This is a genomic window from Mesorhizobium sp. B2-4-15, assembly GCF_006658505.1.
GTDB lineage: Bacteria > Pseudomonadota > Alphaproteobacteria > Rhizobiales > Rhizobiaceae > Mesorhizobium.
The window spans coordinates 1-111,000 of record NZ_VFUZ01000011.1 but is presented as its reverse complement, the minus strand read 5'-3'; the positions used below and the strand labels follow the sequence as shown (position 1 = coordinate 111,000).

Annotated in this window: 112 protein-coding genes (1 of these 112 only partly in view); 43 read left to right on the top strand and 69 right to left on the bottom strand. The window is 63.6% G+C overall.

Features of this window, described 5'->3' with window-relative positions:
• The 7 genes from FJ930_RS15320 to FJ930_RS15290 form a co-directional block, all read right to left on the bottom strand.
• On the bottom strand, positions 1-937 hold the 5' portion of the coding sequence (locus FJ930_RS15320) for a DUF2333 family protein (protein WP_141838733.1). Its footprint begins 182 nt before the window's first position; only the first 937 of its 1,119 coding nucleotides appear in the window; it begins with the start codon at positions 935-937; its stop codon lies beyond the left edge, outside the window.
• Positions 938-951: 14 nt separating this feature from the next.
• A complete protein-coding gene (locus tag FJ930_RS15315; RefSeq protein WP_141838731.1) occupies positions 952-2,253 on the bottom strand; it encodes a DUF6638 family protein in 1,302 nt (433 codons plus the stop codon).
• 273 nt (positions 2,254-2,526) lie between these two features.
• On the bottom strand, positions 2,527-4,437 hold the full coding sequence (locus tag FJ930_RS15310) for an ATP-binding protein (protein ID WP_141838729.1): 1,911 nt from the start codon (positions 4,435-4,437) through the stop codon (positions 2,527-2,529).
• Positions 4,438-4,461: 24 nt separating this feature from the next.
• Positions 4,462-5,607 carry a hypothetical protein gene (locus FJ930_RS15305; RefSeq protein ID WP_141838727.1) on the bottom strand — a complete coding sequence of 382 codons (1,146 nt, stop codon included), beginning with the start codon at positions 5,605-5,607 and terminating at the stop codon, positions 4,462-4,464.
• Between the two features lie 40 nt (positions 5,608-5,647).
• Complete coding sequence (locus FJ930_RS15300; RefSeq protein ID WP_141838725.1) at positions 5,648-6,736, bottom strand: hypothetical protein; 1,089 nt, start codon at positions 6,734-6,736, stop codon at positions 5,648-5,650.
• A 276-nt stretch (positions 6,737-7,012) separates the two neighbouring features.
• Positions 7,013-7,402, bottom strand: a complete 390-nt coding sequence (locus FJ930_RS15295; protein ID WP_141838723.1) for a cytochrome c family protein — start codon at positions 7,400-7,402, stop codon at positions 7,013-7,015.
• A 98-nt stretch (positions 7,403-7,500) separates the two neighbouring features.
• Positions 7,501-8,112, bottom strand: a complete 612-nt coding sequence (locus FJ930_RS15290) for a thymidine kinase (RefSeq protein ID WP_140745530.1) — start codon at positions 8,110-8,112, stop codon at positions 7,501-7,503.
• A 261-nt stretch (positions 8,113-8,373) separates the two neighbouring features.
• Between FJ930_RS15290 and FJ930_RS15285 the strand changes: the two genes are divergently transcribed.
• From FJ930_RS15285 to choV, 3 genes are all read left to right on the top strand, one after another.
• Positions 8,374-9,309 (top strand): choline ABC transporter substrate-binding protein, encoded by a 936-nt coding sequence (locus FJ930_RS15285; RefSeq protein WP_140745528.1) that lies wholly within the window; start codon positions 8,374-8,376, stop codon positions 9,307-9,309.
• Between the two features lie 135 nt (positions 9,310-9,444).
• On the top strand, positions 9,445-10,299 hold the full coding sequence (gene choW, locus FJ930_RS15280) for a choline ABC transporter permease subunit (RefSeq protein WP_140745526.1): 855 nt from the start codon (positions 9,445-9,447) through the stop codon (positions 10,297-10,299).
• Complete coding sequence (gene choV, locus FJ930_RS15275; RefSeq protein ID WP_141838721.1) at positions 10,296-11,477, top strand: choline ABC transporter ATP-binding protein; 1,182 nt, start codon at positions 10,296-10,298, stop codon at positions 11,475-11,477. Before choW ends, choV begins: the two co-directional genes overlap by 4 nt.
• Positions 11,478-11,543: 66 nt before the next feature.
• Here the strand turns inward: choV and FJ930_RS15270 are convergent, their stop codons facing one another.
• Together FJ930_RS15270 and FJ930_RS15265 are read right to left on the bottom strand one after the other, a co-directional pair.
• The gene (locus tag FJ930_RS15270) at positions 11,544-12,953 is read right to left on the bottom strand and encodes an ATP-binding protein (RefSeq protein WP_141838719.1); all 1,410 of its coding nucleotides are present in this window, start codon (positions 12,951-12,953) and stop codon (positions 11,544-11,546) included.
• On the bottom strand, positions 12,950-13,666 hold the full coding sequence (locus tag FJ930_RS15265) for a response regulator transcription factor (protein WP_140610750.1): 717 nt from the start codon (positions 13,664-13,666) through the stop codon (positions 12,950-12,952). The genes FJ930_RS15270 and FJ930_RS15265 overlap by 4 nt, the downstream gene beginning before the upstream one ends.
• A gap of 280 nt (positions 13,667-13,946) precedes the next feature.
• On the opposite strand from FJ930_RS15265, the gene FJ930_RS15260 reads away from it, so the two are divergent.
• The 4 genes from FJ930_RS15260 (at position 13,947) to clpS (ending at position 15,480) form a co-directional block, all read left to right on the top strand.
• Positions 13,947-14,246: a hypothetical protein gene (locus FJ930_RS15260; RefSeq protein WP_140610749.1), complete on the top strand. Its 300-nt coding sequence runs from the start codon at positions 13,947-13,949 to the stop codon at positions 14,244-14,246.
• Between the two features lie 38 nt (positions 14,247-14,284).
• Positions 14,285-14,557, top strand: coding sequence for a hypothetical protein (locus FJ930_RS15255; RefSeq protein ID WP_140610748.1), 273 nt, complete (start codon positions 14,285-14,287; stop codon positions 14,555-14,557).
• Positions 14,558-14,719: 162 nt separating this feature from the next.
• Positions 14,720-15,034: a hypothetical protein gene (locus FJ930_RS15250; protein ID WP_140745519.1), complete on the top strand. Its 315-nt coding sequence runs from the start codon at positions 14,720-14,722 to the stop codon at positions 15,032-15,034.
• 140 nt (positions 15,035-15,174) lie between these two features.
• The gene (gene clpS, locus FJ930_RS15245; RefSeq protein ID WP_010911143.1) at positions 15,175-15,480 is read left to right on the top strand and encodes an ATP-dependent Clp protease adapter ClpS; all 306 of its coding nucleotides are present in this window, start codon (positions 15,175-15,177) and stop codon (positions 15,478-15,480) included.
• A gap of 198 nt (positions 15,481-15,678) precedes the next feature.
• On the opposite strand, the gene FJ930_RS15240 is transcribed toward clpS, so the two are convergent.
• The 4 genes from FJ930_RS15240 to FJ930_RS15225 form a co-directional block, all read right to left on the bottom strand.
• Entirely contained in the window at positions 15,679-17,757 is a 2,079-nt protein-coding gene (locus FJ930_RS15240) for a hypothetical protein (RefSeq protein WP_141838717.1), read from the bottom strand.
• Between the two features lie 63 nt (positions 17,758-17,820).
• Positions 17,821-20,643 (bottom strand): DUF4159 domain-containing protein, encoded by a 2,823-nt coding sequence (locus FJ930_RS15235; RefSeq protein WP_141838715.1) that lies wholly within the window; start codon positions 20,641-20,643, stop codon positions 17,821-17,823.
• A complete protein-coding gene (locus FJ930_RS15230) occupies positions 20,640-21,659 on the bottom strand; it encodes a DUF58 domain-containing protein (protein ID WP_246676921.1) in 1,020 nt (339 codons plus the stop codon). Before FJ930_RS15230 ends, FJ930_RS15235 begins: the two co-directional genes overlap by 4 nt.
• The gene (locus tag FJ930_RS15225; RefSeq protein ID WP_141838713.1) at positions 21,659-22,663 is read right to left on the bottom strand and encodes a MoxR family ATPase; all 1,005 of its coding nucleotides are present in this window, start codon (positions 22,661-22,663) and stop codon (positions 21,659-21,661) included. Before FJ930_RS15225 ends, FJ930_RS15230 begins: the two co-directional genes overlap by 1 nt.
• A gap of 141 nt (positions 22,664-22,804) precedes the next feature.
• Here FJ930_RS15225 and FJ930_RS15220 point away from each other — a divergent pair, with 141 nt between their 5' ends.
• Genes FJ930_RS15220 through FJ930_RS15210 form a run of 3 tightly spaced genes read left to right on the top strand, consistent with a single transcriptional unit; the run spans position 22,805 to position 25,325 of the window.
• The gene (locus FJ930_RS15220; protein ID WP_140745542.1) at positions 22,805-23,434 is read left to right on the top strand and encodes a DUF1285 domain-containing protein; all 630 of its coding nucleotides are present in this window, start codon (positions 22,805-22,807) and stop codon (positions 23,432-23,434) included.
• Entirely contained in the window at positions 23,434-24,066 is a 633-nt protein-coding gene (locus FJ930_RS15215) for a CoA pyrophosphatase (RefSeq protein WP_141838711.1), read from the top strand. The genes FJ930_RS15220 and FJ930_RS15215 overlap by 1 nt, the downstream gene beginning before the upstream one ends.
• Positions 24,063-25,325 (top strand): CCA tRNA nucleotidyltransferase, encoded by a 1,263-nt coding sequence (locus FJ930_RS15210; RefSeq protein ID WP_141838709.1) that lies wholly within the window; start codon positions 24,063-24,065, stop codon positions 25,323-25,325. Before FJ930_RS15215 ends, FJ930_RS15210 begins: the two co-directional genes overlap by 4 nt.
• A gap of 103 nt (positions 25,326-25,428) precedes the next feature.
• Here the strand turns inward: FJ930_RS15210 and FJ930_RS15205 are convergent, their stop codons facing one another.
• The 4 genes from FJ930_RS15205 to hemF all read right to left on the bottom strand — a co-directional run bounded on the left by FJ930_RS15205 (position 25,429) and on the right by hemF (position 28,870).
• Complete coding sequence (locus FJ930_RS15205) at positions 25,429-26,409, bottom strand: S8 family serine peptidase (RefSeq protein WP_141838707.1); 981 nt, start codon at positions 26,407-26,409, stop codon at positions 25,429-25,431.
• Positions 26,410-26,495: 86 nt separating this feature from the next.
• Positions 26,496-27,074, bottom strand: a complete 579-nt coding sequence (locus FJ930_RS15200) for a hypothetical protein (protein ID WP_141838705.1) — start codon at positions 27,072-27,074, stop codon at positions 26,496-26,498.
• A gap of 292 nt (positions 27,075-27,366) precedes the next feature.
• Positions 27,367-27,552 carry a DUF1059 domain-containing protein gene (locus FJ930_RS15195; protein WP_140745500.1) on the bottom strand — a complete coding sequence of 62 codons (186 nt, stop codon included), beginning with the start codon at positions 27,550-27,552 and terminating at the stop codon, positions 27,367-27,369.
• A gap of 403 nt (positions 27,553-27,955) precedes the next feature.
• Positions 27,956-28,870 (bottom strand): oxygen-dependent coproporphyrinogen oxidase, encoded by a 915-nt coding sequence (hemF, locus tag FJ930_RS15190; RefSeq protein WP_141838703.1) that lies wholly within the window; start codon positions 28,868-28,870, stop codon positions 27,956-27,958.
• Positions 28,871-29,084: 214 nt separating this feature from the next.
• Here hemF and FJ930_RS15185 point away from each other — a divergent pair, with 214 nt between their 5' ends.
• Positions 29,085-29,342 (top strand): hypothetical protein, encoded by a 258-nt coding sequence (locus tag FJ930_RS15185; protein ID WP_023770299.1) that lies wholly within the window; start codon positions 29,085-29,087, stop codon positions 29,340-29,342.
• Here FJ930_RS15185 and soxR read toward each other — a convergent pair.
• Together soxR and FJ930_RS15175 are read right to left on the bottom strand one after the other, a co-directional pair.
• Positions 29,339-29,785: a redox-sensitive transcriptional activator SoxR gene (soxR, locus tag FJ930_RS15180; protein ID WP_141838701.1), complete on the bottom strand. Its 447-nt coding sequence runs from the start codon at positions 29,783-29,785 to the stop codon at positions 29,339-29,341. The genes FJ930_RS15185 and soxR overlap by 4 nt on opposite strands.
• 159 nt (positions 29,786-29,944) lie before the next feature.
• Complete coding sequence (locus FJ930_RS15175) at positions 29,945-30,403, bottom strand: tRNA (cytidine(34)-2'-O)-methyltransferase (RefSeq protein WP_141838699.1); 459 nt, start codon at positions 30,401-30,403, stop codon at positions 29,945-29,947.
• A 470-nt stretch (positions 30,404-30,873) separates the two neighbouring features.
• Between FJ930_RS15175 and FJ930_RS15170 the strand changes: the two genes are divergently transcribed.
• From FJ930_RS15170 to FJ930_RS15150, 5 genes are read left to right on the top strand one after another with little or no spacing between them, the layout of a single operon-like run.
• Positions 30,874-31,269 (top strand): hypothetical protein, encoded by a 396-nt coding sequence (locus FJ930_RS15170; RefSeq protein WP_141838697.1) that lies wholly within the window; start codon positions 30,874-30,876, stop codon positions 31,267-31,269.
• Positions 31,270-31,297: 28 nt separating this feature from the next.
• Positions 31,298-33,199, top strand: coding sequence for an ABC transporter ATP-binding protein (locus FJ930_RS15165; protein ID WP_141838695.1), 1,902 nt, complete (start codon positions 31,298-31,300; stop codon positions 33,197-33,199).
• A 10-nt stretch (positions 33,200-33,209) separates the two neighbouring features.
• Positions 33,210-35,093, top strand: a complete 1,884-nt coding sequence (locus FJ930_RS15160) for an ABC transporter ATP-binding protein (RefSeq protein ID WP_141838693.1) — start codon at positions 33,210-33,212, stop codon at positions 35,091-35,093.
• A gap of 4 nt (positions 35,094-35,097) precedes the next feature.
• Positions 35,098-35,565 carry a GNAT family N-acetyltransferase gene (locus FJ930_RS15155; RefSeq protein ID WP_141838691.1) on the top strand — a complete coding sequence of 156 codons (468 nt, stop codon included), beginning with the start codon at positions 35,098-35,100 and terminating at the stop codon, positions 35,563-35,565.
• Position 35,566: 1 nt separating this feature from the next.
• Complete coding sequence (locus FJ930_RS15150; RefSeq protein ID WP_141838689.1) at positions 35,567-35,878, top strand: DUF6665 family protein; 312 nt, start codon at positions 35,567-35,569, stop codon at positions 35,876-35,878.
• Here the strand turns inward: FJ930_RS15150 and FJ930_RS15145 are convergent.
• Positions 35,859-36,743 carry an alpha/beta hydrolase gene (locus FJ930_RS15145; RefSeq protein WP_141838687.1) on the bottom strand — a complete coding sequence of 295 codons (885 nt, stop codon included), beginning with the start codon at positions 36,741-36,743 and terminating at the stop codon, positions 35,859-35,861. The genes FJ930_RS15150 and FJ930_RS15145 overlap by 20 nt on opposite strands.
• Before the next feature lie 69 nt (positions 36,744-36,812).
• Positions 36,813-37,151, bottom strand: a complete 339-nt coding sequence (locus FJ930_RS15140; protein WP_141838685.1) for a cupin domain-containing protein — start codon at positions 37,149-37,151, stop codon at positions 36,813-36,815.
• A 314-nt stretch (positions 37,152-37,465) separates the two neighbouring features.
• Here FJ930_RS15140 and petA point away from each other — a divergent pair, with 314 nt between their 5' ends.
• The 6 genes from petA to FJ930_RS15110 all read left to right on the top strand — a co-directional run bounded on the left by petA (position 37,466) and on the right by FJ930_RS15110 (position 42,278).
• Entirely contained in the window at positions 37,466-38,026 is a 561-nt protein-coding gene (petA, locus tag FJ930_RS15135; RefSeq protein WP_140692140.1) for a ubiquinol-cytochrome c reductase iron-sulfur subunit, read from the top strand.
• A gap of 16 nt (positions 38,027-38,042) precedes the next feature.
• Positions 38,043-39,344, top strand: coding sequence for a cytochrome b N-terminal domain-containing protein (locus tag FJ930_RS15130; RefSeq protein ID WP_140745477.1), 1,302 nt, complete (start codon positions 38,043-38,045; stop codon positions 39,342-39,344).
• Positions 39,345-39,371: 27 nt separating this feature from the next.
• Positions 39,372-40,229, top strand: a complete 858-nt coding sequence (locus tag FJ930_RS15125; RefSeq protein ID WP_141838683.1) for a cytochrome c1 — start codon at positions 39,372-39,374, stop codon at positions 40,227-40,229.
• Between the two features lie 136 nt (positions 40,230-40,365).
• Positions 40,366-41,061, top strand: coding sequence for a phosphatase PAP2 family protein (locus tag FJ930_RS15120; protein ID WP_140745473.1), 696 nt, complete (start codon positions 40,366-40,368; stop codon positions 41,059-41,061).
• 138 nt (positions 41,062-41,199) lie between these two features.
• Complete coding sequence (locus tag FJ930_RS15115; RefSeq protein WP_141838681.1) at positions 41,200-41,655, top strand: hypothetical protein; 456 nt, start codon at positions 41,200-41,202, stop codon at positions 41,653-41,655.
• 77 nt (positions 41,656-41,732) lie between these two features.
• Complete coding sequence (locus tag FJ930_RS15110; protein WP_140610724.1) at positions 41,733-42,278, top strand: adenine phosphoribosyltransferase; 546 nt, start codon at positions 41,733-41,735, stop codon at positions 42,276-42,278.
• Between the two features lie 159 nt (positions 42,279-42,437).
• Here FJ930_RS15110 and FJ930_RS15105 read toward each other — a convergent pair whose 3' ends face one another.
• From FJ930_RS15105 to FJ930_RS15075, 7 genes are all read right to left on the bottom strand, one after another.
• Positions 42,438-42,902 (bottom strand): MaoC family dehydratase, encoded by a 465-nt coding sequence (locus FJ930_RS15105; RefSeq protein ID WP_141838679.1) that lies wholly within the window; start codon positions 42,900-42,902, stop codon positions 42,438-42,440.
• Positions 42,899-43,396, bottom strand: coding sequence for a MaoC family dehydratase (locus FJ930_RS15100; RefSeq protein ID WP_181763384.1), 498 nt, complete (start codon positions 43,394-43,396; stop codon positions 42,899-42,901). Before FJ930_RS15100 ends, FJ930_RS15105 begins: the two co-directional genes overlap by 4 nt.
• Before the next feature lie 225 nt (positions 43,397-43,621).
• Positions 43,622-44,596, bottom strand: a complete 975-nt coding sequence (corA, locus tag FJ930_RS15095; RefSeq protein ID WP_141838676.1) for a magnesium/cobalt transporter CorA — start codon at positions 44,594-44,596, stop codon at positions 43,622-43,624.
• Positions 44,597-44,904: 308 nt separating this feature from the next.
• A complete protein-coding gene (gene ychF / locus FJ930_RS15090; RefSeq protein ID WP_141838674.1) occupies positions 44,905-46,008 on the bottom strand; it encodes a redox-regulated ATPase YchF in 1,104 nt (367 codons plus the stop codon).
• A 160-nt stretch (positions 46,009-46,168) separates the two neighbouring features.
• Complete coding sequence (gene pth / locus FJ930_RS15085; RefSeq protein ID WP_141838672.1) at positions 46,169-46,888, bottom strand: aminoacyl-tRNA hydrolase; 720 nt, start codon at positions 46,886-46,888, stop codon at positions 46,169-46,171.
• 23 nt (positions 46,889-46,911) lie between these two features.
• Positions 46,912-47,553, bottom strand: coding sequence for a 50S ribosomal protein L25/general stress protein Ctc (locus FJ930_RS15080; protein WP_140745458.1), 642 nt, complete (start codon positions 47,551-47,553; stop codon positions 46,912-46,914).
• 238 nt (positions 47,554-47,791) lie between these two features.
• Complete coding sequence (locus tag FJ930_RS15075) at positions 47,792-48,220, bottom strand: MarR family transcriptional regulator (RefSeq protein WP_140745456.1); 429 nt, start codon at positions 48,218-48,220, stop codon at positions 47,792-47,794.
• A gap of 148 nt (positions 48,221-48,368) precedes the next feature.
• On the opposite strand from FJ930_RS15075, the gene FJ930_RS15070 reads away from it, so the two are divergent.
• Positions 48,369-49,226, top strand: a complete 858-nt coding sequence (locus tag FJ930_RS15070; RefSeq protein WP_141838670.1) for an alpha/beta hydrolase — start codon at positions 48,369-48,371, stop codon at positions 49,224-49,226.
• An 87-nt stretch (positions 49,227-49,313) separates the two neighbouring features.
• On the opposite strand, the gene FJ930_RS15065 is transcribed toward FJ930_RS15070, so the two are convergent.
• Genes FJ930_RS15065 through FJ930_RS15055 form a run of 3 tightly spaced genes read right to left on the bottom strand, consistent with a single transcriptional unit; the run spans position 49,314 to position 53,111 of the window.
• Positions 49,314-51,569 (bottom strand): xanthine dehydrogenase family protein molybdopterin-binding subunit, encoded by a 2,256-nt coding sequence (locus FJ930_RS15065; protein ID WP_141838668.1) that lies wholly within the window; start codon positions 51,567-51,569, stop codon positions 49,314-49,316.
• Positions 51,562-52,620, bottom strand: coding sequence for a xanthine dehydrogenase family protein subunit M (locus FJ930_RS15060; protein ID WP_141838666.1), 1,059 nt, complete (start codon positions 52,618-52,620; stop codon positions 51,562-51,564). Before FJ930_RS15060 ends, FJ930_RS15065 begins: the two co-directional genes overlap by 8 nt.
• Positions 52,617-53,111, bottom strand: coding sequence for a (2Fe-2S)-binding protein (locus tag FJ930_RS15055; RefSeq protein ID WP_141838664.1), 495 nt, complete (start codon positions 53,109-53,111; stop codon positions 52,617-52,619). Before FJ930_RS15055 ends, FJ930_RS15060 begins: the two co-directional genes overlap by 4 nt.
• A 181-nt stretch (positions 53,112-53,292) precedes the next feature.
• Between FJ930_RS15055 and FJ930_RS15050 the strand changes: the two genes are divergently transcribed.
• Entirely contained in the window at positions 53,293-53,883 is a 591-nt protein-coding gene (locus FJ930_RS15050; RefSeq protein ID WP_141838662.1) for a TetR/AcrR family transcriptional regulator, read from the top strand.
• Positions 53,884-54,044: 161 nt separating this feature from the next.
• Here the strand turns inward: FJ930_RS15050 and FJ930_RS15045 are convergent, their stop codons facing one another.
• Complete coding sequence (locus tag FJ930_RS15045; RefSeq protein WP_181763383.1) at positions 54,045-55,283, bottom strand: MFS transporter; 1,239 nt, start codon at positions 55,281-55,283, stop codon at positions 54,045-54,047.
• Positions 55,284-55,461: 178 nt separating this feature from the next.
• Between FJ930_RS15045 and FJ930_RS15040 the strand changes: the two genes are divergently transcribed.
• Positions 55,462-56,352, top strand: coding sequence for a helix-turn-helix transcriptional regulator (locus FJ930_RS15040; RefSeq protein ID WP_141838847.1), 891 nt, complete (start codon positions 55,462-55,464; stop codon positions 56,350-56,352).
• Here the strand turns inward: FJ930_RS15040 and FJ930_RS15035 are convergent.
• From FJ930_RS15035 to FJ930_RS15005, 7 genes are all read right to left on the bottom strand, one after another.
• On the bottom strand, positions 56,349-57,284 hold the full coding sequence (locus tag FJ930_RS15035; protein WP_140745451.1) for a ribose-phosphate pyrophosphokinase: 936 nt from the start codon (positions 57,282-57,284) through the stop codon (positions 56,349-56,351). The genes FJ930_RS15040 and FJ930_RS15035 overlap by 4 nt on opposite strands.
• A gap of 155 nt (positions 57,285-57,439) precedes the next feature.
• On the bottom strand, positions 57,440-58,072 hold the full coding sequence (locus tag FJ930_RS15030) for a hypothetical protein (protein ID WP_141838658.1): 633 nt from the start codon (positions 58,070-58,072) through the stop codon (positions 57,440-57,442).
• Positions 58,073-58,115: 43 nt separating this feature from the next.
• Positions 58,116-59,267: a Xaa-Pro peptidase family protein gene (locus tag FJ930_RS15025; RefSeq protein WP_141838656.1), complete on the bottom strand. Its 1,152-nt coding sequence runs from the start codon at positions 59,265-59,267 to the stop codon at positions 58,116-58,118.
• Positions 59,267-60,061 (bottom strand): peptidoglycan editing factor PgeF, encoded by a 795-nt coding sequence (pgeF, locus tag FJ930_RS15020; protein WP_141838654.1) that lies wholly within the window; start codon positions 60,059-60,061, stop codon positions 59,267-59,269. Before pgeF ends, FJ930_RS15025 begins: the two co-directional genes overlap by 1 nt.
• 103 nt (positions 60,062-60,164) lie before the next feature.
• The gene (locus tag FJ930_RS15015) at positions 60,165-61,253 is read right to left on the bottom strand and encodes a class I SAM-dependent methyltransferase (protein WP_141838652.1); all 1,089 of its coding nucleotides are present in this window, start codon (positions 61,251-61,253) and stop codon (positions 60,165-60,167) included.
• A complete protein-coding gene (gene lgt / locus FJ930_RS15010; protein ID WP_141838650.1) occupies positions 61,250-62,110 on the bottom strand; it encodes a prolipoprotein diacylglyceryl transferase in 861 nt (286 codons plus the stop codon). Before lgt ends, FJ930_RS15015 begins: the two co-directional genes overlap by 4 nt.
• Before the next feature lie 130 nt (positions 62,111-62,240).
• Entirely contained in the window at positions 62,241-62,480 is a 240-nt protein-coding gene (locus FJ930_RS15005; RefSeq protein WP_141838648.1) for a BrnA antitoxin family protein, read from the bottom strand.
• A gap of 214 nt (positions 62,481-62,694) precedes the next feature.
• On the opposite strand from FJ930_RS15005, the gene FJ930_RS15000 reads away from it, so the two are divergent.
• The 3 genes from FJ930_RS15000 to FJ930_RS14990 all read left to right on the top strand — a co-directional run bounded on the left by FJ930_RS15000 (position 62,695) and on the right by FJ930_RS14990 (position 64,200).
• Positions 62,695-62,997 carry an accessory factor UbiK family protein gene (locus tag FJ930_RS15000; RefSeq protein WP_141838647.1) on the top strand — a complete coding sequence of 101 codons (303 nt, stop codon included), beginning with the start codon at positions 62,695-62,697 and terminating at the stop codon, positions 62,995-62,997.
• A 323-nt stretch (positions 62,998-63,320) separates the two neighbouring features.
• The gene (locus FJ930_RS14995; RefSeq protein ID WP_013893499.1) at positions 63,321-63,821 is read left to right on the top strand and encodes a YbjN domain-containing protein; all 501 of its coding nucleotides are present in this window, start codon (positions 63,321-63,323) and stop codon (positions 63,819-63,821) included.
• A 19-nt stretch (positions 63,822-63,840) separates the two neighbouring features.
• Positions 63,841-64,200 carry a tRNA-binding protein gene (locus tag FJ930_RS14990; RefSeq protein WP_141838645.1) on the top strand — a complete coding sequence of 120 codons (360 nt, stop codon included), beginning with the start codon at positions 63,841-63,843 and terminating at the stop codon, positions 64,198-64,200.
• A gap of 158 nt (positions 64,201-64,358) precedes the next feature.
• Here the strand turns inward: FJ930_RS14990 and FJ930_RS14985 are convergent, their stop codons facing one another.
• The 5 genes from FJ930_RS14985 to FJ930_RS14970 all read right to left on the bottom strand — a co-directional run bounded on the left by FJ930_RS14985 (position 64,359) and on the right by FJ930_RS14970 (position 68,393).
• The gene (locus FJ930_RS14985; protein ID WP_141838643.1) at positions 64,359-65,381 is read right to left on the bottom strand and encodes a glycosyltransferase family 1 protein; all 1,023 of its coding nucleotides are present in this window, start codon (positions 65,379-65,381) and stop codon (positions 64,359-64,361) included.
• A complete protein-coding gene (locus tag FJ930_RS30110; protein WP_181176472.1) occupies positions 65,369-65,533 on the bottom strand; it encodes a hypothetical protein in 165 nt (54 codons plus the stop codon). Before FJ930_RS30110 ends, FJ930_RS14985 begins: the two co-directional genes overlap by 13 nt.
• Before the next feature lie 158 nt (positions 65,534-65,691).
• The gene (locus FJ930_RS14980; RefSeq protein WP_140745438.1) at positions 65,692-67,107 is read right to left on the bottom strand and encodes an ATP-binding protein; all 1,416 of its coding nucleotides are present in this window, start codon (positions 67,105-67,107) and stop codon (positions 65,692-65,694) included.
• Positions 67,108-67,153: 46 nt separating this feature from the next.
• On the bottom strand, positions 67,154-67,873 hold the full coding sequence (locus FJ930_RS14975; protein ID WP_140745437.1) for a response regulator transcription factor: 720 nt from the start codon (positions 67,871-67,873) through the stop codon (positions 67,154-67,156).
• Positions 67,860-68,393 (bottom strand): MarR family transcriptional regulator, encoded by a 534-nt coding sequence (locus FJ930_RS14970; protein WP_181173109.1) that lies wholly within the window; start codon positions 68,391-68,393, stop codon positions 67,860-67,862. The genes FJ930_RS14975 and FJ930_RS14970 overlap by 14 nt, the downstream gene beginning before the upstream one ends.
• Positions 68,394-68,654: 261 nt before the next feature.
• On the opposite strand from FJ930_RS14970, the gene FJ930_RS14965 reads away from it, so the two are divergent.
• The 3 genes from FJ930_RS14965 to FJ930_RS14955 all read left to right on the top strand — a co-directional run bounded on the left by FJ930_RS14965 (position 68,655) and on the right by FJ930_RS14955 (position 70,789).
• Positions 68,655-69,548, top strand: coding sequence for a branched-chain amino acid aminotransferase (locus FJ930_RS14965; RefSeq protein WP_141838641.1), 894 nt, complete (start codon positions 68,655-68,657; stop codon positions 69,546-69,548).
• 145 nt (positions 69,549-69,693) lie between these two features.
• Positions 69,694-70,011, top strand: coding sequence for a hypothetical protein (locus FJ930_RS14960; protein ID WP_140745436.1), 318 nt, complete (start codon positions 69,694-69,696; stop codon positions 70,009-70,011).
• Between the two features lie 139 nt (positions 70,012-70,150).
• The gene (locus FJ930_RS14955) at positions 70,151-70,789 is read left to right on the top strand and encodes an MBL fold metallo-hydrolase (protein ID WP_141838639.1); all 639 of its coding nucleotides are present in this window, start codon (positions 70,151-70,153) and stop codon (positions 70,787-70,789) included.
• 393 nt (positions 70,790-71,182) lie between these two features.
• On the opposite strand, the gene FJ930_RS14950 is transcribed toward FJ930_RS14955, so the two are convergent.
• From FJ930_RS14950 to FJ930_RS14940, 3 genes are all read right to left on the bottom strand, one after another.
• A complete protein-coding gene (locus FJ930_RS14950; RefSeq protein WP_140745433.1) occupies positions 71,183-71,614 on the bottom strand; it encodes a BA14K family protein in 432 nt (143 codons plus the stop codon).
• Between the two features lie 186 nt (positions 71,615-71,800).
• Positions 71,801-72,013 (bottom strand): cold-shock protein, encoded by a 213-nt coding sequence (locus tag FJ930_RS14945; RefSeq protein ID WP_006202521.1) that lies wholly within the window; start codon positions 72,011-72,013, stop codon positions 71,801-71,803.
• Between the two features lie 325 nt (positions 72,014-72,338).
• A complete protein-coding gene (locus FJ930_RS14940; RefSeq protein ID WP_006202520.1) occupies positions 72,339-72,551 on the bottom strand; it encodes a cold-shock protein in 213 nt (70 codons plus the stop codon).
• 489 nt (positions 72,552-73,040) lie between these two features.
• Here FJ930_RS14940 and FJ930_RS14935 point away from each other — a divergent pair, with 489 nt between their 5' ends.
• Together FJ930_RS14935 and FJ930_RS14930 are read left to right on the top strand one after the other, a co-directional pair.
• Positions 73,041-73,445 carry a Kazal-type serine protease inhibitor domain-containing protein gene (locus FJ930_RS14935; RefSeq protein ID WP_141838636.1) on the top strand — a complete coding sequence of 135 codons (405 nt, stop codon included), beginning with the start codon at positions 73,041-73,043 and terminating at the stop codon, positions 73,443-73,445.
• A gap of 261 nt (positions 73,446-73,706) precedes the next feature.
• Positions 73,707-75,341 (top strand): tetratricopeptide repeat-containing sulfotransferase family protein, encoded by a 1,635-nt coding sequence (locus FJ930_RS14930; protein ID WP_141838634.1) that lies wholly within the window; start codon positions 73,707-73,709, stop codon positions 75,339-75,341.
• Between the two features lie 244 nt (positions 75,342-75,585).
• Here FJ930_RS14930 and FJ930_RS14925 read toward each other — a convergent pair whose 3' ends face one another.
• The 8 genes from FJ930_RS14925 to FJ930_RS14885 all read right to left on the bottom strand — a co-directional run bounded on the left by FJ930_RS14925 (position 75,586) and on the right by FJ930_RS14885 (position 86,762).
• Positions 75,586-75,939 carry a DUF1428 domain-containing protein gene (locus FJ930_RS14925; RefSeq protein ID WP_140745430.1) on the bottom strand — a complete coding sequence of 118 codons (354 nt, stop codon included), beginning with the start codon at positions 75,937-75,939 and terminating at the stop codon, positions 75,586-75,588.
• Positions 75,940-76,039: 100 nt separating this feature from the next.
• The gene (locus tag FJ930_RS14920) at positions 76,040-76,462 is read right to left on the bottom strand and encodes a glyoxalase/bleomycin resistance/extradiol dioxygenase family protein (RefSeq protein ID WP_140612990.1); all 423 of its coding nucleotides are present in this window, start codon (positions 76,460-76,462) and stop codon (positions 76,040-76,042) included.
• Between the two features lie 149 nt (positions 76,463-76,611).
• A complete protein-coding gene (locus FJ930_RS14915; RefSeq protein ID WP_141838632.1) occupies positions 76,612-76,794 on the bottom strand; it encodes a hypothetical protein in 183 nt (60 codons plus the stop codon).
• A gap of 143 nt (positions 76,795-76,937) precedes the next feature.
• Entirely contained in the window at positions 76,938-78,464 is a 1,527-nt protein-coding gene (locus FJ930_RS14910; RefSeq protein WP_141838630.1) for an ABC-F family ATP-binding cassette domain-containing protein, read from the bottom strand.
• Positions 78,465-78,717: 253 nt separating this feature from the next.
• The gene (locus FJ930_RS14905; RefSeq protein WP_141838628.1) at positions 78,718-79,635 is read right to left on the bottom strand and encodes a DMT family transporter; all 918 of its coding nucleotides are present in this window, start codon (positions 79,633-79,635) and stop codon (positions 78,718-78,720) included.
• Positions 79,636-80,017: 382 nt separating this feature from the next.
• Positions 80,018-83,224, bottom strand: a complete 3,207-nt coding sequence (gene uvrB / locus FJ930_RS14895) for an excinuclease ABC subunit UvrB (protein ID WP_141838626.1) — start codon at positions 83,222-83,224, stop codon at positions 80,018-80,020.
• Between the two features lie 125 nt (positions 83,225-83,349).
• A complete protein-coding gene (locus tag FJ930_RS14890) occupies positions 83,350-84,996 on the bottom strand; it encodes a DUF2778 domain-containing protein (protein WP_141838624.1) in 1,647 nt (548 codons plus the stop codon).
• 509 nt (positions 84,997-85,505) lie between these two features.
• A complete protein-coding gene (locus FJ930_RS14885; protein ID WP_141838622.1) occupies positions 85,506-86,762 on the bottom strand; it encodes a hypothetical protein in 1,257 nt (418 codons plus the stop codon).
• A gap of 151 nt (positions 86,763-86,913) precedes the next feature.
• Between FJ930_RS14885 and FJ930_RS14880 the strand changes: the two genes are divergently transcribed.
• Positions 86,914-87,942, top strand: coding sequence for a CapA family protein (locus FJ930_RS14880; RefSeq protein ID WP_141838620.1), 1,029 nt, complete (start codon positions 86,914-86,916; stop codon positions 87,940-87,942).
• A 209-nt stretch (positions 87,943-88,151) separates the two neighbouring features.
• On the opposite strand, the gene FJ930_RS14875 is transcribed toward FJ930_RS14880, so the two are convergent.
• Positions 88,152-88,646, bottom strand: a complete 495-nt coding sequence (locus FJ930_RS14875; RefSeq protein WP_141838619.1) for a DUF2314 domain-containing protein — start codon at positions 88,644-88,646, stop codon at positions 88,152-88,154.
• Between the two features lie 451 nt (positions 88,647-89,097).
• On the opposite strand from FJ930_RS14875, the gene FJ930_RS14870 reads away from it, so the two are divergent.
• The 3 genes from FJ930_RS14870 to FJ930_RS14860 all read left to right on the top strand — a co-directional run bounded on the left by FJ930_RS14870 (position 89,098) and on the right by FJ930_RS14860 (position 91,807).
• Positions 89,098-89,340 (top strand): DUF1344 domain-containing protein, encoded by a 243-nt coding sequence (locus tag FJ930_RS14870; RefSeq protein ID WP_141838617.1) that lies wholly within the window; start codon positions 89,098-89,100, stop codon positions 89,338-89,340.
• A 203-nt stretch (positions 89,341-89,543) separates the two neighbouring features.
• Positions 89,544-91,169, top strand: coding sequence for an FAD-binding oxidoreductase (locus FJ930_RS14865; protein ID WP_141838616.1), 1,626 nt, complete (start codon positions 89,544-89,546; stop codon positions 91,167-91,169).
• Between the two features lie 14 nt (positions 91,170-91,183).
• Complete coding sequence (locus tag FJ930_RS14860) at positions 91,184-91,807, top strand: hypothetical protein (protein WP_141838614.1); 624 nt, start codon at positions 91,184-91,186, stop codon at positions 91,805-91,807.
• A 45-nt stretch (positions 91,808-91,852) separates the two neighbouring features.
• Here the strand turns inward: FJ930_RS14860 and FJ930_RS14855 are convergent, their stop codons facing one another.
• Complete coding sequence (locus FJ930_RS14855; RefSeq protein ID WP_140692237.1) at positions 91,853-92,374, bottom strand: hypothetical protein; 522 nt, start codon at positions 92,372-92,374, stop codon at positions 91,853-91,855.
• 308 nt (positions 92,375-92,682) lie between these two features.
• Here FJ930_RS14855 and FJ930_RS14850 point away from each other — a divergent pair, with 308 nt between their 5' ends.
• Positions 92,683-93,354: a hypothetical protein gene (locus FJ930_RS14850; RefSeq protein ID WP_141838612.1), complete on the top strand. Its 672-nt coding sequence runs from the start codon at positions 92,683-92,685 to the stop codon at positions 93,352-93,354.
• Here FJ930_RS14850 and FJ930_RS14845 read toward each other — a convergent pair.
• Both FJ930_RS14845 and FJ930_RS14840 read right to left on the bottom strand, forming a co-directional pair.
• On the bottom strand, positions 93,348-94,478 hold the full coding sequence (locus tag FJ930_RS14845; protein ID WP_140745404.1) for a hypothetical protein: 1,131 nt from the start codon (positions 94,476-94,478) through the stop codon (positions 93,348-93,350). The genes FJ930_RS14850 and FJ930_RS14845 overlap by 7 nt on opposite strands.
• A 6-nt stretch (positions 94,479-94,484) precedes the next feature.
• The gene (locus FJ930_RS14840; protein WP_141838611.1) at positions 94,485-94,919 is read right to left on the bottom strand and encodes a hypothetical protein; all 435 of its coding nucleotides are present in this window, start codon (positions 94,917-94,919) and stop codon (positions 94,485-94,487) included.
• A gap of 711 nt (positions 94,920-95,630) precedes the next feature.
• Between FJ930_RS14840 and FJ930_RS14835 the strand changes: the two genes are divergently transcribed.
• The gene (locus tag FJ930_RS14835; RefSeq protein ID WP_141838609.1) at positions 95,631-96,569 is read left to right on the top strand and encodes a diacylglycerol kinase family protein; all 939 of its coding nucleotides are present in this window, start codon (positions 95,631-95,633) and stop codon (positions 96,567-96,569) included.
• Positions 96,570-96,946: 377 nt separating this feature from the next.
• On the opposite strand, the gene FJ930_RS14830 is transcribed toward FJ930_RS14835, so the two are convergent.
• From FJ930_RS14830 to FJ930_RS14820, 3 genes are read right to left on the bottom strand one after another with little or no spacing between them, the layout of a single operon-like run.
• Entirely contained in the window at positions 96,947-97,864 is a 918-nt protein-coding gene (locus FJ930_RS14830; RefSeq protein WP_141838607.1) for an NAD(P)-dependent oxidoreductase, read from the bottom strand.
• Positions 97,861-99,075 carry a mandelate racemase/muconate lactonizing enzyme family protein gene (locus tag FJ930_RS14825; protein ID WP_141838606.1) on the bottom strand — a complete coding sequence of 405 codons (1,215 nt, stop codon included), beginning with the start codon at positions 99,073-99,075 and terminating at the stop codon, positions 97,861-97,863. The genes FJ930_RS14830 and FJ930_RS14825 overlap by 4 nt, the downstream gene beginning before the upstream one ends.
• Entirely contained in the window at positions 99,072-100,688 is a 1,617-nt protein-coding gene (locus FJ930_RS14820) for a GMC family oxidoreductase N-terminal domain-containing protein (protein ID WP_141838604.1), read from the bottom strand. Before FJ930_RS14820 ends, FJ930_RS14825 begins: the two co-directional genes overlap by 4 nt.
• Before the next feature lie 259 nt (positions 100,689-100,947).
• On the opposite strand from FJ930_RS14820, the gene FJ930_RS14815 reads away from it, so the two are divergent.
• Both FJ930_RS14815 and FJ930_RS14810 read left to right on the top strand, forming a co-directional pair.
• Positions 100,948-101,889, top strand: coding sequence for a phosphoribosylaminoimidazolesuccinocarboxamide synthase (locus FJ930_RS14815; RefSeq protein ID WP_141838602.1), 942 nt, complete (start codon positions 100,948-100,950; stop codon positions 101,887-101,889).
• A 146-nt stretch (positions 101,890-102,035) separates the two neighbouring features.
• Positions 102,036-102,431, top strand: coding sequence for an acyl-CoA thioesterase (locus FJ930_RS14810; protein WP_140749756.1), 396 nt, complete (start codon positions 102,036-102,038; stop codon positions 102,429-102,431).
• 489 nt (positions 102,432-102,920) lie between these two features.
• Here FJ930_RS14810 and FJ930_RS14800 read toward each other — a convergent pair whose 3' ends face one another.
• Positions 102,921-103,289, bottom strand: coding sequence for a helix-turn-helix domain-containing protein (locus FJ930_RS14800; RefSeq protein ID WP_172349001.1), 369 nt, complete (start codon positions 103,287-103,289; stop codon positions 102,921-102,923).
• Positions 103,290-103,380: 91 nt separating this feature from the next.
• Between FJ930_RS14800 and FJ930_RS14795 the strand changes: the two genes are divergently transcribed.
• Entirely contained in the window at positions 103,381-103,986 is a 606-nt protein-coding gene (locus tag FJ930_RS14795) for an NADPH-dependent FMN reductase (RefSeq protein ID WP_141838600.1), read from the top strand.
• Positions 103,987-104,090: 104 nt separating this feature from the next.
• Here the strand turns inward: FJ930_RS14795 and FJ930_RS30485 are convergent, their stop codons facing one another.
• On the bottom strand, positions 104,091-104,528 hold the full coding sequence (locus tag FJ930_RS30485) for a hypothetical protein (protein ID WP_246676920.1): 438 nt from the start codon (positions 104,526-104,528) through the stop codon (positions 104,091-104,093).
• A 126-nt stretch (positions 104,529-104,654) separates the two neighbouring features.
• Between FJ930_RS30485 and FJ930_RS14780 the strand changes: the two genes are divergently transcribed.
• A complete protein-coding gene (locus FJ930_RS14780) occupies positions 104,655-105,533 on the top strand; it encodes a DMT family transporter (protein WP_141838845.1) in 879 nt (292 codons plus the stop codon).
• A 101-nt stretch (positions 105,534-105,634) separates the two neighbouring features.
• Here FJ930_RS14780 and FJ930_RS14775 read toward each other — a convergent pair whose 3' ends face one another.
• The 5 genes from FJ930_RS14775 to FJ930_RS14755 all read right to left on the bottom strand — a co-directional run bounded on the left by FJ930_RS14775 (position 105,635) and on the right by FJ930_RS14755 (position 110,731).
• Positions 105,635-106,945, bottom strand: a complete 1,311-nt coding sequence (locus FJ930_RS14775) for a hemolysin family protein (RefSeq protein WP_141838599.1) — start codon at positions 106,943-106,945, stop codon at positions 105,635-105,637.
• Positions 106,946-107,178: 233 nt separating this feature from the next.
• Positions 107,179-107,886 (bottom strand): LssY C-terminal domain-containing protein, encoded by a 708-nt coding sequence (locus FJ930_RS14770; RefSeq protein ID WP_141838597.1) that lies wholly within the window; start codon positions 107,884-107,886, stop codon positions 107,179-107,181.
• 177 nt (positions 107,887-108,063) lie between these two features.
• On the bottom strand, positions 108,064-108,870 hold the full coding sequence (locus tag FJ930_RS14765) for an extensin family protein (RefSeq protein WP_141838596.1): 807 nt from the start codon (positions 108,868-108,870) through the stop codon (positions 108,064-108,066).
• Positions 108,871-109,069: 199 nt separating this feature from the next.
• Positions 109,070-110,107: an extensin family protein gene (locus FJ930_RS14760; protein ID WP_246676925.1), complete on the bottom strand. Its 1,038-nt coding sequence runs from the start codon at positions 110,105-110,107 to the stop codon at positions 109,070-109,072.
• Positions 110,108-110,305: 198 nt separating this feature from the next.
• Positions 110,306-110,731, bottom strand: a complete 426-nt coding sequence (locus FJ930_RS14755; protein ID WP_141838592.1) for a DUF3775 domain-containing protein — start codon at positions 110,729-110,731, stop codon at positions 110,306-110,308.
• Positions 110,732-111,000: the final 269 nt, after the last annotated feature.

Here is a 111,000-nt window from a genome sequence, read left to right as displayed (position 1 = left end):
GGTGCTTTTCCTTGATGACGCCCTCGAAATCGGCCTGGGCGCCCTTCATCAGGCCATAATAGGCATAGAGCTGGCCATAGGCGAACCAGTAACGGTCGTCGGCACGGAAGTCGAACCAGCCATTGTTGTGGTTTTCGGCGCGCTCCTTGAGGATGGCCGAGGTCGAGCCGATGTCGCTGGCGATGCGATCGATATATTGCTTCAAATTATCCGCGCGGGCGTCGAAAGTCGCCTGGCAGGTGGCGAGGCGGGCGTTGAAAGAGCGCAGATTGCCCATTGCGCGCCGATACATGCTGGGGGTGGTCGCGGTCATGCCGTTGCGGCTGATATACCAGATGGACTCGTCATACTGCAGCTGGCCGCGGGCATCCTGGAGATTGGTGTCGATCTGCGAGGTGGTGCGCACACGGCCGAGGTTGTCGGCAAGCTCGGTGGCTGTGCGCCGCACCGCCTGATTGATGCCGCGCTGGAACGAAGCCTTGTTGTCCATCCATGGCGTGTCGTCCCAGTCGATGCCGAACAGGCCGAGCTTGTAAAGGACCATCGAGGAGACCCAGGCGTTCTGATTGACGTTGAAGTCGATCAGGTCGGCGGCAATCTGAGCGATGCCGGAGTTGCCGCAGGTCTTTGCCGTATCGGTGCCGGCGCCCGCGGCAACCTGTTCGCCGGCGGAAACATTGCGTTTCTCGAAGCTGTAGGTGTCGGGATAGTTCGGGTTGAAATTGCGCCACCATTGGGTGGCGTAGAAGAAGTTGGCGTAGAGGCCGACAAGCACCAGCAGTGCGATGCCGACCGCGGCCTTCAGGATCCAGCCGCGCTGCGCGTACCAGCGCCCGGCCCACATGAACGGCCACAGGATGACGCCGATGACCAGGCCGATGCCGCGGCCGATCCATTGGAAAATCCGGGTGAAAAAGTTCACGATCGGATCGAGCATGGCTGTGTCACCCCTCAGTCAGTCAGGCCGTAGAGGCGCGTGCGGAACGCCACTTCGTCCTTCAAATATGTGGTTTTCAGAACGTCGACAACATGCGATCGCCAAGCGTCGCTGAAGCCGTGATAGTCCCTGTAGAACCCGTCCTTGTTGAAGATGTAGCGCGAAATGAAATCCGCCGGCACGAAATCCGAAATCAGCCTGTTGGTCAGCCAGGCGTCGGGATGGTCCGGTTTGGCGCGGATCACCAGAAAACGCTGCTGCGGCAGGACGTCCTCGATCTTGAGATGGCCAAGCTGGGCGATCTCGCGCTTGGCGGCGTTGAGGAAGGGGAAATTGCCGTCCCTGGTGATCAGGTCGGCATGGCTCTGGATCCAGGTCTGCAGCCAGACCTTGTCGACATCGGTCAAATTGCGGTTCGGCTCGGCGTCGCGGATCAGCGCGCGCACCACCATCTCGGCGCGGTGTTCGAGATAGCCGGACGCCTCGATCCAGGAAGCGCGGGGCAACTCGATGCGGCCGGTGGCGGCCAGGAACTTGAACACCTTGTCGGCATCGTTGATCGAGAGATAGCTCACCTGCCATGGCCGCGAGCGGCGAAAGCCGGGGGCGGCCGGGTCGCTGATCACGGTCGTCATTTCGGGATCGACGAAGACGTAGAGCCCGCCGAAATGGCTGGTCCAGTAGGCGCTGTGGCGGAAGATCACCTGGTCGGGCACCAGCGCGTTCTCGCGGATGTCGCCGCAGACCTTGGCCAGGTCCACCATGCGGGTCAGCATCGCATTGTCGCGCCAGGCATCGGGTTCCTGTTTCAGCCGGTCGACGAGCTTGCCGAGTTCGGCCGCCTTGCCCAGCACGTTCTCGGCCGACAGCACCTTGAACTCGACCTGGTTGATCGACAGCAGATCCTCGATGTCGTTGACCTTGGGAACGGAGTCCTCGATCTCGCCGTAGATGACGTCCTTGATGGTCAGCGCGTCGATGGCGCGCTGGTTCCTGGTCATGAACTCGAACATCAGTTGCGAGGTGTTGGAGAAGGCGGTGTGCACCACCGGCAGGTCGATCTGCGAGGGCGTCAGGATGATGAAGCGGCGATTGACCTCGTTGGGGTCGAGATAGTCATAGTCGCCGCACTCCTCGGCCACTTCCGGCGAGAAGCCGGTGCGGTCGATCTGGAAGCTCTCCAGCCTGGTGGGCTTGAGCCCGAAGGCGGCAAGCGCCTTGTTATAGCGCTGGATGAGATGCGGCTCGTCGACGGTGAGCAGCCGGCCATAGATCAGCTCGTTGTCGCGCAGGAGGTCGGGTTTTTTGCTGATCATGTTGAAGGGTCCGAGGGGCTTTGCCTGATAAGGCGAAGCGCCAACGCTGACGCCTCCCTCTCCCCGTCGTTCACGGGGAGAGGGTGCCCGAAGGGCGGATGAGGGGCGTGACCTTTCCTTCTCCCCTTGTGGGAGAAGGTGGATCGGCGCGCAGCGCCGAGACGGATGAGGGGTGTTGGCCGGAGCGCCGTTGATGCCAAGCTGGAACACCCCTCATCCGTCGCCTTCGACGACACCTTCTCCCACAAGGGGAGAAGGGAAGGCTGGCGCACCTCACGCATTCCAAAGCCCCTTCTTCTTCATCTCCTCCATCTCGCTTGCCGCGCGTTCGCGCAGGCGGGCGTCGCGCAGGAGTTTTTCCACCGCGGCGTCGTCGGACTTGTCGGAATAGCGGAACTCGCTGTCCGCGTAGCGGTTGATCTCCTGCATCACCATATCCATCGAGAACGGGCCGCGCAGGTCCTCGATCATCGCCTTCTTGTCGTCGTAGCTCTTGTGCATGAAGGCTTCCGGTTTCTCGAACCAGTCGTCGGGAAGCTCGATGTCCATGGCGCGCATCTTGATGGCGTCGGTGACATTCTTGATGGCGCGGCCGGTGAAGCGCGGCTCGGCGTCCTTGATCAGGTGCAGATAGGTGCCGATATCGGCCATGGTCCTGGGCGCGCCGTTCTCCTTCATGTAGCGTTCATAGACCCGCATCAGCCCGTCCTCCCGGGGCTTCTCGTGTTCCTCATAGGCTTCCGCGACGGCGCGCTGGATTTCCTGTGCTGCGTAGAGTTTGTGGTCGCCCAGCGGAATCTTGTGGTTCTTGCCGGCGAGAAGGACAAAGATGTCGATGTAATCGTCGCGCGTCTGCGGTCCGTCGACCAGCCAGCGGGCGCCGGCGCGCTGGCGCAGCGCGTCGTCGACATTTTCGGGATAGTTGGAGAACATGCCGAACGAGCAGTTGCCGCGCACGACCGTGGACGCTCCTCCGAAGGCGTCCATCAGGACGCCGGTGATTTCCTGCTGGCCGGCCGAGGCGCGGTCGTCGGAACGACGCGCCGCCACCTGGTCGATGTCGTCGATGGTGCCGAAGCCGATGATGCGCGGGTTCAAGACGTTGTTGATGAACTGGCGGCAGTTCTGGCCCGACTTGCCCTGATAGGATGAGATCTGGTCGACGCCGAAATTCTCGTAGGCGAAGGGGTAGCCTGCGACCTGGCAGTAGTCGTGGACGAGGCCGGCGATCATCTGGATCAGCGTCGTCTTGCCGGTGCCGGGCGCACCGTCGCCGATGAAGGTGAAGAGGAAGCCGCCGAGTTCGACGAAGGGGTTCAGTTCGCGCTCGAAGTCATAGGCCATCAGCATCTTGGCGAGCTTGACCGACTGGTATTTGGCGATGTGGTTGCCGACGACCTCTTCGGGCTTCTTGAAGGTCATCACCAGCGGCTTGGAGCGCTTGCCGGGCGCAACATCGAAACCGTCGAGGGTGAAATCGTCGACGTCGATGCGGATATGGGCGTTCTCGAGCGGGCCGATGCCGTCGAAGCGGCCTTTGCGCGCCAGCAGCCCGTCTATGGCGACGCGGGCGAAGGCACGGGCGCGAGTCATCAGGTCGGCATCGTCGGACGAACCTGCTATCGCCTTGTCGAGGCCGGCGATGATCGACTTCACCGCATCCTGGGGTGTATCGAAGAGAAAATCCGGCTCGGGAATGTCACTCGGCGCCTCGCCGTCGCTGTCGATCAGCTGGAACAGGTAGGAGGCCAGGCTGAAGGCCGCGATGTAAGCCGATGCCGACAGGAGCTTCTTGAAGGTGGCCGCATCGTCGCCCTCGAGCGGGGCGCGGGCGTTCCTGGCCTGCAGGCTTTCGAGATCGGAGCCTTCGGCGAAGACGTCCGATATTGCGAGCGCGATCGCCGCGCCGCGCCGGGCGCGAAACAACAGCGTATGCTGCGGGATGGTGAGCAACTGGTCGTCCGGGTGGACGGCGCCGACGGTCTTCGACAGTTCGACCTCGCGCGTGCGGCGCACCGAGCCGACCGATACCGTCGAGACGAAGCGGCGGTTGGTGCCGGCCAATGCCGTGCCGGATTCGCGCGAAGAATCCTCCAGCACGACGATGCGGGTGATGAAGCTTTGCGCGGTGGCGCGGTGCTTCTCGATCGCCGCTTCCGGAATGGTGGTCAGGCCGGTGTCCATGAAGGATGCTCCCTGGTGTGACGGTCAGACGTCCGAGATGACCTGTCCGTTGGACAGGATGTGGACCTTGTAGCCGCCAAAGATCTTCTGCGCTTCGCCGGCGGCGTAGAGCGCCTGGTAGGCCTCGTGCGGGATCAAGGCATGGTTCTCGTAGCTCGACACGCCCTGGCGCGCCGCTTCCAGATCGTCGGTGTCGATGAAGAATTCCTCGGACGCCGGCTCGCTCGACCAGAGACCCCTGCGGCCCGGCTTCTCACTCTTCGAATAGACTTCCTGGATCGTCCAGGTCAGCAGCCAGGCATTGTCGGGCTTGCGCACCTTGGCCAGCACTTGGGCGACGACGGAGTTGTTTTCGGTGATGCCGGCCGAATAGAAGGGACCGAGCACCACGCGGCGCAGCTGCTTGGGATGCAGGTCGGGGAAATCCTTGTCGAGGTTGACCGCGATGGTGGCCGGCGACAGCGTGTAGGCGGAGTTCTTCTCGGTGAAATCGTCGAAACGATGGGCAAGCTCGGGATTGAGCAGGCCGTCGACGGGCAGCGGTATGTCGACCTTGTCGTTGAGCTTGCCGTTCCTGTCGACGAGCTGGTGGATCATGTTCTCGGATGAGTCCTCCACCGTCACCATGTAGACCAATGGCAGGTTGGCGCTGCCGTCGAAACTCGCCCAGTGCACGAGATAATAGGGCCGCGCCGTCTTCGGATTGACCGAGACCTTGGCGGTCTGCGCCAGTGTGAACGGGCCGAAGGTTTGTTCGCTCTTGACGTCCTCGAGGTAGAGCCGTTCGGCCATCGACCGCTGCAGCGCCTCGGGGAATTCCTTGTGGCGCAGGATGAAGTCCGCCATCTCCTCGCGCAGTTCGCTGGCCAGTGGGATGTTGGCGAGCCGCGCGTCGGCCTGCAGGCGGTCGTTTTCCAGTTCGAGGAGGTTTTGGAATACGGGGTAGCCGCTTTCGGCCCGCGAAATGCGGAACGTGTCCATGAAGCCCAGCCGATTGCGCCAGCAGGAGAAGGACTTGTCGAGCCGGGCGATGTATTCGGCGACGATCCCGGCGACGATGCCGTGCCGGTAGAGCGGCGAGCGGTCGTCGCGCATAAACACTTCAAGTCCACTGAGCGCGGCCGTGATCGCCGAGAAATACCGCGCCGCCGCGTCGTTTTCGGAGATCATGCTACTGGCCCTGGGAACGTCGCACCTGTGCGTGCGGCAATTATGACTGCACGTAGTTGGCCGAATTGTGCTTCTTCAGCACCTCGTCGAAGCGGCGGGCAAAGGCGTCGTCGGCAAGCTTCTTGCGGCGCTGGATGTCGGCGGTGGCGACCATGTTCTTCTCGTGCATCTCCAAGAGGTCGCCGATGTGCTTCTGCGAGGCGGCGCCGATACCGGCCATGGTTTCCTCGGCCGTGTTGTCGACCTGGCTGCCCAGAGTGTTGATCTTGTGGGCGACATCCTGCTGGGCGGCGGTCTTCAGCGAATCCTCCAGCGCCTTGTAGAGCACGATGCGCTGCTCGGTATCGATGGTCAGCTTGTTGATCAGCGTCGACTGCGCGGCGATCTGGTTGTTGAGCGAATCGACGAAGGTCTGGAACATCGAGGTGTAGCGCTCCAGCGTCTGGCTTTCGGCCAGCAGTTCCTGCTCCTTGGCCTGCTTCTCATTGTATTCCGTGGCCATTTTCGAGCGTTCGCCTTCGAGCTGCGTCCGGTCAATCTGGCTGGTCGAGGCAGCGATCTTGTTCTCGATGTCGAGCAGCATCGGATTGAGCTCCTCGATGCGTTTCTGCACGGCTTCGAGGTTCGTCATGGTGGCCTTGCGGCGCTCGATCACCTGCGACAGGCTGGCCTCCGACGTCTTGTAGCGTTGGTCGAGGATTTCTTTCTGCGCCTTGAGGATGCCGACGATGGTGTCGGACTTGGCCAGCAATTCCTGCAGATTGCCGGCCAGCGACATGTTGCGGACGCGGTCGGTGCGCATGCGCTGCTTGCGCTGCGCCGAAAAGACGCCGACGAAGTTCTCCCAGCCGGTATAGTTCTTCATGCTCTCGAATTCGGCGCCGAAGACATTGGTCGCGTCCTCGAGCCCGATGATCAGGTCGGCGATGTTGCCTTCCATCACCTTCTGCTGTTTCAGCACGTCCTCTATACGGGCGTTCTCGATGTCGAAATTGGCGTCGCCGATCTTCTTGTCTGATGTGGCGAGCGTGTCGAGCACGGTGCCGGATTGTTCGATCCTGGCCCGCATGTCCTGGACGACCTGCTTGGTCTTGGCAATTTCGGCGTCGAAATCCTGCAATGTCGCCATAAGGGCCTCCCGCTTCGGCATCAGGTCGCTGGTTGCGAACAGCGGCGAATATAAGTGGGGCATCGGGGGATTGAAAGGCGCGACGACAAGGACGGAGCGAAAACAAAATATCCGGCCGCGCCCTTGAAAGCCAATGGAGCCGTGGTCATGGCGTGATCAACTGGCCAGCCAGTCATAGTTCAGCTGATTTTGAACTTTCATGCCGGCAAAGCAATCAGTCTCCGCCGAGGCGGATGCCCTCCGAATTCGACAAATAACTGACCAGTTGCAGCCGGCTCAGGGTTTTGGGTCGGCCTTCAGATAGGCAATGACGTTGGCGATGTCGTCGTCACTGCCGAGGCCACCAAAAGCCATCCTGTTGCCGGGCACCTTCAGCCTGGGCGCCTTGAGGTATTCGGCAAGGTTCGCCTCGTCCCAGACAAGGCCGGCGGCGCCGGCGCTTTTCATGGCCTCCGAATAGTGGCCGAGGAAGCTTTCGGCGGTTCCCGCCGTGCGGCCGACGACACCCATCAGATGCGGGCCGACCTTGTCGCGGTCGCTAGCCGCTTCATGGCAGGCAATGCACCGGTTGAAGACGTGCTTGCCCAGCATCGGGTCACCGCCAGCATGAGCGGCAAGCGAGGTGACAAGCAGAAGGGTGCTGGCTGACAAAACGGCTCGAAGCATGGCTGACCCCGGGGAGCTCTGGCTGATGGCCTTATAGGACGGAGGCCTTAACAAACGCTGCATCGGCAGATCGGGGGCGATGCGTGATCCGCGCCCGGTCAGGCCCTGGTGAAGCCGATAAAATCATCGGGCGCGGCGCGGCCCATTTCCTCTTCCCAGTGGCGGCGGCAGAGCGAGACATAGACGTCCTTGCCGATCGCCACCTGTTCGCCCTGGCGGGCAACCTTGCCGTCCGGGCCGAGGCGCACGACCATCGTCGCCTTGCGGCCGCAGCGGCAGATGGTGCGGACCTCGCGCAGGTCGTCGGCGATCGCCAGCAAGGCGCGCGACCCGGAAAACAGCTTGCCCTGGAAATCGGTGCGCAGGCCGTAGCACATGACCGGGATGTTCAGCCGGTCGGCGATGCGGGCGAGCTGCCAGACCTGCTCCTCCTCGAGAAACTGCGCCTCGTCGACGAAGACGCAATGCACGGCGCTGCGCCCGTTATGTTCGGCGACGCGGGCGAACAGATCGTCGCCGTCGCGGAACATCTCGGCCTCGGTCTCCAGCCCGATGCGCGACGAGATCAGGCCGCTGTCGCCCTTGCTATAGTGGCCGGCGACGAACAGCATCGTGGTCATGCCGCGCTCGCGATAATTGTACGATGCCTGCAAGAGCATGGTCGTCTTGCCGGCATTCATCGTCGCGTAGTGGAAATAGAGCTTGGCCATGCCGCTCTTTTAAGCCGACTTGTCGCGGGGCGGGGAGGGCCTGCCGCCGCATTCCCCTGAAAAAGCCGTCACGGCCGGCACCGACAGGGTGAGGCCGGGTCGGCAAAGCGTCGGCCGTGTCGCTGATTGGCCAGCCCGCGCCGTTGATCGTGATTGCCTTAATGCTTGAAACCGCACGAGAATGGTGTTTGGCTGACGAAACAAGGCGGGCAGAAAAACCGTAACTTCGCCTCGCCAAAGAATCGCAATGGGAGAAAGTACATGTCGCGTATGAATTCTTTCGTCGCCGGCCTCGGCCTGGCGGCTTTCCTGTCCACGAGTGCCGCCTTTGCCGGCGATCCGGCGAGTTGCAAGACGGTTCGTCTCTCCGATGTCGGCTGGACCGACATCCAGGCCACCACCGGCCTCGCCTCGGTGCTGCTTACCGCGCTCGGCTATGAGCCGAAGGTTATCCAGCTGTCGGTGCCGGTGACGATGGCGTCGCTCAAGAACAAGGACCTCGACGTCTTCCTCGGCAACTGGATGCCGTCGATGACCAATGACATCAAGGATTACACGGCCGACGGTTCGGTCGAGACCATCAGCACGAACCTGACCGGCGCCGGTTATGGCATCGTCGTACCGACCTATGTCGCGGATGCCGGCGTCAAGTCGCTGACCGACCTTGGCAAGTTCAAGGACAAGTTCGACGGCAAGATCTACGGCATCGAAGCCGGCAATGACGGCAACCGCATCATCCTCGACATGATCAAGAACCCGAAGGACAACCTCGCCGGGTTCGAGCTGGTCGAGTCCTCGGAGGCCGGCATGCTGACGCAGGCCGAGCAGTCGATGAAGAACAATGAGTGGATCGCCTTCCTCGGCTGGACGCCGCATCCGGTGATGGGCGCCATGAAGATCACCTATCTCGACGGCATGGGCGACAGCGGCTTCGGTGCGGCCACCGTCTACACCAATGTGCGCAAGGGCTACACAACCGAGTGCCCGAATGCCGGCAAGTTCATTGCCAACCTGAAGTTCAACCTCGACATGGAAGGCCAGATGATGGACGCCATCCTGAAGGGCGGCGACCCCCAGACGGTCGCGACCGACTGGCTGAAGAAGCATCCGGACGCGGTCAAGCCATGGATTGCCGGCGTCACCACCTTCGACGGCGGCGATGCGGCGGCGGCGGTCAAGACCGCGCTTGGAGGCTGAGCCGGCTTTGATTTCGGCATGACCGAAAGAAAAGGGCAGCCATCTGGAAAAGGCTGCCCTTTTTCTTATGCTGTGACAAGATGACGTTGCGACAGTACGGAGCCAAAGACAGAGCTCCGGCGGAAGAGGGGTGAGATGGATCCGATTTCCAAATTCATGGTCGATCACAAGATCCCGATCGGCGCCTGGGGAAAGTCCTTTTTCGGTTTCCTCACCGACAATTTCGACACCATCTTCAGAGCTTTCTCCAACGGGCTCAATTTCATCCTCGACGGGCTGGTCAACCTTTTGCTGATGGTCCCGCCGGTGCTGCTGGCGCTCGCCATCGCCGTCATCGCCTGGCTGCTGCAGCGCTCACGGCCGCTCGCCATTGCTGTCTTCCTCGGCCTGATCTTCATCATCAATCAGAACCTCTGGAAGCAGACGGTGCAGACGCTGGTGCTGGTCGTCGCCGCCGCCGCGATGGCGATGGCGATCGGCGTGCCGCTCGGCATCTGGGCGGCGCACAAGCCGAAGGTCTATCGCGTGATGCTGCCGGTGCTCGACCTGATGCAGACGCTGCCGACCTTCGTCTACCTGATCCCGGTGCTCACCCTGTTCGGCCTCGGCAACGCGCCCGGTCTCATCGTGACCATCATCTTCGTCATCCCAACCGCCGTCCGGCTTACTCATCTCGGCGTCGTTTCCGTGCCGAAGTCGATCATCGAGGCCGGCGAGGCGTTCGGCGCCACCAAGCGCCAGCTCTTGTGGAAGGTGGAATTGCCCTCGGCGCTGCCCACCATCATGGCGGGGCTGACCCAGTCGATCATGCTGTCGCTGTCGATGGTGGTGTTCGCCGCCCTGATCGGCGCCGGCGGGCTGGGCACCGAGATCAACCGCGCGCTCGGCTCACGCCGCATCGATCTCGGGCTTGAAGCAGGCTTGGCCATCGTTGTGCTCGCCATCGTGCTCGATCGAATGACCCGCATTGGCGTTGGAGGCAAGAAATGACTGTCGCCGTTGATTTCAGGAACGTCGACATCGTCTTCGGCGCCGACCAGGCGGGCTCGCTGGCGATGATCGACAAGGGCGCGACGCGCGCCGAGATCCTCGAGAAGACCGGCAATGTGCTGGGCTGTGCCGGCGCCAGCCTCACCGTGCATGAGGGCGAGATTTCCGTGCTCATGGGTCTGTCCGGTTCGGGCAAATCGACATTGCTGCGGGCGGTCAACCGCCTGAACGTCGTCTCGCGTGGCCAGGTGCTGGTCAAGGACGGCGACCGCACGGTCGACGTCGTGACCTGCGACGAGACGACCTTGCGGCGGCTGCGGCAGAAACAGGTGGCGATGGTGTTCCAGCAGTTCGGCCTGCTGCCCTGGCGCACGGTGGAGGAAAATGTCGGCCTCGGTCTCGAACTCGCCGGCGTGCCGGACGCCGAACGCAAGGAGCGTGTGCACAGGCAGCTCAAGCTGGTCAATCTCGACCAGTGGTCGAAGAAATACGCCCACGAGCTTTCGGGCGGCATGCAGCAGCGTGTCGGTCTGGCCCGCGCCTTTGCCACCGAGGCGCCGATCCTGTTGATGGACGAGCCGTTCTCGGCGCTCGACCCACTGATCCGCACCAAGCTGCAGGACGAATTGCTGCAGCTGCAGGCGGAATTGAAGAAGACGATCATCTTCGTCAGCCACGATCTCGAGGAAGCGCTGAAGATCGGCAGCCACATCACCATCATGGAGGGCGGCCGCATCGTCCAGACCGGCGCGCCGGAAGACATCGTGCTCAGGCCCGCCAACGACTATGTCCGGGACTTCATCGCCAATGTGAACCCGCTGTCGGTGCTGACCGCCTGGAACGTGATGCGCGACCGCCGCGACCTCGAACACGGCACGGATGGCTGGGTGTGGCTCGACCGGCGCAAGACGACGCGCTTCAAGATCGACGAGCACGGGTTGGTGGCGGCGGCCGAACGCGACGGCAAGCCGGCGGTGTGGGTGTCCTGCGCCGACGTCGAGGCACAGCCGGAGGAGGGCGCCCAGGTGTTCTGGGCCAATCCCGGCACATCGCTGAAGACCGTGATGCTGGCCATGCATCGCTCGCAGACAGCGCCGGTCGCGCTGTTCGACGACCAGTCGCGTTTTGTCGGCGCGATCGGCATCCGCGACGTGCTGAGCGCGGTGCTGCGGCGATAGAGCAATTCCAGGAAAAGTGTGAAACGGTTCTCCGTCCGGAATTGCGTCGCCAGAAGATAGTTTAATTCAGGTCGCCACCGGCAGGCGTAGCTCCGTCAGCAGTCCACCGTCCGGATGATTGGACAGGCGGATCTCGCCCCCGGCGGCACGCGCGATGTTGCGCGCGATGGTGAGGCCGAGACCAAGACCGCCGGTCTGGCGGTTGCGGGATTGTTCCAGCCGCACGAAGGAGCCGAACACGGCATCGATCTGGGCCTGCGGTATGCCAGGCCCTTCGTCGCGAATGGCGAGCGTGATCGTGCTCTCCGAGCGGTGGAGGCTCAGATGCGCCTTCTTGCCGTAGGTGACGGCGTTCTGCACCAGATTTGTGACGCAGCGCCTGAGCGCGACCGGCCGCGCCACGCAGATCAATCCGCGCGTACGGGTGCCGTCATTGTCGAACGAGACGTCCGGGTAGGCGTCGGCGATCGATTCCACCAGCGACCAGAAGTCGATGCGTTCGCTCTTTTCCTCGGTCACCTCGAAGGTGGCGAAGTCGATCACGGAACTGGCGATGCTCTCGACATCGGCGAGATCATGCGCCAGCGCCTCGCGAACCGCCGATTTGCGCAACAGTTCCAGGCGCAGCCGCATGCGCGTCATCGGCGTGCGCAGGTCATGCGCGAGTGCGGCGGCAAGATGTTCGCGGTCCTCGACATATTCGCGCAGCCTGGCCTGCATGGCGTTGATTGCCCTGGCGGCGGCTTGGACCTCGCGGCTGCCCGACTCGGCGATCGGCGGGCTCTTCAGGTCCTTGCCGATCCGGTTCACGGCGGTTTCCATCATCCGGTAGGGCGCCGTCAGCCGGCGCAGCGACCAGATCGACATGATCACCACCAGGCCGGCGATCAGCGAATAGAGCGGCAGGCTGTCGACGCTCAGGATCGGGCCGACGGGCGTGATGGGCTCGGTGAAGTTCAGCCACTGGCCGTCGGCGAAGCGCAGCGAGGCGGTCAGCTTGTCGCTCTGGGCAAAGTCGGCGGCCAGGACCAAAAGGTCGCGTTCCACCTGGCCGATATCGGGGCCGGACACCATGCCGCCGGCGTCATCTGCCTCTCGCGTCGCCGGATCGCGCCGCACGCGCGCGTCGGTGACGCCGAACTTCGACAGCCGGCCGACGAGGATGTCTTCCAGTTCCGCCAGTTCATCGTCGCCGGCGATCGAGGAGGTGACGGCGGGGGTGTCCGACACGGTGAGCGCATAGGTCGAGTTGAACAGGCCCGCGGCGGTCGCCTTGCGCTCCTCGGGCGTGGCGCTGCTCATCAACTGCACCAGCGAATAGGCGCGGTCGTTGAGGCGGTAGAGGTCAACCACGTCGTTCGCGGCGGCGCGGTCGTGCGCCACGATATAGAGCGTTGCCACCTGGCTGATCAAAAGGCCGGCAATGACGATCAGCAGCACCCAGACAGGCAAGGTCTGCGGCAGGAAACGTCTCATTCGGAGGTCGTCTCGGGCAGGAACTGGTAGCCGCCGCTGCGCACGGTGAGGATCAGTTTGGGCGTCTTGGGATCATCTTCCATCTTGCGCCGCAGCCGGCTGACCAGGATGTCGACGCTGCGGTCGAAGGAATAGTCGCTATCGCCGCCGGAGAGCTCGATGAGCTGATCGCGGGTCAGCACGCGCTGCGCGCTCCTGACGAAAGTCTGCAGCAGGTTGAACTCGGCCATGGTCAGCTCGACCCTGACATCGTCGGGCGCGGTCAGCCGGCGCCGCGAACAGTCCATCGTCCAGCCGGCGAAGCGGTAGATCTGCTTGGGGGTGGCGCGCTTCGGCTCGGCGGCGCCGTTGCGCCGCAGCACGGCGCGGATGCGCGCCAGCAGCTCGCGCGGGTCGAAGGGTTTGGGCACATAGTCGTCGGCGCCCATCTCCAGCCCGACCACCCGGTCGGTCGTCTCGGTGACGGCGGTCAGCATGATGATGGGCGTCGAATACTGGGCGCGCAGTTCGCGGCACAATTCCAGCCCGCTCTTGCCGGGCAACATGACGTCGAGCACGATGAGGTCCACCTGCGCACGGCGCAGGATGGTTTCCATTTCGGTGCCATCGGCGGCAACCGAAGTGTGCAAGCCCCGCTTCTGGAAGAACTCCTGCAGCAGGTCGCGGATGCCCTTGTCGTCGTCGACGATCAGTATGTGTGCGTCGGATTTCACAGGTGCCCCGTCTCGGTTGCCGGCAAAGCGATTCTTGGTCGATGAGCCACACGATAGAATTCGGGCCATATGTTGGCCAGTGCCTTGCATTTCAAGGTGGAAGGAATTCGGCTTTCCAGCATAGAGGGCATTTGGCGGCTTCCCGCCAGCGAGCCAGAAACAATCCAGAAACAAAATTCTACAATCCGGAAAAACTCCTGAAAAGGTAGGGCGGCATAACGGTGCCGTGGCGGTCAGGTCATTGGCTGCGACGATAGTCTCCGGGTTCGCGGATAAACCGATGCCAAGGTTGTCGATCAGTCTGTTGGGTGCGTTGCTGGGTCTTGGCCTGGTGACCACCGCTGTTGGACAATCCGATGCAAAGGCGCCGCTCACCCGGACTGAACGGTGCGCCAATCTCAGCCACCAATTTGATGAAGCACTCGAAACCCATGCCACGGCAACGCAGGTCACCGCGGCAAAGGCACTTCAGAGAAAGGGCAACCGGTACTGCGCCGCCAAGAAACAGGCGCAGGGCATCCGGATGCTCGCCAACGCTTTGAAGCTGCTTGGAGTGACACCGAACGACCCAGTTCAGTGACGCTCAAACTCGACCCGCAAGAAAAAGGAAACGAAGCCATGAAAAAGTCCCTCCTGTCCGCCCTCGGCCTCGCCGTTGCTCTCGCCTTCTCGATGCCGGCTCTCGGCAACGCCGCCGCCACCACGACCACGACCACTGCTCCGGCTGCCACCACGACCACCACTGCGCCTGCCGCCACCGCTCCGGCCGCGAAGGCTGCTCCGATGAAGAAGGCCGCGAAGGCCTGCAAGGTGACCAAGAAGCATAAGTGCCCGGTCAAGAAATCCGCCAAGAAGGCCGCTCCGAAGAAGGCTGCTCCGAAGAAGGCCTAATCCGCCCCAGGACACCTCTCCATCAAGGCCGCCCCAGCCGCAAACCGGCTGGGGCGGCCTTCTGCCATGCGCTTGATCGGAAACTGAACACCGGTGGCTTCCGGTCACGCGCTTCGACCTGCCTTAACCCGTTTGCAACGCCGGCCCTGTAGGACAGCCCGCATGAAGAAGCGGCTTTCGTCCATTTTGCGCTCGATAGTGTTCGGCGGCCTGGTTGCCACCGGCATTGCCAGGGTGCTGATCCTGCTCACCGCCAGCCCGGTGCCGGATCCGGCGAGCGGGCGCACCGAGCCTTCGCTGTTTGCGCCAGCCATTTCCAGCAAGTGGGACTACATCACGCCGGCACAGACCTGGCTGCTGATCCTGCTCACCAGCGTAACGCTGATCTGCGTTGTCGCGTGGCCGATCGCGGCATGGATGGAACACCGGGCGGATGCCGACGCAAATCGCCGCGTCTTCGGCCGTCAGGGCCGTTGAACCGCGACCGACAATTTCCCACATGATGGTGAATGACCGGGCCGGCCCGCCGACGGTCTGCATGCCAATCCAAAATGGACGATCGCTGCCGCGCGTGGCAAAATGCGAGGCGAAGCCCGATCGGGAAACTGCCGGTTCCGATGCCAGAAATCACCACAAAACCGCGAACCAAGGTCAAGCCGCAGACCGAGCGGCCGAAGCTCTACAAGGTCATCCTTATCAATGACGATTTCACCCCGCGCGAATTCGTGGTGACGGTGCTGAAGGGCGAGTTCAAGCTCAGCGAAGACCAGGCGCACCGGATCATGATCACCGCGCACCGGCGCGGCGTCTGCGTCGTCGCGGTCTTCACCAAGGATGTCGCCGAAACCAAGGCGACGCGAGCCACCGACGCCGGCAAGGCCAAGGGCTATCCGCTGCTGTTCACGACTGAGCCGGAGGAGTAGAGCCGCCGGTTCGCCGCAGGCGAATTCATCGTGCCAGTGACACGATGAAAAGCGAGCGAACGCTGGGGAGTTGCCGGAGGCAACGGGACCCCCGGCAGACGCCGCATGCCGTAGAGGGCCGGGAGCAAAACAGCGCCGACAATTTGTGGGACACCATGACGACCAGCGCCGGCGCTGCCCCTCAGGGAGAAGGGAAGCTCATCGTCCCTCGCGGTACCACATCGAGCCCATCGCCAGAAGCAACAGGCCGAGGCCGAGGAAGCCGCCGAACAGCGGCACGCGCGAGACGGCCTTCAGGACGCTGTCATCGGTGGTGCGCAGGCCGATCCAGTCGTTGCCGGAGGCAGCACCGGCCGAGCGCACAGGCACGATGGAAGGCAGGCTCACGTCGCTGCCAGTGGCCGCGGACGGGGTCAGCCGGCGCACGCTGCCGCCGGTGGCTTCCGCCGGCGCCTTCAGCCGGTCCTCGGTGGAGACGACATCGGCGAATTCCGGCGCGTTGACCGGTCCGACATGGGCCAGCGCGGTGAGATCGCCATTGGCGACCTGGATGAGGCCGATCTCGCTGGTCTGGACGCTGCCGAGGAAGACGCCGGGCTCGGATTTCTCGAGCTTGACGGCCAAGGTCTTGCCGGAGGGGGTGATGATCTGTGCCGGGCCGGGTTCGTCGGCCATCGTCTGGCGGCGGATCTCCAGCACCATGCCGCGTCCCTCGGCGGTCAACCGCTCCTCCTCGAGCTCGGGTTCCTTCATCAGCCAGTGGGCGATGCGCCGGTAGAGCTGGACATGCGGGCCGCCGCCCTCGAAGCCGCGCGCCCACAGCCAGCCCTGATCGGACAGGAGCATGCCGACACGGCCTTCACCCTTGCGGTCGAGCAGGAGCAGCGGCCGGTTGTCGGCCCCCTTCATCACCACTTCGCCTTGCGGGTTCTGCACCCCGATGGTGCGGAACCAGCGGCTCCAGTGCGGCGGTTCTGTGGCCGAACCGTCGAGGCCGCGCGTCACCGGATGACGCTGGCCGAGATCGGTCAGGCGTGGATAGAAGGCCTTTTCGACCACCTCGCCGGTCGGCATGGCGGGCAGCGCCGACATCAGCGGCGTACGCGCGATCGAACTTTCTCCGGCATATTCGGGGCCGGCGGCGATCAGCAGCGCGCCGCCCTTTTCGACATATTCCGAGATGTAGTCGTAATAGAGGATCGGCAGCACGTCGCGGTGCTGGTAGCGGTCGAAGATGATGAGGTCGAAATCCTTGATCTTCTCGACGAACAGCTCGCGGGTCGGGAAGGCGATCAGCGACAATTCGTTGATCGGCGTGCCATCCTGCTTCTCGGGGGGCCGCAGAATGGTGAAATGGACGAGATCGACCGAGGCGTCGGATTTCAACAGGTTGCGCCAGGTGCGCTCGCCCGCGTGCGGCTCGCCGGAGACGAGCAGCACGCGCAAATTCTCGCGGATGCCGTCGACCAGCGCGATGGCGCGGTTGTTGGTATCGGTCAATTCGCCCGGTTCGCGATCGATGGCGAGTTCGATGATGTTGCGGCCGGCGCCCGGAATGGTCACCTGCAGCGGCATCGCCTGGCCAACGGTGGCGTGCTCGACCGCAACCTGTTCGCCATTGACCGAGACACGCACATCGACAGGGCCGCTCTCGTTCTCCGTCGAGATGACGCGGTAGGTCATGTCGAGCGGCTTGCCGACGAGGCCGAAGCGCGGCGCGTTCTCGAAGCGGATGCGGCGGTCTTTCTCGTGCTCGTTGCCGGTGATCAGCGCATGCAGCGGAGCGCTGAAGTCGGGCGCGCCCGGAGGCGCGTCGTGCACCTCACCATCGGTGATCATGATGGCGCCGCCGACACGCGAGGGCGGCACGTCGCGGAAGGCGCCTTCCAGCGCGCTGAACAGCCGGGTTTCGGTGCGCTCCTCGGCGGCGTCGGACTTGCCGGCCTCGACGACGCGGACGTCGAACTGCTTGAAGCGGCCAAGACGCTGTTGCAGCCCGGCGAGCGCCTCATCGGCCTGCTTGGTGCGGTCGCCAATATCCTGGCTCTGGCTGCGGTCGACGATGAGGGCAACCACGCTCTTCAGAGGGTCACGCTCCTCGTTGAGGAATACCGGATTGAAGAGGGCGGCGGCGAGCGCCAGCAGAGCGACGAAGCGAAGGACCGCGCCGCGCTGGCGAAACCACAGGCCGACAAGCGCAAGCAGCGCCAGCGGCACAAGCACCAGGGCCCAAAGCGGCCAGGAGATCAGCGGTTCGAAGGAGATCGACCAGTTCATGCCTTATCCTCCCTTTGTGGGGAGGGGCCGATCCGCGTGGGGAGCGTAACAAAGAACCTCATCCTACTGCCCCAGCCGTTCGAGCAGTATCGGCACATGCACCTGGTCGGATTTATAGTTTCCGGTCAGCATGTACATCATGATATTGACCCCGGCGCGCAACGCATACATGCGCTGCATCGGGTCGGCCGGCACGGTCGGCAGCAGAGGGTCGCCATTCTCGTCGACCGCCCAGGCGCCGGCGAAATCATTGGCGGTGATCATGATCGGCGAAACGCCGTCGCCAGTGCGCACCGGCCGGTTGTCGGCATTGCTGGCGTCAAGCGATGCCTCGACCCAGAGCGGGCTGCCAGCGAAACGGCCGGGAAATTCCGGCAGGATGAAGAAGGATTTGGTCAGCACGTGATCCGAGGGCACCGGCTCCAGCGGCGGCACGTTGAGGTTGCCGAGGATGTCGCGCAGCCGTTCCGTCGCCGGGCTGGTGGAATCGGCGCCGATGCCGTTGGCGAACTGGTCGCGGGTGTCGAACAGCACCGTACCGCCCTGCTGCATATAGGCATCGATGCGGGCGATCGCGGCCTGGCTCGGCATGGGCGCCGCCGGATTTATCGGCCAGTAGATCAAGGGATAGAAGGACAGTTCGTCCCTCGATATGTCGACGCCGGCTGGCGCGCCCGGTTCCAGGGCGGTCTTCTCGATCAGGAAGCGGGTCAGGCCCTCGAGCCCAGCGCGGCTGATCGAATCGTCGCCCGGCACGCCGGTCAGCACATAGGCGATGCGGGTCTTCGAGATCGCCGCGATCGCGGCCTCGTCGCCCGGCTTGGCATCGTCGGCGCGGACGAGATCGGCATGGCCGAACAGCGCGCCAAGCGCAATCAGGATCGCCGCGGTGGTTGTGGCCGCGCCGGCACGGCGCGGCCGGCGCGAAAACAGGCCGCCCATCCACAACACCGCCAGCGTGTCGAGCAGCATCAGCACCAGGGCTGCCGCGACCAGCCCCCCCTTCAGGTTGCGCGATTCATCGAAGGCATACTGGATCGTGGTGACCGGCACGGTGATTTGCGGGCGCGCCAGCGGCTCGAACGTGCTCGCGGCATCAAGCAGGTTGTGAGCGAAGACGCCGGTCTCCGAGCCATAGAGTCCAGGCGGATTCTCGAAAGTCACCGGCAGCGCGCCGGCGCCTGGCACCAGTGGACGTGCATCGGGTGTCGGCGGCACCAGCGAGCCATCGGCCGCGATCATGCGGTAGGGCGCCAGCGACGTGGCGGCGGCTTCGGCATTGGCGATCGCCGCACCCTGGTTGCGCGACAGCTGCACGATGCGGCGCAGCATCTCGACGAAGCTGCCGGAGATCGGCAGGTTCGACCAGGTCGCCTCGGGCGTGACGTGGAACAGCACCACCGTGCCCTTGCCCTTCTTCAAGCCGGTGACCAGCGGCGTGCCGTCGGCAAGGGCCGCCCAGGTGCGCTCGACGATGTCGGGTGTCGGCTCGGCCAGCACCTGCCTGCTCACCGTGACCTCGGTGGGCGGCGCCAGGTCGGCGAAGGGGCCGGCCTTGGGAAATTCGGTGACCGGCTGCGGCGACGTCCATGACAGTGCGCCGCCAAGCGAGCGCTCGCCGGTGCGCAGGCGAACCGGCAGCAGGTCGTCGTCATTGCCGGCGGCGGCCAGCCGCGAGCCCGCGAACCGCACCAGCGTGCCGCCATTGTCGACCCAGTCGACCAGCCTTTGGCGGACCTGCGCCGGAATGGTGCCGATATCGGCCATGACGATCATCGCCGGCTTCTGGTCGAGGATCTGCGGGATGGCGTCGGCGAGATCGGCGCTGGAGGGTTCGACCAGATCGGCGAAAGGCTGCAGCGCGCGCCTGATGTAGTAGAGCGGCGACAGGAGGGGCTGCGCTTGGTCGGCTTCGGCTTGCGACAGCAGCCCGACGCGGCGGCGCTTGGAGCTTTCATCCAGCACGCGCACCGCACCGGCGTGGCGCTCGCCGTCGAGCGCGATCGAGGCGAAGTCGTTGCGCAGCTCGAACGGTACCGTCATGGTGCCCGTGGCGGTGGCTTCGCCGGGCGCGAAGGTCAGCGTCGCATCGGCGATGCGACGCCCCTTGTCGTCGAAAGCGCCGGCGGTGACCTGCGCCGGCGCCGGATCGCCCGGCGCGCGGATGGCGGTCAGGGCAAAGCCGTCGACCTGATTGTCGGCCGCGGTCAGGCCGGTCAAGGAAAGCCGGTCCGCGGTGGCCCAGACGACGCGGGCGGCATTTTTCGACAAGAGCGTGTTGAAGGCGGCCTCGTCGCCCTTTGCCGCCAGGCCGTCGGCGAGCACGGCGACGCTGGCGCCGGGCAAGGTCTCCAGCACGCCGGCGACGCGGGCATAGACAGCAGGCCGGTCGGTCGGGATCGGCCGAGGCTTGGCGGCACGCAGCCGGTTCAGCGCGGCGGCGGCATCGAAGGGGCCGATCTCCGCGTTGGGCTTTTCGGCGGTGAAGGCGAGGATGACCGGCACGCCGTTTGAGCCGGCATCGGCGATCAGCCGTTCGGCGGTGGCGACGCGCTTGCTCCAGTCGGCGGCACTGGCCCAGTCATTGTCGACGACCAGCGCAAGCGCGGCACCCTCGGCCGGCAATTTCTCGCGCGGATTGAAGACCGGTTCGGCCAATGCCGCCACGACAAGGGCGGCCATAAGGAGCCTGAGCAGCGTCAACCACCAGGGGCTCCGCTGCGGCGTCTCCTCGCGCTTCAGCACGCGCGCCAGGATATTCAGCGGCGGAAAGATTTCGGCCTGCGGCTTGGGCGGCGTCAGCCTGAGCAGCCACCAGATCACCGGCAGCGCCAGCAGGCCCCACAGCACCATGGGAAAGCCAAAGGAGAGCGGCAGCCAGCTCATGCCACGGCCTTTCCAGGCTGACCGGAGGTCGGCGCGGCACGACCAGAGGTCAGCCCAGGCTGACTGCCGGTCAGCCCGGCACGACTAGAGGTCGGCCCAGGCTGACTGCCGGTCAGCCCGGCATAAGAGCCGTCGGCGGTCATTGCCATGTGCAGGCGCACCAAGGCGTCGGAAGCCAGCCGGTCGGTGTGGTTGACGGTGAAGCTCCAGCCGAGCCGCTTGCACCAGCCGGCCAGCTCCTGGCGGCGGGCGGTGTAGAGCAGGCGGTATTCATCGCCCAGCATCTCGGCGCGTCCTGCGGTCAGCTTGTCGCCGGTCTCGGGATCGGTGAACTCCGTGCGGCCGGCATAGGGGAAGGTTTCCTCGGCCGGATCAGCGACCTCGATCAGATGCGCGCGCACGCCGTGGCGGGCGAGGACGTCGAGCCAGGCCATGGTTTCCTCGACGGGATCGAGGAAATCGCTGACGATGATGATGTCGCAGAAGCGCCTGATGTCGGACAGGTCGGGTTTTGCCGGCAAGTCGCCGGCATGCATCAACTGGGCGGCGATGCGCTCGGCGCCGTTGCGCGCGGTGAACGGATCGGTCAGGCCAGGCCAGGCGATGCGTTCGCCGCTGCGCGACAACAGTTCCGCCATGGCCAGCGCCAGTACCAGCGCGCGCGATTGCTTGGAGACGCTGGCGCCCGTCGACTTGTAGAGCATGGAGGGCGAGGGATCGGCCCACAGCCAGACCGTATGGGCGGCTTCCCATTCGCGGTCGCGCACGTAGGTGTGGTCGTCGCGGGCCGAGCGGCGCCAGTCGATGCGCGAGGCGTCACCCTCGACATAAGGCCGGAACTGCCAGAAATTCTCGCCGATGCCGCGTTTGCGGCGGCCATGCCAGCCGGCGATCACGGTGTTGACGATGCGGCGCGCCTCGACCAGCAGGTCCGGCACAAGCGAAGCCCGCAACCGGCCGCGGGCGAGCGCGTCGCGCGTCGCTGCCGGAGCCTGGACCTCGCCGATGCGCGCCATTAGATACCCTTGACCAGCTTCGCCACCACGTCGCGCACGCTGGTGCCCTCGGCGCGGGCGGCGAAGGTCAGCGCCATGCGGTGCTGCAGCACCGGCTCCGCCAGCGAACGCACATCGTCAACCGAAGGCGCCAGCCGCCCGTCGTAGAGCGCGCGGGCGCGCGTGCACAGCATCAGCGCCTGGCTGGCGCGCGGTCCCGGCCCCCAAGCGACATGCTTGTCGGTCTCGGCATTGCCCTGGCCCGGACGTGCCGAGCGCACAAGGGTGAGGATCGCCTCGACAACGCTTTCGGGCACCGGCATGCGGCGGATCAGCGTCTGGATCTCCTTCAGCCGGGCGGGCTGCAATACATTGGCCGCCTTGGCGTCCTCGACGCCGGTGGTTTCCAGCAGGATGCGGCGCTCGGCCTCGATTTCAGGATAGAGAATGTCGACTTGCATGAGGAAGCGGTCGAGCTGGGCTTCGGGCAGCGGATAAGTGCCTTCCTGTTCCAGCGGGTTCTGCGTCGCCAGCACATGGAAGGGCAAGGGCAGATCATGGCGGATGCCGGCAATGGTGACGTGGTACTCCTGCATCGCCTGCAGCAGCGCCGACTGGGTGCGCGGCGAGGCGCGGTTGATCTCATCGGCCATCAGAAGCTGGGCAAAGATCGGCCCGGAGATGAAGCGGAAGGATCGCTTGCCGGTCTCGTCCTGCTCCATGACCTCGGAGCCGAGGATATCGGACGGCATCAGGTCGGGCGTGAACTGGATGCGGCGCGAATCGAGGCCGAGCACGACGCCCAGCGTCTCGACCAGCTTGGTCTTGGCAAGGCCCGGCACGCCGACCAGAAGCGCATGGCCGCCGGCCAGCAGCGCCACCAGCGTACGCTCGACGACGTTCTCCTGACCGAAGATCACCCGGCCGACCCCGTCGCGAATCCTGGAAATGTCGGCGAGCGCCTTCTCGGCCTCGGCGACCATGTCCTTTTCGCTGATCGGGCTTTCCTTGACCATCACGCTCATGCCGCATCGATCCCTTTGGTTGGAAATACCGGCCCGCACCATACCATAGGTGCCGCGATTCGGCCTCGCGTAGCGCCTATGTTCGAATTTAAATCACAGACTTAGGCTGACAAGCGGAACAACAGTGACTATTTCGTGACCATGACGGAACACTCGCCACATCGCGAACAAAGCCTTACCGGTGCCACCGAGGCGCGGGGCCTCGAGGCGCTGATCGCGCGTGCGGCGCGCGCCGATAAGGGCGCGGCGCCGGTCGAGCGCTGGAATCCCGACTTTTGCGGTGATCTCGATATGGAGATCAAGGCTGACGGTACCTGGTTCTATCTGGGAACGCCGATCGGCCGCATGCCGCTGGTCCAGCTTTTTTCCTCGGTGCTGCGCAAGGATGCCGACGGCAGGACCTATCTGGTCACGCCGGTGGAAAAGGTCGGCATCCGCGTTGCCGATGCGCCCTTCATCGCCGTCGAGATGGATGTTTCGGGCCGCGGCGAGGAACAGATCATCACCTTCCGGACCAATGTCGGCGACGTGGTCGAGGCCGGACCGGAGCGGCCGCTGCGTTTCGTCGACGAGGACGAGACCGGAGGCCTGAAGCCCTATGTGCTGGTGCGCGGCAGGCTCGAGGCGCTGGTCGCGCGGCCTGTCATGTACGAGCTGGTCAGCCATGGCGAGGAGATCGAGATCGACGGCAGGACGATGTTCGCCGTGCGCTCCAAGGGAGCGGTATTCGCGATCATGCCGGCCGACCAATTGAAACAGCTGAGCGCGTGATGGACCAGATGGCACCGGCGCCGTTTTCATCGGCGGATTTTCGCACGCGCTTCGCCGCGCAGCCGCAAGCGCATGCCGACGACGACTATGGCGATCACCGCTTCAATCCCGGCCACCCGCGCCTCAGCCAGAACAAGGCGCTGCGCGATGCCGCGGTGCTGATCCCGGTGGTCGATCATGTCGGCGAGGCGACGGTTCTGTTGACCAAACGGGCCGAGAAGCTGCGCAGCCATTCAGGGCAGGTGGCCTTTCCCGGCGGCACCATCGACCCGACCGACGCCAGCCCGGAAGCAACGGCGCTGCGCGAGACCTTCGAGGAGATCGGCCTCGGCTGCGATCGCATCGAGATCCTCGGCCGCATGCCCGATTATGTCGCCGGCAGCGGCTACCGCATCGCGCCGGTGCTGGGCATCGTGCGACCCGGCTTCGAGCTGACCTTGAACGCCGACGAGGTCGATGCCGCTTTCGAAGTGCCGTTGCGTTTCCTGATGGACCCGGTGAACCACAAACGCGACAGCCGCATGTGGAACGATCTCGAATGGTTCTTCTACGACATGCCCTATGGCGACAGGCGCATCTGGGGCGTCACCGCCGGCATCATCCGTACGCTCTATGAAAGGCTCTATGCGTGAGTGTATCGATTGCAGGCAGGGCCGACTGGCTCGGCGACAAGCATCTGCAGCGCCTGCTTGGCGTGCTCGCCGAGGGCGGTGAGGAGGCGCGTGTCGCCGGCGGCGCCGTGCGCAACACGCTGATGGGCCAGGCGGTCGCCGATATCGACATCGCCACCACCTGCCTGCCGCAGGAAACCGTCCGCCGCGCCGAGGCGGAAGGCTTCAAGACGGTCCCGACCGGCATCGAGCATGGCACGATCACGGTGATCGCCGGCGGCAAGCCCTATGAAATCACCACTTTGCGCGCCGATATCGAAACCGATGGCCGTCGCGCCAGGGTATCGTTCGGCCGCGACTGGAGGCTCGATGCCGAGCGGCGCGATTTCACCATCAACGCGCTCTACGCCGAGGCTGACGGGACGGTTGTCGACCTTGTCGGCGGCGTCGCCGACATCGAGGCGCGCCGGCTGCGCTTCATCGGCGACCCGGAGGCGCGCATCCGCGAGGACTATCTGCGCATCCTGCGCTTCTTCCGCTTCTTCGCCTGGTATGGCGAAGGCCGGCCGGACGCCGAGGGGCTGAAGGCCTGCGCCCGGCTGAAGGACGGGTTGGCGCAACTTTCGGCCGAACGCATCTGGTCCGAACTGAAGAAGCTGTTGTCGGCGCCTGATCCCTCGCGGGCGCTGCTCTGGATGCGCCAGGCGAGCGTCTTGACCGCCGCACTGCCGGAAAGCGAGAAATGGGGCATCGATGCGATCCACGGACTGACCAAGGCCGAAAAGGATCTGGGCTGGGCGACAGATCCGATGCTGCGGCTGGAGGCGATCGTGCCGCCGGACGCCACGCGAATGAAGACGCTCGCCGAGCGCCTCAGGTTGTCGACCGGCGAAGCAGACCGTTTGCGCCACTGGGCGGTGGCCACCGCCGTCGCGTCGAGGACGACCGAGGGCGAACTGGCGAAAAGGCTCTACCGTGGCGACCGGCAGGGGTTTGTCGATCGCCTGCGGCTGGCGCTTGCATCGGTGCGGATGCGCGCCGCCGAGGACAATGACGCGCTGCTCGAAGCTGGCGGTTTTTCGCGCCTACTTGCCTTCGCGCTCAAATGGGAAAAACCACTGTTTCCGCTGAAGGGCGCCGATCTGACCGCGCTCGGCGCAACGCCGGGGCCGAAGCTCGGCGAAATCCTCAAGAACCTTGAGGCGGAATGGATCGAGGCGGGGTTTGCGCTTGATCGCGGCGAGCTGCTTGACCGCGCCGCAAAGGCACTCGAAACCTGAAGCGCGTCGCGTGGAAACGGATCACGCGCCGCGCTTTGGATCAGGTCTTGTCTCGATGCATGCCGTTCTCCCAAGGCCACTTTGGGAGACCTGCATCCCCCATCTACCTGATTGCCACGGGAGCCAGGGCGCGTGACAGGCTCGCTTCGCCTTTGCCATAGAGGGAAGCCCTATAGTTGACCAGGGTGTCGGTCCGAGCCGTATTGAGCAGATCGTTGGTGATCTGGGTCGGCGTGGCATTGGTGAACTTGCTGCCTATTATCGCAGCATATCCTGAAATGATCGGCGCGGCGAAGGAGGTGCCATAAAGGCCTGTCTTGCTCCCATCGACACCAACCACAAGGAAGTGGCTTTGCACGAGCGGATTGGAGCCGGCGTAGTCCGAGTACCAGGCAAGCTGCGCCTTGTTGGTTGTCGTGCCATTCGTCGACAGCGCGCCGACGAAGATTGCTGTTTGCTTGCCGATCAGGGCGAGATTGAGATAGTCCTGCTGGCCGTTCGTGACACCCCCGACCGCGACGGAGTCGTTGCCGGCCGCCTTCGAGATGATGGCCGATCCACTGCTGGCATAGGAGATGATCGACGCCTCTTCCGGTGCCCACCCGATCTGGTTCACGCTGTAGCCCGCGGTCGTGTACATCCCGTAGCTGAGGTTGAGCACGTTACGGCCGGGCGCTAGTGAGACCGCCGAACCTGTGGAGAAGTCTTTAGATCTGATGCTCGCCCAGGGCGCGATCATGCCGGCTTCCTCGCGGGTCCATTCACCGTGCCGCTGGTTTTGAACCCCGACGCCGAAGTTACCGGAGAAGCGCGACGAACTGCTGAAGTCGTCGACGATGGTGATGGTGACGCCCTGCCCCTTGTAGCCTGCCGCCCATGCGGCGCCGACGTCGGGGCTCATCCATCCTGGTGTGGCAGCTTGCGTACGCGCGGCCGGGATTGTTGCGCTCACGCATATGGTTAGGCCGCCATGGCACAGCGCGGCCATTTCGTCCGCATCGGGAGCCTCCTGTGCCGACGCGATCGGCGCCGACAGCATGGCGAAAGCGAGGGCGATACCGAATTTCAAGTGATTACCTGACATGTTCCAACTCCGGTCAAACAAGAAACTGGGACGGGCGATCGCGAACTTCGGGGCGAGATGGTTTTCTCGATCCAAGGCCTCGGCGATCAGAAACTAACACGGTAGTTCAGCCAGAGGTGCTGGCTCTCCGGTTTAGCGTTAACCAGATATTTCAGCGTTTCCTCAGGTGCCATCTGGCTGGCAGCGAGGCGGCAATTGACGCTGTAGGTACCGAAGTCGCCATAATCGGCTTCGCAGGACTTTTCGGTGAGCTTGCCGCCGAAGGTCGTGGTGAGCGACAGGGAAAGCGTACTGTTCGGACTCGGATGCATCTGGGTGAGGAAGCCAAGCTTCAGGCTGGGCTGGATCCGATACTTCTCGCCCTCTTCTCCGGTTCCAAAGCCCCAAAGGATGCCGGTATCCTCGGTGACCTGGGTCAGCAGGTCCACGTGCATGTCGACCCAGCTTGCGCGGTACCATTGGTTGAACGATACCCGGTTTCCGTTCTGCAGTTCGTAACCGCCATTGCCCAGGCCCCTCGCGCGATCGCTGAGTGGCGAGCCCTGATGGATGTCGACCAACGATGTCGTCATTTCCTGGGCAATAGCCGGGGACGCCTCAAGGAGCGCGCACAGGAGGAGCGCCGCCGAGCGGAAACTCTCTCGATTGCCGGACTTTTCGCGCATGCGCGAAACACCTCGCCTACCGATTCCGGGCCAGTGCCTGATGGCGACGGGCTCCTCTTGCAGCCCGCTGTAGCCGGATTATCGGTGCGACAATGGCACGGATCGGTTACCGCCGGGTTTACTTAAGTTAAGGCGAATGTAATTTTTTGGCCCTGCGAGGTCTGGCGGCATAACGTTCGTGATCGCGTCGAACGCCCATCGCGGACGCCGTGGCCCAACGCTGTTCTATCTGCTTTACAGCCAATCTGGAGCGCCGACGCTTATCTCTTGCCATGAACCCAAGCGCCAAGACCTACGCCGCGTCGCGAGCCTTCTGGATACGCGAACGGATCGCCTCGATCATCGTCTCGCGGATGATCGTCTCACCATGTGTCTCGCGCATGTGTTCGACGGCACGGCGCATCACTTCGGCTTCCTCGTTGGCACGGGTGTGCCAGTCACAGCCGGGAACGAGCGACCCGCAGTGAAATTCCTTCATCGGATTTCTCCCTTTCCTCCATGGAACCCGGTCAAGGCTCCGGTACCTTTCTTGGCTCGTGGCCCGTCCGAGTTGCACCTTCGGATCATCGAGCGGGTGAGCATAACACAGATGGGGTGATGTTGGTTGCGGTCAATGGCTAAAAGGCGGAGCAGCGCTGCTCCGGTCGCGTCGGGTCGCGGCCCGGTTTTACGCAATTCCGAACGGAAAACCATTTCCGCTCTTCCTGGAATCGCGCTCAGGCGAGCCGCCGGCGCTTCCCGACCCGGCCCGACAGATAGGCCAGTCTTTTCAAGCGCCTATTAGACGAAAAAGAAATCTTCCGCAGCGCCAGGCGCCACATTCCGCGCCCATTTCGCGGGAATGGGACAGCAATGCGGCTTACATGCCGTTCACCATTTTGTTATGGCCAGCGGACCTCCGGCGGCAGGCTGGACAGGATCGATACGACATTGCCGCCGGTCTTCAGGCCAAAAATGGTGCCGCGATCGTAAAGCAGGTTGAATTCGACATAGCGGCCACGGCGAATGAGTTGTTCGTCGCGGTCGCCGTCGGTCCAGTTCTCGTTGAAGTTGGCGCGCACGAGGTGGCTGTAGACGACCAGGAAGGAGCGTCCGATATCCTGGACGAAGTTGAAGTCGGCATTCCAGCCGCCCTTGTCCTGCGCTGAATGCAGCCAGTCGAAGAAGATGCCGCCAGTGCCGCGCGGCTCATTGCGGTGCGGCAGGAAGAAATACTCGTCGCACCAGGTCTTGAACTTCGGGTAGTCGGCAACGCCGGCGTTCTTCTCGCAAGCGAACTGCATGGCGCGGTGAAAGGCTGCCGTGTCGGGATCGTCCTGGGTGCGGCGGCGGTCGAGCACCGGCGTCAGGTCGGCGCCGCCGCCGAACCATTGGCTCGAGGTGACCACCATGCGCGTGTTCATGTGCACGGCTGGCACGTTGGGATTCCAGGGGTGCGCGATGAGTGAGATGCCGGAGGCCCAGAAGCGCGGGTCTTCCTCGGCGCCGGGCATCTGCTTCCTGAGTTCGGGCGAGAACTCGCCATGGACCGTCGAAGTGTGGACGCCGACCTTCTCGAAGACGCGGCCGTGCATCATCGACATGGTGCCGCCGCCACCCTTGCCCGCGTCGCGTTCCCAAGGCGTCTTTTCGAAACGGCCCGGCGCCCACGAAGCCAGCGGGCCCTGAAGATCCTGCTCGATCTGCTCGAAGGCGGCGCAGATGCGTTCGCGCAGCGCCTCGAACCACAGGCGTGCCTTCATCTTCTTCTCTTCGATGTCGGCGGGCAGGCCAGCCGGTATTTCGGGTCGTTCCAAGTGCCGTCTCCGGTTGCGGGCGGTGAGTCCACAAAAGACTCGTCTTTTCCGGGCGCGATCCCTAATCTCTTAGGGAACACGGTCAAGTGTCATTGCGGCACCGCGCGTCCTTTGGACGCGCAAGGGATGCCGCAAGACTTGGTTTTCGCGCATGACCCTTCCGAAACGCGGTTCCGGTTTCGGGGGCACGCGCTGCGGTGCAAGGAGTTCTTTCGTGCGCACCCCGGCAAGACCGCCGCTGGATGGCCTGAAGAAACGGCTCGACCAAAGCCGGGCCGAACGCGCGCGCATGCCGCGTGACGGTTTCCTGCGCGAGACCTTCGTCCTGCCGCGCTCCGATGCCCGCCTCAAGGCGAAAGAATGGTTCGAGCGCTTCCCCAAACAGGCCTACTGGACCGAGATCGAAAGCTGGTTCGAGCGCCCGGGCGATCTGATCGAGTTCACCATCAGGCGGCTGCCGGCGGCGGATTAGGACCCCACCAACAGCCGCCTCGCGCCGGTGCCTTCCCTTGCCAGCCGGTCGCCCTTGTTCCTGAGCGGGCATTTGTCGATAGACATGCAGCCGCAGCCGATGCAGTCGGTCAGCCCGTCGCGCAGCTTCTTTAGCTGGCTGATTTTCAGGTCGAGGGTATCGCGCCAAGCCGTTGAAAGCAGATTCCAATCTTCACGTGTCGGCGTGCGGCCTTCAGGTAAAGATTCAAGTGCGGCACTGATTTCAGCCAGCGAGATGCCGACCTCCTGCGCGACCTTGATGATGGCCACGCGCCGCAGCACGTCGCGGGCGTAGCGGCGCTGGTTGCCTGACATGCGGTGGCTGCGGATCAGCCCGCGCGCTTCATAGAAATGCAGCGCCGACACCGCGACACCGCTGCGCCTGGCCACCTGGCCGACCGTCAATTCCGTTACAGGTGCCATGTCCCACTTTCCGCTTGACCTCAAGTTAAGTTGAGCTTGTAGCGAAGACATGTCGATTGGGCAAATAAGGAGAAGGCGATGTGCGCCTGGGTGAGAATGACTGGAGAAACCGCTGTCATCGGCGACGGCAAGGGCGGTGCCGTCGATGGGCGGCGGATCCTATCCGAGCTGCCGGACGGCTTCGCCAGCCACCATGGCGACGGAAAGCGCGACGTTGATGCTGCGCGCGGTGCCTTGCATGGGGATGGTCAGCCGCGCATCCGCCGCCTGGTGGACTTGATCCGGCACGCCCGCGGATTCGCGGCCGAACAGCAATATGTCGCCACTGGCGAAGTCGAAGCGCGTATAGGCGGTGGTGGCCTTGGTCGACAGAAGCACCAGCCGGCGCGCGCCGGCCTTGCGCCATTCCTCGAAGGCCTGCCAGTCGACATGCCGGGTCAGGGCAGCCATTTCGAGGTAGTCCATGCCGGCGCGCTTGAGCGCCTTGTCGGAGAGCGGAAAGCCGGCCGGTTCGATGATGTCGACGCCAAGTCCAAGGCAAGCGGCGAAGCGCAGGATTGTGCCGGTATTGCCGGCAATGTCAGGCTGGTAGAGCGCGATGCGGAGACGACAGTTCATTTCCGCATCCTTCTAATAAGTGGCAGATCGGCCACAGCGGGCTGGCGGTTTTGGAAATTCCTGGACCTGCGGGTGGCCATTTTCTGCGAAGTTGGGTATGTCAGCACCATTGTCAACCCGAACCGATGGAGGGGTATTTCATGATGACCATGCACATCCAGCGCCCCTCCCGTGGGCTTACCTGCCTGCTGGCGGTTTCGGTACGACAATTCTCCTGACTCTCTAAGACTTGATCGCACCGATTCCCGCCGAAACGTTTTTTCGGCTCTCGAAGGAATCCTGCGATGTTTTTCAAAAAGTCAAAAGGGTTGAACGCCCCACCTGAAGACGTCCGGACTGACTTGTCCAGTCGTGTCCAGACCGATGCTCGGCATCGTGTCCGGACCGATGCAATCCGCGCCTCCGGCCGAATGCCGGCGGACGACGTTGCTTCGCCTTTTCATCTCTATTTTCACACGGAGGACGGACCGATGTTCGATCCCTACAGAATACCGGGCTCGAGGAGCCTGCATATCCACCGGCTGCCGACCTGGGCGCTGCTGATCGGCGACACCTATTCGTCGGCGGTTCATGCCGAAGTCCGCCGCCGCCCGCATCGCGGCATGCTGCCGGATGTCGATTTCTCGCGCGCGGTTCCCGATCCGAGCCGGCCGTCGCTGGTGCGCCGCATCATCCGGCTGATCCGGCCCGGCGCGAAGATCCGGATTGTCGACACCACGCCGGCGGCATCATCGAACGATGCTGTCGGCGAAAAGCCCGCGAGTCCCTATATTGCGCGAAGCAGGGCCGACGGTCCGGATGATTCCGGACCGTCGGTCCCTGGCGCCATGCGGTCCGGGGACTTCGTACGTCGCCAGGCCGCCTAAGCGGAAAACAGATCCACAGGCATGACCTATGTTGTTGTTTAGCTGGTTTGAAAGAAGGCTCGATCCGTTCCCCGCGGCGGAACCGGTCGAGCCGCCCAAGACGCTGGTCGCCTTCTGCCTGCATTATACGCGCGGCGCATGGCCTTATATCCTGACCGATGCGGTGCTGGTGACGGCGATCGCCATCGCCGAAGTGTGGATGTTCGGCTTCCTCGGCCGCATCGTCGACTGGCTGTCGGGGCAGAACCGCGAAACCTTCCTGCAGACAGAGGCCTGGAAGCTCGCCGGCATGGCCTTCATCGTGCTGTTCGCGCTTCCGGGCACGGTGTGGCTGCATTCGCTGCTCAACCAGCAGACGCTGATGGGCAACTATCCCATGCGTATCCGCTGGCAGGTGCATCGCTACCTGCTCAAACAATCGATGAGCTTCTACCAGGACGAATTCGCCGGCCGCATCGCCACCAAGTTGATGCAGACGGCACTCGCCGTGCGCGAATGCGTCATCAAGGTGATCGACGTCCTGAACTACGTTATCGTCTATTTCCTCGGCATGCTGTTCATCGTCGGTTCGGCCGACTGGCGGCTGGCCGCCCCGCTGGCTGTCTGGCTGGTGGGCTACATCCTGTTGCTGCGCTTCTTCATCCCGCGGCTGGGCAAGGTCGGCGAGGAACAGGCCAATGCGCGCTCGACCATGACCGGCCGCGTCGTCGACAGCTATACCAACATCCAGACGGTCAAGCTGTTCAGCCATTCGCGCCGCGAGGCCGCCTTCGCCAGGGAAGGCATGATGGGCTTCCTCGACACGGTCTATCGGTCGATGCGGCTGGTGACGGTGCTTTTCGGCTCGCTTTACATCCTGAACGCGCTTCTCCTGTTCTCGGTTACCGCCATCTCGCTGTGGCTGTGGCTTGACCAGGCGGTAACGATCGGCGCGGTCGCCGTGGTCATTGGCCTGGTGCTCAGAATGTGGGGCATGTCGCAATGGATCATGTGGGAAATGTCGGGTCTGTTCGAGAACATCGGCACGGTGCAGGACGGCATCGCCTCGATCTCGCTGCCGCGCCTGGTCGAGGACAGGCCGGATGCGAAGGAGATCACGGTTTCCAAAGGCGAGATCCGTTTCGAGGACATCCGCTTCCACTATGGCAAGCAGAAAGGCGTCATCGAAAATCTGTCGCTGGCCGTGAAGCCGGGCGAGAAGGTCGGCATTGTCGGCCGCTCGGGCGCCGGCAAGTCGACGCTGGTCAATCTTCTGCTGCGTTTCTACGACCTCGAAGCCGGTCGCATCCTGATCGACGGCCAGGAGATCGCCGGTGTGAAGCAGGATTCGCTGCGTGCCCATATCGGCATGGTCACGCAGGACACCTCGCTGCTGCATCGCTCGGTGCGCGACAACATCCTCTATGGCCGGCCCGACGCCACCGACGAGATGCTTGTGGAGGCATCGCGGCGGGCCGAGGCGCTGGACTTCATCGGCGCGCTTTCGGACCACAATGGCCGCAAGGGATTCGACGCCCATGTCGGCGACCGTGGCGTCAAATTGTCGGGCGGCCAGCGGCAACGCATCGCCATCGCTCGCGTTATGTTGAAGGACGCCCCGATACTTATCCTTGACGAGGCGACGTCGGCGCTCGATTCCGAAGCTGAAGCAGCCATCCAGGAGAATCTCTACAAGCTCATGCAAGGCAAGACCGTCATCGCCATCGCGCACCGGTTGTCGACCATCGCCGCCATGGACAGGCTCGTTGTGATGGACCAGGGCCGTGTCATCGAGGAAGGTTCGCACGAGGAACTCGTCGCCAGGGGTGGGCTCTACGCACAGCTCTGGCAGCGCCAGTCGGGCGGGTTCCTGCTCGAGGACATTCCGAGCGACGCTGCCAACGATAGTGTTGCCAACGATATTGGCGCAAAGGGGCAAGCCGCAGAATGATGGCCGCCGCATGATGACAGCCGTCTATCGGTGGTTCGAGAACTGGGTCTATCCATTCAGGGAGCCGGCGAATCTTCGGCCACCGTCCAGCGTCGGCGGTTTTCTCTGGCATTATGTCGGCCAGGCGAAGTTCGCCTTCTTCGCCATGCTGGTCATTGGCGGCATCGCGCCGCTGGTCGAGGCTGGCCTGTTCTACTTCGTCGGGCGGTTGGTCGATATTCTCGACCAACTCCCCGGCGAGCGCAGCTGGCATGCGCTGTGGACCGCCGCCGGCCCTGAGCTGCTGTTCATGATCGCGGTGGTGCTGGTCATCCGCACCGTGATCGTCGGCCTGTCGGCGTTGGTCGATGAGCAGACGATCACGCCCGGCTTCTACAATCTGGTGCGCTGGCAGGCGCACCGGCACGTCTCGCGCCAGTCCTACGCCTTCTTCCAGAATGATTTCGCCGGCCGCATCGCCACCAAGGTCTGGCAGGCGGGACAGGCGACGGGCGACCTGATGGAAAGCTTCATCGAGGTCGTCTGGTTCATGGTGGTCTACACGGCGACGACGCTGGCGCTGGTCGCCGGCCTCGATCTCAGGCTGGCGGCGCTGGTGGTGGTCTGGATCACGGCGTTCGGCTTTCTGGCCAGGCTTTATTTGCCGGCGATCCGCAAGCACGCCGAGGCTACCGCCGAGGCGGGCTCGATGATCAATGGCCGCATCGTCGATTCCTATTCGAACGTGCAGACGCTGAAACTGTTCGCGGCCGACGGCGATGACCACTACATCAGGAACGGCTTCGACATCTATCTCGACGCGCTGCGTCCCTTCACTCGCCGGCTGACCGGCGTGCGCATGGCGCTGACGACGCTGTCGGGCATCATGATCACGGCGATCGGCTGCTTTGCCGTCTATCTCTGGGTCGAAGGGTCGATCACTGTCGGCGCCGTCGCTTTCACGCTGTCGCTGGTGCTGCGGCTCAACATGCTTCTCGGCCGCCTGATGATGCAGATGAACAGCATCCTGCGCAATCTCGGCGTGCTGGAGAATTCCAAAGCGCTGATCTCGCAGCCGCTCGGGCTGGTCGATGCGCCCAATGCCAAGGAACTGGTCGTGACCGGCGGGCGCATCGATGTGAAGGGTGTCGAGTTCCATTACGGCAAGGGGTTCGGCGTGCTGGACGGCATCGACCTTGTCGTGCGTCCGGGCGAGAAGGTCGGGCTGGTCGGGCCATCGGGTGCGGGCAAGACGACGCTCGCCAATCTGATCCTGCGTCTTTACGATCTCGAGGACGGCTCCATCACAATCGATGGCCAGGAAATCTCCACGGTGACCCAGAATTCGCTACGCGCCAGTATCGGCGTCGTCAGCCAGGACACCGCGCTGTTCCATCGTTCGCTGCGCGACAACATCAAGCTCGGCATGCCCGACGCGACCGACGCCGAGGTGATCGCGGCGGCAAAAAAGGCCGAGGCGCATGACTTCATCCTGGGCCTGCGCGACAACAGGGACCGTGCCGGCTACGAGGCCTTCGTCGGCGAGCGCGGCGTGAAACTGTCGGGCGGCCAGCGCCAGCGCGTGGCGATCGCCCGCCTCTTTCTCAAGGATGCACCGATCCTGATCCTCGACGAGGCGACCTCGGCGCTCGATTCCGACATCGAGGCGGCGATCCAGGAGAATCTGGCGAGGCTCATGGAGGACAAGACCGTCATCGCCATCGCCCACCGGCTGTCGACGATAGCGGCACTCGATCGCCTCGTGGTGCTCGACGGCGGCCGCATCATCGAGCAAGGCACGCATGATGAGCTGGTGGCGCTGGACGGGCTCTACGCGCGGCTGTGGAAGCGGCAGTCCGGTGGCTTCCTCTATCATGAGGAAAGCGTGCTGGAAGAGACGCGGCCGGCGGAGTAGGCGCATGGGTGGACAGGCGAAGATCGACTATGGGGTCAGGCGGCTGCGGCCGACAACGCCGGCCTTCGACAGGCTGAAAGAAGAGAGCCGGTTGGAAGGTTATTGGATGCTGGTGCGCCTGGGGGATGGCTGGGCAAGCGGCCGCGACAAGTTCCTCAAACGGGGCGAGGCGCTGTTTGGAGCATGGCATGGCGCGGAGCTCGCCGGTGTCTGCGGGCTGAACATCGATCCTTATTTCGAGGGCAGGGACCACGGCCGGGTCCGGCATCTGTTCGTCAGTGCACGTCACCGCCGCGCCGGCCTTGGCCGCATGCTGGTCGAGACCGTCATCGACCGGGCCCGCCAGTATTTCACCGTGTTGAACACCAGGGCGCCGCGCGAAGCCTTCGCTTTCTATGAGCGGCTTGGCTTTGAGCGCGTGGAGGCCGAAGAATTCGTCACCCACCGCATGGTGTTCGGAAAGGGAAGCTGAAATGTCCTTGCGTCCGCCATCCCATCTTGCCGGCGCGTCGGCCGCCGAAGCGGCCTTCGACGCGCTTGGCCATGAAATCCTGGCCGAGAAGGCGGCGGCACTCGGACGTGCCGGGCGGCGGGTTGAAGAAACACTGGTTAGGTTGCGCGACAATGCCGACGAGCAGTTGCGCGCCCGATTGCTTAGGGAGGCCGCGGTGGCCGTTCACGCCTATTTCATCCAGCGCGAACTGTGCGGCCTTCGAAAGCATGACGCCGTGATCCGCGAATACGATATTCCGAAAGCCGTGCTGGTCAGGCTCGGCGCCATGTAGGGTCGGCGCTGGCCGCGCTGATCTCCCTGTGGAAACGCGCCAGGCGGGTGGCGAGGCCTTCGGGATTTTCATCGGCGACGAAATGTCCGCTGTTGGGGATGATGTCGCCCTCTACTTTCGAAAGCCCGGCCGCGAGCAGGCCATCGACATAGTCGCCGATATCGCCGGGCTCCGCCGATCCCCTGAGATACAGCACCGGAATTGCGATCGGCTGCGCGGGCCGTGCGGCATTGGCTTTGGCGTCTTCGGGGAAGGCGCGATACCAGTCGAATCCGGCCTGAAGGCTTTCGGGCCGGGAATAGGCTTTTGCATAGATTTCCCGGGCATCATCCGGGATCGAGGCCCGGTCCTTCGAAAGCGCATTGAAGAAGAAGTCGAAATAGGCGCTCTGATGGCCGCTCACCAGCGTTTCGGGCAACGCCGGGACGGCATGGAATGCGAAATGCCAGATCCGCGGATTGCCAATGACCTTCTCCCACGGCGCGATGCCCGGAATGACGACATCCATGATCGCCGCGCCGCAGAGGATCTCGGGATGGTCGCGCAGCAAGGCAAACACGATCTGGCCGCCGACATCATGGCCGGCGGCCACGAGTTGCCGCAGGCCGCAAGCCTCGGCCACGCCTCTCATCAGCCTTGCCAGGGTCCTCTTGTCGCCAGCCCCGGGCAAGCCCTGCGAACCGCCGATGCAGGGCAGGTCGGGCGCGACGACCCGGTAATCGGTTGCCAGCCGGCCGATCACCCGTTCGAACGCGTAGGAGCTTTGTGGCCATCCGTGCAGCAGGAGGAAAGCCGGCGCTCCGGCCGGGCCCGCTTCGCGCATGGCAATGCTCAGCCCTTCGATTTCGATGTTCGAGGTTTGCATGTCCTGGCCGTGTCGACCGCCCGTCCAGTGAATCTAGGCGGCAACCGGAAACCGACAAGCAAGGCATCATCACTCCAGCCACCCGGTGATGAAAGTGCCGTTCTCGTGGATGTCGGTCGTTTCCAGCGGCCCCGGACCGAGATTGGTGAATTTGTGCGGCGTGTGCGGCGGAACGATCAGGCCGGCCGAGGCCTCGATCTCCTGATCGCCGACGGTGAACAGGCCGGTGCCCTGGCGGATGATGAAGATCTCGGAATAGGGATGGACGTGCAGGCGCGGGCCGCCGCCTACATCGGGCAGGTAGTTGAAGATCAGGCAGGAGTTGGAGCCGTAGGCGCCGCATTGCGGTTCGCCCTTCCAGCGGTCGGAACGAACAGCCCATTCCTCGCGGTCTACGACGTGCGCCATGCCGGGGAGGATAGATCACACCGACATTCCGTGTCGAGGTGCACAAGGACACTGGATTTGCGGTTGTTTCCCGGCTGTTTAGCCGCCTTTCGCGGCCATTCGCCGTCTTGCCGCGCAACAGGGGATTTTGTCCCCGCGACAATCTGCCCATGTGCCTTGACCCGTCTGGACAAAAACGGGCTTCACGCATAAACCGAAGTCCAAATGCCGGAGGAATTCGCTAGCCTGTTCGCCATGCGCTGTCGGGTTGGCGTGATTGAGCGGGGAACAAGGCTCGGCCACCGGCGCGGAAGAGGCGAAAGGATCAGGCACCCGTGAGCGCAACCGACATCCACGATCCCAATCGTCGAGATTTTCTTTACGTCGCCACCGGCATGGCCGCCGTGGTCGGCGCCGGTGCCGTCGCCTGGCCGTTCATCGACCAGATGCGCCCCGATGCCTCGACGCTGGCGCTCGCCTCGGTCGAAGTCGATGTCTCCTCGCTGACGCCAGGCAGTTCGCTGATCGTCAAGTGGCGCGGCAAGCCGGTCGTGGTGCGCAACCGCACCGAAAAGGAAATGAAGGACGGCGAAGCCGTCAGCCTTTCCGATCTCAAGGATCCGATCGCCCGCAACGCCAACCTCCCGTCCGACGCGCCGGCGACCGATGCCAACCGCACCACACCCGGCAAGGAAGCCTGGATGGTGATGGTTCAGGTCTGCACGCATCTGGGCTGCATCCCGCTCGGCCAGGAAGGCGATTTCGGTGGCTGGTTCTGCCCGTGCCACGGTTCCCAATACGATACCGCCGGCCGCATCCGCAAAGGCCCGGCGCCCGAGAACATGGCGATTCCGGTATTCAAGTTCGTTTCCGATACCAAGATCCTTATCGGTTGAGGCAGGGGATATTTCGATGAGCGAGGGACACTCGACCTATACGCCAAAAACCGGTCTCGGACGCTGGTTCGATGCCCGCATGCCGCTGCCGCGGCTGGTTTATGACAGCTTCGTCGCCTACCCGGTGCCGCGCAACCTCAACTACATGTGGACGTTCGGCGGCATCCTGTCGATCATGCTGGTCTCGCAGATCATCACCGGCATCGTGCTGGCGATGCACTATACGTCAGACAGCACTCTCGCCTTCGATTCGGTCGAGAAGATCATGCGCGACGTCAACTCCGGCTGGCTCTTGCGCTACATGCATGCCAACGGCGCCTCGTTCTTCTTCATCGCCGTCTATGTCCACATCTTCCGCGGCCTGTTCTACGGCTCGTACAAGGCGCCGCGCGAGCTGCTCTGGATTCTCGGCTGCATCATCTACCTCTTGATGATGGCGACCGGCTTCATGGGCTATGTGCTGCCGTGGGGGCAGATGAGCTTCTGGGGCGCCACCGTCATTACCGGCTTCTTCAGCGCCATTCCACTGGTCGGTGACTGGATCCAGCAGCTGCTGCTCGGCGGCTTCGCCGTCGACAATCCGACGCTGAACCGCTTCTTTGCGCTGCACTACCTGCTGCCGTTCATGATCGCCGGCGTCGTCGTGCTGCACGTCTGGGCGCTGCATGTCGTGGGCCAGTCGAACCCGACCGGCATAGAGGTCAAGTCGAAGACCGACACCGTCGCCTTCACCCCGTACGCGACCATCAAGGACGCGTTCGGCATGATCGTGTTCCTGTTCTTCTTCGCCTATTTCGTTTTCTACCTGCCGAACTATCTCGGCCATGCCGACAACTACATCGTGGCAAACCCGCTGAAGACGCCGGCCCACATCGTGCCGGAATGGTACTTCCTGCCGTTCTACGCAATCCTGCGCGCCATCACCTTCAACATCGGGCCGATCAACTCCAAGCTCGGCGGCGTGCTGTGCATGTTCGGCGCCATCGCCATGCTGTTCCTGGTGCCCTGGCTCGACACCTCCAAGGTGCGTTCGGCGGTGTACCGGCCCTGGTACAAGCTGTTCTTCTGGCTGTTCGTGGCCGATGCCATCCTGCTTGGCTGGCTGGGCTCGCAGCCGGCGGAAGGCAGCTATGTGTTCATGGCGCAGATGGCGACGCTGTTCTACTTCGCCTTCTTCCTGATCATCATGCCGGTGCTCGGCCTGATCGAGACGCCGCGCAGGGTGCCGAACTCGATCACCGAGGCGGTGCTGGAGAAGAACAAGGGTGGCAGCGGGCATCCAGCGGGCGCCATGGCCGCACCACAGACCAAGGGCTGAGCGGTAGAGAATCTAAGGGGATTTGGCATGAAAAAGATTCTCACCTCGCTTGCGCTGATCGGCCTTGTGGCCGCCGGTACGGCGGCATTCGCGGCCGAAGAGGCGCACAACGCCGCGGCTCCAACGCATTTCCCGATCAACGAGCCGAAGGAAATGAGCTGGAGCTTCACCGGCCCGTTCGGCACCTATGACAAGGCGCAGCTGCAACGCGGCCTGAAGGTCTACAAGGAAGTCTGCTCGGCCTGCCATTCGATGAATTTGGTGGCGTTCCGCACACTTTCGGACCTTGGCTACAACGACGCGCAGATCAAGACGCTGGCGGCCGGATACACCGTCCATGACGGCCCCAACGATGCCGGCGACATGTTCGACCGTCCCGGCAAACCATCAGACCATTTCCCGGCGCCGTTCGCCAATGAGGAGGCCGCCGCTGCCTCCAATGGCGGCGCTGCTCCGCCCGACATGTCGCTGCTGGCCAAGGCGCGCGGCGTCGAGCGCGGTTTCCCGCAGTTCGTCTTCGACATCTTCACCCAGTATGACGCCGGCGGTCCCGACTACATCCATTCGCTGCTGACCGGCTACGACCAGACGCCGCCGGCCGGAATGGTCATCCCTGAGGGCACGCACTACAACCCGTACTTCATGTCGGGCGTGTCGCTGAAGATGCCCAAGCCGCTCTCCGACGGCCAGGTGACCTATGATGACGGCTCGCCGCAGACCATCGACCAGTATGCCCGCGACGTCTCCGCCTTCCTGTCCTGGGCGGCCGAGCCGCACATGGAAGATCGCAAGAAGATGGGCTTCCGTGTGCTGGTGTTCCTGCTTCTGTTCGGCGCCCTGGTCTACATGACCAAGCGCAAGGTGTGGGAAGGCGTGGCGCACTGAACCGCGCGCATGGTGAAGGGAAACCAGAAAGGGCGCCGCGAGGCGCCCTTTCTGCGTCAGTGAAGACCGCCTGCGTCACATGGCCGTCACCGCATGTGGCGATCCTGCGCTGCCCTCATCGAAAAAGGATCGCGCCATGAAGAAATATGCATCGCTCGCCGCAGCATTTCTGTTGCTCGTCGTCGGCTCGACCGCCCGCGCCGAGGACGCAAAGCCCTTCATCACCAACAAGGATGTCGACCTGACTATGATCCTGCCGCCGCCTCCAGCGAATGATTCGGCGCAGACCAAAGCCGAGCTCGGCGAGGTGCTGACATTGCAGGTGACGCGTACGCCTGAAATGGAAGCCCGCGCGGTCGCCGACGCCGAGGAAAATGTCTGGCGCTTCGCCGACGTCATGGGACCAAACTTCACCAAGGACAAGCTGCCAAAGTTCAGCGCCTTCTTCGATCGCGTGGTCGAGACCGAAGGCGCCGTTGTCGATCCGGCCAAGGACGTCTGGAAGCGTCCTCGTCCGCATCAGTTGAGCGATCTGGTCAAGCCGGCGGTCAAGCTGTCGAGCTCCGGTTCGTGGCCGTCAGGTCACGCGACCGTGGGCACCATGATGGGCATCATCTTGTCCGACATGGTCCCGGAGAAGCGCGCCGAGATCATGGCACGTGCGGCGGAATTCGCCCACAACCGCATCGTCGGCGGCATCCACTTTCCCTCCGATGTCGAGATGGGCAAGATTTCCGGCAGCGTCATCGCGGCGGTCCTGCTCAACCGGGATGACTTCAGGGCGGAATACGAGGTAGCCAAGGCCGAGCTGCGTTCCGGGCTCGGCATGTAGGCTTCTGTCGACCGCATCTCTTGAGAAAGGGCGCCCCGGGCGCCCTTTTGATTCTGGTGTCGTGGCCCGCGATTGTTTCCGAGACGGCGAAATGGTCCTATAGTTCATGTCGGCGGAGCGGACCGGGAAGGGCCGACCATGCAGGACAGCCAACGCAGCGCGGACGAGAATGCGATTCGGGTTGTCATCGCGCGCCAGTTCGCCAGTCTGAGCTGGGGCCACGATGTCGCGCCGGGCTGGGACGATTTTGCCGGTGATTTCCTCCCCGGCGCCAGCCTTTACCCTGCCGCACGGCCGGCAAGACCGGTCGGTGTCGCTGATTTCGTCGCGCGAATGCGCGCGCTGTCGGAGACGTCGCTGCTGACGTTCGATGAGGTTGTGCTTGGCGTCACCGTTCAGGTCTTCGGCAATATCGCGATCGCGGCCGCCGCCGCCGAGATGACCGAGAACGGAGCCGAGACCAGCCGCTCCGTGGAAATGCTGCTGCTGGTGAAGAGCGAAGGGCAGTGGAAGATCGCGGCGCAGGCATGGGACAGAGCGAGCGAGGCCAATCCTCTGCCGGATGCGCTTGTCTCGGCCGCGACATCGCGCTAGCCGTTGCCGGTCGCGCCGGGTTACGATCGGCCCTGCGCCGTTTCTCACCCGTCAGCTGGATCATCCGGAGCCTCCTCATGAAACCTTCGCTCGAAGACACGCTGCTGGCGTCGATCCGCACCATTCCGGACTATCCCAGGCCCGGCATCCTGTTTCGCGACATCACCACGCTGCTCGGCAATGCGCGCGCCTTCCGCCGCGCCATCGACGAGCTGGTGCATCCCTATGCCGGCCAGAAGATCGACAAGATCGCCGGCATCGAGGCGCGCGGCTTCATCCTGGGCGGCGCGATCGCCCATCAGCTTTCGGCCGGCTTCGTGCCGATCCGCAAGAAGGGCAAGCTGCCCTTCGAGACGGTGCGCGTGGCCTACAGCCTGGAATACGGGCTGGACGAGATGGAGATGCATAGGGATGGCGTTTCACCTGGCGAGAAGGTGATTCTGGTCGACGACCTGATCGCCACCGGCGGCACGGCGGAAGCGGCGGTCAAGCTCTTGCGCCAGATCGGCGCCGACATCCTGGCCGCCTGCTTCGTCATAGACCTGCCGGATCTGGGGGGGCGTGCCAAGCTCGAGGCACTCGGCGTGCCGGTGCGGACGCTGATCGGGTTCGAGGGGCATTGAGCGGGCTTTTTCCTTCTCCCCTTGTTGGGAGAAGGTGGATCGCCGAGACGGTTGAGGGGTGTCGGACGGAGTGCTGTCGGTGCCAAGCTGGAGCACCCCTCATCCGACCTCGCTTCGCGAGGCCACCTTCTCCCGCAGGGGGAGAAGGGAGAGGCGCCTCTACCCCACCTTCACGAGCACGGCGCTTTCGAATTCCAGCACCTTGTCGCCGGTCGAATCGAAGGCATCCGAACGCAGCGCCAGCAACTGCCAACCGGGGCGTGAAGTGATCGGGCGGTGGGAAACAGCGGTGCGGGTGAAAGTCACCGTCTCGCCTGCATAGACCGGCTTTAGCCATTTGAGGTTCTTGAAACCAGGCGAGGGACCGAATTCCGGCACCGGGCCTGGACCATCCCAGCCTTCGGCGTCCATACGCTTTTCCAGATTGTATTTCATCCAGGTGGCGGCAGTGTGCCAGCCGGAGGCGCAGAGGCCGCCAAGCACGCTGTCCTTTGCCGCCTCCTCGTCGACGTGGAAGACCTGCGGGTCGTATTTGCGGGCGAATGCCTTGATCTCCTCGGGCTCGAATCTGTGCGAGCCGAGGGGGACGGTGGTGCCGATGCGGAAGAATTCGTCGAGGGTCACGCGACGGCCTCGCGGGTGAGGAACATGCCGGTGTTCTCGAGCTCGAAGACGCTTTCGCCACGCTGGTTGAAGAGCTCGGCGCGCATGGTGACCAGGCCGAGCTGCGGCCTCGACCTGGACAGGCGCTTGGCCATGATGGTGCTGTGGCCGGTCAGCGTGTCGCCGGCCAACACCGGCTTCTTCCATTTGACATAGTCGATGCCCGGCGAACCCTGTGAAGTCGAGTCCAGCAGGAATGCGTCGCACCACATGCGCATGAACATGGCGCAGGTGTGCCAGCCGGACGCCGCCAGCCCGCCAAGGATGGACGCCTTGCCGGCCTCCTCGTCGAGATGCATCGGCTGGGCGTCGAACTCCGTGGCGAATTCGATGATCTCTTCGGCGCTGACCAGCTTGGTGCCGAGGTCGAGCGACGTCCCCTCGACGAAATCATCATAGGTCCAGGTTTTTCCGGGAGCAGAGATCTTTTCGGAAGCAGAGATCTTTGCGGTCATCAGGCAAAATCCGGTTGAAAGACGAGCGATTGCGACGGATCGGAATCCTCGGATGCAGGCCGAAGGCTGTCAGGTCAAGTATTTTCTAATGCGCCAGGCCCGGCAGGGCCTGCCGGGCGAGGCGGTGAGAGTGGAAACTCCACGAGCACGCCTCTTTCCGTGCAGGCGGGGAATGGGACGGCTCGTAACGGCCTGATCCGCGACCTGCTTGGCTGCCGAGAGCGCTCAGAGCCAGCCGCGGCGGCGGAAATACCAGAAGGGCAGGATCGCCGACAGGATCATCAGGCCGATGGCGAAGGGATAGCCGAGCTGCCATTTCAGCTCGGGAATGACGTCGAAATTCATGCCGTAGATCGAGGCGACCAGCGTCGGCGGCAGGAAGATGACGGCGGCGACCGAGAAGATCTTGATGATGGCGTTCTGCTCGATCGAGATCATGCCGAGCGTGGCATCGAGCAAGAAGGAAATCTTCTGCGACAGGAAGGTGGCGTGGTCGGCGAGCGACAGCACGTCGCGCGACATCGTCTTGATGCGGGCGCGGACGTCCTTGCTCATCTTGGTCTGTGTGGCGACATGGGCGAGGAAGCCGGCCAGCCGCTGCAGCGATATCAGGCTGTCGCGCACGGAAGAGGCGATGTCTTCCTTGCGCCCGATGGCCTTCAGCAGTTCCTGGAAGTCTCTGTTGCGCTTCGATACCTTGGTCGAGCGCGCTTCGAAAATGTCGCGCGAGATCGCCTCCACGTCGCGGCCGGCGCGCTCGAGGATGTCGGCCAAGCGGTCCACGATCGCTTCCAGCAGGCCGATCAGGATGGTGTCGCCGCTGGTGCAGCCCATCGCCACCTTCTCGGCGCGCAGCGGAAAGGTCTTGAACGCCTTCGGCTCATGATAGCGAACCGTGATCAGCCTGTTGCCGGAGAGCGCGAAGGTGACCGGCGACATCAGGGGATCGTCGACCTCGGTCTGGGCGGGCAGGGTGGCGGTCATGAAGTAGGCGCCGTCCTCGATGTAGAGGCGGCTGGAGATCTCGATCTCCTCCATCTCCTCGCGGGTCGGGATGGCGATGCCGAGCCAGCTCTCGATGGTGGTTTCTTCTTCCTTGGTCGGATTGATCAGATCGGCCCAGACGACCCTGTCGCCATCTGCCAGCAGGTCGTCGACGACGCGCAGGCGATCATTGTCCACGACAAAAGCCTTGATCATCGCCAGATCTCCCCTGCTGGATTAAAGGGCGTTTTGGATTGATGCTTGGTGTCGGAATGCACGGCTCTTCGTCGCATGCGCCGAGCGTGCGTCCGCCGCTTAGACCCGTGACATGACAAAATCAAGACGAGCCCGGACTGGAGCCGGGACGGCATTGCCCGCTCGGAAGAACGCGTCCAGGAGCCGGTACCAGGACAGCTTCGCCGGCTCGGCTTCCGGTGGTCGGTATCGTTCAAACCGCCGCTGAACGGCGGCCCGCAGCCGAAGATCGAACGTCACGCGCCACCGGTGGCGCGCCTTCCGTCAGATCAGGTGTTGAACTTGAACAGCATGACGTCGCCATCCTGGACGACATATTCCTTGCCTTCGTCGCGCGCCTTGCCGGCTTCCTTGGCGGCCACTTCGCCGCCCAGCGTGACATAGTCATTGTAGGCGATGGTCTGGGCGCGGATGAAGCCGCGTTCGAAATCGGTGTGGATGACGCCGGCGGCTTGCGGCGCCTTGTCGCCCTTGTGGACGGTCCAGGCGCGGGTTTCCTTCGGACCGGCGGTGAAATAGGTGATGAGCTGCAGCAGCTCGTAGCCGGCGCGGATGACCTTGTTCAGGCCCGGCTCGTCGAGACCGAGCGAAGACAGGAATTCCATCTCTTCCTCATCGCTGAGCTGGGCGACCTCGGCCTCGATCGCCGCCGAGATGACGACGGTGCGGGCGCCTTGCGCGGTCGCCATTTTCTCGACGGCCTTTGTGTGCTCGTTGCCGGTGGCGGCGTCGGCCTCGGCGACGTTGCAGACATAGAGCACAGGGTGCGAGGTCAAGAGGTTCAGTCCCTGCAGGATGCGCAGGTCCTCGGCCGAAATGCCCTTGAGCAGGATGCGGGTCGGCTTGCCGGCCTGCAGCAGCTCGAGCGCGGCCTCCATCATCGGCAGCACCGATGTCGCTTCCTTGTCCTTGGTCGAGGCGCGCTTGCGGATCTGCACGATGCGGCGCTCCAGGCTGTCGAGATCGGCGAGCATCAGCTCGGTCTCGACCGTCTCGGCGTCGGCGACGGGATCGATGCGGCCTTCGACATGGGTGATGTCGTCATCCTCGAAGCAGCGCAGCACGTGCACGATGGCGTCGACCTCGCGGATGTTGGCGAGGAATTGGTTGCCCAGCCCTTCGCCCTTGGAGGCGCCGCGCACCAGGCCGGCAATGTCGACGAAGGAGATGCGGGTCGGGATGATCTCCTTCGACTTGGCGATCTCGGCGATCTTTTGCAGGCGCGGATCGGGCACCGCCACCTCGCCGGTATTCGGTTCGATCGTGCAGAACGGATAGTTGGCGGCCTGCGCCGCCGCCGTCCTGGTCAACGCGTTGAAAAGCGTCGACTTGCCGACGTTGGGCAAGCCAACGATGCCGCATTTGAAACCCATTTTCGTCTAGTCCTATCGGGAAATCGAAATTTGATCAGGGCTATGGGGTTAGGGGTGAGGAACGTCAAGCCCTTCGAGGATCGGGCCCTTCGAAGATCGGGGGCGATGTAGTTGGTGTAGAGGTCGGCATCGCCCATGCCGACGCCGGCCGCCCTGGTTTCTAGTCTTTTCCGAACAGTTTCTTCAGCATGGCGGCCATCGGTCCGGTTTCGGGCAGCTTGGCAGGCGCCTGTTGCTGCCGCGCCTGGCGGATATGGCTCTGTTGTTTTGGCGCCTGCTTCTGCGCCGGCTTGTCCGACTCGGCTGCTGCCTTGCCCTGGACGGCGAGCGCGGCCTTGTTCATGAATCCGGATTCATCGCCCTTGACGATCATCGCGGCATTGTCGGCGATCGCGTCCAGCAGCGGTTCCAGCCATTCGCGGTCGGCCTTGGCGAAATCGCCGAGCACATGGTGCTGGACCATTTCCTTGACGCCGGGATGGCCGACGCCGATGCGCACGCGGCGATAGGTGTTGCCGACATGGCCGTCGATCGAGCGGATGCCGTTGTGGCCGCCGGCGCCGCCGCCGGTCTTGATGCGCAGCTTGCCTTCGGCAAGGTCGATCTCGTCGTAGAAGACGGTGAGCGCGGACGGTTCGAGCTTGTAGAAGCGCAGCGCCTCGCCGACCGACTGGCCAGACAGGTTCATGAAGGTCTGCGGCTTGATCAGGATGACCTTTTCGCCGCCGAGCATGCCCTCGGCGATCAGGCCCTGGAATTTCTTCGACCAAGGCGAAAAGGAATGGCGGCGGGCGATGGCGTCCGCCGCCATGAAGCCGACATTGTGCCGGTTGCTGGCGTACTTCGCGCCCGGATTGCCGAGTCCTGCAAACAGCAGCATCGTCAACTCCGGGCGGGAAAGACTTACTTCTCTTCGGCGGCGGGAGCCGCTTCGGGAGCAGCCGCTTCAGCCGTCTCTTCCGTCTCCGGCTTCATCGCCGCCGAACCGGCAATGGTGGCGATGGTGAAGTCGCGATCGGAGATGACCGGCTTGACGCCGGCCGGCAGCTTGACCGCCGAGATGTGGATCGAATCGCCGATATCGGCGCCGGTGAGATCGACGGTGATGAATTCCGGGATCGCATTGGCCGGGCAGTGGAACTCGACCTCGTGACGCACGATGTTGAGCACGCCGCCGCGCTTGATGCCGGGCGACTTGTCTTCATTGACGAAGTGCACGGGCACATCGACATTGACTTCGGTGTCCTTGCCGATGCGCAGGAAATCGACGTGCATCGGGAAGTCCTTCACCGGGTCGAGCTGGAAGTCCTTCGGCAGGACCTGGATCTTCTTGCCGTCGACATCGATCGTGGCGACCGTGGTCAGAAACCCGCCGCCATGGATCTTGTAGTAGATGTCCTTGTAGGTGAGAGCGATCGCCAGGGGAGGCTGCTTGTCACCGTAGATTACTGCAGGCACTTTACCGTTGCGGCGAACTGCACGGGCGGACCCCTTACCGACCTGTTCGCGCGCTTCGGCCTTGAGCTCGTAAGCATCGTGGCTCATGGCTTTTCCTTTCGCGTGTTATGGAGCGTTTGCGGAGAGCAGTGTGCCCAAGCCGTAAACGTCGAAAGCCGCCTGTCCTCGATGCCCGAATGCCGGAACCGCGGCGAGCGGATCTTTGTTCGGGATCACAAGGGGAAGGCAGCCTTCCGCCGCGTTGCCTCCAAGGGTGTCTACGCGGGTGGCGGCTCTATAGCGGAAGGCGGCCGGGGGTGCAAGCCATGGCCGGAAACGGCACTGGCTACTGGTCGCCGGTCAGGGCATCGCGCAGCGCCTGGACTTGCCGATTGAGGGCGTTGAGGTCGGCCAGCGTCATGCCTGAGCGCTCGATCAGGGTTTCGTTCAGGCAATTGCACCGGACAAGCAGCGCGCGCCCGGCGGCCGTCAGGTCGACCTGAACCTGGCGCTCGTCGGTCCGGCTGCGCTGGCGGGTCACCAATCCGGCCTGCTCCATCCGCTTCACCAGCGGCGTGATGGTGCTCGATTCCAGGGCGAGCCGGTGGGCGATCGTGCCGACCGAGATGCCGTCGGCTTCACCCAGTGCGTTGAGCACGAGATATTGCGGATAGGTGATCCCCATCTCGTTCAGCATGGGTTTATATGTGCGGTTGATGGCCATGCTCGTGGCATAAAGCGTGAAGCAGAGCTGACTGTCCAACGGGAGAGGCACGACGCATTCCTTGTTTTGCAACTTATGGGCTCAGTACCACGAAAATGATATCGCGATACGTATTTTTGTGGACAGAGGGCGTGAGCCGCGTTAGCGATATTAATATCGCGATATTGTTTATCGCGACAACTGTCGAAGGGAGATTGAGATGATAGCGCAGACCAAGTCCGGCTCGGGCAGCGGCACGATCACCACCAAGGACGGCACGCAGATCTATTACAAGGACTGGGGAACCGGTCAGCCGATCGTCTTCCACCATGGCTGGCCATTGAGCAGCGACGACTGGGACGCTCAGATGCTTTTCTTTCTGTCGAAGGGCTACCGCGTCATCGCCCATGACCGGCGCGGCCATGGCCGCTCGACCCAGACGGATATCGGCAACGAGATGGATACCTATGCGGCCGATGTGGCTGAACTTGTCGCGCATCTCGACCTCAAGGACGCCATCCATGTCGGCCACTCGACCGGCGGCGGCGAGGTGGCGCGCTACGTCGCGAAGTATGGCTCGGGCGGCCGTGTCGCCAAGGCGGTGCTGATCGGCGCGGTGCCGCCGATCATGGTCAAGACGCCGGCCAATCCCGGCGGCTTGCCGATCGAGGTGTTCGACGGTTTCCGCTCCGCCCAGGCAGCCAACCGCGCCCAGTTTTTCCGCGACGTCCCGGCCGGTCCGTTCTATGGCTTCAACCGTCCAGGCGCCGAGGTTTCGCAAGGGGTCATCGACAATTGGTGGCGCCAGGGCATGATGGGCGGCACCAAGGCGCATTATGATTGCATCAAGGCCTTCTCGGAGACCGACTTCACCGAGGACCTCAAGAAGATCGACGTGCCGGTGCTGGTCATGCATGGCGACGACGACCAGATCGTCCCGATCGCCGACTCGGCGCTGCTGACCATCAAGCTGCTCAGGAAGGGCGAGCTCAAGGTCTACAAGGGTTATCCGCACGGCATGGCCACGACGCATGCCGACGTGATCAACGCCGACCTGCTGGCCTTCTTCAAGTCGTAAGCTCTCGGAACGGAGCAGAGAAAGGCACCCGCCATCATGCGGGTGCCTTTGTGGTTGGTCTCCGCTTACGCGCGGACCTCGAGCTTCTCAGCCGACAATGATGTCCTCGATCCGGATCGGAAAGCGACGCGCCCTGACCCCGGTGGCGTGCCAGATCGCGTTGGCGATGGCACCGACGGTGCCGGTGATGCCTATCTCCCCAACCCCCTTGATACCCAGCCCGTTAACGTAGGGATCGACTTCATCGATCAGCAGCACCTCCATGTCGGGAATGTCGGCATGGACCGGAATGTGATAACCGGCGAGATCGGCGTTCATCGGCCGGCCTGTGCGGCGGTCGTGGAGCGCCTCTTCGTGCAACGCGAAGGAAATGCCCCAGATCATGCCGCCATAAAGCTGGCTCCTCGCCAGCTTCGGGTTGATGATGCGTCCGGCGGCAAAGGCACCGACGAGACGTGTGGCCTTCACCTGACCCAGGTCCGGGTCGACCTTGACCTCGGCGAAGACGGCGCCATGCGAAAACATCGCTCGCTGCTCCGCGCTGGCCGGATCACGGCCGCCACGGCCGTTTCCTTCAAGGTTCGTCAAGCCCGCTCGCGCAAGGATGCTCTGATAGCTCTCACTCCGGGCTTCGTCATCGCGGTGGTAAAGTCGTCCGTGCCGCGCATCGACCCCGGCATTGCCGGCACCGAACAAGGGCGAGTCGCGATCGTTGACGGCCAGTTCGGTCAGCTTGGAGATGACGTCGGTACCGGCGTTGTGGAGCGCGCTGCCGGCCGTTGCGGTATGGCCGGAGCCGCCGGCCACGCCGCCGTCGGGGAGGTCCGAGGACCCGGAACGGAATTCTATCTTGTCGATATCGAGCCCCAGCCCATCGGCGGCAATCTGGGCAAGTGCCGTCCACGCGCCCTGACCCATGTCGGCTCCGGCCGTCTCGACCAGGGCGGTGCCGTCGGCGCGGAGCGTAGCGCGAGCCTCGGCCTGGAACATCGGCGCATGGAATATGGCACTGCCCATGCCCCAGCCGACAAGCTGTCCGGCTTCGTCGCGCATCCGGCACGGTTCCAGCGCGCGGCCGGCCCAGCCGAACGCTTCGGCGCCCTGAGCATAGCATTCGCGCAGAGACTTGGCGGAGAACGGCTTGCCTGAAGCCGGGTCGTTTTCGGCGTAGTTGCGCAGGCGGAATTCCAATGGATCGAGCCCGCAGGCCAACGCCGCCTCGTCCATGGCGGATTCTAGTGCCGCCGAACCGGACGCTTCGCCCGGCGCCCGCATCGGTCCCGGTGTGCCGATGTCGAGACGCAGACCGTGATGCCGGGCAACTATCGTCGGGCTGGCATAGAGGTTCAGCGACGCGTTGGCTGCCGGTTCCAGAAAGTCGTCGAAGCTGGAGGTGGTAGCCACCGCATCATGCTCCAATGCCGTCAGTCGACCGTCCGCGTCGGTGCCGAGGCGCAAGGTCTGCCGGGTCGCGCCGCGATGGCCAACAGGGCCGAACATCTGGGCCCGCGGCAACACCATCTTCACCGGGCGGCCAAGCATGCGCGCCGCCAGGATGCAGAGGATGTAAGGCCCGTTCATGATGGCTTTCGAGCCGAAGCCACCACCCAGGAACGGGCTGCGCAGCAGTACATTTTCAGCCGGTATGCCGAAGTAGGCGGCAAACGCGGCGCGAGACAAGACGATCGCCTGGTTCGGCGTATCAAGCGTCAGCCTGTCGCCGTCCCATGAAGCGACCATGGCATGCGGCTCCATGGCGTTGTGGTATTGGGCCGGCGTGACATAGCTTGCCTCGACACGATGCGATGCAGCCGCCAGGCCTGCACCGAGATCGCCGACCGCAGCCACTGGCGGAGAGCCGAAAGCGACCGCCACAGGCTCGAACGCTTCACCATCACCGAAGCTGATCCGCGTCTGCTCGACGTCGTAGCGCGGCGCCAGCAAGCGAACACCTTCGGTGGCCGCCTCCAGCGTCTCGGCGACGACCAGCGCGATTGGCTGGTTGGCGTAGCGAACCCGGTCGTCCTGCAGCGCTTCGATGCGGAAGCCGAACAGGCCGACCTTGACGTCCGGGTCGAGCGCCAGCGGGATGCGGTTTGCAGGCGTTATGACTTCGACCACGCCGGGGTGTGCCTTCGCCGCATCGACGTCGAGCGAGGCGACGCGGCCGCGCGCGATGGTGCTCACCGCGACCACCGCGTGCAGCAGGTTTTCAGGATGATTGTCGGCGGCGTAGGTCGCCGCACCGGTGACCTTGAGAAAGCCGTCGCGACGGGTCAGCGGCTGGCCGCTCGAAGAGCCCATGCGGACATTTTGGGCGCGGAAGGGGATGGTGTCAGGCATGAGTGGGAACTCCGGTATCGGACACGAAGACGGAGGCAGGCAGTGCGGGTACGCGTTCCGGCGTGCCGGCCGCCGCCAGAAGGAAAGCGCGCTTCACCAGCCGCTTCGCGAGTTCAATCTTGTAAGCGTTGTCACCCGAGGGCCTTGCTTCGGCGAGTGCGACTTCGGCTGCCCCGGCGAAGATTTCGGCATCTGGCTTTGCGCCTGTCAGCAGCGCTTCGGCAGCGCGGGCGCGCCACGGTTTGGCGGCGACGCCGCCAAGCGCGAGCCGGGCTGCGCGGATGGTCTCTCCCTCGATCCGCAACGCGGCGGCCGCCGAGACGAGAGCGAAAGCGAAGGAAGTGCGCTCCCGCAATTTGAGATAGCGGGCGTGAGACCGGAAGCCGGAGGCATCGGCTGGGAGGCGAAGGCCGGTGATCAACTCGCCTGCGCCCAAGACATTTTCACGCTCGGGCGTCGTGCCGGGGAGCAGGTGAAATTCTTCCAGCGGCACTTCGCGGCCTCCGTTCGGACCCTCGATCTCGACCACCGCATCAAGCGCGACCAGCGGCACGCAGAAATCGGATGGATGCGTGGCGATACAGGACTGCGACCAGCCAAGCACGGCGTGGGCGCGGTTCTCACCCTCGCGCGCGTCACAGCCGGCGCCCGGATCACGACGGTTGCAAGCGCTGGCGGCGTCCTGGAAATATGCGCACCGCGTGCGCTGCAAGAGATTGCCGCCAACCGTGGCCGCGTTGCGCAACTGTGGCGAGGCGCCCGAAAGCAGTGCCTCGGCCACTGAGGGGTAGGCTTTGGCGAAGATGGGATCGCGCGCGATGTCGGCATTGCGCACCATGGCGCCAATGCGCATCCCGCCATCGGCAAGCTGCTCGATGCGGTCGAGTCCGGGCAGGCGGGTGACATCAACCAACCGACCGGGATGAATCGCGCCGACCTTCATCAGATCGAGCAGGTTGGTCCCGCCGGCAAGATAGGCGGCGCCAGGTTCGGAAGCAGCCGTGACCGCCTCGGCTGTCGAAGCGGGCCGAATATATTCAAACAGGTTCATGCGATCCTCCGTTCCTGCTCGGCAACGCGCCGCTGCGCGTCCAGCACGGCTTCAATGATGCCGGCATGTGCACCACAACGGCAGAGATTTCCGCTCATGCCTTCGCGGACCCGCTCCGGGTCACCGTCCGCCTCGCCTTCGCGGATCAGTCCAGTCGCGCTCATGATCTGGCCCGGCGTGCAGAAGCCGCACTGGAAGCCGTCATGTTCGATGAAGGCGGCCTGCACCGGATCCAGCCGGTCGCCCTTGGCGAGGCCCTCGATGGTAAGTATGTCGGCGCCATCAACACTGACGGCAAGCGCCAGGCAGGCGTTGATGCGCCGGCCGTCCACCAGCACCGTGCAGGCGCCGCATTGGCCACGATCGCAGCCCTTCTTGGTTCCGGTCAGAACAAGCCGCTCGCGCAACAGATCAAGCAGCGTCACCCTTGGGTCTTCAATTGGCACCACCTTGCTGGCGCCATTGACGGTAAGGCTTATGGACAGAGACATTTTCTCTCCAATCGGTGATGTGTCAGAATGTATCGACGTGGCTGGGCGGCTGTGCGAGTGAGGCAGCAAACCGCAACGAAGGTGGACGTGCGTCACCTATGCAAAGGTTGCGTTCCGATGTCCAAAGCACTATACGGAGGATGCCTCCGCTTTGCAAGCAAAAAGGAGGGATGACAGGAAGATGGACCATGCGTCCGAAAAGACAAGCCGCAAACCGCGCTCGGATTCGCTTCGGAATCGGGAACAGCTGCTGGTTGCCGCGCGCGACGTGTTCAGTGTCGGTGGGCCGGATGCCAGCCTCGAGGCCGTTGCTCGTTCGGCCGGCGTCGGCATCGGCACGCTCTACAGGCATTTCCCGACCCGCGAGTCGCTGTTCCAGGCAGTCTATCGCCGTGAAGTCGACCAGCTAGTCGAACTCGCCAAGTCGCTGGCGGCGGAGAGGCCGCCCCTCGAAGCGCTTCGCCTATGGCTTCACGCCAATATCGGCATGGTTGCCACCAAGAAAGGCATGCTTGCGGCGTTGGCGCCGGCCGCCGGCAGCTCGACGGAATTGTTTGCCTATTCGGCCGCACAGCTGGGGCGCTCCGTCGGCGATCTGATGAAGGCGGCGATTGCCGCCGGCGAGATACGCGACGACATCGCGTCCGAGGACGTGATGCGCGCGCTGATCGGCATGTGCTACACGCGCGAGCAACCGGGTTGGCAAGAAACGGTCATTCGGCTGGTGGATGTTTTCGTCGATGGCCTGCGGCTGAGGCCCGAGCCTGATTAAGGCAATATCCTGGAGCGTTTAACGTTGTGGAGCAGTGGACCCGCTCTAAGCCTTTGTTTTTACGAAGGTCCGGCGGAGCCACTGCGCACCTTTCCAGCAATGCTTTGAAGTCTCCAAGCCGATGGATGCGCAGCGGGGGCCAATATTCAACTTGTGAGGGATCAGGTCGCGCTCAGATTCCGGGCTTCCTTCATGTTGGGCAGGAACACTGTCAGCAGGCCGAGGAACGGCAGGTACGAGCAGATCTGGAAGACGAAATCGATGCCCTTCATGTCGGCGACGACGCCGAGCACGGCGGCCGCGATGCCGCCCACGCCAAAGGCGAAGCCGAAGAAGATGCCGGCGATCATGCCGACGCGGCCCGGCACCAACTCCTGCGCGAAGACGACGATGTTGGAGAAGGCCGACGACAGGATCAGCCCGATCAGCACCGTCAGCACCATCGTCCATTCCATGTTGGCGTAGGGGAGCGCCAGCGTGAAGGGCAGCACGCCGACGATCGAGAACCAGATCATCGCCTTCTGCCCGTAGCGGTCGCCGAACGGGCCACCGAGCAGGATTCCCAGCGCCGAGGCGCCGAGGAACAGGAACAGCATCACTTGGCTCATCTGCACCGACACGCCGAACTTATGGATGGAATAGAAGGTGTAGTAGCTGGCGAGACTGGCGATATAGGCGTTCTTGGTCAGCACCAGCAGCGTCAGCACCGCCAGCGCCCACATCACCTTGCGGCGCGGGAAGGGCGAGACGAAACTTGCCGCCTTGCGGATGCCCTGCGCGGCGCGCAGACGGCTGTACCAGCCGCCGACCTGCCACAGGATGAAGATGCCGATCAGCGAGCCGATGGCGAACCAGGCGATGCTGGTCTGGCCGAAGGGCACGACGATGAAGGCGGCCAGCAGGGGCCCCATGGACTGGCCGAAATTGCCGCCGACCTGGAACAGCGACTGGGCCAGGCCAAACCGGCCGCCCGAAGCGAAGCGGGCGATGCGCGAGGATTCGGGATGGAAGATCGCCGAGCCGATGCCGATCAGCGAGGCGCCGATCAGGAGCAGGTAATAGTGCCCGGCATAGGCCAGCACGACAAGGCCGATCAGCGACGCCGCCATGCCGTAAGGCAGGGAGTAAGGCATCGGTCGCTTGTCGGTGATTGCGCCGATGATCGGCTGCAGCAGCGAGGCCGTCACCTGGAAGGTGAAGGTCAACAGGCCGATCTGCCAGAAGTCGAGGCCGTAATTGTCTTTCAGAAGCGGATAGATCGCCGATAGCAGCGACTGCATGATGTCGTTGATGCAATGGCAGAGGCTCACCGCCAGAATGACGGTGAACGCCGTCGCCTGGGCTGAAACGTGACTGGCGCTCGCGGGTGTCGCGACGCTGCTCGCTGTCGTATCGGTCAAGATAGGCTCCGTAGTCTTTTTGGCGGCAGAGCCGCGGGACTGAGGCTGCGGGGCTTTCTCGCCCCGCAGCGGTAACGTAGCGGGACGCTCCCGCAGGCAGCCTTATAAGCCGGTTGCCAGGCTACTTCTTTCGTGGTTTGGTCCAATAGTTTCGCAAGTGGGCCAGCTGAGCATGATGATACCGCACGGTAAGGAGCTTTTCGGCGCCGGTCGTACGGATCTCGAGCGATTGCACGGGCTGCGTTGGCAGTGGCTGGAGCAGGCGGTTGGACCGGCGGTGGTCTTGCCGACCGAATATCCGGATGGCTACCACGTGCCGCATCACCACCACAGCCGCAGTCAGTTGCTGCATGCGCTGGTGGGCGTCGTGCTGGTGACGACGCGGCACGGGCGCTGGATGGTGCCGCCCGACCATGCAATGTGGATTCCGGCCGGCATCGAACATTCCGTCGAGATGTTGGGCGATGTCTCGATGCGGTCCGTCTATGTCATGCCGCAGGCGATTCCTGGCCTGCCGGAAGGCATGCGCGTGGTCGGCATCACCGACCTCATGCACAGCCTGATCGTGGAATCCGAGAAGCTGCCGCAAGGTGGCGAACTGGAAGGGCGCGGCGGCCTGATCATGAACCTTCTGCTGCATGAGATTCCGCAGCTGCCGGAACGGCCACTGGGCCTGCCGTTCCCGGCCGATCCCAAACTGGCGGCGCTCTGCCGGCGCTTTGTCGCGGCACCCTCGCCGCACGCAACGATCGACGAATGGGCCGATGCCGTCGGCATGAGCCGGCGCTCCTTCACGCGCGCCTTCCAGCGCCAGACCGGATTGTCGCTGTCGACATGGCGCCAGCAGGCCTGCCTGTTCGCGGCGCTGCCGCGGCTGGCCGATGGCGAGCCGATCACCAGGGTGGCGCTCGATCTCGGCTATGACAGCGTGCCGGCCTTCATCACCATGTTCAAGCGCATGCTTGGTGCCTCGCCGCGCGGCTACATGCGCGGCGCGCGCGACAGCGGGGAAAGCCCGCGGCGGATGATGCCCCATGCCGGAGCCAGATTGCCGCCGCCAGAAGGTTAGTCGAACAGGCTCGATACCGATTCCTCGGTCGCAGTACGCGAGATGGCCTCGCCGATCAGGTCGGCGATCGAGATGACGCGGATGTTGGCGGCGTCGAGCACGGCCTGGGTCGGCTGGATGGAATCGGTGATCACCAGCTCCTGCAGCTTCGAGCCGCTGATGCGGGCGACCGCGCCGCCCGAGAGCACGCCATGGGTGATATAGGCGGTGACACTGGTGGCGCCGTTGGCCAGCAGCGCATCGGCGGCATTGCACAGCGTGCCGCCGGAATCGACGATGTCGTCGATCAGCAGGCAGTCCTTTCCGGCGACCGCGCCGATGATGTTCATGACTTCCGATTCACCCGGGCGCTCACGGCGCTTGTCGACGATGGCGAGCTGCGCGTCGAAGCGCTTGGCCAGCGCGCGTGCCCGCACCACGCCGCCAATATCGGGCGACACCACCACGACATTGCCGAGCTGCTTGTATTTCGCCTTCACGTCGCGGGCCATCACAGGCACCGAGAACAGATTGTCGGTCGGAATGTCGAAGAAGCCCTGGATCTGGCCGGCATGAAGGTCCAGCGTCAAAACCCGGTTGACGCCAGCGCGGGTGATCATGTTGGCCACCAGCTTGGCCGAGATCGGCGTGCGGCCGGAGGCGCGGCGATCTTGCCTTGCATAGCCGAAATAAGGGATGACCGCCGTGATGCGCCTTGCCGACGAGCGCATGAAGGCGTCGATCATGATGAGCAGTTCCATCAGGTGATCGTTGGTCGGGAACGAGGTCGACTGCAGGATGAAGACATCCTCGCCGCGCACGTTTTCCTGGATTTCGACGAAGATTTCCTGGTCGGCGAAGCGCCTGACACTGGCCTTGCCCAGCGGGATGTTGAGATAGCGGGCGACCGCTTCGGCCAGCACCCTGTTGGAATTGCCCGCGAAGAGTTTCATGCACCGTTCCTGGTGGAGGGTGGAGAGGCCTGACGGACTCTCCTGTACCTTTTAACCGGGCTTTTAGCGGCCCGCGCCGGTATTGCAAGCGCCGAGATCGGGAATCCGCCGGCTAAGCTCAAGAAAGCTGTTGGGCAACGCCGGCTGGCAACACCTCAACTCGCCTTGCCGCCAAGAAACGCCGCGAACTGGTCGATGGTCTGGTCGGCGATCGCCTGCATGGTGGCGGGCGAGACCGCCTTCCAGCTGTCGGCGCCCCCGCTGTTGCCGGAATTGACCGCAGGCGCCTTCATCTGGCCGTTGATACGGTGCAGGCGGTTGCCGGAGGGGTCGTAGACGTCCCAGACATAGATGACGGTGGTGTCCTTGCCCTCCGAGATCGCCGAGAAGTAGCCCTTGAGCACATGGGTCGCGGTCTGATCCTGACTGCCGGCAAGCGTGATGCCGCGCTGCTTGGCGCGCGCCTGCAGTTCCGCCGTCAGCGGGGTGGCGGCTTCCACCGAAGCGCCAACGATCGGCGCGATCTGCAGCCGGGTTTTGGCAAGGATGGCGGCGGCCTGTGCGGGCGTGACCGGAGTGGTGGCGGCAGGCGCACCCGCCGTGGTGGTGGCGGGCGCGGCTGATGACGCCGGGGCCGGAACAGCCGCCGCCGCGCCGCCCTGCGCTGCCGGCGCCGAGGTGGCCGGCGGGGTGATTGCGGAAGGTTCGAGAACGTCCTTTGCGTTGGTGCAGGCCGCCAGAGCCAGTGCCACAAGCAATGACACGGTCGTCACACGCGATCGTCTCATTTGCCTTCTAACTCCTTGGCGAAGAACGCCTCCCATTGTGGTTTCACTGCACGATCAAGTCGAGATCATGGCGGGAGAGCGGCTTCGGCTGGGATTCGGTTATCAGGTAGGTGCGGCCAAGCGTCATCGCCGTCTCGGTGTCGGAATCCATGATGATCATGTGGGCGAACAGGGTCATGTTCGGCGCGATCGGCTCGGGATTGCCCTGGATGAACATCGGCATGTCCATCCAGGACGGTGTGAAGCGCGCGCCGACCGAGTAGCCGCAGGCGTTCAGCCGATGCTTGGTCAGGCCATGCGCCTCCATGGTGCGGGCATGGGCGTCGAAGACGTCGCCGAATGTGTTTCCGGGCGTCATCGCCTTTTCGACGGCGAGAAGCGCGGCGCGCGCCGCGTCGAACAGTTCCTGATGGCGCTTGGAGACCTTTCCGGTCAGCACCGTGCGCATCATCGGCGCATGGTAATGATGGAATACGCCGGCCCATTCGAGCGTCAGCTGATCGTTCTTGGTGAGCTTGCGGCGGCCGGCCTTGTAGCGGCACAGCAGCGCGTCGACACCGGAGCCGATGATGAATTCGTTGGCCGGATAGTCGCCGCCGCCGGCAAAGACGGCGCCCTGCATGGCGGCGAGAATCAGGGCTTCGTCGCCGCCTTGCTTGATCAGCGGCAGTGCCGCGTCCAGCGCGTCGTCGGAGAGGTTGGCGGCCTTCTCAGCCTTGGCGATCTCGGCTGGGCTCTTGAACAGGCGCAGCCGTCCGACGATGCCGGATGCGTCGGCGATCTGGCCGAAGGTCTGCAGCTGCTCGTCCAGCCGGCGGCCATTGTAGGCGGTCAGCCCATGGGTGTCGTATTCGACGCCGATACGGGCGCCAAGCAGGTCGAGTTCGTTGAGCAGGTTGCGCAGGTCGACCGCCGGGTTGGCGCCATTGCGGTCGGTCCACAGCACGATGTTGTCGATGATCGAGGTCTGGCGCGCCTGGCGCAGATCGGCCGAGCGGGTGAGCAACACCATCGAGCCGTCTGCCTTCACCACCAGGCACTGGAAGAAGCAGAAGCCGAACGTGTCATAGCCGGTCAGCCAGTACATGCTCTCCTGCGCGAACAGCAGGATGGCGTCGAGCTTCTTTTCGGCCATCTCGATCATCAGGCGGTCGCGCCGCGCGTCGAATTCGGATCGTTCAAAATGCAGCGCCATTATACCCTCTCCAAGACGATCGCCGAAACCTGCCGGCCGTAATCAGGCTCCTTGCGGTGCGTGGTGCGCCGGTAGGAGTAAAACAGATCTTCCTCGGCATAGGTGCAGCGGCCGAGGCCCTCGGCGATAACGCCAGCCTTGGCCAGCCGGTCGACCGTGTAGCGGTTGAGGTCGAACATGGCGTGGCCGGCATTGGCGGAGGGCGTGAAATAGGCGGCGTTTTCATCATCGGCCTCGACGAAGCGGGCGACGAATTCAGGCCCGACCTCGTAATTGTCAGGTCCGATCGAAGGACCGAGCACGGCGACGATGTTCTCACGCCGGGCGCCGAGGCTTTCCATGGCGAGAACGGTGTTTTCGAGCACGCCGGTGAAGGCGCCCTTCCAGCCGGCATGCGCCGCGCCGATGATGCGTGCTTGGGCATCGGCAAAGAGCACCGGGCCGCAGTCGGCGGTCGAGGCGCCGATGGCGATGCCGGGCCGGTCGGTGACGATGGCATCGGCCTTGGGCCGCTCGCCGGCAAAGGGCTCCCGGGCAATGATGACGTCGGGCGAATGGATCTGCCAGGCGGTCAACAGATGGGTCGCCGGCACGCCCATCCAGGCGGCGACACGACGGCGGTTCTCGGCGACCAGCGCCTGGTCGTCATACGATCCGGTGCCGATGTTGAGGCCCTGGTAGATGCCGGCCGAGACGCCGCCGACGCGGGTGAAATAGCCGTGGCGGATGCCGTGAGCCTGCGCCTTGTCCAGCAGCGGCGACCGAACGGGATCCGGTTTGGTCTGATTCAGCATGCGGGCGTTGTTGTCCGTGTGAGCGGTTTCGTCAAGAAAAAGCGGCCGGCGGTCCGGCCGCTCTTTTACCGGACGGGAGATTGGGAGGGGGAGCGGTGAAAAGTCAATCCGTCGTGGCAAAAGGCCGGACGGCGACGCCGCGCGGCAGGACGGCAAGCACCTTGAACAGCTCGCCCATGGCCTGCGGCCCGGCGAGGCGTTCGACATCGCCGGTGATCTTGTCGCGCGCCGCCTGGCTGGCATCGGCGCCAAGCCTGCCGGCACGCTCGAGAATGCCCATGCCGAGCAGGAAATCGCCCTGCGTCGACAGGTGGGCGTCAAAACCGTGCGCGCGCACGGTCGCGGCAAGGGCGGCGAAATCGACATGGGTGGTGAGATCGGCTTCGCCCGGATTGGCCAGCACATCTTCGTGATTGTGCCGGCGCAAGGCCTGCAGCGTGTCGCCGACACCCGGCTGCAGATGGCCATAGTCGAGGAACAGCCCGGCGCCACCGTCTCGGGCCATGCGCCCGACGATGGCCGCCATCAGGGCCGTGCGGGCCGGTGCCACTTCGGCGACCACGCCTTGCGGTGCATTTGCGGCATCGGCCGGCAGCAGCGCCGGGTCGACGGAGCCGGCACCGGCGAAGAAGCAAAGATTGTTCTCATCATCGAGGCCGATCATCCGCTCGCGCCAGCCGGCGCCGGCGCGCACGAACTGGCGGATGGGGACGGCGTCGAACAGTTCGTTGCCAACGATCAGCAGCGGCTGACGAGGCAGCGTGTCGATGGCTTCGTGCCACCGAACCGCGAACGGTGTCGCGCCAAGCGTCTGCTTCTGCACCTCGGCCAGGCGCGGGCTGGTCTCGATCATGGCGAAGTCAGCACCATTGGCCAGCGCCGGGTCGAGCCGCGACAGGGTGCGCAGCATGTCCTTCATCAGCGTGCCACGGCCTGGGCCGATCTCGGCGATGGTCACCGGCATCGGGCGGCCGATCGCCAGCCACGCCTGGTAGAGCCAGACGGCGATCAGTTCGCCGAACATCTGGCTGATCTCCGGCGCGGTGACGAAATCGCCGGCGGCACCGAAGGGCTCGCGCGTCGTGTAGTAGCCGTCCGAGGGGTCGAACAGGCACAGCGCGATGTATTCGTTGACGGGAAGGGGACCAAGCGCCTCGATCAGGTCGACGATCCGGGCCTTCAGCCGCGTCATGTCGCCTGCGGCTGCGACTGCGTCACCGGCTTGGCGGTGGCCATCGCCCAGATGCCGGCCAGCACCATCGGCGTCGACAGGATCATGCCCATGGTCAGCCAGTTGGTGCCAAGGAGATAGCCGAGTTGCTGGTCCGGCTCGCGGAAGAACTCGACGAAGATGCGCGACAGGCCGTAACCGCAGATGAAGGCGCCGCCGACGAAGCGCGGCGTCTTCAGCTTGAGGCGCGAATGGGTGAGGATGCGCAGCACGACAAATAGCACCAGGCCCTCGAGCAGCGCCTCGTAGAGTTGGCTGGGGTGGCGGGTAAACGGGCCGCCATTGGGGAATTCGATCGCCCATGGCACATCGCTCGGTCGGCCCCAGAGCTCGGAATTGATGAAGTTGGCGACGCGCACCAGGCCGAGGCCGACGGGCACGCCGGCGGCGACGATATCGAACAGCGACCAGGTGCGGATGCCGCGCCTGATGGAAAACAGCGTCATGGCGAGAATGACGCCGAGCAGGCCGCCGTGGAAGGACATGCCGCCTTGCCAGACGGCGAAGATGTCGAGCGGATGCGCGATGTAGCGCGGCAGGTCGTAGAACAGCACATAGCCGGTTCGGCCGCCCAGCACGACGCCGATTGCCGCCCAGACGATGAAATCGTCGAGATCCTCCGGCTTCATCGGCACGACACCGTCCGCCCAGAGCTTGGGGTTGGCGGCCAGCCGCTTGGCGTACCACCAGGCAAACAGGATGCCGACGATGTAGCCGACGCCATACCAGTGCACCGCCAGCGGTCCGATCTGGATCAGGATCGGGTTGATGTTGGGAAAAGGCAGCGAGGCCAGCGGTAGCAGGAAATAGTCGTTCAACGGGAGCTCTCGGTTGCGAAACGCGTTTGCGCGTGGACCATGCGGCAGGGTTTGGGCAGGGTCAAGGCAAGGTGGTTGCCGTCAAATGTCGCGACCGGATCACCCGGACGGGCCATCGCCGTGCGGATGCTCATACCTGAGGCTTGGCAGCCACCAACTTTCGTAATGCGTCGTTGATCCTGTCCTGCCAGCCGGGGCCATCCTCCTGGAAATAGTCCAGCACGGCTCGGTCGATCCTGATCGAAACGAGCTCACGGACATTCGGGGCGGCCGAGGGTTCCCGGGGCGGTGCCGCCGGCTTCTTGACCGGCTTGAAGGCCGCTTCGGCGGCTGCCATCGGATTTGTTGGTCGGCGTGGAGGCGTTGCCATTGGTTGACCCTGATTGGAGTGTGCTGACGCAATATGAGACGACAACACAATAGGCGATTTGGCGTCCTCGAGTACAGGTTGGAGCTGTTTGACAACTGCCTATAGGTACGGCAGCGCCATGCGCCATAGCAACGCAGATGCCGCACCAAGCCTCTACGTTCTTGCATTCTCCGCGCGGCGCCACTACGTCAATTCGAGCAAGCGAGGATTTGCCATGTCGACCGGACCGAACCGCATTCTCGACGAATTCGCCAAGCTCATGACCGATGCAGCCGGTGCCGCCCAGGGCGTGCGGCGCGAGGTGGAAACCGCCTTCAAGGGGCAGGCGGAGCGTATCCTCAATTCGATGGACGTGGTGCAGCGCGAGGAATTCGAGGCCGCGCGCGAGATGGCAGCCAAGGCTCGGGACGAGAATACCCGCCTTGTCGCCCGCATCGAAGCGCTCGAAGCCAGGCTCGCCGAACTGGCCGGTGATGCCGCGCCAGCGGCGGCGGCAAAGCCACGTGCAAAAAAATAATCATTAAACTTTTCCACATAGTCCAATTCTGAAAAGCGCTTTGCCGTGAATCGCTTAACGGCATTGCATGAATCTTTGTGACAGCGCCTTTCCACATGCGAATGACGCAGTGCGAAAAATTGGGCTGTTCACGCGACTCCCGATCAATAGACTGAATTTGTTGCATGATTCGGAGCAGGGTCATGCGGCCGGGCGGTGGGGTCCGGTCCGGGGTCTTTGCGTCGAGAAGTCCTGGCCGTCCGAGTTCTAGATCAGATTGTTCGTTGTGTGTGCCCTCCCGCGGAGCGTGTGGCGGCGCTCCTTAGAACGACAGGAAGCATTCCATGGAACTTCTCGAACTCGAATTCTCCCGCGAAATCCATCCGGTGGATGTTATCGAGCAGGTGGCCCACAACAATGACTGGTCCTTCGAACGGGCCGGCGATGACGAAATCTCGATCTCGGTTGCCGGCAGCTGGACCGACTACCATGTCTCCTTCTCCTGGATGGAGGATTTCGAGGCGCTGCATCTGGCCTGCGCCTTCGACATCAAGGTGCCGGAGACCCGCGCCTTGGAAGTGATGCGGCTGTTGTCGCTGATCAACGAGCAAATGCTGTTCGGCCATTTCGACCTCTGGGAGCAGGAAGGCGCGATCATGTTCCGCCAGTCGCTGCTGCTGGCGGGCGGAGTCGAGCCGTCGAGCCAGCAGGTCGAGGTGCTTCTGTCCTCGGCGCTGGAAGCCTGCGAATGCTATTTCCAGGCTTTTCAGTTCGTCGTCTGGTCGGGAACCTCGGCCAAGGACGCGCTGGCCGGTGTGCTGTTCGAGACCTACGGCAACGCCTGAGCATCGGTAAGACAGAGTCATGAGTTCGAGCAGCGAGCGCAAGCCCGAGATCAGTTTCGCCGATTTCGATCGTGTCGACATCCGCGCCGGCACAATCATCGAGGCCGAACCGTTTCCCGAGGCGCGCAAGCCGGCATTCAAGCTGAAGATCGATTTCGGGCCCGACATCGGCATCAAGAAATCGTCGGCGCAGATCACCAAATACTATGCGCCGGAAACGCTGGTCGGACGGCAGGTGTTCGCGGTGATCAATTTCCCGCCGCGCCAGATCGGGCCGTTCATGTCGGAAGTGCTGACGCTGGGCTTTCCTGACGAGGAGGGTGCTGTCGTGCTCGGCGCCATCGAGCGCAGGGTGCCGGACGGCGGGCGGCTGTTCTAGAATGCGTTGATATTCAGGTGATGCCGGCCTGCGAACGGCGGTCCCCTGCGCTTCCGGTGCTCACGTACTGAAAAGTACGCTCCGCTCCGGTTCTCGGAGCCCACCATTCTCGGCTCGGCCTGACCTGAATCTCAACACATCCTGGGCCGGCACAACTCTCAGGCCGCCAGTTTGCGCGGCGTCCCCAGAGCTTCCCCGACCGTGTCGAGGAACATCTCCGCGCAGGCTTTCCAACTGTAACGCATGGCGCGTTCGCGGGCCTGGGCGCGGTCGACCTTGAGGGCGGCGAGCGATGCTTCGCGCAAATCGTTGGAAACCGCGCCGCCAATGCCGTCGCCGACGATGTCGATCGGGCCGGTGACCGGATAGGCGGCGACGGGCGTGCCGCTGGCCAGCGCCTCGATGATGACATTGCCGAATGTGTCGGTGCGGCTGGGGAAGACGAAGACGTCGGCCGAGGCGTAGATCTCGGCCAGCTCGTCGTTAGGACGATGGCCCAGGAAATGCGCCTGCGGATATTTCGCCTTGAGCTTTGCAAGCTCCGGACCTTCGCCGACGACCACCTTGCTGCCGGGCAGGTCGAGGTCGAGGAAGGCCGAGAGGTTCTTTTCGATGGCGACGCGGCCGACGCAGAGGAAGACCGGGCCGGGGAAGCCGAGGTCCTTCCGTTTGTCCGGACGGAAATGGTCGGTGTCGACGCCGCGCGTCCACGGCCTCAGCTTGTTGAAACCGCGTGCCGAAAGGTCGTCGGCGAGCGACTGGGTTGCGACCAGCGTGCCTTGGCCGGAATTGTGGAAGTCGCGCAGCCAGCGATAGGCCCAGCTTTCCGGTACTGGCAGGCGGGCGCTCAGATATTCGGGAAAGCGCGTGTGGTAGCTGGTGGTGAATGGCCGGCCGGCATTGCGGCAATAGCGCCGCGCCATGATGCCGAGCGGCCCTTCGGTGACGATGTGGATGTGATCGGTCTTGTAGCCATCGATCAGCCGCGCCACGTGGCCGGGCGTGGTCAGCGCCAGCCTTATATCGGGATAGGTCGGCAAGGGCAGCGTGCGAAAGATGTTGGGCGTCAGGAAATCCACCCCGACGTCAAAGGATTTCAGGGTTTCGGTGAGCCGTTCCAGCGTGTGGACGACGCCATTGACCTGTGGGCGCCAGGCGTCGGTTACCATCAATATGCGCATGGCGGCCCTTTGCTGGAAAGGTCGACGGTTGCCTTGAAACGATGCCGGAACGGCGACCAGCCGGCTGCAGCAGCTTCGCTCCAGCGCACCCGGGCGGGCACGGGGTCGAAGTGGGCCGGCAAGGACGAATCGAGTATGATCGCACGTTTCATGCGCGCTCTTCACCACGATTTCATGACGGGCGGATGAAGCCTGATGCTTGACGTGCCTAAAGCAGCTCACCGTTCACGGAAACGGCGAACTCATCTAACTTTTGTCTTTGACGCAATTCCGGACGGAAAACCGTTTCACACTTTTCCTGGAATTGCTCTTAGGCCGGAACCTTGATCACCGCGCGCAGGCCGCCAAGCGGACTGACGTCAAGGGTGATGTCGCCGCCATGGCTGCGGGCGATGTCACGGGCGATCGACAGGCCGAGGCCGGTGCCGCTGGCATCGAGGTTGCGTGCCTCGTCGAGCCGCACGAAGGGCTTGAACACGTCCTCGCGCCTGTCGGCCGGAATGCCGGGACCATCATCGTCGATGGTGACCACAAGCGAGCCACGGCCATGATTGGCGCTGACCTCCACCGTCTTGGCATAGCGGAAGGCGTTGCCGATGACATTGGACAATAGCCGGGCGAAGGCCTTGGGGCGCACATGCACGGTCGGGTCGCCGGAAAGCGTCGTCGACAGCTTGCATTTGCGCAGGCTCGCTTCTTCGCTGAGCTTCTGGAAGTAGGCTTCGAGATCAAAGCGCCCGGGATCCTCCGAGGCCTCGCCGCGGGCGAAGGAGAGATAGCCTTCGAGCATCGACTGCATGTCGTCGATGTCCTGGTTCAGCGCCGCCTTGGTCTCGGCCTTGCCGCCGGCCAGCGCCAGCTGCAGCTTGAAGCGGGTGAGGATGGTCCTGAGATCGTGGCTGACGCCGGTGAGCATCGCGGTGCGCTGCTCGATCTGGCGCTCGATGCGCTCGCGCATCTGGATGAAGGCAAAGCCGGCGCGGCGCACCTCCTCGGCGCCGCGCGGGCGAAAATCGCGCGGCATCGGCCGGCCCTTGCCGAAGCTTTCGGCGGCCTCGGCGAGCGTCAGGATCGGCCGGATCTGGTTGCGCAGGAAGGGGATGGCGATCATCAACAGCACCAGCGAGGTGCCGACCATCCAGATCAGGAAGATATGGGTATTGGAGGCATAGGCCTGACTGCGGCGCACGAAGACGCGCAGCACCTTGTTCTCGAGCTGGACGCGCACCTCGACGATGTTGGAATTGCCCACCGTGTCGATCCAGAACGGTCGATTGATCTGGCGGGTGATCTCGGCGGAAAGAACGTCATCGAGGATCGAGAAGAACGGTTTTGGGCCGGGCGGCGGCAACGGATCGGGCGGCAGGAGGTCGACCTTCAGCTGCATGCGGTCCTGCGCGATGCGGATGATGTTGGCGTAGTCGGCGTCGTGCGGATAGGTCTCGATCATGTCGATGATGGCGGCGATGTCGCGTACGGTGGCCTGCGACAGGCGCTGCGTCACGGTTGCCCAATGGCGCTCCATGAAGACGAAGGCGACCACCGATTGCAAAAGGATCATCGGCGCGATGACGATGATCAGCGAGCGCGCATAAAGGCGCTTGGGCATATAGAGCGAGACGAGGCGCCAGAACCGGTTCCAGATGCGCGGCACCGCCTTGAGCGTTCGCGTGGCGCGTGCGCTCAAGCCGTCATTTCCCGGCTGTTCCAGTCCCGTGGTCGCCATTGGCCCGTTTCATCCGTCGGCGGCCATTCGGGCCGCGGCCGGTATTCTATTCCACGCTGAGCCGATACCCAATACCGCGCACGGTCTGCAGCCAGACCGGATTGGACGGATCACGCTCGATCTTGCGGCGCAGCCGGTTGATCTGAACGTCGATGGTGCGCTCGCCGACCTCCGAATCGTCGCCGACGAGTTCGTGGCGCGGGATGGTTTCGCCGGCACGCGCGGCAAAGATCGCCAGGATCTCCTGCTCGCGGTCGGTCAGCTTCAGCGCCTCGCCGCCGCGCTTCAGTTCGCGCCTGGCGATCTGGAAGGTGTAGGGGCCGAAGACCAGCTGTTCGACCTTTGGCGTCGCCGTCGGGCCGCCGCGGCGCAGGATGTTGTTGATGCGCAGGATCAGCTCGCGCGGATCGAAGGGTTTTGGCAGATAATCGTCGGCGCCGGCCTCGAGCCCCGAGATGCGGCTGTCGGTTTCCGACAACGCCGTCAGCATCAGGATCGGCACGTTCTTTTCGGCACGCAGCGCCTTGGTCAGATCGACGCCGCTCTCGCCCGGCATCATGACATCGAGCACAAGCAGGTCGAAGTCGAGGCCGGCGAGCTTGCGGCGGGCCTCACCGGCATTGCCGGCGACGGTGACGCGAAAACCGTTTTCGGTCAGATATTGCTTGAGAAGATTGCGGATGCGGGTGTCGTCGTCGACCACGAGCAAATGCGGCGCGTCGTCATCCGGTGCGGTCGCCTGGTCGACCCTCTCAGTGCTCTCCATGGCTTTTTCCTGACATTTTTGCGGATCCAACGTCGATCTGAGCTCTCAGTTCCGGATTGACCATCGCTTCGAGGAAGCGTTCCACCAAGGCCCGTTCGGTGGCGCCGGAATCTTCCAATGCAGCACGGATACGGCGCGACTGTGGCCGCGCCAGCGCCAGTGCCAGCGCACGGCCCTTGGCCGTCGGATAGAGCTCACGCTGGCGGCGGTCGCGCGGACCTTGCAACTGCACGACATGGTCGGTGTCGATCAGTTGCTTGAGCACGCGCGCCAGGCTCTGCTTGGTGATCTTCAGCACGTCGAGCAGTTCGGCGACCGTCAGGCCTGGCCGCCGGTTGACGAAATGCAGTACACGGTGATGAGCGCGGCCGAAGCCATAATCGGCCAGGATCTGATCGGGATCGGAAGTGAAGTCGCGATAGGCGAAGAAGAACAGCTCGATGATGGCGAAGTCGATGCCGTCCTCGACTGACATTGCGGTCCTGATCGGTTTCCCGGCTGCGTGGCTTCGATCCGTCATCATTTCTCCATGGGAACAGGAGATTATGTCAGTACTATTGACGTAATTTCCCTGCAATGATAATTTTTGACAAGCTTTTGGGCGGATTGCGAACAAAAAGGCAAGACGGGCGGGTTTTTCCGGAATTTCCTGAGTTTGCCAGAGCGCGATTATCCGCTTACGCTTCGAGACACCGGCTGGCGTCTCCAATCTCACGGCGCGGCCAAAAAGAACACGCAACGACGCTGAAGATATGCGGGCCGGCGCCCGCGGGAGGTTACCATGGCATCCGTTCCCTTCGATCAACTGGACGGCTTCATCTGGATGAACGGCGAGTTCGTTCCATGGGGCGACGCCAAGATTCATGTGCTGACCCATGGCCTGCATTACGCCAGCGCGGTGTTTGAAGGCGAACGCGCCTATGGCGGCGTGATCTTCAAGCTCAACGAGCATACCGAGCGTCTGCATGAATCGGCGCGCCTGCTCGGCTTCAAGATCCCCTATTCGGTGGCCGAGCTCAATGATGCTTCGACCAAACTTTTGAAGAAGCAGGGTTTCCAGGACGCCTATGTCCGGCCGATCGCCTGGCGCGGCAGCGAGCAGATGGGTGTTTCGGCGCAGAACAACCGCATCAATGTTGCCATCGCCATCTGGCAGTGGCCGAGCTATTTCGATCCGGCGCAGAAGCTGAAGGGCATTCGGCTCGACGTGGCGGAATGGCGCCGGCCCGACCCGCGCACCGCGCCGTCCAAGTCGAAGGCCGCTGGCCTCTACATGATCTGCACCATGTCCAAGCACGCCGCCGAGGCCAAGGGATATGCCGACGCCATGATGCTCGACTGGCGCGGCCAGGTCGCCGAAGCGACCGGCGCCAACATCTTCTTCGTCAAGGACGGCAAGGTCCATACGCCGAAGCCCGACTGTTTCCTCGACGGCATCACCCGCCGCACGGTCATTGGCCTGGCCAGGGATCGCGGCCTGGAGGTCATCGAACGCGTCATCATGCCGGAGGAACTCGAAGGCTTCGAGCAATGCTTCCTGACGGGAACCGCGGCGGAAGTCACGCCGGTTTCTGAGATCGGCCCCTACCGATTCGAGGTCGGCGAGATCGCCAAGAACCTGATGAACGACTATTCTGTGGCCGTTCAGCCCAAGCATGCGATCGCCGCAGAATAACGAAAGTCACAGCTTTTCGCGCAAGTAGGGGCGGTTTTCGAACCGCCCCTTTTATTTCAGCGTTTGTGCATTTGACTTTCATCCAATTCGGCGTCTCATGATGGCGTCGGCCCGGGAGGCTGGCAGCTATGGAGGGACTGGCAATATGGACATGAACACGCTTCTTCCGATCATCATTCAGATCATTACAGGCATCATCGGTGGCCAGGCGGTCGGCGCGGCGATCAAGACGGCGGCGATGGGACAGCTTCCCAAAATCCTGGCCGGAGCCGTTGGCGGCGTCGGCGGCGCGGCGATCCTCGGCAGCCTGCTCGGCGGCGGCACGATCACTCCGGAAGCGGCCGCGGCGGCGACGAGCGGTCTCGGCAGCGCGCTCAACCTGAAGAACATCGTCGGCGGCGCCGGCGGCGGGGCGATCCTGACCGCCATCGTCGGCGCGGTCATGGGCGCCATGAAGAAGTAGGCGATTTCTGTCTAAGATTTTCGAATGGGCGGCTTCGGCCGCCCATTCCGTTTTAAGACGACTGACTGTTCGTCTTTCGAGGGGTGGACGCCTTTCACCGGCGCCTCTACATCACCGCTTGGACATCGAAAGGACGATCATGGGTCAGCTCAATGCCGGCATCGTACCGGTCACACCGTTCCAGCAGAACTGCACCATCCTGTTCGACATGGACGACAAGCACGGCGTCGTCGTCGATCCAGGCGGCGACATCGACAAGGTGCTGGGCGTGTTGAAGGACAATGCGATCACGGCCGGGGCCATCTGGATCACGCATGGCCACATCGATCACGCCGGCGGTGCGATGGAGCTCAAGGCGGCGCTGGGCATCGAGATTGTCGGCCCGCACGAGGCCGACAAACCCTTGCTCGACAATCTGGAAAACCAGGGCAGGCGCTACGGCATCGCCGGTTCGCGCAATTGCGTGCCCGACCGGTTCCTGACCGAGGGGGAAACCGTGTCGTTCGGCTCGCATCATTTCGAGGTGCTGCATTGCCCCGGCCACGCGCCGGGCCACGTCGTCTATTACAACCGGGCGGCCAAATTCGCCCATGTCGGCGACGTGCTGTTTCGCGGCTCGGTCGGCCGCACCGACCTGCCGGGTGGCGACCATGCGGCGCTGATCGCTTCGATAAAGGACAAGCTTCTGCCGCTCGGCGACGATATCGGCTTCATCTGCGGCCATGGGCCGGGCGGCCGCTTCGGCGAGGAGCGGCGGACCAATCCGTTTTTGGTCTAATTCAATAGGGATTCAGACGATCCCGAACCAACTTAACCAAGCCGTTTCCGAAAGCTGGCGCTGCCCCTCATTGTCCTGCCGGACGTTCGTCGTTCGAAAAGCCAAGCAATTGGCTTTTTCGTCCGCTGTGCGGACCACTTCTCAACTCCCCGTATAGGACGGGGAGAAAGACAGCCCGCACCGAGGATTTCGCCAATCTCCAGCTTCGCAGTACCAGCGCCAGCATTGCGGTCAGTTCTCTTCTCCTCGTCCCTCTACGGGGAGAAGGTGCCGGCAGGCGGATGAGGGGCGGCGCTGACTTTTGCAAACGCAGATTGCCGCCTCAAAACCCTAGAATCCAAACAAAAAACGCCGGCCTTGCGGTCAGCGCTTTTTGTTTGGGGCAGGGGAACCTCAGTTGGCCGTGCAGAAATGCTGTTCGCCGTCATTGCCGGTGAAGGTGCCGGTGCGGGAATTGAAGGTGCGGTAACGGTCCGAGCAATACTCGTACCAGCCCCGCGTCCACGGCTCGGCATACCGGTCGGCATACACCACCCGAGGCTCCGCGTAGTAGCGGCGGACAGGGGCCGGGCGCACGCTCACGTCACGATCATAGTAGTAACCGTCATCGTAATAGTCAGACGGCGGGGGTTGCTGGTTGGCCAATGCACCGCCGATCAGCGCACCGGCGGCGAGGCCGAGGACGCCGGCTGCGACGGCGTCGCCATGGCCGTGACCGTGATGATGCCAACGATGCCAGTCATCGGCGTTGGCCGCGGGCAGGGCCACAAGCATCGTGGCGGCCACGGCGGCGGACAGCACGGCTGTCTTGAAAATTCGGTTCATGTCGATCTCCTTCGTGCCGGCCCGTATGATTTTTCGGGGATGCGGTCCGGCTTTACGAAAGATTAATATGAGACCGTGGCTGAACGGGGGCTGAACGGATTAATGTGCCGCGCCGCCACAAGCGTCAAAAAACGCACGCTCCAGAAAGCGGACCTGGCCTGCCGGAGCGTTCGGCCTGAAGCCGGCTCAGCCGATCGACAGGTTGACGGCCTTCGGACCCTTGCCGCGTTTATCCGGCTCGGTGTCGAATGTCACTTTCTGCCCATCTTCGAGACCGGGAAGACCCGACGCCTGCACGGCCGAAATATGGACGAAGACATCCTTCGCGCCATCGTCCGGCGTGATGAAGCCGAAGCCTTTGGCATGGTTGAAGAATTTGACGGTGCCGGTCTGCGGCATGGGAAGCTCCTTTGATCCCATAAACTCCAGTCTCGGGCCGGCAAATGCCCGAGAGGAAATTTGTCCTTTATTTTAGCGTCATCGGCAAGAGAAAGTTTTGCGGGGACTTAAAGCGCGTTGCGCTTTAAGTCCTTGTTATGACGCATGTCGTTGACCCAAAACCGGAACCATTTTGGGGCGACATGCTTTTATGCTGTTCCGCGCGGATATGAAAAAGGCGCGACAAAAAACGCCGCGCCTTCAAAAATCTGTCTGCGTGCCCAGAGGCTGGGCAAGCTCCGACCCTCATTCGCCCGCCATCAAGAGCGGGTGGCGTCCCGATGGTTCAGGCCGCGCGGAGATTGACCGCCTTCGGGCCCTTGCCCATGCGGTCCGGCTCGACGTCGAAGGTAACCTTCTGGCCGTCGACGAGCGTGCGCAGGCCCGATGCCTCGATCGCGGAAATGTGGACGAACACGTCCTTGGCGCCGCCGTCGGGCGTGATGAAACCGAAGCCTTTGGTCGCATTGAAGAATTTAACGGTGCCGGTCTGGGCCATTGGGGAAACTCCTTCACCCGTTCAGTCTTTGGTGGTCCTGCCCGCCACCTGGCGTCGAGGGCAGTTCCCGGTGGTTGCTTCGGCAGTCATGCATTGGCGCATGGTCAAAACCCCCCGCCGAAAAACGGGGCCGTCAGAGATTCACAGTATCGGGGAAAGGTCGTCCAAAACGTTCCGCTCTCCGGGTCGCAAATGCCCGAACACGGAATTTATCGCATGGAAACGTGAAGGTTGCAAGATAGCGCCGCGGGCCGCCATTATGAGCGCATCCCGACGCAAGAATCGACCGATTTGAGCGGCGATCGGCCGCAAATAGGCTTCGTTGCCTGGCGGGTCATCGGCCCACAGCCGCAGTCACGCATGGGCCAGGGACGTCTTCGATCCTAACTGGCGCCCGCCACGCCCCATACCCTTTTCCCGTGTGGCGAGCGCGACGGGGTTGCATTTGACAAGGGAATGGCCAGGATCGGGACCGAGGGAGAGATCAGCATGAAGTTTCTGGCGTCAATCTTTTCGCGGCAGGGGTTCGCCGTCCTGCTTCTGTCGGCGCTTCTGGCCGCCTGCACCGTCGTCGTCGATGATGGGCCGGGGCCACGTCCGCGTCCGTCGCGCCCCGAACCGCAATTCTGCACCAAGCAATATGAGCCTGTCTGCGCCCGGCGCGGCGGCGACCGCCAGACCTTCGCCAATGCCTGCCTTGCCGACCGCGCCGGCTACCGCATCGTGCGCGACGGCCCCTGTCGCGACGGCGGTGGAGGTGGCGAAGAGCAGACCTTCTGTACCCGTGAATACGCGCCCGTCTGCGCCCGTCGGCATGGCGAGATGCGCACCTTCCCCAACGCTTGCGAGGCCCGCGCGTCGGACTACCGCATCGTTGGCGATGGGCCGTGCTGAGGGACTGTTGCCCTCTTCCTTCCAGCAGGGAAGAAGGCAAGCGCTGCTTGCGAGCGAGCCGATTTGCCGGCAACGCAATGGCCGAGGCAGACAAGCAAAGCCTTGAACCTTTGGCGCCAATGGCCTAGATCGCGGCAGGCGCACAAACACGGCAGGTTTCCCATTAACAGAGATCAGAGAAGAGCGGCGGGTGCGGGAGCCAGGCCTGGCGCGGCCAAGTCTGGCGCGGGAGGCCAGCCGCCGCTGGGCCTCGACCAGTATGTGCAGCAGGCGCTGCAACTGCACCAGGCCGGGCGCCGGCAAGAGGCTGAGTCAATCTACCGGCAGGTGCTGGCGCATCAGCCCAAACACGCGGCGGCCGCGCATTTCCTGGGATTGCTGCTGCATCAGACCGGGCGTAGCGAAGAGGGGCTGGAACTCCTCGAACAGTCGGTGAGCCTGCAGCCGACGAATCCCGATTTCCTAAACAATTTCGGCACGGTGATGCGCGACCTCGGCCGCGTCGCGGCGGCGATCGATTTCTTCCGAGGCGCGGTGGACCTGCGGCCGGAACAGCTGGCGGCGCGCGACAACCTCGGTTCGTCGCTGAAGCAGCTCGGCCAGTTCGAGGAGGCCGAAGAGATCTACCGCGGCACGGTCACGCGCAATCCATTTCATGTACGCGCCCGCATCGGGCTTGCCGAAACCCTGCAGGAAGCCGGGCGGCTGGACGAGGCGCTGTCTGCCTTCCGCGAAGCGCTGGCGATACGCCCGAAGGATGCCGACCTGTTGCATGGGCTCGGCGTCGGGCTGATGGAAAAGGGCCAGCTCGACGAGGCGGCGGATCTGTTCCGGCAAGCAGTGGAGGTCCAGCCCGCCATGGCCCGTGCCTGGCTGATGCTGACGCAGGTCAAGCGGCAGAAGGAGCGCGACGCCGAATTGGCCGGCATGGAGGCCCAGCATGCCAAGGCGCCGCAGGACAGCCTGGCCCGCATGCAGCTGTCCTTCGGCCTCGGCAAGGCCAACGACGATCTGAAGGACTATAGCAGGGCCTTCGACTATTTCGCCGAAGGCAATGCCATCCGCCGCAAGGGCATCGACTACGATCCCTTGAAGACACGCGCCGAGTTCGAGGCGATGAAGACGGTGTTCGATGCCGGCTTCTTCGAAAGGCACAGGCCGAGCGCGATCGCCGATGACGCGCCGATCTTCGTCGTCGGCATGCCGCGCTCGGGCACGACGCTGGTCGAACAGATCATCGCCAGCCATCCGCGGGTCTATGGCGCGGGTGAGCTCAGCATCCTGAAGAAGGCGGTGGGCAAGCAGTTTCCGTCGAACATGCCGGGTGGTTTCCCCTGGGGCGTATCCGACGCGGATGATGCGGATTTCGCCGAGGCGGGGCAGGCCTATCTCGACATGCTGCATGCCCACTATCCGCATATGCGCCACGTCACCGACAAGATGCCGGGCAACTTCCTGCTCGTCGGCTTCATCCACATGATGATGCCAAAGGCCAGGATCATCCACTGTGCCCGCGATGCGGCGGCAACCTGCCTCTCGATCTATAAAGTGCATTTCCGCGGCGACAGCCATCGCTATGGCTATGACTTGGCCGAACTCGCCGATTTCCACAATCTCTACACAGACATCATGGCGCATTGGCACAAGGTGCTGCCCGGTGTCGTGCATGATGTGCGCTACGAGGATTTCGTCGCCGACCAGGAAGGGCAGAGCCGTGCGCTCATCGACTATCTCGGGCTGCCCTGGGACGATGCCGTGCTGTCGTTCCACGAGACCGACCGGCCGGTGCGCACGGCTTCCGCCGCGCAAGTGCGCCAGCCGATGTATCAAGGCTCTGTCGACCTGTGGAAGCGCTATGGCGACAGGCTGAAACCGTTGCTCGACAGGCTGGATTAGCGCCCCCCTTATGGATTAGCCGAAGCCCACCCAGCTTCGTCATCCACGGGCGGAGCAGCCGCGAAGCGGCGTCGCGAAGACCCGAGGATCCATGCCGAGACGTCGATCGAAGGATGCAACGGCGCAGAATTCTGCACCGTTTTCAACGCTTTAACGTCACGGCATGGATCCTATGGTCTGCGCCGCGTCGCTGCGCTCCTTGCTCCGCCATAGGATGACGAAGCGATAGCGTTGCGCCAGTTTCTCAAAGCTCCATGAAGGGCTGGAAGCCGCCGAAGATCATGCGCTTGCCGTCGAACGGCATTGTTTCCATGTTCGGCTGCAGGCGCGGGTCGGCCATCACCTTGGCCACGACCGCGTCGCGGTTCTGCCTGGATTCATAGAGCACCCAGGCGAAGACGACGATCTCGTCCTCCTTGGCCTGCACGGCGCGCGGAAAGGAGGTGATCTCGCCATAAGGCACGTCATCGCCGACGCATTCGACATAGGCGAGCGCCCCGTGCTCCTTCCAGACGGTGCCGGCGAGATTGGCCAGTTTCTTGTAGTCGTCGAGCTTTGCCTTGGGCACGGCCAGCACGAAACCATCGACATACGACATTGTGGGCTCCTTTGTTGAAGTCGGGCGCCGGGCCGGCAGGATGCAACCCGGCGCAGGTGAGCGCATCACGCCCTTGGGGAAAGGGCGCCGGCTCGCCAGTTTACTTGACCGGTGCGTTCATCGCCCAGGCAACGCCGAAGGGATCCTTCACCTGGCCCCAGCGATCGCCCCAGAACATGACCTGCAGCGGCGTCACGACCTCACAGCCGGCGTCGACGGCACGCTTCCACCAGGCATCGATATCGTCGCTGCCGAGATGAAGCTGCAGCGTGTAGCCTTGCGCCGCTTGATGTGGATGGCCGTGTTCGGGATAGGCATCGCCGAGCATCAGCGTCGAGCCGTTGATGTGGAGATGGATGTGCATGGTGCGGCCCTTCTCGTCCGCCGGATAGGAAAAGACCTGCTCGGCGCCGAAAGCCTTCTTGTAGAATTCCGCGGCCTTGAAGGCGCCGTCCACCTGGAGATAGGGCGTCAATCCGCCGAGCACTTCCGCCCTGGGCTGAACTGGGGTCTGGTCAGTCATGTCTTGCTCCTCTTTGCGTTCGTTTGGCCTCGCCAATCATAGGACGGATGAGGTGACGGCAATCCTACATGGCCGTTAAATTTTTCTCGCAGACCGAGCCTTGAGAGGCGGGCCGCCAGCGGGCTTGACGCATGATTGACTGGCCGTGGTCATATGACCTTGGCAGAGAAGGTGGCCGCGCGACGGCTGTTCTTGGCGTCGAAGAGTTCCGGAAAGCCGACGTCCTTGCGCAATTCGGCCGGGAGCGCAAGCAGGATGCGCTCGCTGCGGTAGCGGGCGCGCGCCGCAGCGTATTGGGTTGCGATGCGACCGATGGATGAAAGGACCGACATGGTAAGTTCTCCCTGGTTGGCGCCGGCATCATCGTGTCGGCCTTCCAAGGACGTGGCATCGGGCGGCGATCCGACAGATCGGGCAGAATTTTCTGTACGGGTGTGCGCCGGCCCGTTGTTTTCGACGGGCCGGCTCGTTTTTCTCAGGCCGCGGCCTGTGCCACCTGGCGGAAGAAATCCTCGGGGTCCTCGACCTCGGTCAGCCGCCGCTTCTCGATCAGCCAGAAGCGGTTACCGATGGCGCGGATGAAGGAGCGGTCGTGGGAGGCGAGCACGCAGCTTGCCTGGTGCTTCAGCAATTCCTCTTCCAACGCTTCCTGGCCGTCTATGTCGAGATGATTGGTCGGCTCGTCGAGCAGATAGAAATTGGGATTGTCGAGCCTGAGCGCCAGCATCACCAGCCGCGCCTTCTGGCCGCCGGACAGCACGCCGATCTTGCGCTCCTGCATGTCGATGCTAACGCCGGCGCCGGCGAGCAGCGACCGCGTGCGCTGCTCCCCGACATCATGGCGGCGCGAGAGCATCATCAGCGGCGTGTCGTCGCCGCTGATGCCTGATAGGGCCTGATCGCTGTAGCCGAGCACCGTTGACGGCGTCACCTTCACGTTCTCGGCGGTTTCCGGCTCGAGGATGGCGTTGCGGATCAGGGTGACGAAACGCGACTTGCCGACGCCGTTGCGGCCGAGCAGCACGATGCGGTCGCCCTGGCAGATATGGCGTTTGCCGGTCCTGAACAGCAGCGTGCCGTCGGGCGTCTCGACCGCCGCGTCGTCGAGCGTGATCAGCACCTTGGCGTGCGTGCCGCGATTGGCCAGCCTTATGGTACCGGCCGAGCGCTCGCGATGCGCCGCGACAGCCGCGTCCTCCAGCTTTTCCGCGCGCTCCTTGAGCTGCTTGGTCTTGATGGTCAGCAGGTCGCTGCCGGAATTGATGCCGATGTTGTTGAGCTTGGCGGCCTGCTTGCGCAGCTGCTGCGCCACCTTCATGTCACGCTGGAATTTGCGTTCCGTCGAGGCGTCGACTTCGTCCAGCGCATTCCTGGCCCGCGAATAGGGGAGAGAAAACACCGGCGACTGTTCCGGGCGCAGGAACAGCGTCCGGTTGGTGGTCGCGTCGAGGAAGGCCCGGTCGTGGCTGGCGATCACCACAGGCACCTCACGCGGCAGCGCGTTGAGCCAGGTTTCCAACTGGCTGATGCGTGCGAGGTCGAGGTGATTGGTAGGCTCGTCGAGCAGCAGCACATCCGGGTCAGTAACCCAGACGCGGGCGATCAGCGCCAGCCTTTGCCAGCCGCCGCTCAGGGCCTGCATGGGTCGCCCGCGCATGTCCTCGGGTACGTCGAACGAGTCAAGAACGACGTCGACACGCCACATCTCGCTGTCGGCCTGCCCGGACGGCAAGGCGTCGGCCACCACCTGCTGGAAGGTGCGGCCAAACAGGGCAGGGGGAACCGACTGTTCGACATGGCCGACGCGCAGGCCGCGCGTGCGGGTGATGTCGCCTGATGTCGGTTCCATCTCGCTAGTCAGGCATTTCAGCAGGGTGGACTTGCCGCGGCCGTTCGCGGCGACGATGCCAAGCCTGTCGCCGCTGCCGATGGTGAGGTCGAGGTTGGAGAAGAGCGGCGCGCTCATGGTGACGCCGAGGGATTTGAGGCTGATGAGGGCCATTGCGATTTCTCTGGTCTGTCCGGAGGCAAACTCCGGTTCGATGCACTTTGACGGTGCGTGTGCCGGCCGTCAGGTCAGGCATTGCGCACCACGAAGGGCAGACCAAAAAAATCGAATCGGGAAAAACCCGGATCGTCCCGGTCAGCCCTGCAAGCAAGCTCGCAGGGCGGAAATCGGGCCACGCTGACGATGGTGACGATAGAACGTAAACACGTGAGCCCTCCTTTCAAAGACGTTTGAGTGTCGGGATTGGCTACACCAAAGGCGGGGCGGATGGCAAGACCTCCGCCTGTGGCACCACCTTGGCACTGCGCGGGAATGGGTCCAGCACCAGCACGCAGCCGCCGATGATGGCCACGGCGCCAAAGGCCTGGATGACGGTCAGCGCCTCGCCAAGCATGACGGTGCCGACCAGCACCGCGATCGTGGTCACGACGAATTCGACGCTGATCGCCCTGGTCGCGCCGATGCTGGCCACCAGCCGGAAATAGACGACGTAGGTCGTCGCGCTCATCACGCAGGCGAGGATAGCGAGGTAGAGGAAGTCGACCGCGCGCGGCATCGCCGGCACCGGCACGGCGAGGAGCAGCGGCAGCGTCGTCAGGCCGCCGAACAGGAAGGCGGCACTGGTGACTTCCCACGAGCCTGCAGAGCGCAGATGCCGGTTGGCGTAATTGCTGCCGAAGGCGGCCGAGAACGAACTGAACAGGGAGGCAGCGCAACCAAAGGCAAATGGCGCCGTGATCGGGACGGCGGGGAAGCCGACCAGAACGATGATGCCGGCGGCCCCGAGCAACAGTCCCGCCAGTCCGCGAAGCGTGATGCGCTCAAGCCCCCACAGCTGGGCAATGATCATCGAAAACAATGGAATCGCAGCGACCAGGATTGCCGCCATCGCCGTACCGATGCGCGGCGTGGCGTAGGACAGGCCGATCAGTTGAGCCGCCACCGTCGTCGCGCCGATCACGGCGAAGGGTCGCCAGCCGGCGCTGAAATCGAGCTTGCGCCTCGTCGCGGCGGCAAGCAGAAAAAGCGTGATGCCGGCGACCAGCGAACGCAAGGTGACCGCGCCGACCCAGCCAAAGGCATGCACCACATTGAGCAGCACCAGGAACGAAAGTCCCCAGGTGATGGCCAGGAAGACGTAGGCGGCGATGTCTCTGGGTTTCATGGGCGGTGGGGAAGGTTGTTGCGGATTGCTGCGGCCTATCGTTTCCGCCGGAAGGTGGCAAGCGCGAGCTCATGGGCCAGCCGACGGGACGACGAGCCGGGCTGCCGGCGTTTGCCCCTCATCGCCCTGCCGGGCGTTCGTCGTTCGAAAAGCCAAGCAATTGGCTTTTCGTCAGATGCGCGGACCACTTCTCAACTCCCCGTATAGTGGCGGGGAGAAGGACGCTGCCAACTTATATTTCGTCAATCGCCAGCGTTGCAGGACGGGCGGCGAGGTCGCGGCCAGCCGACTTCTCCCCGTTTACGGCGAGAAGGTGCCGGCAGGCGGATGAGGGGTAGCGCGACGCTCGTTTTCAGAAGCCACGCGCCTGAACTCCCTCTCGCTATCGTCCCGGCCGACCTGTCTTGCCTGGCCGGCGCTTTTCGCGGCGGGCATCGCCCGGATCCTCATAGGAACCAATGCCGGCACGTTCGCGCTTGGCCGGCTTCTCGCCCTCGATCGGCGTCTCGGTCCGCCGAACCGTCATCTCGTCCAGGGAATTCTTCTTGAACAGCGGCTTGGTGGTGTCGCCGGGAATGCCGAAGTCGGAGCCGTGTGCTTCCTCCGCCGACTGCTTCTTGAACAGCGAGCGCGAGACAGCGCCCGCCAGCGTCGGCATGTCGGTGCCAGGCCCCATGTCGTCGATCGACGGCTTGGCGAATAGCGGCTTCTTCACCGGCACCGCGCCGTCGGCGCCCATCTCGTCGAGCGCGGGCTTGCGGAAGAGGTTGGGCCGGGCAGCCTTGGCCGCCTCTTCGGCTGCACGTGCTTCGTCGAGCTTGCGGAAACGCTCCTGTTCCTCAGCCGTACGATGTTTGGCCACGCCTTTGTTGTGCTTGCCCTTTTCGCGGCCCGAGGCGGGACTTTGGCCTTCCACCTCGCGTGCCAGCGGATCGTCGGAGATCGACAGTTCCATCTCGCGCAGCCGCTTGATCTCGTCGCGAATGCGGGCCGCCTTCTCGAAGTCGAGATTGGCGGCGGCGTCGCGCATCTGCTTGTCCAGCGCGTCGAGATGGGCCTTGAAATTGTTGCCCATCATGGCGCCGGCACTGTCGGTGAACTGCGAGATGTCGGCGCGGACGTGATCCTTTTCGTAGACCGAGTCCAGGATGTCCGAGATCCGCGACTTCACCGATTCCGGCGTGATGCCGTTGGCGGCGTTCCACTCCATCTGCTTTTCACGGCGGCGGTTGGTCTCGGCCATCGCCCGTTCCATCGAGCCGGTGACCTGGTCGGCGTAGAGGATGACCTTGCCGTCGACATTGCGGGCGGCGCGGCCGATGGTCTGGATCAGCGAGGTCTCCGAGCGCAGAAAACCTTCCTTGTCGGCGTCGAGAATGGCGACGAAGCCGCATTCGGGAATGTCGAGGCCCTCGCGCAGAAGGTTGATGCCGACCAGCACGTCGAAGGCGCCGAGGCGCAGGTCGCGCAGGATCTCGATGCGCTCCAGCGTGTCGATGTCGGAGTGCATGTAGCGCACGCGCACACCTTGCTCGTGCAGATATTCAGTCAGGTCCTCGGCCATGCGCTTGGTCAGCACCGTCACCAGCGTGCGGTAGCCGGCCTTGGTGGTCTCACGGATCTCACCGACGACATCGTCGACCTGGCTCTTGGCCGGACGCACCTCGACCGGCGGATCGATCAGCCCGGTCGGGCGGATGACCTGTTCGGCGAAGACGCCGCCGGCCTGCTCCATTTCCCAGCCGCCGGGCGTCGCCGACACGGCGACGGAGAGCGGGCGCATGGCGTCCCATTCCTCGAAACGCAGCGGCCGGTTGTCCATGCAGGACGGCAGGCGGAAGCCATATTCGGCTAGCGTCGCCTTGCGGCGGAAGTCGCCGCGATACATGCCGCCGATCTGCGGCACGGTGACGTGGCTTTCGTCGATGAAGACCAGCGCATTGTCTGGAATGTACTCGAACAAGGTCGGCGGCGGATCGCCTGGCTGGCGGCCGGTCAGATAGCGCGAATAGTTTTCGATGCCGGCGCAGGAGCCGGTGGCTTCCAGCATCTCCAGGTCGAAGCGCGTGCGCTGTTCCAGCCGCTGCGCCTCCAGCAGGCGGCCGGCGCGTTCGAGTTCGACCAGCCGCAGCTTGAGCTCTTCCTTGATCGACTTGATCGCCTGGTTCAGCGTCGGGCGCGGCGTCACATAGTGCGAGTTGGCGTAGATTTTGACGCTTTTCAGCTCGCCGGTCTTCTGGCCGGTCAGCGGATCGAACTCGGTGATTGCCTCGATCTCGTCGCCGAACATCGAGATGCGCCAGGCGCGGTCCTCAAGGTGGGCGGGGAAGATCTCGATCGTGTCGCCGCGCACGCGGAACGAGCCGCGCACGAAATTGATGTCCTGCCGCTTGTATTGCTGGGCGACGAGATCGGCGAGCAGGGCGCGCTGGTCGAGCCGGTCGCCGATCTGCATCTGGAAGGTCATCGCCGTATAGGTCTCGACCGAGCCGATACCGTAGATGCAGGACACCGAGGCGACGATGATGACGTCGTCGCGCTCGAGCAGCGAACGCGTCGCCGAGTGGCGCATGCGGTCGATCTGCTCGTTGATCGAGGATTCCTTCTCTATGAAGGTGTCGGTGCGCGGGACGTAGGCTTCCGGCTGGTAATAGTCGTAGTAGGAGACGAAATACTCGACCGCATTGTCGGGGAAGAACTTCTTGAACTCGGAATAGAGCTGTGCGGCCAGCGTCTTGTTGGGCGCCAGGATCAGGGCAGGGCGCTGCGTCTCCTCGATCACCTTGGCCATGGTGAAGGTCTTGCCGGAGCCGGTGACGCCGAGCAGCACCTGCGTACGATCATTGTTGTCAACGCCTTCGACCAGGTCCTTGATGGCCGTCGGCTGGTCGCCGGCCGGTTCGAAGTCCGACACCATTTTAATGGCGATGCCGCCTTCCGATTTTTCCGGGCGGGCAGGGCGATGCGGCGTCCACAGCACGCCGTCCTTGTGCAGCGGATTACCAGATTCGATCAGCGCCGACAGCGCGGCCACCGTGGCGGTGACGCCACTGGAGGTCATCGTCTCGGCCTCTTCCAGCGAGATATCGAGGCCGGCTACCGGATTGAGGCCGACTGCCGCGCGTTCACGGGCGGTGGCCGCGCCACCCATCGAGGTGCCGCGTGCGGTTCGGCCCGGCGCGGCGGAGCGCTCGGGAATCTTCTTCGACTTGGCGCTATCCCTCCCCCTCGAGGGGAGGGTGGCGGCGGAGCCGCCGGGTGGGGTCGGTTCGACCGGGTTCGGCGTCTCTTTATGTCGAGCGCTTCCTCCGGCGACCCCCTCTGTCGCCTTCGGCGACATCTCCCCCTCAAGGGGGGAGATCAGGTGGCGCCCTTCGCGCTCGGCCTCCCGCTCGATCTGCTCGGCCCAATCGGAGATCGAACCGGTCAGCGGCGTGCCGGACAGTTCGGGTTGCGGCATCTCGGCGAAGCCGCCCTTGTGCAGTGGCTCCGAAGCGTCGAGGAAATCGGTCAGCGGGCTGCGCCGCTTCGGCGCGGCGCGGTCGTCATTCGCCGTCGGCGGCGTTCTTTTGTCGGGGGATTTGGCCATGTCCCGAATATGGGATTTCCTGGCGAAAATGGAAAGAGCGGGATGCAGCGAGGCGCTGCGCCTGCTCCGGCTCCTGACAGCAGGCTGTCAGGAGGAGGCAACTCCCTGGCGGCGCCTTTCAGTCTTCAGGCACCGCGTGCGTTGTCCGACGCCACCTGGGTCGGCGATCCGCTTAAGCGCGGCACTACGACGAGTCGTGTGACCTTGCCCTTCTTGAAGGCGGCGAGGAAGCGCGCATAGTCCCTGAAGACGACGCAGCCGTTGGACTCGGCGCGGCCGCCGCGCAGCATGTAGGTGTGGGCGAGCAGGCCGTTACGGTTGTATTTGTTGCCGCCGCCCACTGGTGTCAGGCGGAGGGCCTCGACGCCATGGAAGCGGGATTCGCGCAGCGACAGATTATAGGTATTGGGCGGCGTCGGACCACGATCCTTCACGTGAACATAGCGCGGCTGGTCGACCATGGCGCCGAGGCCTGAATGCGCCTCGAGCCGCTGGCCATCCGGCATGTAGACGGTCTTGGCCGAGATGTCATAGACGGCTACGCCGTGGCCGGCTCCGCTTCCGGCGCTCGGCCCGCTGAACAGGTTCCTGAACGCCTGGCCAAGGCCGCCCGAAGGTGTGTCGGGCTTGGCATAGGCCAACGCGTCGCCGCCGTCACCAGCCCGCCCTTGCCGGGCCGGCTGCCTGGCCTGCTGGACCGGTTTGGCCTGCAGGAGCGGCTTTTGCTCTACGATCCTGGGCTGTGGGGCCGGCTTCTGCTCCACGATCCTGGGCTGTGGAGCCGGCTTATCCTGCTCCACGGCCTTGGGCTGCGGCGCGTCGTATTGCGGGCGACGGGTCGGAAGCGGCACGTCGTCGGTGAGCGCGTCCGGCAGCGAAGCGGCATCGCCGGGCTGTTCCTGCTGGGTCTCGACAGGCGCAACCGCGACGTCGGCAGAGGATTCGGTCATCGGCAGCGGCGAGGCGAAGGCCTCGTCCTCGACCGGCATCGACTGGACGAGGGCAAGCGCCAGCTGCGCGTTATCAGGTGTATCCGACCGGGCGAAACCCATCGGCGCCGGCGCGGTCTGGACGACAACGGAACCCGTATCGACACGGGCGAAGCGCTCCGCCGCCGGTGCCGGCATGTCATCCGACAGGCTGGCCACCTGGACGGACGGCACCAGCGATGCCTCGGTGATTTGCGGCGTGGCGCTGGAAATCACGGGACGGGCGTTGGGGGCGGCAGCCGGCTTCCCGGCGCCGGCGAAGGCCGCAGCGAGCCTGGACGGCGACAGCGACGCTTCCATGCGTTCGAAACGCTCCTGCGACTTCGACTTGACGGTCGGCGGGGCGACAGCAGGAACCGGCTTTGCCTGCGCCACGAGGCGCGTGGATTTCTCCGCCCGGGGGCCCACCGCGGCGAGCTTGAAGCAGCCGGCGCCGCATTGCACGGCATGGTCATGCAGGGCCTGCGCGCCGCCATGGGCGTTGGCCAGCACGAAGGCCGAAGAACTGAGGAAATGTTGTTTCAGCGGATCGGCGAGGGCGAGCGTGCGCGACATGGACAGCGTCTGCGGCAGGCCGCTCGATGCCGAGGACAGCGAGGCGCCGATTGAGCTGAGGCCCGCCATCGTGCCGACCAGCCACAGGCCTACGGCAGCACCGACGCCGGGCACCGCCACCCAGCGGACGATCCGTTCAGGGTTGAAGGATGAGGCACGTGGCGCGTCGCCGGCGGTCTCACCGTCCCAACGCTTGTCCCCGACGATTTTCTTACTCAAGAACGCCATGCAACCAATCTTGCTCCAACCGGCTCCCACGTCCGCGGCTGTGATAGCCGCGACGACCATTCTGTGAGTGATCCCAGGTGGTCCCCGACGCGTTTGCCGCGCCTGTCGTTAGTTGCCGATTGCTTCAAAATATGGACAAAGTTGGTTAACCAATCCCTCTCAAAACCAACAGAGAGACGTGGACTTTGTGCCGAAAAAGGCTCGTCCACGATCATGCACGCGGTATTGCAGCCCTTCCAAGGGTGTTTTGCTGCCTGTTTTTGCCGGCCAAGTCAAGCAAAACAGGCTTTGCTAATGTTTGTGGAAAGGCGGTTCGGCTGTGCCTGCGGCAATCGGGCACGCCATCCGCCGTCCGCCTGCTCGCTGAAAACGCCTCGGCACCCCCGCAAAACTGTTGCCATGTTGCCACGATTTTCGGGCCGGCAGGCTCAAGGCTTCTGCCTTCCTTGTGCTGCGTGCCCGCAGGTGCGGCGGGGCAATGGCGCGCCAACTGCGCAGGAAGCCAAGCCTCAGTTGAACCAGAGGGCGAAGGTCAAAAAGCCGCCGCCGCCGAACTCGCGCTGGATCTGATCGAAATCCTCGCTGGTCAGGATCTTGCCGCTTTCGAGGTAGGGCGCGATGCCGGGGCCGGTGATCGACAAAACGAGGTCGAAAGGCTTGGGCTCGTCGAAGAAGCGCTTCATGTTGATGCCCTTGCCGGTGATGCGGAAATGCGGCAGCAGCACACGCCCTTCGAGCAGATCCTCGGCCATGGTCAAGGTGGCGAGCCAGGCCTGCACCTGTTCCTCGCCGACTTCGAGACCGGTGAGCGGGTTCTCACCCTTCTGCTGCGGGCCGGGCAGCCATTCGCGGTCATTGTCCGTCTCGGCGCGGATCGCCTTCCAGTCCTCGCGCGACAGCCGGATCATTTCGAGCAGTTCGCGGCGCGCCGCCTTGCGGCGCTCCGGCTCGACCACTGGCCAGTTGATGAGATGCACCATCGAAATGAAATCGGCGATGCGCCATTCCGAGGAGAAGATGTTGCTGCCCACGTCGCGTGGCGGCGGCACGAGAATATCCTGCAACGGCAGTTTGGCGCGTGGGAACAGCATGTGGAAGGAGCCGTCGAACATGCTCCTGAAATCATGCGCCAGCCAGAAATCGGCCTGCGCCATCAGGAACTCGGCATAGCCTTGCAGCCAGTAACCGTCGGCACGATCGAAGCGGAAGGTGAGCGCGGGCGCGGCGTCGCTCTGCGAGATGCTGCCGCGCGACAGCGCGGCCATGATGGCCGCCATGCTTTCGTCGGGCGCGATCGTGCCGTCCTCATTGAGGTCGATGCCGACATGGGTGAGGTCGATGACCATGCCGATATCGGCATCGGCCGGCACCGAACCAAGCGTGGTGGCGGATTTTTCCAGCCGATCGCGGAAGGCGACCAGGATGGCGCGGAACTGCTCATAGGTGAGCGGCTCGGGGTTGGGATTTTCTGGTACTGGCAATTGCATCAGCGGCAGCATGAAGGATCGCGGGCTCTCGAAGCCATGGCGGTGCAGGCCGCTGGCCAGCAACTCCAGCGCGGTGAAGAACTCGCCGGCGCCGGCGGCATAGGCCGATGCGGGATCCTTCGGCGCGGCCGCCTCCAGCATCGACAGGGCGCTGTCGCGCGCGGCCACGGTCTTGGCCTGGAAAAGCGCGGTTGCCGCTTCGGGCATGGCGGCGCCGGCGGAAGACAGGGGCACAAGGACAATGAAGGCGGATGCCAGCAGGCTCGCTATTCGTATCATATTGCCCTCCCACACGTTTCGTCCGGCGCGACCATACACAAATTTGCGATGCCGCGCCTGTCAGGGCCGCCGCGCTGTCCACATCGTTGAGCGTCGACGGCTTCAAACCGCTCGCTGGAAAGTCTAAACAAGGCAAACGATTGGGCATTGCGTGTCGAACTATCCGCTCTCCTACAAGCTGTCCTGGCTGCCGCGATTCCTGAAACCGTCGCTCGGCGGCGACGCCAGCGGGTTTGCGCCGATGGCAGGGACGTTGATGGAGCCGCCGCCGGAGCGGACGGTGCGGCTTGCCTTCATCGGCGACATCTCGGCGGTGGCCAACGGCAGCACACCCGACTACGATCCGGCGATCAAGGCGCTGCTTGGCGCCGCCGATCTGGTGATCGGCAATTGCGAAAGCCCGGTCGTGGACAGGCCGAGTGCCGTGCTGGGGACAAAGCTCGGCACGCATCATGCCATGAGCGAACGGTTTCTGGCCGCGGCGCTGGCGGCGGCCGGTATCGAGCGTGAAAAGCTCGTGCTGTCGCTGGCCAACAATCATGTCCTCGACCAGGGCGTCGCCGGTTTCGAGGAGACAGTGGCGGCGCTGAAGCGGCTCGGCATCCGCACCATCGGCCTGGCCGCCGACGGCCTGGTGCAGGCTGTCAAAGCCGGACCGTTGAGTGTCGGCTTCGCCGCCTTCACGCTGTGGCGCAATGCCGACGAGCGCCTGTTTGCCGGGCGCGTGTCGATGGACAGCGACCCGACGGGCTGGTCACGCGATCGTCTCGACCTTCTCTGCGCGATCCCGCATTGGGACTGGGAGTTCCGGCATTTTCCGCGCTCCGCGACGCGGGCATTGGCCAGATGCCTGGCCGGGCAGGGCGTCGGGGTGATCGCCGGCCATCACGCCCATGTGGTTCAGCCGGTGCAGCGGATCGGCGGGACGGTCGTCGCCTATGGGCTCGGTGATTTCCTCGGCACCGCTTTCGCCCGCCAACCCTGGCCGGGTCGCGTTGGCGGGATTTTCGCCGTCGACGTCAGCGCGGATGAAGGGACGCGTGGTGCCATTGCATCCTACCGGCTGCATCCCTTTGTGCGGCTGCGGGACGGAGATCATGAACGGCTGGTGCCGGTCGAGGCGTTGGCAGGTGCGATGAGGGGAAAGGTTGAGGGGCGGTTGAGGGCGGTCTTTCCATAGTGCTGCAACTGAAGACCGGGCTATTTGCCTATCGCCCAGGTGGGTGGGCGCCAGCGTTTGCCCGAAAGGCGCGGCCTCGCGGCGCATGGTAGGTGCGAGGCATCCTTGAATCTCTTCGTCACGCGTCGAGACTGCATCCTCCGCAGCCTTGATGAATGCGGTTACCCAGTTCGGCACTATGATGCGCGTCAAGACGGAAGCTGGGCGGCTCAGCAGTCGAATCCGTATTTGCCGCGCATATAGTCGACCTCTTCCTTGGACATCTTCTTGAACATCACGCAGACGGTGAAGCTGCCGACCTGGCGGCCATCCCTGGTGTATCCCCAGTCGGAAATATCGTCCCGCGTGAACTCGATGTTCTGGCCGAGCACCACATTATGCACGTGCTCCGGCTGGTTCGCCAATATGCCGACAAAACCCGCCTCGGTGCGGCGAAACGGTATGACCCAGAAGTGCTCGGTGACGTTGCCGTCGCGCACCTGGACCTTCAATTTGAACCTATCCGTGCCGGAGGGAGGCGCTTCCGCCAAGGCCAGGAATTCATCGAGCCTGGCGAGCGCCCGCGCGGTGGCCGCACTCATGTCCGGATCGCCCGGAGCAAAGATGACCGTTTTGTCGTCGCCCGGGTCCGCGCCTTGTGCGCCGGCCAATCCCGGAGCAAACGCCAGCACCAGGGATATCATGGTCCGGACTACGCGTTTCATGGAGGGCCCCTCACCATAGTAACCGCCACCATCCCGCATCCATTTCGGGTTTGCAACCGGCACGCGAGTCTCATCCGCTCAAGGGACATTCGAGCTGATCCCATGAAACAAAATTTGACCTTGTGGGACGCCGCCAGACTGTTTCGTGATCCTGCACCAGACGGATTGCGGCGGCTGCGTGATGCCTGCAACCCGCCAGCCACAATCGGCTAACCGACTCTTTTCGTGGAAAGAAGTGGGCTCATTGGGAAGGCCGAAATATCGGGAAACCACGTCGGCCGGAAGCAATGTGTCAGAATTAAGCCTATGATTTCCTTTGCTAAAATTCACTCAATGTGATTTGCGAGAAGCAGGTCTTCCGTTCCAGTCTCGGCTCGTTCGGTGCCGTCGTTCCCCAAGGCGGCGGCCCTCAAACAGCCGGACGAAACCGAAACAGCACGGAGTGCTATCGATGAAGAAGACCCTCGCAACCACCGCCGCTCTGCTCGCCTTCCTCGGCACGGCCTATGCCGCGACCGTTCAGGGCACCATCCAGGCCGTCGATCCGACGACCAAGTCGATCACCCTCGACGACGGCAAGATCTACCAGTTGTCGCCGGAAGCGGCCGTCGGCAAATTGAAGGTCGGCGCCAAGGTGGCGGTGACCGTCGACGACAAGACCGGCATGGTGACGTCGATCAAGAAGGCTTCTTAGACGTGAACGTCATGCGTCGGCAGACCTGCTGACCTTATCTTTCAGACCCTGCTCCAATGCTGGCCGATTCCCCAGGGGATCGGCCATTTCATATTCTTGGTCACTCACCATCAGGCGATCAGGACGGCGAAACGCCGTTTCGGCAGCGCCGCTATGGTTTTTACCAAAGAGCCGCGCTATCCCTTGGCCAACGGGGGATCTGCATGGCCGAGGAACAGAAGGGGTTTCGCTTGTCGCGGCGCTTGCTGCTCGGTGCCGCGGTGGTCGGCGGCGCGGTGCTTTGGGGCGGCACCACGATGGCGCGGCTGGCGCGCGGGCCCTCGGGGCTGAAGAACGCCGGGCGCATCGCCGATATCGACGGCATCGCCCTGCCGCTGAAGCCGCTGGAGAATACCCCCGTCTTCGATCCTTCGCTGCCCTGGTCGGCCAAGGGCGGCGACATCAACGACGCCAGCGGCCTGTCGAGGACGCCGGTCTATGGCGTCGTCGAGGTGAGTGAGGAAGGCCATGTCGCCAAGGCGCTGGCCTTCGCGCGCGCTAATGGATTGAAGGTCTCTCTGGCCGCAATTCGCCACTCCATGGGCGGACATGCCTTCGACGACAACGCACTGGTGCTCGACCTGCGAAAGTTCGACAAGGTCAGCATCGATGCGGCGGCCAGGACCATGACGGTCCAGCCGGGCGCGCGCTGGCACGATATCCAGAACATGCTGCATCCGCGCTTCGCGGTGAAGGCGATGCAGTCGACCGACATCTTCTCCGTCGGCGGCTCGCTGTCGGTCAACGCGCATGGCATGGACCATCAGGCGGGCTCGGTGGCGCGCTCTATCCGGTCGATGCGCGTGATGCTGGCCGACGGTTCGGTGACCATATGTTCGCCAACGGAGAACATTGACCTGTTCCGTCATGTCGTCGGCGGCTACGGATTGTTCGGCGTGGTGCTGGAGGCGACGCTCGATATCGTCGACAATGCCGTCTACCGGACCTCCCGGCAAATCATCAAATCCGACGATTTTCCGAAGTTCTTTGCCGAGGTGCTGGAGCCGAACAGAGACATCGGCCTGTTCTACGGCCATCTGTCCACGGCACCGGGCAATTTCCTCGAGGACATGATCGTCTATCGCTACGACAAGGTGGCAGAGCAGCCACCGACCGATCAGCCGGCGCTTGGCGAACCGGAAGGGGTAGGCCTGAAGCGGGTGATCATGAATCTGGCAAAATGGGGCAGCGCATTCCAGGAGCTGAAATGGTTCACCGAGAAGACGCTGGAGCCTAGATTCGAGAGCTGCACCGTAGCGCGCACCTCGGCCATGGCGGAAGGCGAGGCCTGCCTCGTCACCCGTAACAATCCGATGCATGATTCGGTGCCGTATCTGTTCAACGATCTGGCTGATGAGACCGACATCCTGCACGAATATTTTATTCCGCGCGCTGCCTATGTCGAGTTCATCGCCGAAGCCCGCGAAATCCTGCGCGACCAGCCGCTGCCGGTGCTCAACGCCTCGGTCCGCGTCGTCCACAAGGAGGATGTGGCGCTGACCTACGCGTCCGAGCCGGCCTATTCGCTGGTGCTCTACATCAATCAGCCGACCGACGCCGACGGCAACGCCAAGATGCGGGCGCTGACGCGGGCGCTGATCGACGTGACGATCAAGCATGGCGGGCGCTTCTTCCTGCCCTACCAGCTGCATTATACGGCCAGGGAATTGCTGGCATCCTATCCCGAACTGCCGGCCTTCCTGGCGGCAAAACGGCAATATGACCCGACGGAACTGTTTTCCTCGACCTTCTACCGTGCCATCAAGGCGCTGAGCAGGGTGGTGTCGTAGGCAGGAGAACAACCATGCGGATGGTATCAGCGGCAGCCCTCATTCTCATCGCGCTGTGCGCTGAACCGGCCGGAGCCGAGGACCTCAAGGCCTTCAGGTTGACCATCGATGGCGTGACGGTCGACATCGATCCCGGCGAAACCGCCGATATGACGCTGCCTGGCGGCAAAAAGAGCAAGGTGACGCTCGAGCGCAACGACTTCGCCACCTTTTCGGGCGGCAGTTTCTCCTTCGTCCATCCGAGCGACATTTCGGTGACCAAGACCGATCTCGGCGAAAACATCACACAGTATCTGATGGCCTCGGCGCTGGGCACGATCGTCGTGGTGCAGGAATACGGCAAGATGAATCCGGTGTCGCTCAACCAGCTCATGCTGCAGGAGATGACCAAGGAATCGGTGCAGGCGGGTGCCGAACTGACACAGCAGCCGACGACGCGCAAGCTCGCCGACGGCAAGGAATTGACCGGCATCCGCGCCGAGGTGAAGACGCGCACGGATACCGCCTATTTCGAGATCGTCGGCTTCGGCCTTGCCGATCAGGGCCTGCTGTTCATCACACGCGTCGCCGGCGAGGACGCGGCCACCGAAAAGCCGCTGATCGACAAGTTCTGGGAGAGTCTGAAGGTGAAGATGTAGGTGCTGACGCACGTCGCGCTGAAACGTGCTTTGGATCCTTGTTGGCTACAGCCCCGTCGGCACCAGGCCGGCCAACCAGTTCACCGAGCGCTTTGCCGCGTCGGCGGTCGCCGAAGCGGCGCGGCCAAGATCTGTCTTGACCACGGCGTAGCCATTCTTGGTGCGATAGAGCGTGCCGGTTCCACCATCGACCACCTGTTCATAGGCGACGGGCCGGGCGGCGGCCGCGTCCATGGCCGTCGTCGGCGAGCCGACCGGGACGCTTGGCCGGTGGCTCAGCTCCGGCGGCAGCGGCCGTTCGGGCGCAACGGTCCGGTTGGCGGGCTTCAGTTCCGGGCGGGACGCCGTAGCGGCCAGTTGCGAGGAGGACGCCGAGCCCTTAGTGCGGCAGATGCCGGACACCAGGGGATAATTGAAATTATGCTGGCGCAGGATCTGGCTCTTCATCGCGGCTTCGCACTCGGCGATGGTCGACCATTTGGCCGGCGTCTCGCCAATATATTCGCAAAGCTTGGCGTCGCAGTCGCAGCCCACAATGGTCATGGCGACAAGGGCGGTCTTGATCAAGGTCTTGTCCCTTCGAGATGCCCCCCGGCAGCCCAGTCAGGTGCATGCCGCGTTCCAGGCGGCATGCGATCCTCCATCGCGCGCGATCAAGGCGGGATTTTGGCCTCGATCGCGGAATGAGTTTGACCGGGTTGAAAATGCTCCGCCGATGCCAAATGTGACAGGCCTCGCCTTGGCTGATTTGTCAGGCCGGAGGCAGCATTCGTCTCGGCAAAATCCCAGGGCGCACCGGTTCAAAATCCCCAGCCTATCTGATTTGAGGCGGAAATAATTCATGATAGTATAGTTTGTCATCAAGAGGATTTTCAATGCCTTCGAAGTGTTGGGCTTGCCAAAGCGATCTTGCCGATGGACAAATATTTTGCAATGAATGTAAAAATTGGCAAGGTTGGAGAAAGTATTTTAACATATCGACGCTCACCTTCTCGCTGATAATTGCGTTCGTGTCTGTTGTGGGCGCTGTCGGACCTGAGATAAAGCTGCTGTTTTTCCCTGGATCATCTAATCTTTCGGTTGCTGGATCGTACATAACCGGACAGGTGAAAAAAGGAGGCGCTTATTTTGGCGATTATACCTTGCAGATCTCGGCGACGAATACTGGAGAGGTAACCACGTCGCTCCGACCAAATCTGATTTGCAAAAACGTTAGCGATTCACAACGTCTGTTGGCTTTCGATGCCATTAGTCCAACAATCGTCGAGGCTGCAAAGTCCACGATTGTCAGCTACAAACGGCGATTTATCGAATTCCATAAAGGTCCGCCGACCGATGTTCAGATCAGCACCACGGGTACTTACAAATGCGATGTAGCTCTCCACCCGCCATCCAAGGTTATCATTGTCAATCACAATGACAACACCGCCGCTGAGCAGCTAAATTTTGCTATCATCTCCATCAATTCAATCGATCCAGACTGCACCATCGAAACTCTCACGGAAGCAACCTTGCAGAAATGTTCTGAAAATATCACCGCTCAGTAGTCGTAGACGTGTTCGAGCCTGGCGCCGGCCTTCATCAGCGCCGGCAGCACCAGATGCAGCTTGCGCACGGCCACGACCATGCCGGTGCGGCGTGTCGAGGGATCCGCCGGGAGCGGATAGCTGAACAGGATGCGCATGCCTTCGGGAACGGCGATCGAGTCCGTGGAAAGCACTGTCACCATGATCTCGTCATTGCCGCCGATCTCGACGAAGGAGACACCCTTGTCGATCAGGCGCGGAATCATGTCGGTGAACACCTGGTAGCGCTTGGTGACGAAGATGGTGCCGTCAGCGCCCATGTCGCGTTCGAGCAAAGTGTCGGGCTCGTTGCGGGTGGCTTCGCCGACCGGACCCCTGGCCCAGACGTGGACGTCGAGGAAGGCCGGATCGGCGGTGGCGGCAAGCGCCTGCTTGATCAGGTCGGCATAGCCCTGCTTGATGGTATCGGCGAGACCGAAGGCAAGCTTGCGTTCGCTGGTGCGGATGGAGCTGTCGCCAGGCGCCGGCTGCACGGCAAACAGGCCGGCGCGCTTTTCGGCATAGGGGAACTGGTACCACGGCACCTGGTCGAGGAAGGCTGCGTAGTCCGCCGCCACCTTGGCCTGGTAGATGTCGGCGGCGGTGCGCTTGGCCGACGTCGCCTCGGTGACGCGGCCGACGGTGTTCTCATAGGCCCACTGGAGGATATGCTCGATCGAGTGGCTGGTGCCGATGATGACCAGCATCTGGTGGTTGGCATAGTTGAACTTGTAGGCGGAACTCGCGCGGATCACCGTGGCGTAGTCCTGCCAGAAGCGGCCGACATAGGACCAATAGGGAAAGCCGCTCGGCTGATCCTTGGCGACGAAGCCGGCATATTCGCGCGCTGCGTAGACGATCGCCCATTCCGGATAGGTGAGGAAAGTCGATTCCTCCGGCCGCTGGTAGCCGGGGATTTCGGCGCGCACCTTTTCGGCCAGCGCCTTGGGCGGCGCGCCATCGGCGATGCCGGGCAAAGGCGACTTGTCGAGCGCCGGGGTGGTCAGGAAGCCATAGGCCAGCCCGGCGATCGGGATCAGGATGACGATGACGATCAGCCAGAGGATCGTCTTGACGAGGCGCTTCAGCCAGCGGAACAGGACCATGGCCGGTCAGGCCGTGGCGAAGTGGTCGTGTATGCGCTTCGACAGCCGGAAGCCGACATAGACGGCGAAGCCGCCGATGACGATGTGCGGCAGGTTGGCGAAGAAGCGGACGGGGAATTCGATGTCGTTGAGGGAACGGAAGCCGTTGATGAAGATGCCAGCATCGAGACAGCCGGAACCGGTGATCAAGCCGAGCACACCGTCGAACAGGTAGACCGAGCCGAACAGCTTGAAATAGAACACCGCCTGGCGGTGCGAGATGAAGGCAGCGGCCAGCGCCCAGGCGCCGGAGAAGGCGTGCAGCACGTCGTCGTACCATTGCAGTGAGAACAGGCCGAACAGATTGCCGTTGGCATCATTGAATGCGGGTATGTAGCCAATGGCGACGACGCCGAAGAACAGAAAGGCGTAGGCAACGGCAAGCTTCTGGATCAGCGTCATGAAGTATCCCCCTTCAACCGACACGGAAGGTTAGCCGATTTTTGGCGTCGGTTGCAGCCCCAACCGGAAACACTGTTAAAATTGTGGAGATAGGCAAAAGACAGTCGGCGCCGGGATTTCTCCCAGCGCCTCCCTGTCAGATCAGGACACGGTCGCGGCAGCAACTTCCGTACAGTCGTCGCGCCATGCCGGCCTTGATTTTGACGGTCCTGCCAGAAGCCGCCCAGGGGCAGCATCCGTTCCAGACCACGCTGGCCTTGGCCCTTGCGGGCTTTACCCTGCGTGCCATCGAAGGTTTTTGCCGTCCTTCATGGCAGCATCGGTCCGCCGTCGGCGTTGGCACGCTTTCCGCGGCCCCGTAGATCTCGGCTTCCGTCCCTCGTACAGGCAAGCCTGTTCTCGATCCGGGCCGTACGGGCCTCAGGAAATCCGCCTTTCACTTTCGCCTTTCGGCTCGATGATCGGTAGCCGCCTGAGATGGGTTGAACTTACGCCGGGTAAGGGTTCTGGGGAATGGTCCCGGGCCTGTGGATAGTGGGATTATCGGGGAGCGTTTGCCACTGGGCCCGGAATTTCGGCCCTGACTGCTTTAGACAGCCTGCCCCTACTTTTTAATGCTCCGATCGAAGGTCCCTCTTGCTCCGCCAATGGGCGCGGGCTTCAATGCCGGCAAAGGATCGAGCACAGCTCGGCGCGCGGGGAGGATGCGCATTGAAAGTTGGGGTGGTTCTCAATCCGATTGCCGGCGGCGGCCGGCTGAAACGGTATTGGCCTGAGGTCACCGCTTCGCTGAAGAAGCACTTTGGCGATTTCGAGATGCGCGAGACGCAGGCCGAGGGGGACGCCGAGCGGCTGGCGATCGATCTGGCGGCAAACGGTTTCGACCTGGTGATCGCGGCCGGCGGCGACGGCACGGCGAGCGAAGTGGCAGACGGGCTGCTGCAGGCCGGCGAGGAGGGCGGGCGGAAGACCGAACTCGGCTTGCTGCCCTGTGGCACCGGCATCGATTTCGCGCGCGGGCTCGGCCTGCCGAAGGAGGTCGATGCGAGCCTCGAGCGGATGGCCGAGGCGAAGGCGAGGGCGGTCGACGCCGGCCGCATCTGCTACATCGACGACCATGGCGCGCTGGCGAGCCGCCATTTCATCAATATCGCCAGCCTCGGCCTGTCCGGCGCCACCGACCGCGCCGTCAATGCCGACAAGCGCAAGGGCAGGATGTCGGCCAAGACGCTGTTCCTCTGGCGCACCGTGGTCGAGTTCGTCCGTTATCGCTTCCAGAATGTCAGGATCACCATCGATGACGGCGCTCCGGTCGAGGCACGCATGGCGCTGGTGGCGGTGGCCAACGGCAAGTTCTTCGGCGGCGGCATGATGATCGCGCCCGACGCCGAACTGACCGACGGGCAGTTCGACATCGTCATCCTGCGCGCGGCGGGCAAGCTGAAGCTGATCTGGGATATCCGCCTGCTCTATGGCGGTCGGCACCGCGACCATCCGGCGATCACCATCCTGCGCGGCAGGAAAGTGGTTGTCGAACCGCTCGGCGATGGGGCAGAGAACGGCGCGCTGGTCGACATAGATGGCGAGTCGCCCGGACGCATACCGGCGACCTTCGAGATCCTGCCCGGCGCCCTGACGCTCAGATATTGAATCAAGGCGTTGCCCGAGGGCAGAGCGTCCCACAACCTCGTCATCCCAGGGCGAAGCAGGAGCGAAGCTCCGTCGCGGAGACCCTGGGATCCATGCCGCGACCTTGGCCGAAGAGTGCGGCGGAGCAGAATTTCGGGCCGTCGCAACGCTTTGAACTCACGGCATGGATCCTATGGTCTGCGCCGCGTCGCTTCGCTCCTTGCTTCGCCATAGGATGACGAAGGGAAGGGTGTTTCCCGCCAATCGCCGAGACATGCAGTCTGATCGAAACTCTCCCGATAAACCAGTCGGGATGTTCTAGCTCTGATTCAAGTTGTTGCGGCCGTGATTCCAGATGCTTGCTCAACGCCTTGATTTCACTCGCTGGTTTGCCGGGATCATATCTCCAGCTTGGCCGGGAAACCGGCCGCGCGCAGGTCCGTACCAACAGCGTCCTCGAGCAGCTTGACGATCTGGGTCGACCAGGCACCGCCGCCATAGGCTTCCTTGCCTTGCTCAAAAATCGCGTTGACGCGCGAGGCCAGCTCGAGCGGCACGCCGAAATCCCTGCCCATGCCGAGCGCGAAGCCAAGGTCCTTCAGCGCCAGATCCATGGTGAAGCCGATATCGTAGGAACCGTTGAGAACGAGCTGGCTTTCGGTCTCATGCACGAAGCTGTTGCCGGAGGAGGCGACGATGGCGTGATAGGACTGGGCAAGGTCGAGCCCGCCTTGCTTGGCCAGCATCAGCGCCTCTCCGGCGGCGACGAGATGGATGAAGGCCAGCATGTTGGTGATCACCTTGATCACCGCCGCCGAGCCAACCGGGCCCATCAGGAAAGACCGCGCGCACATGGCTTCGATTGCAGAGCGATGGCGTTCGTAAAGCCCGGCATCGCCGCCGACCAGCGCGGTGATTTTTCCAGCCGCCGCCAGATGCACGCCGCCGGTGACTGGGCATTCCAAGGTCTCGACACCCTTGGCCGAGGCGAGCGCGGCGAGGCGCACGATCTCGTCACGGCCATTGGTCGACATCTCGATCCAGGTGCCGCCCTTGGGCAAGCCTTCCAGCAATCCGCCGGGGCCGGCCAGCACCGCTTCACTGACCTTGGGCGACGGCAGGCAAGAGATGGCATTGCCGGCCTGCGCCGAGGCCTCGGCTGGGCTGTTCGCCGATGTGGCGCCGAGCGCTACCAGGCGCTCGATCGCCGCGGGGTCGCGGTCGAAGACGGTGACCGCGAAGCCGTTGCGGATGAGGCTGGCGGCAAGGTTGCCGCCGAGATGGCCAAGGCCGACGAAGGCGTAGCTTTCGCTCACGGCATCAATGGCGTCTGCATCATCTGCAGATGCAGGTCCTTGCCGGTGTAGGGATGCGCGTCGCAGACGTCCTCGTTGAGCTCGACGCCGAGGCCGGGCTCCTTCGACGGGATGACGTTGCCGTCCTGCCACTCGATCTTCTTCTTCAGCAGGGTGGCGTGGAAACCATCCCACTGCTTCAGGGATTCGAGAATGAGGAAGTTGGGCAGCGTCACCGCCAGCTGGATGTTGGCGGCACCGACGATCGGTCCGCAATAGCAGTGCGGCGCGATCTGGATGTGATAGGCCTCGGCCATGGCAGCGATCTTCTTGGTTTCGAGAATGCCGCCGGAGCGGCCGAGATCCGGCTGCAGGATGGTCGCCGCGCGGTTCTCTATGACGCGGGCGAATTCGGACTTTGTCGTCAGCCGCTCGCCGGTGGCGATCGGGATGGAGGTGCCGCGAGCGACCTGCGCCATCACTTCGGGCATATCGGGCGGCACCGGCTCCTCGAACCACAGCGGATCATAGGGCTCGATGGCGCGCGCGATGCGCAGCGCGCCCGAAGCGGTGAACTGGCCATGCGTGCCGAACAATATGTCGGCGCGGGTGCCGACCGCCTCGCGGATCGCCTTGATCATGCGGGTGGAGACATCGATGTCGAGCAGGCGCGGCTGGTGGCCGTCGAAGGCGGTATAGGGGCCGGCCGGGTCGAGCTTGACGGCATTGAAGCCCTGCTCGACATATTCGAGCGCGCAGGCCGCCGCCAGATCGGGATCGTTGTAGACATTCTTGCCGTCCGGCGCATCCTCGGAATGAACGCTGCCGGTGTGCGGATAGAGATAGGTGTAGGAGCGCAGCGTCTCATGCACCTGGCCCCCAAGCAATTTGTAGACCGGCTTATTCGCCTCCTTGCCGATAATGTCCCAGCAGGCCATTTCGAGCGCGGAGAAACAGCCCATGCCGGACACGTCGGGGCGCTGGGTGAAGCCCGAGGAATAGGCGCGGCGGAAGAAGTTCTCGACGTCGTGCGGGTCGCGGCCGACCAGATAGCGCTCGGCCATGTCCTCGACCATCCTGGCGGTGACATGGGCCGAGAAGGTGGCGTTGTAGGCCTCGCCGTAACCGACCACGCCGCCATCGGTGGTCAGCTTGACGAAGATGAAATACTTGCCGCCGATGCCGGGCGGTGGGTTGCCGACAACCCAGGTCTTGACGTCGGTGATCTTCATTTGTGGTCCTCCAGAACCAGTTCGGCGCCCTTCCATCCGGTCATGACGGAGGCGGCGTTGGTGTTGCCGGTGATGTTGTCCGGGAAAATCGAGGCGTCGATGACGCGCAGGCCTTCGAGCCCGTGCACCTTAAGCCGCGGATCGACGACGGCGCGCGATGGGTCGGGGCCCATGCGGCAGGTCGAAACCGGGTGATAGACGGTGCCGGAGCGCTTTCTGAAATCCGTGATCAGGTCGGCGTCGGACTGGATCGACGGGCCGGGCAGAACCTCTTCGGCGATGATCTCGGCCATGGCCGGCATCGATGCGATCTTGCGCACGAACTTCACCGCCGCCAGCATTTCCTCGACGTCCGCATTGGTCGAATAGGCGTTGGCGACGATTTTTGGATGATCCAGCGGGTTGCTGGAGCGGATCATGATCTCGCCACGGCTCGACGGGCGGCAGTTGGACAGGCCGATGGAGAAGCCCGGCCAGGGATCCGGGGTCAGGATCGGACGCTCGCCGCTCTTTGGAATAATGGTCGAGAAGGCCTGGAAATAGAGCTGCATATTGGGCCGCATGGCCGCCGGGTCGGTGCGGAAGAAACCACCGCCATGGTTCATCGACAGCGACAACGGGCCGGAACGGGTGAGGATGTATTGCATGCCAACCAGCAGCTTGCCCCACCAGGGACGTAGGATCTGGTTGAGCGTCGGCAGTTTGCCCTTGAACGTGTAGTTGATGCCGACATGGTCCTGCAGATTGGCGCCGACATTCTCGTTGGCCTGAACGACCGGGATGCCCAACTGCTTGAGCAGCGCCAAGGGTCCGATGCCGGAGAGTTGCAAAAGCTGCGGCGAGTTGATCGAGCCGGTGGAAAGAATCACCTCGCGGCCGGCGCGGGCCGTCTTCGTCTGGCCGTACTGAAAATATTCGATGCCGACGGCGCGCTTGCCCTCGAACAGGATGCGGCTTGCCAGCGCGTTGGTCTCGACGCGGACATTGCCGCGCTTCATCGCCGGGCGCAGGAAGGCGCGGGCCGCCGACATGCGGCGGCCGTTCCTGGTCGAGATCTGGTAGACGCCGACGCCTTCCTGGGCCGCGCCATTGAAATCAGGATTGAGCGGCAGACCGGCCTGCTGGCCGGCGGCGAGATAACGCTTGGTCAGCGGGTGGACGGCCTTCGTGGTGTCGGTGATGTGCAGCGGGCCGCCGGTGCCGCGCCATTTGTCGGCGCCGGCCTCATTGTCCTCGATCGCCTTGAAGACCGGCAGCAAATCGTCGTAGCCCCAGCCGGGATTGCCGGCGGCGCGCCAGTCATCGAAATCCTCGCGCGCGCCCCTGATCCAGACCATGGCGTTGATCGAGCTCGAGCCGCCGAGCAGCTTGCCGCGCGGCCAATGGTCGACATTGCCGCCAAGGCCGGGGTCGGGCTCGGGCTTGTAGTTCCAGTTGACCTTGGGGTCGAAGAAGGTCTTGCCGTAGCCCAGCGGCATCTGCACGTAGAAGCGCCGGTCGGTGCCGCCCGCTTCGAGCACCAGCACCGAGAACCGGCCGGAGGCCGACAATTTATCCGCGAGCACCGAACCGGCCGAGCCGGAGCCGACGATAATGAAATCATAAGTCTGCATGATGGAAATAAGCGGCTCCGAAAATCTGGCCGCAGCCTAGACGCGACTGGTCCGCCACGTCGCCGTGCCTTCCGGCATGCGTTGTGAAAAAAGCGACCGCGATGCCGGGGCGAGTTGCGGGGAATACCGACAATCGCGCTTGATATGCATGGGGCCGACAGCTTATGCGATGGAATTATTTTGGCGCATGATTTTTTCCGAAAAGTCTGCAACTTTTCGGAACCATGCCCTGGCCACTCTGCGGAAGGCAGGAAATCAGATGCGGACCCTGTCGGATGCTTTCATTCCCGAACTGCCGGGCCACTACAAGGGCAAGGTCCGCGAGAATTACGACCTGGCCGACGGGCGGCGCATCATCATCGCCACGGACCGCCTCAGTGCCTTCGACCTCATCCTGACCTCGATCCCGTTCAAGGGAGAGATACTCACCCAGACGGCGCGGTACTGGTTCGAGGAAACCGCCGATATCTGCCCGAACCATGTGCTCGAATATCCCGATCCCAATGTCGTCGTCGGCACGCGACTCGATATCCTGCCGGTCGAGATCGTCGTGCGTGGCTACCTGGCCGGAACCACCAGCACCTCGATCCTGACCCGCTACAAGCGCGGCGATCGGGACATGTATGGAATGCGCCTGCCCGACGGCCTGCGCGACAATGAAAAGCTGGCCGAGCCTGTGATCACGCCGACCAGCAAGGCGGCGGATGGCGGCCATGACGAGCCGTTGTCCAGGGCCGAGATCATCGAGCAGGGCCTGCTCACGCAGGCGCAGTGGGATACCGTTTCGAGCTACGCGTTGAAGCTGTTCGCCCGCGGCCAGGCGCGCGCCGCCGAGCGCGGCCTGATCCTGGCCGACACGAAATACGAATTCGGCACCGACAGGAACGGCACCATCATCCTGGCCGACGAAATCCACACGCCCGACAGCAGCCGCTACTGGATCGCGGCGAGTTACGAACAGGCGCTCGCAAGCGGCACGCGGCCGGAGAGCTTCGACAAGGATTTCATCCGCTCGTGGGTGACGGCGCGCTGCGATCCCTACAAGGATCCGATCCCGAAGATTCCCGACGAGATCGTCGAACAGGCCTCCAGGATATACGCGCAGGCCTACGAGGCGATCACGGGCAAGGCATTCGTTCCCGACGTGTCGGGAAATACCGTTCTCGATCGCATCCGCTCGAACCTCGCGCGCTACTTTTAGCCGCCAGGCGAGGTTTTGCCGGGAGTGCGAGAGGCGGTCGCATGGACAAGCGCGATGCAGGCCGTGGCACGATCCCGCCGCGCGTTGACGTGCCTGCGCCGTGACGCTACGGGATCGAGGGCAATCGATCTCAAGGGATTTCTCGCATGGTGCACTACGCGGATGGACGGCCGATCGGAGACCTGACGCTGCGCACGCTCGCCATGCCTTCGGACGCCAATGCGGCCGGCGACATTTTCGGCGGCTGGGTGATGGCGCAGATGGACCTTGCCTGTGGCATCCGCGCCGCCGAGCGCGCCAGGGGGCGCGTGGTGACGGCGGCGGTCAAGGAGATGTCCTTCGCCAAGCCGATGAAGATCGGCGACACGCTGTGCATCTACACCCATGTCGAACGCGTCGGCCGCACCTCGATGACACTCAAGGTCGAGGCCTGGGCGCAGCGCTATCTCTCCGACCTGATGGAAAAGGTGACGCACGCCGATTTCGTCATGGTGGCGCTGGATGGCGAGGGCAAGCCGAAGGCGGTGCCCGCCGAGAATTGACGACAGCCAGTTCTCCCCATACAGGCCGATTGCAACATCGCCCGTGCGGGCGTCGCGCTTCGCGACATTCGACGGTTGCCTTCACGCCTGATTCTGCCGGTGTTGGAGGAGAGACAATGCGTCAACACATGCTGAACGGCTGGCCCGTTGGCAGCCCTTGTCGCTCTGGTCTGCCTGCTCGGCGTAACCACCTATGCCGAAGCCAAAGACGACCTTCCACGCACCGCCTGCTTGCACGGCGGCAAGGGCGTCGGGGTGCCTGCCGCGACATGCGCGATCTGCAGTCCGGCGCCTTGCGGGAACATGGCGCCACGAGCCTCATGATAGCCCTTGGTTTATGACTGGCGTCGTCGGGCTGGCGCGTGCATTGATCAATCTCAAGCGCCATAAGACAGAGCTGCGGGACCTCGTTTAGAGAATTACGGGTTCGCTTGCTGTCCAGCAGCGTCGCTGACCGTGAAACTCCGGATTCCTTGCCGCGCAAGGGTTTCAGCCATGCATGCCGTCGAATTTCTCGCGTGCCGCCCTGACGCGCTGGGTGTTCCTACGCGCCCATTCGCCAAGCGCGCTGACCGGAATCAAGAGTTCGTGGCCGAGTTCGGTCAGTTCGTAATCGACGCGCGGCGGGATGGTCGGGAACACGGTGCGGGTGACGAAACCGTCGCGTTCCAGGCCGCGCAAGGTGGTGGTCAGCATCTTCTGCGAGATGCCGCCGACAGCGGCGCGCAACTCATTGAAACGCAGCGGCCCATCGCCAAGCTTGCCGACCACGAGCACGGTCCATTTGTCGCCGACGCGCTGCAGGATTTCCGAAATGGCGCGGCAGTCTTCGGTGCGGTGCGGGTGCCTCAGTAACAAAAAGGTGCCTCCTTGCGTCGGGAGTTGACGGTATCTCATATAGCGCCGGTATCTAAACGATACCAGCTTTTACCGGAATGGAGAGCCTCCCATGTCAAAACCCAAGATCGCCATCGTCGTCGGTTCGACGCGCGCCGCGCGCTTCGCCGATGTGCCCACCCAATGGATCGCCAAGATCGCCAAGTCGCATGCCGACATCGACGTGGAAGTCGTCGACCTGCGTGACTTCCCGCTGCCTTTCTTCGACGAAGTCGCCTCCTCCGCCTGGGTGCCCTCGACCAACGAGGTGGCGCAGCGCTGGCAGAAGAAGGTCGCCGAGTATGACGGCTTCATCTTCACCGCCGCCGAATACAATCATGGCCCGACGGCGGTGCTGAAGAACGCCATCGACTACGCCGCCAACGAATGGAACAAGAAGCCGGCCGGCTTCGTCGGCTATGGCAGCGTCGGCGGCGCCCGCGCCGTCGAGCAGCTCCGCCTCCATGCCGTCGAACTGCAGATGGCGCCGGTCAAGTCCGCCGTCCATATCGCCTGGGGCGACTTCCTCGCCGTGCGCCAGGGCGAGAAGAAGCTTGAAGATCTCGAGCACCTGAACCAGGCCGCCGCCGCGCTGGTCAACGATGTCGCCTGGTGGGCCAAGGCGCTGAAGAAGGCGCGCGACGCCGAAGTGGTCGACGATGAAATCAAGGCGGCATGATCGCTCTTTGAGATTATCCTCCCAAGGGATGTGGGGCGGCGCTTGCGCCGCCCTTTTTCGTTGGGGCCCCATAAGTGCTGCTCGAGCAAACGTCGCGCTGCCCCTCATCCGGCTGCCGCCACCTTCTCCCCGTATGGTGACGGGGAGAAGGGGCTGACCGCGACCTCGGCTTGATATTCTGCAACGTTTCTGTTTGGCGAAACCATCGATGACAGCGGCCTTCTCCCCGTCACCATACGGGGAGAAGTGCCCGGCAGGGCGATGAGGGGCGGCGCCGAGCCGGCCACGGCAAGGGCCTGGTAACAGGCCGATATCGCGATCCAGTCGGTGTCGGCGGCGGTCACCGCGCGGGCATGGCAGGCGGCGATCATCGCCTGCAGCAGATAGGGGCCGGGTGTCGGTGTCAGGGTCATCGCGCGGTTCAGGCCGTCGAGACCGCGGCGGATCAGCGACCAGTTCCATCGGCTACGGTCCTGGTCGAGTAGCAGGATCGGATCGCCCGCTTTGTCGTGCGGGCCGCGAAGCGTGAGGCGCGCCGGCATCGTTGGACCGCCATATGGTCGGAGCTGCCATCTGGCCCCGCCGCCTTGCCCTGATATGTCAGCTTGCATCCGTCACCTGAGTACGCCCGCGTGAAGTCATCCAGCCTGGCCGGCGCCGTTTCCCCGATGATCCCGGTGCTCGTATGCGCGCTTGGCATCTTCCTCCTGTCCGGCATGGATGCCGCGATGAAGGTGCTGGTCATCGCGGTCGGCGTTTACAATACGGTGCTGTGGCGCAGCATGCTGGCGACCGTGGTCGCGGGCACCGGCTGGTTGGCGGGGCCGCGCTCGCTTCCTGCTCCCTCGGTGCTGAGGCTGCATGCGCTGCGGGCCGCTGTTGTCGGCATCGTCCTTTTGTCCTTCTTCTGGGGGCTTGCCAGGCTGCCGCTGGCGGAGGCGATCGGGCTTAGTTTCGTAGCGCCCCTGTTTGCGCTTCTCCTGGCCGCGCTTTTGCTGGGCGAGCGGATACAGCGGCAGGCGATCTGGGCCTCATTGGCCGGGATAGCGGGCGTCGCAATCATCGTGGCCGGACAGTTCGGGCAGAAAAGCTATGCCGGGGATGCCCTGCTTGGGACTGCCGCGGTGCTCGTATCGACCGTGTTCTACGCCTACAATCTGATCCTTGCGCGGCAACAGGCGCTGGTGGCCAAGCCCATCGAGATCATGCTGTTCCAGAACCTCTGCGTTGCGGTGATCCTTGGCCTTGCCGCGCCCTGGCTCGCCATCGCCCTGCCGGGCAATCTCTGGCTTCCGCTTGCCGGAGTGACGGCACTGTCACTCGCCGGCCAATTCCTGATGAGCTGGGCCTATGCCCGCGCCGAAGCGCAATATCTGATCCCGACGGAATACTCGGCCTTCATCTGGGCGATCGCGCTCGGCTTCCTCTTCTTCGACGAGGCGGTGACCTGGACCACGCTGGGTGGAGCGGGCCTCATCGTGGCCAGTTGCCTGATCGCCACGCGCTCAAACCCCAGACTTGCCGAACCAATCGAAGCCACGGTTTGAGAGAGCGAGTTCCCTCGAGTCGGACGGCTAGCGCAATTTGGCATGCCGCAGGGTCCCTGGTCTGACCCTCGCGGCCATCTCGATCAGCTTGACCTCTGTTGTCAGCGCACCACCTCACGGTGGCCGCTCTGCAGGCGGGTGGCGATCAGCTTGTCGATGCGGCGGCCGTCGAGATCGACCACTTCGAAGCGCCAGCCTTGAGCGTCGACGCATTCGCCGGTCGTTGGCAAATGATGCATGTGTGACAGCACATAGCCGGCGACGGTCTCATAGTCGCGGTTTTCCGGCAGGTCGATGCCGAGGACCTCGGCCATCTCGTCGGCCTGCATGTAGCCGGCGAGCAGCCAGGAGCCGTCGTCGCGCTGGACGGCGTTTTCTTCCTCGCCGGCTTCGAGATCCGAGCGGAAGACGCCGGTGATGGCCTCGAGAATGTCCGCAGGGGTGACGATGCCTTCGAAGTGGCCGTATTCGTCATGCACCAGCGCCATCGGCACGTCGGATTCTTTCAGCTTCTGCAGCACGTCCAGTGCGTCGGCCTGGTCGTGGACGATGGGTGCCGCGCGCACATGTTTGCGCGGATCGAGCGCGCGACCGCCAAGCAGTGCCGCCAGCACGTCGCGGGTCTGCACGACGCCGATCATGGCGTCGACGCTGCCGTCGCCGGCCGGCAGACGTGAATGCTGCGTCTCCATCAAAAGCTTGCGGATCGTGGCATCGTCGGACTGCAGATTGATCCAGTCGACGTCGGTGCGCGGCGACATCACGGCGCGCACGGCGCGGTCACCAAGCCGCATGACGCCGGCGATCATGCGGCGCTCGTCGGATTCGATGGTGCCGTGATGCTCGGCCTCGGCGACCAGCATCTTGATCTCCTCGTCGGTGACCTTCTCCTCGCTTTCGCCGCGCTGGCCGAGCAGCCACAGAACAGCCCGGCCGGAAACGTCGAGCAGGAACACCAATGGCGCCGAAACGGTGGCAAGGATGGTCATCGCGGGCGCCGCGCGGACGGCAACCCGCTCGGGATCGCGCAAGGCGATCTGCTTGGGCACCAGTTCGCCAACAATCAGTGAGAAATAGGTAATGATGGCAACCACGATGCCGACGCCGAGCGGGTCGGCGATGCCTTCGCGGATGCCGGTCGAGGCAAGGAACACCGCCAGTCGATCACCCAGCGTGGCGCCGGAGAAGGCGCCGGAGAGGACACCGACCAGGGTGATGCCGATCTGCACCGAGGACAGGAACTTGCCGGGATTGGAGCCGAGCGCCAGCGCACGGCCGGCGCCGTTGACATTGCGGTCGATCATTGCCTTGAGCCGGGCTGGCCGTGACGAGACAATGGCGAGCTCGGACATTGCCAGAAGGCCGTTCACGCAAATGAGGACGACCACGATAGCGATTTCAACGTATAGCATGAGGGCTCAATAGCATTGCGTTGGGCCGCTCGAAAATAGTCCGCTGTCATTTTTAGACTATGACGCATATCTTTCGGGCGTTGTCTCGCGGCGGCGCCGAAAAGTGTTCGACAAGGGCATCGACTGCAACCCGCACCTTTGGCGTGAGCGCGCGTTACCGGCCAGACGGCGTGCACGACAATGCGCGGGGCCGTCGATTCGCCAAGATCGTGATCACCGCGGCGTGACACGTGTCACCGCAGCTGCTTCAACACGCCGATGATTGCCTTACCGTCGGTGAAGTAGGGATCGCGACCGCCATTGCGGCCGGTCGTGGTGGCGCCGATGCCAGCCAGTTCGCTGGTCGAGATCAACTGGCCGGCGGCACTCAGATCGCCGATGAGAAACTGGCGTTCAGCGTCGATGTCGGGGCTGATGTGATGCGTGATCGCGCCCGTGTCGTGGCTGAGACCGACGCCGCGATCGAAGCTTGCGGCACCCAACCAGAACGGACGGCCGTCATCGCCGACCGTGTCCGTCTGCCAGAGACGGACGTGATGGCGCCGGTCGGCACTGTCGCCGGCCGGCTTTTCGAAAGCGAGCTCCTGGGCGTGGCCTTCGAACAGCAGGCGGCTCATCGGCGCATCGGGATAGGGGCGGGAAAACAGGACACTTTCGCCGATATCGATGGCGGTTCTCAAGGTGACGGCGTCGGCCGTATCCCAGCCGGCGACGGCGAAGGCATGGACCACCTCCTTCTCGGTACCGACAAGACCGACATTGATCGGGTCGCCGGGAATGCCTTGCGGCGTGTGCGTGACCATCTCGAAGGGGTTGTTGCGAAAGCCGCGGTTCCGGAATGTCCAGAATCCCGGCGCGGCGACATAGGCGAGCGCCAGCCAGGCGGCCAGAAAGGCGACCACCCAGATTGCAATGCGTCGCGGAAGGCTTTGCTGGTCCATGTGCCGCCGCCTGAACGTTTCGGCTTCACTTTATGCGGAGTCGTGTTCCGCCGGCAGAGGGTATGGTCGCCAATGCCAAAGCGCGTCGGCTGGAAAGGGATTCCTGCGACGCGATTTGGATTCTTGGTCTTATGCATGTCGTTTTCCCAAACCGAGGTCACTTTTGGGCGACATGCATCAGCGGCAGGCGCGATAGCCGTTCTTGCGGTTCTTGATGTCGAAATGGAAATGGTTGCGGTGGTCGTAGTTGTAGCCGGGGCCGAGCACGGTGGTGAAATACTGGCAGCCGTCGGCACGCACATTGTTGAGGAAGCCGCGCGTGCGGAAGGCGAACAGGCCGGGCTTGCGCACGTCGATGTCATCGCCATTGTTGAGCTCGATGCTCATGACGTCGAGCGCGTTGCCTTTGCCGTGCTCCGACAGCACGCCTTCGCCGGCGATGTTGCGGCAGGAATAGCTCGAGCCCTGGTGGATGGTCTTGACGCCGGAGAAGTAGCGCCAGCGGGCGGAGGGAACCAGTTCGTTCTTCGTCCAGGCGGCGAAGGTGGCGGCCATGTCGCAGGTCAGCGTCGCGGCGGGCTTCATCTCGACGCTGCCGATGGCCGAGACCTTGACCGGATAGTCGATGCCGCACTGGCCTTCATGGATCGGCGCCAGATCGGTATAGGCAACATCGAGGCGTTTCAGCTGCTGGCGGCAGTCTGTCTCGCTGGCCGGCATCTGTTCGGTCGGTGACATCGGGGTATCCATGCGCGGATAGGCGGCCTGGGTCATGTAGGGATTGGACGGGACAAGCCTCTGCATCCCTGAATATTGCGGCACGGCCGCGGTCTGCGAGCCGACATCGACCGCCGGTTCGAGCGACAGCACATTGCCGGTGTTGCAGGCCGAAACCGTAGCCAGCGCAAGGCCGGTGGCCAGCAGCGCCGCAGGTCTGGGTTGGCGCGCTATGGAGAGAAACACGGCGCGAAATTTGCCGGCCATTGGCGGAATCCTGTCCCCGAACCTGATCCTGACCAGGTTCTACCTTTGCCTGACCATGATCTTTTTCCGAAAACCGGTTCCACTTTTCGGGATCATGGCCCGGATATCAGGTATTTTAACGATCAAGGGTAAAGGAAAACTCAGCGGCCACGTTCATGCCTGCGGCTGAATTGCGGCACGTGCGGCTGACAGCCAATGCTCACTGGCAAAACGTGCCGCCATGGCGGCGCGGTTCGAGGTCGAAATGGAAATGCAAGGCGTGGTCCGCGTCGGCGCCGGGTCCAAGCACGGTCTTGAACGGACCGCAGGCGGCCTTGCGCACGGCGTCGAGGAACTTGCCCTCCTTCTCTGGCGGCGTCAGGCCGACCTCGATTGTCCTGCCGTCCGATAGGGTGAAGCTGGCGATGTCGAGCGCGTTGCCGAAAGCGTGCTCCGACAGTTTCCCGGCGCCGTGTCGCGGCCGGCAGACGAAGGCCGATGCCTGGCCGATCGATTTCAGATCGGCGCCGAATTCGGCTTTCGCCGCTGGCTGGACGACCTCAGCGGCAAAACGCGCCGTCGCCTCCGCCATCGGGCAATTGAGCTCGGTGTCGGGGGCAATCGCGATCGACTTGCCGAGTGACTTCAGCACCAGGGGATAGGGGATCGAACAGCCGATTTCGGGATTGCTTTCCGCCTTGTGTTCCTCGAATTCGACGCCGAGCGCCTTCAGCCGCTCCCGGCAGGCAACTTCTTCGGCGGGCATCTTGTCCGCCGGCAGGTCGGCCGAGCGCGGATCGGGAAGCACCTTCTGGTCGCCGGCATCGGCCGGCTTTTGCGGCGGCCGCGGGGCGACGTCGAGCGGCTGGGCCTCGGGCTCCTGGACATCGGGCTTTGGTGTCGGTGTTGGCGCCACGGCGGGCGGCTCCGGCTCGCTTTCCATATTGGCTGGCGGTTCGGGGCGCGCCTGTTTCTTGTAATGGGACGTTTCTTCATTGAACCGATCGGAGCTGCCGCCGCTCTTTGGAGCCTCGGCCTTCTGTTCTTCCGTCTTCGGATTTTCTTCCGTGTTTGGCGTGCCTGCGGGACGTTGCTCCGGCACGGGAACATCGGTGGACGATGGCAGCGGAGGCAGCGGCGTCTGCTGTGCGGGGCCGCGCGTGATCCGTTGCTCGCCCCCCGGTTTCGGCTGCTTGCGCCGCGATTTCCCCCGCGGCTTCAGGGGCTGGTCGACCCGCGGCGTCAGCGGCTGCTCCACTCGCGGTGAAAGCGGCTGGTAACGCCTGTGACGATGTTTGGCGTCGGCCGGGCTCGCCAGCAGAACTGTCGTCGCCATGACCAAGGCGATCCGGTACGGTCGGGAAGAGTGCAGCGTTGCCATCGCTCCGAAACGGCACCGGCATGCCGAAGTTGCGTGCGCGGCCGCTTCGGGCGATCACAATCGGTTACTTCAGCGTTACGCGCCGATCGCTTCCAGCCCCTCTTCCAGCCAGTCGGCAAGCAGCGGCATGCCGAGCAGGTATTTTGCCGTGCGCCTGTTGGGGCGCTCGCGCGCCGCTGTCACGGCATCAGCCCATTCCAAGGGGTCGTAGTCGCCACGCCCGACCCAGGCGAGCGCGATCAGTTCGGCGGCTTCATCGACATTGAGGTCGTTGATCAGTTCGCGCAGTTCCTCTTCGGTCAGGTTTTCCGAGCTTTCCTCGGCAAGGCCGTCATGATGGTGATTGTCGTGCGTATCGCCGTCGAATTCGATCTCGTGTTCGGCACCGTCGGCATAATCCTCGTTGACGGCCGCACTCAGCGCCTTGGCCTTGAGGATGAACAGGCGCACGGTGTCGGGGCCGATCGAGAGTTCCCAGTTCTTCTCAAGCCGTTGCTGCACGGGCCGTCTCCGTGGGCTCAGTCTTCATTCGATCCGCGATGATACCGAATTTGCGCCATCCGTCACCTCATGTTCTCCAGGCCTGCTTTTTCCGGGATGAAACGCGAACCACTTGGCGTTAGTGTTCTATTCTCACCCCTCCAGGAGGCTTCGATGCATAAAAGAGTGCTGATCCAGGCGGCGAGCGCGCTAATCGCTCTGCAGTTCCTTGCCGTTCCGGCGTTCGCCGCGGGCGGCGACAGTTCGGGCGGTGGCGGTGGGGGTGGCGG

Bases quoted from the DNA above. Each gene is read 5' to 3' on its own strand.
- FJ930_RS14810 (WP_140749756.1), top strand. From the start codon at position 102,036: ATGGTGCACTACGCGGATGGACGGCCGATCGGAGACCTGACGCTGCGC.
- FJ930_RS14960 (WP_140745436.1), top strand. From the start codon at position 69,694: ATGGACATGAACACGCTTCTTCCGATCATCATTCAGATCATTACAGGC.
- FJ930_RS15055 (WP_141838664.1), bottom strand. From the start codon at position 53,111: ATGTCTCTGTCCATAAGCCTTACCGTCAATGGCGCCAGCAAGGTGGTG.
- FJ930_RS15225 (WP_141838713.1), bottom strand. From the start codon at position 22,663: ATGAGCGTGATGGTCAAGGAAAGCCCGATCAGCGAAAAGGACATGGTC.
- FJ930_RS30110 (WP_181176472.1), bottom strand. From the start codon at position 65,533: ATGAAACGTGCGATCATACTCGATTCGTCCTTGCCGGCCCACTTCGAC.
- FJ930_RS14965 (WP_141838641.1), top strand. From the start codon at position 68,655: ATGGCATCCGTTCCCTTCGATCAACTGGACGGCTTCATCTGGATGAAC.
- FJ930_RS14795 (WP_141838600.1), top strand. From the start codon at position 103,381: ATGTCAAAACCCAAGATCGCCATCGTCGTCGGTTCGACGCGCGCCGCG.
- FJ930_RS15145 (WP_141838687.1), bottom strand. From the start codon at position 36,743: ATGCAAACCTCGAACATCGAAATCGAAGGGCTGAGCATTGCCATGCGC.
- FJ930_RS14870 (WP_141838617.1), top strand. From the start codon at position 89,098: ATGAAGAAGACCCTCGCAACCACCGCCGCTCTGCTCGCCTTCCTCGGC.
- FJ930_RS15140 (WP_141838685.1), bottom strand. From the start codon at position 37,151: ATGGCGCACGTCGTAGACCGCGAGGAATGGGCTGTTCGTTCCGACCGC.
- FJ930_RS14940 (WP_006202520.1), bottom strand. From the start codon at position 72,551: ATGGCCCAGACCGGCACCGTTAAATTCTTCAATGCGACCAAAGGCTTC.
- FJ930_RS15205 (WP_141838707.1), bottom strand. From the start codon at position 26,409: ATGTCAGGTAATCACTTGAAATTCGGTATCGCCCTCGCTTTCGCCATG.
- FJ930_RS15175 (WP_141838699.1), bottom strand. From the start codon at position 30,403: ATGAACTGTCGTCTCCGCATCGCGCTCTACCAGCCTGACATTGCCGGC.
- FJ930_RS15235 (WP_141838715.1), bottom strand. From the start codon at position 20,643: ATGAGCTGGCTGCCGCTCTCCTTTGGCTTTCCCATGGTGCTGTGGGGC.
- FJ930_RS15130 (WP_140745477.1), top strand. From the start codon at position 38,043: ATGAGCGAGGGACACTCGACCTATACGCCAAAAACCGGTCTCGGACGC.
- FJ930_RS14890 (WP_141838624.1), bottom strand. From the start codon at position 84,996: ATGGCGTTCTTGAGTAAGAAAATCGTCGGGGACAAGCGTTGGGACGGT.
- FJ930_RS14845 (WP_140745404.1), bottom strand. From the start codon at position 94,478: ATGGTCCTGTTCCGCTGGCTGAAGCGCCTCGTCAAGACGATCCTCTGG.
- FJ930_RS14770 (WP_141838597.1), bottom strand. From the start codon at position 107,886: ATGGACCAGCAAAGCCTTCCGCGACGCATTGCAATCTGGGTGGTCGCC.
- FJ930_RS15270 (WP_141838719.1), bottom strand. From the start codon at position 12,953: ATGAGACGTTTCCTGCCGCAGACCTTGCCTGTCTGGGTGCTGCTGATC.
- FJ930_RS14765 (WP_141838596.1), bottom strand. From the start codon at position 108,870: ATGGCCGGCAAATTTCGCGCCGTGTTTCTCTCCATAGCGCGCCAACCC.
- FJ930_RS14945 (WP_006202521.1), bottom strand. From the start codon at position 72,013: ATGCCGCAGACCGGCACCGTCAAATTCTTCAACCATGCCAAAGGCTTC.
- FJ930_RS15200 (WP_141838705.1), bottom strand. From the start codon at position 27,074: ATGCGCGAAAAGTCCGGCAATCGAGAGAGTTTCCGCTCGGCGGCGCTC.
- FJ930_RS15100 (WP_181763384.1), bottom strand. From the start codon at position 43,396: ATGACCGCAAAGATCTCTGCTTCCGAAAAGATCTCTGCTCCCGGAAAA.
- FJ930_RS14915 (WP_141838632.1), bottom strand. From the start codon at position 76,794: ATGTCGGTCCTTTCATCCATCGGTCGCATCGCAACCCAATACGCTGCG.
- FJ930_RS15000 (WP_141838647.1), top strand. From the start codon at position 62,695: ATGTCGACCGGACCGAACCGCATTCTCGACGAATTCGCCAAGCTCATG.
- FJ930_RS14850 (WP_141838612.1), top strand. From the start codon at position 92,683: ATGCCTTCGAAGTGTTGGGCTTGCCAAAGCGATCTTGCCGATGGACAA.
- FJ930_RS15060 (WP_141838666.1), bottom strand. From the start codon at position 52,620: ATGAACCTGTTTGAATATATTCGGCCCGCTTCGACAGCCGAGGCGGTC.
- soxR (WP_141838701.1), bottom strand. From the start codon at position 29,785: ATGGCACCTGTAACGGAATTGACGGTCGGCCAGGTGGCCAGGCGCAGC.
- FJ930_RS14775 (WP_141838599.1), bottom strand. From the start codon at position 106,945: ATGCTATACGTTGAAATCGCTATCGTGGTCGTCCTCATTTGCGTGAAC.
- FJ930_RS14820 (WP_141838604.1), bottom strand. From the start codon at position 100,688: ATGCAGACTTATGATTTCATTATCGTCGGCTCCGGCTCGGCCGGTTCG.
- FJ930_RS15230 (WP_246676921.1), bottom strand. From the start codon at position 21,659: ATGGCGCGCATCGGCGAGGTCCAGGCTCCGGCAGCGACGCGCGACGCG.
- FJ930_RS15295 (WP_141838723.1), bottom strand. From the start codon at position 7,402: ATGCTTCGAGCCGTTTTGTCAGCCAGCACCCTTCTGCTTGTCACCTCG.
- FJ930_RS15195 (WP_140745500.1), bottom strand. From the start codon at position 27,552: ATGAAGGAATTTCACTGCGGGTCGCTCGTTCCCGGCTGTGACTGGCAC.
- FJ930_RS15150 (WP_141838689.1), top strand. From the start codon at position 35,567: ATGTCCTTGCGTCCGCCATCCCATCTTGCCGGCGCGTCGGCCGCCGAA.
- choV (WP_141838721.1), top strand. From the start codon at position 10,296: ATGACTGTCGCCGTTGATTTCAGGAACGTCGACATCGTCTTCGGCGCC.
- FJ930_RS14925 (WP_140745430.1), bottom strand. From the start codon at position 75,939: ATGTCGTATGTCGATGGTTTCGTGCTGGCCGTGCCCAAGGCAAAGCTC.
- FJ930_RS15015 (WP_141838652.1), bottom strand. From the start codon at position 61,253: ATGACGCGGCTGAAGGCCCGGATCGTCGACCTGATCGAGGCGCTTGGT.
- FJ930_RS15315 (WP_141838731.1), bottom strand. From the start codon at position 2,253: ATGATCAGCAAAAAACCCGACCTCCTGCGCGACAACGAGCTGATCTAT.
- FJ930_RS15035 (WP_140745451.1), bottom strand. From the start codon at position 57,284: ATGAAACTCTTCGCGGGCAATTCCAACAGGGTGCTGGCCGAAGCGGTC.
- FJ930_RS15050 (WP_141838662.1), top strand. From the start codon at position 53,293: ATGGACCATGCGTCCGAAAAGACAAGCCGCAAACCGCGCTCGGATTCG.
- FJ930_RS15220 (WP_140745542.1), top strand. From the start codon at position 22,805: ATGACGGAACACTCGCCACATCGCGAACAAAGCCTTACCGGTGCCACC.
- FJ930_RS14910 (WP_141838630.1), bottom strand. From the start codon at position 78,464: ATGGCCCTCATCAGCCTCAAATCCCTCGGCGTCACCATGAGCGCGCCG.
- FJ930_RS15255 (WP_140610748.1), top strand. From the start codon at position 14,285: ATGAAAAAGTCCCTCCTGTCCGCCCTCGGCCTCGCCGTTGCTCTCGCC.
- FJ930_RS14885 (WP_141838622.1), bottom strand. From the start codon at position 86,762: ATGATACGAATAGCGAGCCTGCTGGCATCCGCCTTCATTGTCCTTGTG.
- FJ930_RS14815 (WP_141838602.1), top strand. From the start codon at position 100,948: ATGCGGACCCTGTCGGATGCTTTCATTCCCGAACTGCCGGGCCACTAC.
- FJ930_RS14780 (WP_141838845.1), top strand. From the start codon at position 104,655: ATGATCCCGGTGCTCGTATGCGCGCTTGGCATCTTCCTCCTGTCCGGC.
- uvrB (WP_141838626.1), bottom strand. From the start codon at position 83,224: ATGGCCAAATCCCCCGACAAAAGAACGCCGCCGACGGCGAATGACGAC.
- FJ930_RS14920 (WP_140612990.1), bottom strand. From the start codon at position 76,462: ATGACTGACCAGACCCCAGTTCAGCCCAGGGCGGAAGTGCTCGGCGGA.
- FJ930_RS14905 (WP_141838628.1), bottom strand. From the start codon at position 79,635: ATGAAACCCAGAGACATCGCCGCCTACGTCTTCCTGGCCATCACCTGG.
- FJ930_RS14990 (WP_141838645.1), top strand. From the start codon at position 63,841: ATGAGTTCGAGCAGCGAGCGCAAGCCCGAGATCAGTTTCGCCGATTTC.
- FJ930_RS15165 (WP_141838695.1), top strand. From the start codon at position 31,298: ATGTTGTTGTTTAGCTGGTTTGAAAGAAGGCTCGATCCGTTCCCCGCG.
- FJ930_RS15215 (WP_141838711.1), top strand. From the start codon at position 23,434: ATGGACCAGATGGCACCGGCGCCGTTTTCATCGGCGGATTTTCGCACG.
- FJ930_RS15115 (WP_141838681.1), top strand. From the start codon at position 41,200: ATGCAGGACAGCCAACGCAGCGCGGACGAGAATGCGATTCGGGTTGTC.
- corA (WP_141838676.1), bottom strand. From the start codon at position 44,596: ATGATCAAGGCTTTTGTCGTGGACAATGATCGCCTGCGCGTCGTCGAC.
- pgeF (WP_141838654.1), bottom strand. From the start codon at position 60,061: ATGCTGAATCAGACCAAACCGGATCCCGTTCGGTCGCCGCTGCTGGAC.
- FJ930_RS15005 (WP_141838648.1), bottom strand. From the start codon at position 62,480: ATGGCAACGCCTCCACGCCGACCAACAAATCCGATGGCAGCCGCCGAA.
- FJ930_RS15260 (WP_140610749.1), top strand. From the start codon at position 13,947: ATGCCAAGGTTGTCGATCAGTCTGTTGGGTGCGTTGCTGGGTCTTGGC.
- FJ930_RS15170 (WP_141838697.1), top strand. From the start codon at position 30,874: ATGTTCGATCCCTACAGAATACCGGGCTCGAGGAGCCTGCATATCCAC.
- FJ930_RS14980 (WP_140745438.1), bottom strand. From the start codon at position 67,107: ATGGCGACCACGGGACTGGAACAGCCGGGAAATGACGGCTTGAGCGCA.
- FJ930_RS30485 (WP_246676920.1), bottom strand. From the start codon at position 104,528: ATGCCGGCGCGCCTCACGCTTCGCGGCCCGCACGACAAAGCGGGCGAT.
- FJ930_RS15125 (WP_141838683.1), top strand. From the start codon at position 39,372: ATGAAAAAGATTCTCACCTCGCTTGCGCTGATCGGCCTTGTGGCCGCC.
- FJ930_RS15065 (WP_141838668.1), bottom strand. From the start codon at position 51,569: ATGCCTGACACCATCCCCTTCCGCGCCCAAAATGTCCGCATGGGCTCT.
- FJ930_RS14935 (WP_141838636.1), top strand. From the start codon at position 73,041: ATGAAGTTTCTGGCGTCAATCTTTTCGCGGCAGGGGTTCGCCGTCCTG.
- FJ930_RS14840 (WP_141838611.1), bottom strand. From the start codon at position 94,919: ATGACGCTGATCCAGAAGCTTGCCGTTGCCTACGCCTTTCTGTTCTTC.
- FJ930_RS15285 (WP_140745528.1), top strand. From the start codon at position 8,374: ATGTCGCGTATGAATTCTTTCGTCGCCGGCCTCGGCCTGGCGGCTTTC.
- FJ930_RS14950 (WP_140745433.1), bottom strand. From the start codon at position 71,614: ATGAACCGAATTTTCAAGACAGCCGTGCTGTCCGCCGCCGTGGCCGCC.
- FJ930_RS14970 (WP_181173109.1), bottom strand. From the start codon at position 68,393: ATGACGGATCGAAGCCACGCAGCCGGGAAACCGATCAGGACCGCAATG.
- FJ930_RS14975 (WP_140745437.1), bottom strand. From the start codon at position 67,873: ATGGAGAGCACTGAGAGGGTCGACCAGGCGACCGCACCGGATGACGAC.
- FJ930_RS14875 (WP_141838619.1), bottom strand. From the start codon at position 88,646: ATGAAACGCGTAGTCCGGACCATGATATCCCTGGTGCTGGCGTTTGCT.
- FJ930_RS15300 (WP_141838725.1), bottom strand. From the start codon at position 6,736: ATGGCGACATTGCAGGATTTCGACGCCGAAATTGCCAAGACCAAGCAG.
- FJ930_RS14995 (WP_013893499.1), top strand. From the start codon at position 63,321: ATGGAACTTCTCGAACTCGAATTCTCCCGCGAAATCCATCCGGTGGAT.
- FJ930_RS14955 (WP_141838639.1), top strand. From the start codon at position 70,151: ATGGGTCAGCTCAATGCCGGCATCGTACCGGTCACACCGTTCCAGCAG.
- FJ930_RS15025 (WP_141838656.1), bottom strand. From the start codon at position 59,267: ATGGCGCTGCATTTTGAACGATCCGAATTCGACGCGCGGCGCGACCGC.
- FJ930_RS15120 (WP_140745473.1), top strand. From the start codon at position 40,366: ATGAAGAAATATGCATCGCTCGCCGCAGCATTTCTGTTGCTCGTCGTC.
- FJ930_RS15240 (WP_141838717.1), bottom strand. From the start codon at position 17,757: ATGAACTGGTCGATCTCCTTCGAACCGCTGATCTCCTGGCCGCTTTGG.
- ychF (WP_141838674.1), bottom strand. From the start codon at position 46,008: ATGGGTTTCAAATGCGGCATCGTTGGCTTGCCCAACGTCGGCAAGTCG.
- FJ930_RS15155 (WP_141838691.1), top strand. From the start codon at position 35,098: ATGGGTGGACAGGCGAAGATCGACTATGGGGTCAGGCGGCTGCGGCCG.
- choW (WP_140745526.1), top strand. From the start codon at position 9,445: ATGGATCCGATTTCCAAATTCATGGTCGATCACAAGATCCCGATCGGC.
- FJ930_RS15080 (WP_140745458.1), bottom strand. From the start codon at position 47,553: ATGAGCCACGATGCTTACGAGCTCAAGGCCGAAGCGCGCGAACAGGTC.
- FJ930_RS14825 (WP_141838606.1), bottom strand. From the start codon at position 99,075: ATGAAGATCACCGACGTCAAGACCTGGGTTGTCGGCAACCCACCGCCC.
- FJ930_RS15305 (WP_141838727.1), bottom strand. From the start codon at position 5,607: ATGATCTCCGAAAACGACGCGGCGGCGCGGTATTTCTCGGCGATCACG.
- FJ930_RS15160 (WP_141838693.1), top strand. From the start codon at position 33,210: ATGATGACAGCCGTCTATCGGTGGTTCGAGAACTGGGTCTATCCATTC.
- FJ930_RS14865 (WP_141838616.1), top strand. From the start codon at position 89,544: ATGGCCGAGGAACAGAAGGGGTTTCGCTTGTCGCGGCGCTTGCTGCTC.
- FJ930_RS14860 (WP_141838614.1), top strand. From the start codon at position 91,184: ATGCGGATGGTATCAGCGGCAGCCCTCATTCTCATCGCGCTGTGCGCT.
- pth (WP_141838672.1), bottom strand. From the start codon at position 46,888: ATGCTGCTGTTTGCAGGACTCGGCAATCCGGGCGCGAAGTACGCCAGC.
- FJ930_RS15070 (WP_141838670.1), top strand. From the start codon at position 48,369: ATGATAGCGCAGACCAAGTCCGGCTCGGGCAGCGGCACGATCACCACC.
- FJ930_RS15310 (WP_141838729.1), bottom strand. From the start codon at position 4,437: ATGGACACCGGCCTGACCACCATTCCGGAAGCGGCGATCGAGAAGCAC.
- FJ930_RS15110 (WP_140610724.1), top strand. From the start codon at position 41,733: ATGAAACCTTCGCTCGAAGACACGCTGCTGGCGTCGATCCGCACCATT.
- FJ930_RS15030 (WP_141838658.1), bottom strand. From the start codon at position 58,072: ATGAGACGATCGCGTGTGACGACCGTGTCATTGCTTGTGGCACTGGCT.
- FJ930_RS14985 (WP_141838643.1), bottom strand. From the start codon at position 65,381: ATGCGCATATTGATGGTAACCGACGCCTGGCGCCCACAGGTCAATGGC.
- FJ930_RS15250 (WP_140745519.1), top strand. From the start codon at position 14,720: ATGAAGAAGCGGCTTTCGTCCATTTTGCGCTCGATAGTGTTCGGCGGC.
- FJ930_RS15290 (WP_140745530.1), bottom strand. From the start codon at position 8,112: ATGGCCAAGCTCTATTTCCACTACGCGACGATGAATGCCGGCAAGACG.
- clpS (WP_010911143.1), top strand. From the start codon at position 15,175: ATGCCAGAAATCACCACAAAACCGCGAACCAAGGTCAAGCCGCAGACC.